Raw genomic sequence first — 111,739 nt, forward strand, 5'->3', positions numbered from 1 at the left:
CCGGTCGACCCGCGGCTGTGACCTGGTCGGGCGGGCGGCGGACGCCCCGGTAGCCTGATTGACCGTGGCGGTCGCCACACGGGCCAGTGATCGAGCGATTCACGGAACGGAATCTTCATGGCATTGGGCGAACGGGTAGGCCACGTCCTGCGCGGCGCGGCCATCGGCGTTGCCGAGGCTGTGCCAGGGGTCAGCGGCGGGACCATCGCGCTGGTGACAGGCGTCTACGAGCGGGTCATCGCGTCCGCCGGGCATCTGGTGAACACGGTGCGGTACGCGGTGTCCGACCTCCCGCGTGGACGCGGCTGGACGCGGGCGGGGCACCAGCTTCGGCAGGTGCACTGGGAGGTGGTGATCCCGCTGCTGATCGGCATGCTGCCCGGCCTGCTGATCGCGGCGAAGCTGCTCGAACCGCTGCTGGTCGACCATCCGGAGCAGACCAGGGGACTCTTCCTCGGGCTGGTCCTCGCCTCGGTGCTGGTGCCGATCTCGATGGTCGGCAAACCGTGGCGAGGGATGGAGGTGTTCGCTCTGGTCGTCGCCGGGGTCGCGGCCTTCGTGCTGACCGGACTGCCGCAGGCCACCATCGAACCGCACCCGCTTGTCGTGCTGCTCGCGGCGGCGGTCGCGGTCTGCGCCCTGGTGCTGCCCGGGGTCTCCGGGTCGTTCCTGCTGCTGACCGTCGGCCTGTACGAGCCGACCATCAGCGCCGTCAACGACCGCGACTTCGGCTACCTGGCGATCTTCGCAACGGGCATGGTCATCGGCCTGGCACTCTTCGTCAAGCTGCTCCAGTGGCTGCTTGAGCAGCACCGCCGGATGACCCTGGCGGTGATGGCCGGCGTCATCCTGGGCAGCCTGCGCGCGCTGTGGCCGTGGCAGTCCGAGGACCGCGCCCTGCACGCACCGGGTGACCACGTTCCGTCCATTGTGGCGCTGTTCCTGGTCGGGGTCGCCGTGGTCACGGCAATGATCATCGCCGAGCGTCGCCGGCTGCGCCGGGCCGCCCGGGACCTCACCGAGGAGACGTACGAGACGCCGCACGTCCGCTGACATCACCGCTTGGTGGCTGCCCGGCTGGGCGGCCACCAAGCGGTGCCGGTTCAGCGAGCCTTTTTGGTGGCCCGCTTACGCGGCGGGGTCAGCAGGTCGGCGATCGTGGCGATCGCGCTCGGGACCAACCGGTAGTAGGCCCACACACCGCGCTTCTCCCGCTCCAGCAAGCCGGCCTCGGTGAGGATTCGGAGGTGGTGACTGACCGTCGGCTGGGAGAGGCCGAGCGGCGCGGTGAGGTCACACACGCACGCTTCGCCCTCGGGTGCCGACTGGATCAGGCTGAGCAGCCGCAGCCGAGCGGGGTCGGCGAGGGCCTTGAGGACCCCCGCCAGCCGCTCGGCGTCGGCGCGTTCGATCGGCTCGCCGGCAAGCGGCGAGATCTGAGGCATAGTCATTTCGGCCAACGCAGTTCCCACGTATTCCATCCTTCCACCAGCAGCATCGATCCGCCTGCATATCAGCAGATCCGAATCGGCAGACTTTTACGCCACAAGGCCGAGGTCAGCCAACGTATAGGCCGCCCGATAGGGCAATCCGGCGGCTCGCACCGCGTCGCCGGCACCACGATCAACGATAACCGCCACCCCCACAACCTCGGCCCCGGCCTCGCGAAGGGCCTCGACAGCGGTCAACACGCTCCCACCGGTGGTGGAGGTGTCCTCCACCGCCAGCACTCGACGACCCGCCACATCGGGTCCTTCGATCCGACGCTGCAGCCCGTGCGCCTTGCCCGCCTTGCGGACCACGAACGCGTCCAACGGACGCCCGGCGGCGTGCAGCATCGCGGCGGCGATCGGGTCGGCCCCCAGGGTCAGCCCGCCCACCGCGTCGTACGACCAGTCGGCGGTCAGCTCCCGCATCACCCGACCCACCAACGGTGCCGCCTGGTTATGCAGCGTGACGCGACGCAGATCTACATACCAGTCGGCCTCCCGCCCTGAGGAGAGCACCACCCGACCATGGACCACAGCCAGGTCGGAGATGAATTTACGCAGGTCGTCGTGGTCCCCCATGGCGATAGAGGGTACTGCGCAAGTCTGTGTACCGCGTGTGCGGGCCACCCTGGTCAACCCTTCCGGGGGACAGATGAGTGGCGATGTCCGGTTACGCTACGTCGATCATGCTGACGGATCGAGTGACGTCACCCTGACCGGTGGGCGGCCGGCCGCCCGGTCGCCGGTCAGCGACGATCGCGGCCGATGCGGCCGCGGGTGTCCCGGGAGACCACGTCGAGCAGCCGACGCGGCGCGTGGCGCAACCCCGCCACGGCCAGCTTGTACTTCCACGACGGGACGCTTACCAACTTGCCTTTCCGCAGGTCACGTAGGGCCTCGTCGACCACATTCGACGCGTCGAGCCACATCCATTCGGGGGTTTTCGACATGTCGATGCCGGCTCGTTGATGGAACTCGGTGCGGGTGTAGCCCGGGCAGAGCGCCATGACGCGTACGCCGAAGGGACGGGCGGACTGCCCGACGGACTCGCTGAAGTTGGTGACCCACGCCTTGCTGGCCGAGTACGTCGATCCCGGCATCACCGCGCCGAAACCCGCTACGGAAGAGACATTAATCACTGCCCCACTGCGCCGCTCGGTCATCGTGGCCAGCGCGGCGAGGGTCAACCGGAGCACCGCGTGCACGTTGAGCCGCAGCAGTCGGGTCTCGTCCTGGACGGACGACCTGAGGAACGGCTTGTTCAGGCTGATGCCGGCATTGTTGACCAGAAGCTCGACAGGTGGTCCGTCGGCCAGCCGTCGTTCGGTCGCGGCACAACCGTCGTCGGTGGACAGATCCGCGGTGATGGTCTCGGTCTCCACGCCGTGCCGGCCGGTCAACTCGGCTGCCTGGGCCGCCAGCCGGGTCGTGTCGCGGGCGACAAGCACCAGGTGCCATCCGTCGGCGGCGAGCCGGGAGGCGAACGCCGCCCCGATACCCGCCGTCGCTCCGGTGATCAACGCCCAACGGTCGCTTGTCGTCCGGTCGGGCGTCACGGGCGTCATCACCTCGGCGGGTACGGAGGCGACGTCGGCGCCCCGGGCGGCGGGTAGGGCTGGTACGGCGGTGCCGGCGGCTGGTACGGGGGTGCCGCCGGTGGGTGTCCGAACGGTGGGGTGGGTGGCTGGTACGGGGATGCCTGCTGCTGGGGTGCCGGCCGACGCCGGAACCAGGCGTTGGCCGCGGGCAGTGCCAGCAGCACGGCTACCACAAGGTAACCGAGCACCTGGGCGATCGAAAGGGCGACGGTGAGCGGAATCCACCAGGACGGGTGGGCATCCGGCACCAGGGCGAGCAACTCGGCCGTCGCCTGATCGTCGCCGAAGTCCAGCGGTGCCGCGAGCTGCACGATCAGGGTGGCGAGCCCACCACACCCGCAGCACATGCCCAGCCCGGCGACCACCCAGGTCGCCACCCGGGCCGCAGGCCGACGGGTGGCCAGTCCCAGCGCCAGGCCGACGAGGAGCAGACCGGCGATGATGCTCAGCACCGCCGACACCACGACCGAGGCCCGCAACAGCGCCGCCACCGCGTCGACCTGACCGGCGTCGGCCTCGGCACCGGCCGCCGCGCGGAACCGGTCCACCGTGCCGCGCACGGACGCGAGCCCGATCACCGCGTACACGAGCGCGCCGAGCGCCATCACCACAAGCGTCGCCACGGCCAGCACGACCGCGGCCGGCCGGCGGGCTGGTGCCTGTTCGGGGTACGACACGACGAGTCCCTCCGGTAGGCGTCGGGAAGCAACCTACTCGGAGGGACTGTCGCGGTCGTGCCTACTCGCCGAAGGTCAGCCGGGGCGATCGGTGGGCGGCTGGGTACCGGGCTGGTCCGGGCCGCCGGACGGCGGGGTCTGGCCGCTCGGCCCGCTCGGCGGGCTGCCCTGGTCACCGGTCGGAGGCTGGGCCCCGGTGGTCGGGTAGCCGGGCTCGGTCGGCTGCTGCGGGGTACCCGGGTAGCCGGGCTCGGTCGGCGGGGTGCCCGGGTAGCCGGGGGCCGGCGGGTAGCCGGGCTGGCTCGGGTAAGCACCGCCGGGCGTCGGCGGCTCCCACTGCTGGGTCGGCTTGCGGAAGAACTCGTTGGCCTTCGGCAGCGCCAGCAGGATCAGCGCCGTCAGCAGCGAGATCAGGCTGATCACCCCGAGCAGGATGCTGACCGGCGTGGTCCAGCTCGGCAGCGCATCCTCCAGCCGGCGCTGGATCTCCTCGCCGCTGGGCATGTCACCGCTGGAATCGCCGGGAGCGCTGAAGTTGCCGGCGAACCCGCTGAGCAGGCTGAACCCGGTGCAGCAGAACAGGATGCCACCGACGATCCAGGTGGCGATCCGGGAGCCGTTCTTGCCCCGCAGGTTCATCAGCCCCAGGCCGAACAGCGCGAAGGCCACCACCAGCAGGAAGATGGCGGTGCCGACACCGATGACGACCGTGATGTCGGCGACGTTCTGCGCCCCCTCGACGGTGGAGTCCCGGTAGGCCTCCTCCATCACCTCGCGGACGGTACCGATGGTGGCCAACGAGATGATCACGCTGATCAGCTGGCAGATCGCGAACAGCAACAGCAGGTAGGTGGATATCGTCACCACGCCCGGCCGCGACCGGGCCGGGGTGTTCTGAGGATCGACCATGTTTCTCCCTTCCTGGAACGCGCTTCACCGTATCGGCAACGGGCCATTCCGGCACGGTGCGACGCCGAGCGGTGGGCGCGTCACCGGCCGCCCGGTCGGGATCGATCGGACGAGCCGGTGGTTCGGCTCAGGATCCGCTCTGCGGGTGGACGGTCACCGCGTCACTGTCGAGCCGTTCCCCACGGGCCATCACCCAGCCCGCCTCGCCGTACGCCTCGAAGGTGAGCCGGGCCCCGCCCGGTGCCCGGTAGTCGTGGTAGCGCATGGTGCCGCTCGGCGTCAGCTCGGTGATCCCGGAAGCGACGTACCGGGCCTGACCGGACTCGTGCCAGCTGTAGCGCCGGTCGCCGGACTCCACCACCGGCGCACCGGGCGTGACGGTGGCGTCGCGGGGCGCCGACTCCCACAGCACCAGTTCGAAGCCGGGATTCTCCGCCACCGAGAGTCGACGCCGACCGCCGTGCTCGTCGAGGTCGTCGAGGAGGTGCTCGGCCCACCGCCACTCGCCTTCCTCCAGGCGGATCGAGCCCCGCACCGAGTAGGTGACGTCCCCGATCTCGACGAGGTCGCCGACCTCGATGCGGCGGGGATCACGTCGCTGCCCGCCGCCGGACCGCTGCTGCCGACCTGCCGGCGCTGCTGACCGGTTGCGCCACCAGCGCAGCGCGAACACGACGACGAGCAGTCCGGCCAGGCAACCGGTCGCCAGGTACGCCGATGTCCCGTTCACCCGGTCACCTCCCGAGACGGTTCAGCGGAGACGTCGACCATGATCCGGGCAGGTGGCCCCTCCCGCCAGCCGGCTACCGGTCCGCCTGATCCGGTCCGCCGGAGCCGACACCGCCCTGCTCACCCTCGCCGGGCGCGGCCGGTCCGTCGGACGCGGGTGGAGCAGCCGGTGCCGGCGGCGTCTCCGGGACGGTCGGCGAGCCCGCCTGGTGCGGGGGATACCCGGCCGGATCCGGGCCGCCCACGCCACCGGGCCCGGGATACCCGGGCACCGCATACCCCGCACCGGGCACCCCATACCCGGGCAGCACCGGATACCCGGGCGGCGGCGGATAACCAGGCGGATACCCGGGCGGTACCGGATAGCCGGACACCGGCGGGGCGGCACCGAGTGGCGGATGTCCGGGCAACGGCGGGTATCCAGGCGGCACCGGGTAGCCGGGGATCGTCGGATAGGCGCCCGGCGGCACGGGACCACCGGGTGGCGCGGGATAGGCGGGGTAGCCCATCGGCACGGGATAGCCGACGAGGTGGGAATTCGGGATGTCGCCCCCGGCGGGCGGCCGGGCCGCTGCCGGCTCGGTGCGGGGTACGAACCAGCGGTGGGCCGGCGGCAGCGCCAGCAGCAGCACCACCGCCGCGGTGAGCAGGAACACCAGCAGTACGCCGAGGCCCGCCAGCGGGAAGAGGTAGTCGAACGGGCTCGGCTGGCTGTAGAGCGCCTCGGCGAAGTCCGACTCCTGCCAGAAGTCGTCGCCCGGCGGCGGCACGTCGTCCGGGTACGACTCGTCGACGTAGGGCTCGTCGACGTACGGCGCGCCGGACACCGCGAACGCCAGACCGAACGGGATCAGGAACGCGCCGAGACATCCCTGGACGATGCAGAGCAGCAGTTGCACGCCACCGGCCGCGAAGACCATCGTCCGGGCGGTGTTGCTGCCCGCGCGTACCCGGGGCGCGGTCAGGCCCAGCCAGAGCGCCAGCAGCAGGGCGGGCACCCCGAACACCGCCGCCATCGTGACGCTGCTCCACCGCTCCGCGCGTACCTCGCCCGGGTCCGCGTCGGGCACCAGCCGCACGGCGCGGTCGATCGCGGCATCCCACTGGACCGCCTCGATCACCACCAGGGCGACCAGGCCGAGCAGGATCAGCACGGTGCCGAGTTGCAGCCAGAAGGCCACGGTGACGGTGCCGGGACGCGGCGGACGGGGCGGGGGCACGGCTGCCGGTGCGTCGGCGGTCGCGGTCATACCGCGGACGGTACGGACCGGCCGCAACCCCCGGCAGCGCCGTTCGGGTGGACCCGATCGGCGTACGGATCATGCTTTGTCGAGTCGCTCGGCGGCGTACTCCCCGACGGTGGTGCTTCCCATCACGCAGCCGGTCATGGTGCTCAGTTCAGCCTCGTCACCGCGCAGCGTCGTCCAGGCCGCCCGTCCGGCCGCCGGGTCGAGCCGCTCCAGCAGCGTGGCGGCGTAGACCCGACCAGCGGGGGCGCCGCCGGCAAGCAACCGGTCGAGCAGGTCGCGTACCTCCTCCGGGTGGTCGGCCACGGCCGCCGCGACACGTTGGTACGCCTCGGTCTCAGGCAGCACCGTGCCCGCGATCCCGACCCCGCCGAACGCCAGCGTGTTGGCGTGGCCGAGTTCCGCGACGGCCCGCGCCAACTCCGATTCCTTCTTGCGCCGCATCCCGAACATGTCTCCATCCTCGCCCGGGGAGCCCGCCTCCGCCCGTCGGAGGCGGGCCCGGTGCGACCGGTTCAGCTGGACGTGACCGACAGGCCGTCCTTGCTGTCCCGGAGGTCCACCCGTACGGTGTCGCCGTCGCGGACCTCACCGGCGAGCAGGGCCCTGGCCAGCTGATCGCCGATCGCCGACTGGACCAGACGCCGCAGCGGGCGGGCGCCGTAGATCGGGTCGTACCCGTGCTCGGCGAGCCACCCACGGGCGTCGTCGGTGACGTCCAACGTCAACCGGCGGTCCGCGAGCCGCCGGCGCAGCCGGGCCAGTTGGATGTCCACGATGGCCCGCAGGTCGTCACCGTGCAGGGCGGCGAAGACCACGATGTCGTCGAGTCGGTTGAGGAACTCCGGCTTGAAGTGCGACCGGACCACCGCCAGGACGCCCTCGCGGCGCTGCTCCTCGGCCAGCGTCAGGTCGCTGATCACCGCCGAGCCGAGGTTCGAGGTGAGGATGAGGATGGCGTTGCGGAAGTCGACGGTACGGCCCTGGCCGTCGGTGAGCCGGCCGTCGTCGAGCACCTGGAGCAGGATGTCGAAGACGTCCGGGTGGGCCTTCTCCACCTCGTCCAGCAGGATCACCGAGTACGGCCGGCGGCGCACCGCCTCGGTGAGCTGGCCGCCCTCCTCGTAACCGATGTAACCGGGTGGGGCACCGACCAGCCGGGCCACGGAGTGCTTCTCGCCGTACTCGCTCATGTCGATGCGGACCATCGCCCGCTCGTCGTCGAAGAGGAACTCGGCGAGCGCCTTGGCCAGCTCGGTCTTGCCGACGCCGGTCGGGCCGAGGAAGAGGAAGCTCCCGGTCGGGCGGTCCGGGTCGGCCACTCCGGCACGGGCCCGCCGGACGGCGTCCGAGACCGCGCCGACCGCCTCGGTCTGGCCGACCACGCGCCCGCCCAGCGACTCCTCCATCCGCAGCAGCTTGGCGGTCTCACCCTCCAGCAGCCGGCCGGCGGGAATGCCGGTCCAGGAGGCGACCACCGCGGCGATGTCGTCCGCGCCAACCTCCTCCTTGAGCATCGCACCGGCGGACTGGAGCCCGGCCAGTTCCTCCTCGGCGGTCGCCAGTTCGGCCTTCAGGGCGGGGATCCGGCCGTACCGCAGCTCGGCGGCGCGTTCCAGCTCGCCGTCGCGCTCGGCCCGCTCGGCCTCGCCACCGAGCCGCTCCAGTTCCTCCTTGGCGGTGGAGAGCTTGGTGATGTGGCTCTTCTCCAGCTGCCAACGCTCGGAGAGGGCGGTGAGCTGCTCGCGCTTGTCGGCCAGCTCCTTGCGTAGCCGCTCCAGCCGCTCGGCGGACGCCGCGTCCGGCTCCTTGGCCAGCGCCATCTCCTCGATCTCCAGCCGGCGCACCGCCCGCTCGATCTCGTCCACCTCGACCGGCCGGGAGTCGATCTCCATCCGCAGCCGGGACGCGGACTCGTCGACCAGGTCGATCGCCTTGTCCGGCAGGAACCGGTCGGTGATGTACCGGTCGGAGAGCGCGGCGGCGGCGACCAGCGCGGCATCGGTGATGCGTACGCCGTGGTGCACCTCGTAGCGCTCCTTGAGCCCGCGCAGGATGCCGATGGTGTCCTCCACGGTGGGCTCACCGACAAGCACCGGCTGGAAGCGGCGCTCCAGCGCCGGGTCCTTCTCGATGTGCTCGCGGTACTCGTCGAGCGTGGTCGCGCCGACCATGCGCAGCTCACCACGGGCCAGCATCGGCTTGAGCATGTTGCCGGCGTCCATCGAGCCCTCACCCTTGCCGGCGCCCACGACCGTGTGCAGCTCGTCAAGGAAGGTGATGACCTGCCCGTCCGAGTTCTTGATCTCCTCAAGGACGGACTTCAACCGCTCCTCGAACTGGCCCCGGTACTGGGCACCCGCCACCATCGCGCCGAGGTCGAGCGAGACCAGCTTCTTGTCGCGCAGCGACTCCGGCACGTCGCCGGTGACGATCCGCTGCGCCAGGCCCTCGACGATCGCGGTCTTGCCGACGCCCGGTTCGCCGATCAGCACCGGGTTGTTCTTGGTACGCCGGGACAGCACCTGGATCACCCGGCGGATCTCGGAGTCCCGGCCGATCACCGGGTCGATCTTGCCGTCCCGCGCGCTCGCGGTCAGGTCCACGCCGTACTTGGTCAACGCCTGGTAGGTCTGCTCCGGATCGGCGGTGGTCACCCGGCGGTCCCCGCCACGCACCGTCGGGAAGGCCGCCACCAGACTCTCCTCGGTGGCACCGGCGGCCTTGAGCGCGGCGGACACGGCTCCACCGACCCGGGCCAACCCGGCGAGCAGGTGCTCGGTGGAGGTGTACTCGTCACCCAGCGGGCGGGCGATCTGCTCGGCGGCACCGATGGCGTTGACGAACTCGCGGGCCAGGGTCGGCTCGGCGATGCTGGAGCCCCGCGCGGCGGGCAGCGCGTCCACGGCCCGCTGGGTGGCCCGGCGCAGCTCGGCCGGGTCGGCTCCGACAGCGCGCAGCAGGCCGGCAGCGGTCGAGCCCTCGGTGTCCAGCAGCGACAGCAGCAGGTGCCACGGCTCCACGGTGGCGTGCCCCCGCTGGTTCGCCAGGGCGACGGCGCCGGTGATGGTCTCGCGGCTCTTGGTGGTGAGGCGTTCGGTGTTCATGGGCTCCCCTGGATCGGTGTGTCCACTGATACCGACAGAACCAGAGTTGAGCCTATTCCACTCAACCTTGTAGTCGTGATGTGAGTCACATCATTTCAGTCGGTCTCCAGGTTCACGGCCACCCAGGTCCGTTCGGCGACCTCACCGGTACCGAGCAGGACCCCCTGTGGCGCGGCCGCGAACAGCGTCCCGTCGAACAGAACCCGCAGCGAGTGTTCGGCGGTGACCGGCCAGGGCAGGTCCAGGTAGTGGTCGCCGATCACCGCCCCCGCGCCCCGTGGACTGATCACCGCCGCCGTACTGCTGCCCAGTGGCACCACCCGCCCCGAATCCGGATGGCCCTCCGCCGGCACCCTGGACCAGTCGGTCAAGTTGGTGAGCCGCCACAGCGCCGGGAAGCTCGTCCGGTCGGGCCGCTCGCCGATCAACCACACCTCGTTCGGGGTGACCGCCGCGCGCAGCACACCGATCTCGCCCTCGGGTGGCGGGACCCTTCCCCGCTCCCAGGTGTCGCCGTCCCACGACGACGCGACCGACGGGCTGCCGTCCTCGGTCAGCCCCGCCACGATGACGGGATGGTGGGACGAACCGACGCCGCGCGGACCGCCGTCGGTGACCGTCTGCACCACGGGAACCGGCGGCTGGTTGGGCAGCGGACGCAACACACCGGCGTCCCAACGCCCCACCTTGCCCGACTCCTCGATGACCTGGAACCGTCCCTGGGCCTCCTGCCACTCGGCTGGGGCCGCCTCTCCCGGGCTGCGCCGGAAGGTCTCGCCGCCGTCGGTGGAGGTCCACCAGCCGTGCGGTTCGGCCCAGAGAGCGAGCACGTCGATGGTGGCGTACAACTGCTGGTTCTCCGCCACCGGTTTCGGGTGGCGCAGCGACTGCCAGGACCGGCCTCCGTCACGGGTCGACCAGAGCAGGGCGGGGCAGTCCGGGCCACCGGGCGGGCGGCCGTCGCAGGTGGCGAAGAGGGCGTACCCGCGTTCGGCGTCGACGAATTCGACGTACGCCGGGTCGTACCGCTCGGGTACCGCCAGACGGGTAGTGCGGGTCTCCGCGACGGGCCTTGGGACCGGCGGCGGCGGGGAGGCACTGTCCGACACCGTCGGCTCGGGTGCCGGCGCGGTCCGACGCACGTCCCCGATCGAACAGCTGGCGAGTGTCATCACCAGCGCGAACAGGGGCAGAGTGCGGGCCTGACGCGTGGTCATTCGGCCTCCGACGCGAGAGTAGCCTGAGCGCGTGCGAGTACGTGTCGAACAGACGGCCTTACCGGGAATCGGCGTACGTCATGACATGATGACGGAATCCGGCCGACGGTTGGGGGTCGTCTCCCATCGCAGCGGCCGCCGGGATCTCGTCCTGTACGACCCGGGAAGACCCGGACGGCTGCTCGGCGGACATCCCGCTCACCGACGACGAGGCGGAGGCGCTTGCCGACATCCTCGGTGCGTCGCTGATCCTCGGACAGCTCTCCGGGCTACGTGAGCAGGCCGCCGGGCTGCTCACCGAGCAGATCGCCGTCCCGGCCTCCTCCACCTACGTCAACCGGCCCCTGGGCGACGCCAAGGTACGCACCCGCACGGGTGCCTCGATCGTGGCGATCCTGCGCTCCGGCGAGGTGATCGTCTCGCCGGAGCCCACCTTCCGTTTCGCGGCGGGCGACGTGCTGGTCATCGTCGGCAACCGGCAGGGTCTGGACGGGGCCAACGCGATCTTCGCCGCCGACGACCCGGCCGGCTGAGGCCCGGATGCACGACTTCAGCACCCTGCTCATCGAGGTTGGCGGGCTGCTGTTCCTGCTGGGTCTGCTCGGACGGATCAGTCGCCGGTTCGGGCTCTCCCCGATCCCGCTCTACCTGCTGGCGGGGCTGGCGTTCGGGCACGGCGGCGTGCTGGAGCTGGACGCCAGCGAGGAGTTCTTCGCCGTCGGGGCAGAGATCGGCGTGATCCTGCTGCTGGTGATGCTCGGCCTGGAGTACTCGGCCGACGAGTTGCTCGGCAACCTCCGCTCGGCCGCACCGGCAGGGCTGCTCGACGCGGTGCTCAACGTGCTGCCGGGAGCGGCGTTCGCGCTGCTGCTCGGCTGGGGCTGGGTGGCCGCGGTGGTGCTCGGCGGGATCACCTGGATCTCGTCGTCAGGGGTGATCGCCAAGATCCTGGCCGACCTGGGCCGGCTCGGTAACCGGGAGACGCCGGTCGTCCTCTCCGTGCTGGTAATCGAGGACCTGGCGATGGCCTTCTACCTGCCGTTGCTGACCGCGCTGTTGGCTGGAGTGGGATTCGTCAAGGGCGGCGTCTCGCTCGCCGTCGCGGTGCTGACCGTGATCACGGTGCTGGTGATCGCCCTGCGCTACGGCGGTGTCCTCTCCCGGGCCCTCTCGGCCGGCAGCGCCGAGGCACTGCTGCTCGGCGTGCTCGGGCTGACCCTGCTGGTGGCGGGAATCGCGGCGAAGCTCCAGGTGTCGGCCGCCGTCGGTGCGTTCCTGGTCGGCATCGCGCTCTCCGGGCCGGTCGCCCACCACGCCACCGAAGTGCTGACTCCCCTGCGTGACCTCTTCGCCGCCGTGTTCTTCGTCTTCTTCGGGCTCGCCACCGACCCAGGGCACATTCCGCCGGTGCTGCTGCCCGCCCTGCTGCTCGCGCTGGTCACCATGGCGACCAAGACGCTCACCGGCTACCTGGCCGCCCGTCGGGCCGGCATCGCCGAACCGGGTCGCTGGCGCGCCGGCCTGGCCCTGGTCCCCAGGGGTGAGTTCTCCATAGTCATCGCCGGAATCGCCGTGGCCTCCGGCAGCGTCTCGCCGAAACTGGCGGCGCTCGCCGCGACGTACGTGCTGATCACGGTGGTCACCGGGCCGATGCTGGCCCGACTGCCCGACCTCGCCTGGTTCCGGCGGTGGCTACGGACCCGGGCGGCGGCGCAGCGGGCCCGAGTTGCGGCCGCGACGGACCCGGCGTGAGCGCCTGACCGGCCGAATCGACCGTCCGGAGGACCCCCGCCAACCAAGAGATGCCGAATTGCTTCCCGCAGGGTCTACCGGTACTCACCGGTACCGCGTTAACGTGTCGCCCCAGCAGCCAGGGTTCGCGGTGGGCACACGCCCCCGCGGGCGAGAGCGGAAGGTTGGCCGGTGAGCGTGCAGGAGTCAGCGTTCCACGGCTTCGCCAACCCCGTCGACCCGACCCCGGCGGAGTTGCGAGCGTGGGCTTATCAGCCTGATTCGGTCCCATTGACGTCGATGCCGCCCGACTGGGACCTGCTGGTCTCCGGTGACCGGCTGGTGACAACGCTGTTCGAGCTCGCCATGGACACCCGTTGTCCGGCTCGCCGGTTCGCGCTGCACTGCCTCTACATCTACGCCGCCGACGGAATCCGGACGAACTTCCGGGCCCACCCGAAGCGTCGCTTCCGCAAGCTGGTGGACCAGGCCGAGCGGAACGGCGACGAGATGATGCGCAACTGGGCGCACAACAGTCGGGTGCTGCTGACCCGGCCGGAGCTCTTCGTGTACCGGGAGTGGTGCGAGGGCGGCCTGGTGCGGGAGAACCGCCGGCTCTGAACGCGCCGAACGGGCCGGGACCCCCCGTGGCTCCCGGCCCGCACGTCGGCGGATCGTCAACGCGACCCGCCCCGCTCGCGCCGATGCTGGTCGCTGCGCACCTGGCCGGCACCACGACCGACCCGACCGCTGCCCGCGGCGGCCCGATCGCCCCGGCCGCTGAACCTGCCGGCCTGGATCTGGTCGGAGAAGCGTCCCTTGGTGAGCCGGTCGAACCGGTGTTGCACGTTCTCCGCCAGGTCGTCGAGGCGCTGCTCCGTCTCCTCGGCCACCTTCCTCGCCGATTCCGTCATGGCTCCCCCCGCCAGATCGGAGTCCGGATTGAGATGGTTTAGACCTGATTCCTGAAGGCTAATCGAGACAACCCGTCCAGCGCTCGGGTTTGCGGAAATACGAGTTCCTCCCGCCACCACCACGAGGGCACGAGGGCCGCGGAGAAGCGAGAAGGGGTGCGGCTCCGTCGATCGGAGCCACACCCCTCTTGCCGAAACGGGCGTCAGCGCCCAGGGCTGCGTCGGGGACGCCAGACCACCAGGGCGGTCGAGGTCTGGTTGGTGGGAACGAGATCACGGCCCGGGAAGCGGGCCAGCGACTCCAGCTCGGCCATCCGGCGGTACGCGGCGTCGAGTTCCGCCTCCAGCTGGGCGACCCGCTGCTGCGCCTGCTCCAGCAGCCGCTCCAGCCCGATGATGCGCTTGATCCCGGCGAGGTTGACACCGTCGTCCTGGCTGAGCCGCTGCACCTCGCGCAACAGCACCACGTCCCGAACGCTGTAGCGCCGCCCACCACCGGCCGCCCGGCCGGCCTGCACCAGGCCGAGGCGGTCGTACTGGCGCAGCGTCTGCGGATGCATGCCCGCCATCCGCGCCGCAACCGAGATCATCAGCACCTTGGCCTCGTATGCCGGGTCATCCGAGCCGACGAACCCGTCCATCCCGCTCACCTCCGCACCGCTTCACCGATCAACCGAATCGACGCACCCGCGCGTCGAGATGTTCCCGGGCCGCCGGCGGGGTCTGCTCGGCGAACGTCTCCAGAGCGGCCCGTGCCTCGTCCGAGACCCGCGCCGGCACCACCACGTCGAGGGTGACCAGCAGGTCGCCGCTCTGCCCGTCCCGGCGGCTGACACCCTTTCCCCGGGCCCGCAGGATGCGACCGCTCGGCGTACCCGGCGGCACCCGCAGGGTCACCGCGCCGTCCAGGGTCGGCACCCGCAGATCGGTGCCGAGGACGGCCTCCGCGAACGTGATCGGCACGGTCAGGGTGAGGTCGTCGCCGGTGCGCCCGAAGACCTCGTCCGGCCGGACCTTCACATGCACGAACAGATCGCCCGCCGGACCGCCGCGCTCACCCGGCTCGCCCCGACCGGCCAGCCGGATCCGCTGGCCGTCAGCCACCCCGGCGGGGAAGCGGACGTTCAGCGTCCGGGTCTTGGTGACCCCGCCGGTGCCCTGGCACTCCGGGCACTTCTCGTCCACCACCGTGCCCACGCCCTGGCAGTTACGGCAGGGCTCGGAGAAGCTGAACGCGCCCTGGTTCCGGTTGGTGACTCCGGCGCCGTGGCAGACCGGGCAGGTGCGGGGCTGCGTGCCGGGCTTGGCGCCGTTGCCGTGGCAGGTGTCGCAGACACCGGGGGCGCGCAGTGTCAGCGGCAGGGTCACGCCGCGGACCGCGTCGTTGAAGTCGAGCGCCACCTCGGTCTCGACGTCGCGACCCCGGGCCGGACCCGGCGCGCCGGCACCCCCTCCGCCGGAGAAGATCGAGCTGAACAGGTCGGAGATGTTGCCACCGGCGAACCGGCCACCACCTGCCTGCGCGCCGCCGAACAGGTCTGAGACGTCGAACGGCGCACCGCCCGGCTGGCCCGCCTGGCGGGCACCACGCCGGAACGCGCCCGAGCCGAACAGCGAGCGCAACTCGTCGTACTCGCGACGCTTCGCGTCGTCGCCGAGCACCGCATACGCCTCGGACACCGCCTTGAAGCGTTCCTCGGCCTTGGCGTCGCCGGGGTTGTGGTCCGGGTGCGACTCGCGGGCCAGCTTGCGGTACGCCTTCTTGATCTCATCAGCCGGGGCGGTCTTCGCCACGCCCAGGACCGCGTAGTAGTCCTTCTCGATCCAGTCCTTCGAACTCACCCGTACACCTCCTCCCCACCTCCGGGCCCGGTCCGCCCCGCCCACCGGGTCTCGGTGAGCGGGGCGGCCGGGTCACCGTCGCGCACTATTCCGGATCGGCGACCGCGACCATCGCGGGCCGCAGCAGTCGCTCACCGATCTGGTAGCCCCGACGCATCACCTGCACGCAGGTCGGCTCGGTCACGTCGGCCGAGGTCTGGTGGGCCACCGCCTCGTGCCGCGTCGGGTCGAACGGGTCACCCTGCTCACCGAACGGGGTCAGCCCGAACTTGCCCAACGCGGTGATGAGCTGCTCGGCCACCGAACCGAACGGGCCGACCAGGTCGCCGTGCTCCCGGGCCCGGTCGAGATCGTCCAGGATCGGCAGCAGCGCGGCGAGTACGGAGCCGGTCGCCTGCTCGGTGACCAGGCCACGGTCGCGCTCGACCCGCTTGCGGTAGTTGGCGTACTCGGCCGACACCCGCTGCACGTCGCGGGTGCGCTCGTCCAGCTCGGCGCGGAGCGCCGCCAACTCGGCACCCAGCCCGCCGGCAGCCGGCTCGGTCGACGCCTCGCCGACCGGCCGGGCCGGAGAGTCCACCACTGGCGGGCCTTCGGTGGTGGACGGTTCGCTCAGCGCACTCGCCTCCACCTCGATCGAGTCGACCACCACCTCGGCGTCCTCGACCAGGCCCTCCGCCGGCACGTCCGGTCCGGCGTCCGCCGCCGTACCGTCGGGCTCGCGGATCTGACTGATCTTGCGGTTGTTGCGGATGACGACCCGCGGCGCGTCGCCGGCGGCCGGCTCGGACGCCGAGCCACCCGGCGCCGACCCGGTGTCACCCGGGTCGGCGGCTCGTGGCTTCTCCGTCATACGACTACCTCATCCCTCTGCCCGTGAGCTCGCGTGGCCAGGACCGTCACTTCTTGTCCTCGTCCACGATCTCCGCGTCGACCACGTCGTCCGCACCGGGCCGCGCGCCGCCGGCCTGCGCGCCGCCGGTCGCACCGGCGGCACCGGCCGTACCGGCACCGGCCTCGCCGCCCTCCTGGGGCTGCTCGGCCTGCTGGGCGTAGAGCAGCGAGCCCGCCTCCTGGGAGACCTGCGCGAGCCGCTCGTGCGCCGACTTGATCTTCTCGATGTCGCTGCCACCGAGAGCGCCGCGCAGCTCACCGAGGGCCTCGTTGAGCTTCTCGCGGTTCTCGGCGGGGAGCTTCTCACCGTTCTCGGCGAGGAACTTCTCGGTCTGCCACTGCAGGGCCTCGGCCACGTTGCGGGTCTCGGCCTCCTCGCGGCGGCGCTTGTCCTCCTCCGCGTGCTCCTCGGCGTCCCGGCGCATCCGCTCGATGTCGTCCTTCGGCAGCGAGGAGCCACCGGTGATCGTCATCTTCTGTTCCTTGCCGGTGCCCAGGTCCTTCGCGTGGACGTTGACGATGCCGTTCGCGTCGATGTCGAAGGTGACCTCGATCTGCGGCACGCCGCGCGGGGCCGGCGGGAGGCCGGTCAGCTCGAAGGTGCCGAGCTTCTTGTTGTACGCGGCGATCTCACGCTCGCCCTGGAAGACCTGGATCAGCACCGACGGCTGGTTGTCGTCGGCGGTGGTGAACACCTCGGACCGCTTGGTCGGGATCGTGGTGTTGCGCTCGATGAGCTTGGTGAAGATGCCGCCCTTGGTCTCGATGCCCAGACTCAGCGGCGTCACGTCGAGCAGCAGGACGTCCTTGACCTCGCCCTTGAGTACACCGGCCTGAAGGGCGGCGCCCACGGCGACGACCTCGTCCGGGTTGACGCCCTTGTTGGGCTCACGGCCGGTGAGCTGCTTGACCAGCTCGGTCACGGCCGGCATCCGGGTCGAGCCACCGACGAGGATCACGTGCTCGACGTCCGAGACCTTGATCCCGGCGTCCTTCACGGCCTGCTCGAACGGGCCCTTGCAGCGGTCCAGCAGATCCTGCGTCATCCGCTGGAACTCGGCCCGGCTGAGCGTCACGTCCAGGTGCAGCGGGCCGGCGGCACCGGCGGTGATGTACGGCAGGTTGATGTTGCTGGTGGTGGCGGCGGACAGCTCGATCTTGGCCTTCTCGGCGGCCTCCTTGAGGCGCTGCATCGCCATCTTGTCCTGCGACAGGTCGATGCCGTGCTCGCCCCGGAAGGTCTTCACCAGGTGGTCGATGATCCGCTGGTCCCAGTCGTCGCCGCCGAGCAGGTTGTCACCGCTCGTCGACTTGACCTCGATGACGCCCTCGGCAAGCTCCAGCAGCGACACGTCGAAGGTGCCGCCACCGAGGTCGAAGACCAGAACGGTCTGCTCCTTGGAACCCTTGTCCAGGCCGTACGCCAGCGCGGCCGCGGTCGGCTCGTTCACGATCCGCAGCACGTTGAAGCCGGCGATCTCACCGGCCTCCTTGGTGGCCTGACGCTGGCCGTCGTTGAAGTACGCCGGGACGGTGATCACCGCGTCGGTGATCTGCTCGCCCAGGTAGGCCTCGGCGTCCCGCTTGAGCTTCATCAGCGTCCGGGCCGAGATCTCCTGCGGGGTGTACTTCTTGCCGTCGATGTCGACGGACCAGTTGGTGCCGATCTCCCGCTTGACCGAGCGGATCGTCCGGTCCGGGTTCGTCACCGCCTGGCGCTTGGCGACCTCGCCGACGAGCACCTCGCCGTTACGGGCGAACGCGACGATCGACGGGGTCGTCCGCGAGCCCTCAGCGTTGGCGATGACGGTGGGCTCACCGCCCTCCAGAACGCTGACGCAGGAGTTCGTCGTGCCGAGGTCGATACCGACCGCACGTGCCATCTTCGCTTCCTCGCTTCGTTACGTTGAGCAGGTGACGGGCCCTCCCGTCGCGCTGCGCGGCGGTTGCCGCCCACAGCGCCCCCACCTCAAGTTGAGTGAACTTGACTCAATAGTGCCACGCCCCCGGGAATCGTCAAGTCAGGGTTGAGTCGGATCGACGCAACTCGTCAGTCCTACTGACCGGTTGTCTTACCTTGTGTCGGTCGGGCACGCTTTAGCGGTGACGACGCATGGCGATCCCGCCTCACTGTCCGGCGCGCCCGCCGTCGCAGCCCGCACCGGGTCCACCGGCGCCGGGGAGGACCGGCCCGCGGCCACCGGGGACGACACCCTGCCAGACGCCCTGACCGGCCTGCGTGCCGCGATCGGGGAGGCCCGGTTCCCGCTGGCCCTGCCCTCGGCCGAGCCTGCGGCGCGTACCGTCGCCTCCCTCGCCGACCAGCTCGACGACTACCTGCTGCCCCGCCTGGCCCGCCTCGACGCACCGCTGCTCGTGGTGGTCGGCGGATCCACAGGCGCCGGCAAGTCGACACTGGTCAACAGCCTGGTGCAGGCCCGGGTCAGCGCTGCCGGGGTGCTGCGGCCCACCACCCGATCCCCCGTCCTGGTCTGCAACCCGGCCGACTCGGCCTGGTTCCGCCGGGGAGAGCTGCTGCCCGGGCTGACCCGCACCAATCAGCCCGGCGACGATCCCCGCACCCTGCACCTGGTCACCGCGCCGGCGCTTCCGCCAGGGCTGGCGTTCCTGGACGCACCCGACATCGACTCGGTGGTCGACGCCAACCGGGCGCTGGCCAACCAGCTGCTCGCCGCCGCCGACCTCTGGCTCTTCGTCACCACCGCCGCCCGCTACGCCGACGCCGTCCCCTGGGAACTGCTGCACGGCGCCCGGGCCAGAGGTGCGGTGCTCGCCCTGGTGCTCAACCGGGTGCCCGCCGAGGCGACCGACGAGGTGGCCACCCACCTCGCCGAGATGCTCGCCGAGCAGGGTCTCGACTCGGCACCGCTGTTCGTACTCCCGGAGACCTGGGTCGACGGGCAGGGCCTGCTCCCGGGTCGGAGCACCGCGCCGCTGGCGGACTGGTTCGCCCGGCTGGCGGCCGACGCGGACGCCCGCTCGGCGGTGGTCCGGCAGACGCTTGGCGGCGCGCTGGCCCTTCTGCATCCCACCGTCGAGAGCCTGGCCGCCGCCGTCGACGAGCAGGTCGCCGCCGCTGACGCGATGGACGACCGGGTACGTGCGGCGTACCGGGCCGCGAACCGGACCGTCGAGCAGGGACTGCGCGACGGTCGGCTGCTCCGTGGCGAGGTGCTCGCCCGTTGGCAGGAGTTCATCGGCACCAGCGACATCTTCCGCACCCTCGAGGCCCGGATCGGCCGGCTGCGGGACCGGGTCATGGCCGCGTTCTCCCGCCGTCCGGCCCCCGCCGTCGAGCTGCGGGACGCGATCGAGTCGCAACTGGTCACCCTGCTGCGGGGCGTGGCCGCCGAGGCGGCCGAGCACGCGTACACCGGATGGAAGGCGCACCCGGCCGGGGCGGCCCTGCTCGAACCCGACCTCGCCCACCATTCCGCCGACCTGCCGCAGCGCGCCGAGCGGCTGGTCCGGGACTGGCAACGCGGCGTGCTGGAGCTGGTCCGGGCCGAGGGCGGCGACCGACGCTTCGTGGCGCGGACGGCGGCGTACGCGGTCAACGCCACCGGGCTGGCCGTGATGATCGCGGTCTTCGCCTCCACCGCTTTCATCCCGACCGGGCTGGAGGTCGCCACCGGGGCCGGCACCACCCTCGCCGGACAGGCGGTGCTCCAGGCGATCTTCGGCGACCAGGCCGTGCGTACGCTGGCCCGAAAGGCCCGGGAGGATCTGCTGGAGCGGGTGACGGTGCTGCTGGACGAGGAGGCCACCCGCTATCTCGTGCGGACCCGGCAGGCCCGGCCGCCGGCCCGCACCGCGACGGCGCTGCGCCAGGCGGCCGAACGGGTGGAGGCGGCCCGCCTGCGCAGCGGCTTCGCCGACGCCGCGCCTGCGCTCAGCGCCCAGACGGCGGGCGCCGACGCCCCGGTGACCGATGGGGAGCAGCGGTGACCGGCATGGGCGGGCGCCTCCGTGAGGCGCTGCGGATCGCCGACGGGCGGGTGGACGCCGACCAACTGGTCGCCAGACTGGAGGCGGTGCGGCGGTTCCTCGGCATCGTCGACGGCCACCTGCCGGACACCCCGCTGGTGCCGGCACGAACAGTTGTCGAACGGGCCGGCACCCGGTTGGCCCTGTCGCGCGACCACACCGTGGTCGCGTTGGCCGGTGCGACCGGCAGCGGCAAGTCGAGCCTGTTCAACGCCATGGCCCGGATGGACCTCTCACCCGTCGGGGTACGCCGACCCACCACCGGTGTCACCCACGCCTGCGTCTGGGGCCCGCTCGACGGCGGCACCCGGCTGCTCGACTGGCTCGGCGTGCTCCCCCGCCACCGGTTCGTCCGGGAGAGCCTGCTCGACGGTGACGACGAGTCGACCCTGCACGGGCTGATCCTGCTCGACCTGCCCGACTTCGACTCCGTCCAGCACTCGCACCGGCTGGAGGTGGACCGCCTGCTCGGCCTCGTGGACCTGGTGGTCTGGGTGGTCGACCCGCAGAAGTACGCCGACCGGGTGATGCACCGCAGCTACCTGCGCGAGTTCCACAGGCACCGGGACGTCACGGTGGTCGTGCTCAACCAGACCGACCGGCTGCCTCCGGCCGAGGTGCCCCGGGTGCTGGCCGACCTGCGCCGCCTGCTCGACGCCGACGGGCTGGACGGGGTGCCCCTGCTGGCCACCACAGTGGCGGACCCGGACGGTCCGGAGCGGTTGCGATCGGCGCTGGAGCGCACCGTCGCCGAACGACAGGCCGCACTGCGTCGTCTCTCCGGTGACGTGGACGCCGTCGTCGACGCACTTGACGACATGGTCGGCGCGCCCCGCACCGCGCTCGCCCCGGACGATCCCGCGGTCGCCGCGCTGGATCGTGCCCTGTGCGCGGCAGCGGGGGTGCCGACGGTGGTGGAGGCGGTCGAGCAGGCGTACCGGCATCGTGCCGCAGCGGCCACCGGCTGGCCGTTGATGCGGCTCTGGCGGCGGCTGCGGGCCGACCCGCTGCGCCGACTGCACCTGCCCGAGCGGCGGGCCGGCGGTGATCCGGAGGAGAACCTGTTGGCGGCCACTTCCGTACCCGAGCCCAGCGCGGCCGACAAGTCCGCGCTGGCGCTGGCCCTGCGGACGGTGGCCGAGCGGGCCGGGGCCGGGCTGCCGAACGCCTGGCCGGACGCGATGGCCGCGGCGGCCCGGTCCCGCCTCGGCGACCTGCCGGACGCCCTGGACGGTGCGCTCGCCGGCACCGACCTCGGGATGGACCGGCCCCGTACCTGGTGGCGACTGGTCGGTGGGGTGCAGTGGCTGGTGACGCTGGCCGCGGTGGCCGGGTTGGGCTGGCTGGTGCTCGGCTACGGGATGCGGGCGCTGGGGTTGCCGGAGCTGCGGCACCCGATGGTAGGTGAGGTGCCGGTGCCGACCCTGCTGCTGCTCGGTGGGTTGCTGGCCGGGCTGCTCGTCGCAGCGCTGACCCGTCCGCTGGTGAGGTGGGCTGCCCGACGGGTCCGCCAGCGGGCGGAGACGCAGCTGGTCCGGGCCGTGGCCAGCGTCGGCGAGCAGCATGTGCTGGCCCCGGTGCGTACCGTGATCGCCGCGCACGCCGACGCACGCACCGTCCTCGAGGTCGCCCGCCACCGCTGACCCGGCCCGGTGAACGTTCCTGGACACCGCACGATCGGCGTAGGGTCGGGTCATGGCCACGCCAAAGACCCCTTACGACGCGGTGCTGCACGCCGCACGCGACGTGACCAAGCTCGACTCGGCCTTCGACGCGGAAATGCTCGGTGCGGCACTGCTGGGCAGCGTGTACGAGGTCGCCGAGACGGACCGGGAGGCGGCGGTACGGGACTTCGTGGGCGGCTTCCTCGCCGCCACCTCGCGACGACGGACGGTCGCCGCGACGACGGTCCGGGCCGTCTTCGCCGCCCTGGTGCCGGACGCGGCCGGCGCGGACCGGGTCCGGCCGGGTGCGACCGCACCGGCCTGGTCCGGGCAGCTCGGCAAGGTGCACCTCACCGGCACCTGGGCGTACGGCGACGTGTACGGCGACCAGACCTCCTACCTGGCCACGTTCGCCTATGACGACGCCACGGGAGGGCCGGAACACGCCCTCGTGGCCCTGATCGACCACAACATCGGCATCACCAAGGACGTCTTCGTCGGCGGCCCGGCGGACCGGATCCTGGAGCAGGTCCGGCAGCTGTGCGCCGAAGACGAGCTGACCTGGTTCCGGGAGGAGAGCCCGACCCGGATGCGCGACGAGGTGAGCCGGCACCTGGCCGTCACCGATCACCTGGGTCAGCTGCCCGGTGCCGCCTCGCTGGCCACCGACCGGGCGCTCGTCGGGGCGCGGCTGGCGGTCCTGCCGGCCGCGACCGCGCCACCACCCCGGCAGGCCGACGACCCGCTGCCCGACGCCGAACGGGCCGCGGAGATCCGCCGCTTCCTGGCCTCGCCGGACGCCGCCCGGGCCGGACTGGACGCGGTCGACGGCGCCGAGCTGGCCTCACTGCACTTCTGCCTGGGCCTGCTGCTCGACCACGCGGCCACCTTTCCCGACGCCGACCCGCTCCGGTGGAGTCCGACAGTCGCTGGCCTCTTCCTGCTCGACTGGGTGCACCGACGGGCGGTGCTCGACATGGACGACGCGGCGATGCTGCCCCGGGTGCTGCGCGCCTGGGCCGGGTACGCGGCCCGTCGGCGCGGGCTGCCCGAGTCGGCCGCCGCCGCGACGGATTCCGCGATCGAGGAGATGGTGCCGGAGTTCGTCCGGCTCTACGCGACCGGCGAGCGGCGCAGCCCGGCCACCGCCGCCGTGGCCCAGTTGATGGCGGACGGCATCGACCCGGACGACCCGGCGGCCCTGGACGCCTGGATCGAGGCCAACCGGCACCGCCTCTCCGACGACGGCTGAACGCCAGGCCACCACCCGCCCGGACCGGCGGCTGAGCGCCCGGCCACCGGGCCGCCACCAGCCCGGCACCGGCCGACCGGCGGCTGCACTCCAGGTCAGCGGTCCGCCACGCGCCCGGCACCGTCCGTCGTGCCGGCGGTGGGCCGGCACCTGTCGCGCAGCCGGATCCGGGCCCGGGGACGGGCGCTGCCGTTGCGCTCGGGCGTGCCGGGCAGCGCCGGTTCGGTGATCGCGCTGGTCGGCGAGGAGTCCGTCGTGGGCTCGGCACCACCCGGGGTCACCGACGGACCCACTGAAGCGCTCGGGGCGGCGGACCCGGAGGGTGCGCTCGACGCACTCGGGCCGGTGGTCGGCGGGTCACTCGACGCGGAAGGATCACTCGACGGGCTCGGGTCGGTGGTCGGCGGATCGTTCGACGCGGTCGGGTCGACCGGGTCGCTCGGGTCGGCCGAGGCGGTGGGTGGGTCCGGATCCCCGGTCGGCGTAGGCGAGCCGCTCGTCGGTGCCGGCGACGGCGTCGGGGTCGGGGTCGGGGTCGGGGTCGGGGTCGGCGTGCGGGTCGGGGTTGGTGCCGGACGCGGGGCCGGTGTGCTGGTGGGCGGCCGGGGCGCCGGTACGGTCGCCGGCACGCCCGGGCGGCGGGCCGGCGCGTGCTCGACAGGTGTGCCGACGGTCGTCAGCCGCGGCGTGGGCACCACGGGGTTGACCGGCGGTGCCGCCGGCTCGACCGAGGGCACCGCGGTCACGGTGGCGGTCGGAGCACCGGTGGGTGGTGGCGGCACCACCACCGGACCGACGGAGGGCGTCGGGATGAAGGGGGTGCTGCCGTCCGGCAGCGCCGTGCTGCCGACCGTCGCGGAGCCGGTGCTGATCGCGGCGAGGACCGGCATCGAGGCCGTGCCGGCGAGCAGCGCCACCGTCAGCAGATAACCCCGGGTGGGCCCGGCGGTACGCACGGCCCGGTGCGCACCCACCACGCGCCGGTAGCCGGGTGCCCGGTGCCGGCCGAGGATCGGCGTCCCGGGACCTTCACCTGGTTCGGACACCACGCACTCCTCGTCGTCGCCCCTGGCCGGGGCCGCCGATGGGCAACCCCGGCGGGTCGCCGAAAGCTGGATCCGACCCGCGCGATCAGCCTGGGCCAGTGACTCTGCGTCGGCCAACCCCACACCGCGTGTCGACACGCGTATCTGGCCGAATGGTGACGAACCACCACCGGATCGGTCGCGCGGCGATCGACCCGACAGTCCGACACTTCGGGTAACGAAGCGGGCCGACCACCGGATGCGGGGCGGGCGGGGTGTGGGACGCCTCACCTCTGATGCGAAACTGGAGTCACGGCGGCAGCGCAGCCGCGACCTCCGCGCACCCACGCGGTAGGCGCGACTGGGCGTCGGCGCTCCCGAACCGGGTTCGGCCATGAATCCGGCTCACGCCGCGCGGCAACCCCCACCGGGGTCAGGCGCGGTCGCCAGGAACCGATCCCGGCACCAGCCGGGATCGGGCGCACGAGTCGCGCGGCCGGGTGACCCCCCGGTGCCGACGCAGACACGACAGGGAGAGACGGATGGCAAAGGGCGACCCCGGGGGCCCCACGCGCGGTCGGCGCGCCGCACCCCGATCCAGGAAGGCCACGACCGGCGATCCGGAGCTGGTGCAGCTGCTCACCCCCGAAGGCGAGCGGATCGAGAGCGTGACCGGCCCGGACGGCACCGAGTACCGCGTCGACTTCACCGACGAGGAGTACCGCGGCCTCTACCGCGACCTGGTGCTCGTCCGGAAGCTGGACGCCGAGGCGACGGCCCTGCAACGGCAGGGCGAGCTGGGCATCTGGGCGAGCCTGCTCGGTCAGGAGGCGGCGCAGGTCGGTTCCGGCCGCGCGCTGCGTACGCAGGACATGGCGTTCCCCACCTACCGCGAGCACGGCGTGCTCTACTGCCGTGGCATCGACCCGATCATGCCGCTGGGCCTGTTCCGCGGGGTCGACCAGGGTGGCTGGGACCCGAACGAGTTCAAGTTCAACATGTACACGATCGTGATCGGGGCGCAGACCCTGCACGCGACCGGCTACGCCATGGGCGTCGCGATGGACGGCAAGACCGGCACCGACGACGGCGAGGCGGTGATCGCCTACTTCGGCGACGGCGCCACCAGCCAGGGTGACGTCAACGAGGCGTTCGTCTGGGCCGGCGTGTTCAACTCCCCGTTGGTGTTCTTCTGCCAGAACAACCAGTACGCCATCTCCGAGCCGCTGGAGCGGCAGACCCGCATCCCCCTCTACCGGCGGGCCGCCGGATTCGGCTTCCCGGGCATCCGGGTCGACGGCAACGACGTGCTGGCGACGTACGCGGTGACCCGGCACGCGCTGGACAACGCCCGGCACGGGCAGGGCCCGAGCCTGATCGAGGCGTACACCTACCGGATGGGCGCGCACACCACCTCCGACGACCCGACCCGGTACCGCATCGCCAGCGAGGTCGAGGCGTGGCAGGCCAAGGACCCGATCGCCCGGATGAAGGCGTTCCTGGAGCGGGAGAAGATCGCCGACGCCGGCTTCTTCACCGAGGTCGACGAGCAGGCCCGCCGGGAAGCGGTGGACCTGCGTGAACGGGTGCTCGCGATGCCGAACCCGGAGCCGGGCACCATGTTCGACCACGTCTACCCCAACGGATCGCCGCTGCTGGACGAGCAGCGCGTGCAGTTCAGCAGGTACCTGGAGTCGTTCGAGGGGAGCGCGCACTGATGGCCACGGAGACGCTCACCCTCGGCAAGGCCCTCAACGTCGGCCTGCGCAAGGCACTGGAGAACGACCCGAAGGTCGTCATCATGGGCGAGGACGTCGGCAAGCTCGGCGGCGTCTTCCGGATCACCGACGGGTTGCAGAAGGACTTCGGCGACCAGCGGGTGATCGACACCCCGCTCGCCGAGTCCGGCATCATCGGCACCGCGGTCGGCCTGGCCATCCGGGGCTACCGTCCGGTCTGCGAGATCCAGTTCGACGGGTTCGTCTACCCGGCGTACGACCAGATCGTGTCGCAGGTGGCGAAGATGCACTACCGGTCGCGGGGCAAGCTCAACATCCCGATGGTGATCCGGATCCCGTTCGGCGGCGGCATCGGCGCGGTGGAGCACCACTCGGAGTCCCCCGAGGCGTACTTCGCGCACACCGCCGGGCTCAAGGTGGTGTCCTGCGCCAACCCGCAGGACGCGTACGTGATGATCCAGCAGGCCATCGCCTCGGACGATCCGATCGTGTTCCTGGAGCCGAAGCGGCGTTACTGGGAGAAGGGTCAGGTCGACCTGGACGACCCGCTGTCCGAGGCGTACCCGCTGCACTCGTCCCGGGTCGCGCGGGCCGGCACCGACGTCACCCTGCTCGCGTACGGCCCGATGGTGCGTACCTGCCTCGACGCGGCCACCGCCGCGGCCGAGGACGGGCGGAACCTGGAGGTCATCGACCTGCGCACGCTCTCCCCACTGGACCTCGGTGTGGTGTACGAGTCGGTGCGGCGTGCCGGCCGCGCGGTGGTGGTGCACGAGGCACCGGGCAACCTGGGCATGGGTGCGGAGATCGCGGCCCGGATCACCGAGGAGTGCTTCTACTCCCTGGAGTCGCCGGTGCTGCGGGTGACTGGCTTCGACACTCCTTACCCGGCAGCCCGGGTGGAGGAGGAGTACCTTCCCGATCTCGACCGGGTGCTCGACGCCGTCGACCGCACCTTCGGCTGGTGAGCGGCATGTCGCGGATCAAGGAGTTCAACCTGCCCGACCTGGGCGAGGGCCTGACCGAGGGCGAGATCCTCGCCTGGCTGGTCAAGGTGGGCGACACGATCGAGTTGAACCAGCCGATCGTCGAGGTGGAGACGGCCAAGGCGGCCGTGGAGATCCCGGCCAAGTGGGCCGGCCAGGTCCAGGCGATCTTCCACCCGGAGGGCACCACCGTCGAGGTCGGCACCCCGATCATCGCGATCGACACCGACCCGGGCGCCGGCCCGGTCGAGCAGTCGACCACCGGTGCGCCCGCCACCGACCTGCCTGCCCCGTCAGCGGCGTCGTTGGCCGCCGTCGAGGTGGCGCCGGCCGAGGGTGCGGTCGAGCCGGGCCTGATCGGCGGTCCCGCCCCGGGCGGCCGTACCGCCGTTCTCGTCGGCTACGGCCCGCGCACGACGGCGGCCAAGCGTCGCCCCCGCAAGGGCACAACCCCGGCCGCGTCCGTTCCGGCCGCACCGGTCCAGGCGGCACCGGCGCGGGTCGTCCCGACTCCGGTCCAGGCCGGGCCCGTGTCCGGGGTCAACGGCAAGGGTCGGAGCACCGGCATGGTGCTGGCCAAGCCGCCGGTGCGCAAGCTCGCCAAGGATCTCGGGGTCGACCTGGGCACGCTTACCGGGTCCGGGCCGTCGGGCTCGATCACCCGGGAGGACGTACAGCGGGCGGCGGCGGCCCCGGCGGCGGCCGAGCCGCTGACGGTCACCACAGTGGCCAGCTCGGCCGCGAGCTTCGGCGCGGACCGCGAGCAGCGCATCCCGGTCAAGGGAGTACGCAGGCTCACCGCCGAGAACATGTCCCGGTCGGCCTTCACCGCCCCACACGTCACCGAGTTCCTGACCGTGGACGTGACCCGGGCGATGAAGGCGCTGGACCGGCTGCGCGAGCGGCGGGAGTGGCGCGACGTACGGGTCTCGCCGCTGCTGCTGGTCGCCAAGGCGGTGCTGCTGGCGGTCCGGCGGCACCCGATGGTCAACTCCAGTTGGGCCGGCGACGAGATCGTCGTCAAGGAGTACGTCAACCTCGGCATCGCGGCGGCCACCGAGCGCGGCCTGATCGTGCCGAACATCAAGGACGCCGGCCGGTTGACCCTGCGCGAGCTGGCCGACGCGATGACCGGCCTGGTGCAGACCGCCAAGGCCGGCAGGACCTCACCGGCGGACATGTCCGGTGGCACTCTGACGATCACCAACGTCGGGGTGTTCGGGGTGGACACCGGCACGCCGATCCTGCCCCCGGGTGAGTCGGCGATCCTGGCCTTCGGTGCGGTCCGCGAACAGCCCTGGGTCCACAAGGGCAAGGTCAAGCCGCGCCTGGTCACCACGCTCGGCCTCTCCTTCGACCATCGGATCATCGACGGCGAGCTGGGTTCGAAGTTCCTCCGCGACGTGGGCGACTTCCTCGCCGATCCGGAGGCGGCGCTGCTCGCCTGGACCTGACGCCTCACCACGGCGACGGCCGGTGTGCCACGGGTTGACGCCCGGCACACCGGCCGTTGCCATTTGGCGAAGAAAAGGTCGCCAATTGGCGCACCTGGCCTAAGATTCTTAGGCTCGTGGCCCAGCTCACCTAATAATCGCTGGCAATCCGACGTGCGCTGCGCTTCAATGGAGAGGACGACGGGACGACAACCGAATAGTCCAGGAGGAGAGACACCATGAGCATGATCGAGCGAATCCGCAACCGCCGCGACGCCAACCGCCGCGCCCGTGCCATCGAGCGGGCCCTGCGCTCCGCCAGTTCGCCCGCGGTCCGCGACGAGATCCTCGCCATCGCCCAGCGTCACATGCACTGACGCCACACGACGTTATCCGCCTCCTCCAGATCGACGACCCGCCCGGGCAACCCGGGCGGGTCGTCGGCGTTAGGACCGGCCCCTGACACCGGGATACCGCCCTGCCGCAGCGCCCGGTACGGTGGGGCTCGGTCGTCGTCCACGCTCGGGGACAGGCCGAGGCGATAGAAGCACCTCGACACCACCCGGCGACGGACAGTGACGATCGAAGCTCCCCGGAAGCCCACCAGCGGCTACCGGGATACGGTGCGGGGAGCCGGCACGGCCGGTACGCCGGCACCGCCGGCTGCCCTGCCGAGACCATCGGCGACGGCGGCCGACATGTGATGGAGGAGGCGCACGCATGACGTCCGAGGGCCCGCACCGCCCCGGCCAGGAGCCGGACGAGGTGCCGCCGGGCGGCGGCGGACCGGCGCCGTACGGCGACCGACCGGCTCAGCCGGACAACGGGTACGGCGCATCCGCCCCTGACCTCGGTTGGGCTCCACCGCCACCCGCCCGCCCGGACACGTCCGCACCAGCCTGGGCGAACCAGCAGGGCAACGCGTGGGGCAGCGCCCAGGCGACCCGGCAGGCGGAAGCCACGACGCCCGGCGGTTGGGACCAGCCCGCCGGTAACCAGCCGGCCTGGGCGTCCCAGGGGGACCAGCCGCAGCAGCCCGCCCCGGGTTGGGCGCCGGCCGGACCGCCCACATCGGATCAGCCTGCCTGGGCCAACAGCGCCCAGGCCGGGCCGGCGTGGGCCAACGGTCCCGCCAATGGGGACACCGCGCAGCCAGCGGACTGGACGCCGAACCAACCGGCCACCAGCCAGCCCGACTGGGCCGCCAACCAACCGGCCGCGAACCAGCCGGACTGGGCGAGCGGTCAGCCTGCCCCGCAGTCCAACCCGGCATCTGCCAGTGGGTGGGCCGGCGGTCAGCAGCCGGACTGGGCCAGCGCGCCGCGTACCGATGACCAGACGCCCGGCTGGGCGTCGACCGCAGGTCAACCCGAGCCTGTCCAGCCGGCCTGGGCGCAGACCGACCAGCCGATGCCCTCCCGCGAGCCGGCAGCCCGGGCCAGCGCCCAGGTGCCTGCCCCCGATGCGGGCCAGCAACAGCGCCCCACCGACGCGTCGTCCCGCGCCGAGGCATGGCCGGCCGAGCAGCCGGAACAGCCCGACTGGGCGACCGGTCAGCGGCGGGAGCCCGCCGCTGGCGGCTGGGCCGACGAGCAGCCGGCCGAGGGCTGGCAAACGGGCGGGGACCGGCCGGCGCAACCCGACTGGGCCACGCCGGCGCGAGAGGATGCCTCCGGCTGGGCCGGGGGTAACCCGGCAGCCGGGCCGCCGCCGTCCTGGAGCCCGTCCGCCGAGCCGCTCCCGTCCCGTACCGCCGCCGACCGATCCTCCTCGCCCGACATCCAGCCGTGGGCGCCCGGTGAGGCGTGGGGCCAGGCAGCCGCAGAGCCCGCCGCACCTCGCACCAGCCCCGAGCCGGACGCGGGTCGACCCGACGACGGCCCGGCCTATCAGCCCGCACCAGCGCCGGGCATCTCCCCGGCGAACATGGTGCCGTTGCCGCCGCAGGAGCAGCGGGTGCCGGGCGCCAGCCTGGCCGCCACGCCGCCCACGGACTTCGGCCAGCCCACGCCGTTCACCGACGACCCGGCCGGATCAGCCGGCCGTCCGGTCGCCGATCAGCCGGCCGGCGGAGTGGCCTGGGGACAACCCGAGTCCCGACCCGATGATCCGCAGTCACCGGCCATCCCGGCACCGCGTACCTCTCCGGAGGCCGAGGGCCGCGCCACGCCGCCGGCGGGCGGCGTCGCGGCGAGCGCCTCCGTGCCACTGTCCAGTCGGGTCCTGCCCCCGGCGGACCACGCGGCTCGCCCGGCCGGTTCGCCCGCGCCACAGCCCCGGGTGTACGGCCGACCGGCCCGCCCCGAGCACACCGAGGAGCCGGCCCAGGAGCACACCGAGCAGCCACTGGTGCCCCGCTTCGACCAGAGCCCGGGTCGGTTCGACTTCGACCAGGCCACGGAGCGCAGCGATCAGGGCCCGGAGCGGTTCGAGCAGGCCCCGGAGCCCCGCTTCGAACCACCGATGGGGCCGAACGCCTTCGCGGGTCCGGCCGCCCCGGCTTCGCCGGCTGCCCCGCCCGCCTTCCCGCCGGGGATGCCGTCCTTCGTGGACGCGCCGCCGACCAACCGGCCGGTCAACGGGGTGCGGCCGCACGCCGAGCCGGAGCGCCCGGCCGACCCGTTCGGCGGTGCACCGCGCGACCCGTTCGGTGGCCCGGGCAACGACCCGTTCGGCGGCCCGTCCGACCGCCCGGGTGGCGCCTACGGCTCTCCCGTCCGCTCCGAGCCGGGCGGCGGCGAGCACAACTCGGCCTTCCCTCCGCCGCCGCAGTCGGCGCCGCCGTGGAGCCCGGGTCCGGGCAGCGGATCGGGCGAGACGGAGCAGGGCCGCTTCGACGCGTTCAAGCCGGTCGCCGAGCCGGCTCCGGAAACCCCGGCACCGAAGGTACGCAACGGACGGGTGCTCGCCGCGGTGCTGGTCGCCGCCGTCCTCATCCTGGCCATTCCGCTCGGCCTGCTGATGCTCCTGGGCATGATCGGCGGGTCGGACGACGCGAACGCCTTCGATCCGCCGGTCGGTTCCTGCGTCAAGCGCTCCGGCACCACCGCCGTGGCCGCCGACTGCGCCGAGCCGGAAGCCTTCAGTGTGGTGTCCAAGGTCGAGTCGAAGGACAAGTGTCCCGATCCGGCAATGCCGCACGTGGACCTTCGCGGCGCCACCGCCAACCCGGTGCTCTGCCTCAAGGAGGCAACCGGCGGCTGAGTCCGCCCAGGCGACGGCGGGGTCACGGGCAACCGTGACCCCGCCGCTTTGTGCCGACCGACCTCGGTGGGCTCCGCAGGCCCCGGCTCGGCCAGGGTCGCGGTGTGCGGCATGTCGTGCCTTCCCGGGCCGGGTAAACCGCCAGGATCCCGCAAACCGTGGCGGACCGCGCAGCCTCCCCTTCCGACCGGCGGGCGTCCGCCGGTAGGGCACGATGGGGTCATGAGTGCACGCGTACGGGCTCCCCAGCTTCGGGGTCGGGCCTGGTTGAACACCGGCGGGCGAGAGCTGACGCTCGCCGACCTGCGGGGCAAGATCGTGATCGCGGATTTCTGGACCTTCTGCTGCATCAACTGCCTGCACGTCCTGGACGAGCTGCGTCCCCTGGAGCAGAAGTACGCCGACGTCCTGGTGGTGATCGGCGTGCACTCCCCGAAGTTCGAGCACGAGAAGGACCCGGACGCACTGGCCGCCGCCGTCGAACGGTACGGCGTGCACCACCCGGTGCTCGACGACCCTGAGCTGGACATGTGGCAGCAGTACGCCGCCCGCGCCTGGCCGACCCTCGCGGTGATCGACCCGGAGGGGTACGTGGTGGCCACCATGGCCGGAGAGGGCCACGCGGACGGGTTGGCCCGGCTGATCGACGACCTGATCGCCACCCACGAGGCCAAGGGCACCCTGCACCGGGGAGACGGTCCGTACGTTCCGGCCGCCGAGCCGGCGACCACCCTCCGCTTCCCGGGTAAGGCGGTGGTCCTGCCCGACGGCGACCTGCTGGTCTCCGACTCGGCGCGGCACCGCCTGGTCGAGCTGGGCACCGACGGTGAGACCGTCGCCCGTACCATCGGCACCGGCGACCGGGGGCGGACCGACGGCTCCGCCGGTGTCGCGACGTTCTCCGAGCCGCAGGGGCTGTGTCTGCTTCCGCCGCACGTTGCCGAGGTCTCCGGCTACGACCTGGTGGTCGCCGACACCGTCAACCACCTGCTGCGGGGCGTACGGCTGGCCACCGGCGAGGTGCTCACCGTGGCCGGCACCGGACGGCAGTGGCGGTCGACTGTCGACGACCACGCGCACGACGCCCTCTCGGTCGACCTCTCCTCGCCCTGGGATCTCGCCTGGTACGACCACAGGATCGTCATCGCCATGGCGGGCATCCACCAGCTCTGGTGGTTCGACCCGATCAAGCGCACCGCCGGCATGTACGCCGGCACGACCGTGGAGGCGCTGCGTGACGGGCCGTTGGCGCAGGCCTGGCTGGCCCAGCCGTCCGGGCTCGCCGTCTCCACCGACGGCAGCCGGCTCTGGGTCGCCGACAGCGAGACCAGCGCCATCCGCTACATCGAGAACGGTGTCCTGGGTACCGCCGTCGGGCAGGGGCTGTTCGACTTCGGCCACGTGGACGGGCCGGCGGCGCAGGCCCTGCTTCAGCACCCGCTCGGCGTCTGCGCCCTGCCCGACGGCTCGGTCCTGATCGCCGACACGTACAACGGCGCGGTACGCCGCTACGATCCGGCCAGCGATCGGGTCGCCACCGTCGCCACCGGTCTGGCCGAGCCGAGCGACCTGGTGCTCACCGCCGACGGCGCGGTGCTGGTGGTGGAGTCGGCGGCGCACCGGATCACCCGGCTGGCTCCGGGTGCGCTCTCGGCGGCCGGCGCGGAGACCGTCGACGGTCCCCGGCACCGTACCGAGCGCAAGCCGACGGACCTGGCCGCGGGCGAGGTCGTGCTCGACGTCGTGTTCACCCCGGCCCCCGGGCAGAAGCTGGACGACACCTTCGGACCGTCCACCCGCCTCGTCGTCTCGGCGTCGCCGCCGGAACTGCTGATCGAGGGGGCGGGCACCGGCACGGACCTGTCCCGCCGCCTGGTGATCGACGGATCGGTGCCCGACGGGGTGCTTCAGGTGACCGCCCAGGCGGCGACCTGTGACGCCGATGTGGAGCACGCGGCCTGCCACCTCACCCGGCAGGACTGGGGCGTGCCGGTGCGGGTGGTCGACGGCGGTGCCAGCCGGCTGCCGTTGGTCCTGCGGGGCATGGACGCCGGCTGAGACCCGGCCGCGTCGTCGGGACGGGCCCTGCGCCCACCGGGGCCCTTCCCGACCCGACCTCAGCTGAACGGTGCGGGGGTGACCCCGGCGTCGACGAGGGCGGCGCGGACGAGTGCCGCGGCGGCCACCGCGCCGGGGCTGTCGCCGTGCAGGCACACCGACTCCACAGCGCACGGGACCGTACCGCCGTCGACGGTCACCACGACCTGCTCGGTGGCCATCCGTACCGCCCGGCGGGCCACCTCCTGCGGGTCGGTGACCAACGCGTCGGGCGAGGTGCGCGGCACCAGGCGACCGTTGGGCAGGTAGTTCCGGTCGGCGAACCCCTCGGCCACCACCCGGATGCCGGCGCCCTGAGCGAGCTGGGCGAGCACCGACCCGGGCGGGCAGAGGACCGGCAGTTCCGGGTCGTAGTCGTCGAGCGCGGCCACCAGCGCCGCAGCGGGCATCTCCTCGCCGGCCGCCGCGTGGTAGAGCGCTCCGTGCGGCTTGAGGTAGCGGACCCGGGTGCGGTACGCCCGGCAGAAGGCGTTGAGCGCGCCGAGCTGGTAGAGCACCTCGTCGCGCAGTTCCGCGAATTCGTACGCGATGTGCCGCCTACCGAAGCCGGCGAGGTCCCGGTACCCGACCTGGGCTCCGACGGCGACCCCCCGCTCCGCGGCGGCGGCGCAGACCCGACGCATCGTGGCCGGGTCCCCGGCGTGGAAGCCGCAGGCGACGTTGGCGGAGGTGACCAGGTTCAGCAGGGCCTGGTCGTCGCCGAGACGCCAGATGCCGAAGCCCTCGCCAAGGTCAGCGTTGAGGTCCATGAAATCTCACCGTAGTGCCTGGACGGGCCTGCGCGAGCGGGGTCACGTCGTCCACCACCGCGATGACCGGGTATCCGCCGGTGGTGGGGTGGTCGGCGAGGAAGATCAGTGGTTGACCGTCGGCCGGCACCTGCACCGCGCCGAGGACGAGTCCTTCGCTCGGCAGTTCCCCGGCCACCGCGCGGGGCAGCGGCGCGCCGGTCAGGCGCGCGCCGACCCGGTTGCTCAACGGACTCACCTGGTACGTCGTACCGAGCAGCAGGTCCAGCGCCGCCGGGGTGAACCAGTCGTGCCGGGGGCCGAGCCGCACGGTGAGCCGCAGTTCCGGTGGCAACGCCACGGGCACTGTGACGTCGACCGGGGCGGGCGGGCCGGCGGGTGTGCCCAGCGGCAGCAGGTCGCCGTCGCGCAGCGGGGCCGGTCCGAGCCCGGCTAGCGTGTCGGTGGAGCGGCTGCCCAGCACCGGTGCGACGGCGATACCGCCGGCCACCGCGAGCCAGCAGCGCAGGCCCCGTCGGGCGGGACCGATGCGCAGCACCGCCCCGGCCGGCACGGCCAGCGGACGGCCGGTGTCACCTGGGCGACGGTCGACCCGTACGTCGGCCTCGGCACCGACCACCGCGACCGTGGTGGCCCGGGTGGGGCGCAGCTCGCAGCCGGTCAGGGTGATCTCCAGTCCGGCCGCCGGTTCCGGGTTGCCGACCAGGCGGTTGGCCAGTCGCAGGGCGGCCGGGTCGAGTGCACCGGAACGGGGTACGCCGAGGTGCGCCCAGCCGGGCCGGCCGAGGTCCTGCACGGTGGTCAACGCCCCGGCCCGGAGCACCTCGACGGTGCCGCCGCTCACCGGTCCACCAACCGGACCCGGGTGCCGGGGCTCAGCAGGGCCGGCGGGTCGGCCGTCACGTCGAACAGGGTCAGTTCGGTCCGCCCGACCAGCAACCAACCGCCGGGGGACGCGGTGGGGTACATCCCCGCGTACCGGCCGGCCAGGGCGACCGACCCGGCCGGCACCCGGGGACGGGGAGTCGCCAGCCGAGGCACCGCCAGCTCGGCGGGCAGCCCGGTGAGGTATCCGAAGCCGGGTGCGAAACCGCAGAACGCGACCCGGAACTCGGTGTCCCGTAGGCGACGCACGACGCCCGGTACGTCCGTCCGCCAGTGATCGGCCACCCGGGAGAGGTCCTCCCCGTCGTAGGTCACGGGTACCTCGACGAGGCGGGCGGGTGCGGCGGCGGGCTCGGCCGCGACGCTGTCGGCAGGGCGGGCGTCTGCGGTCCAGGTGGCGATCCGGGCGGCGGTGGCCGGCGGGTCCGGTACGCCGTCGAGCAGTACGGTGGCGGCGGCCGGCACGATCTCGACGGCGACCAGCTCGCCCAGCTCGCGGCGGCGCCACAGCTCCACCCGCCACGCCTCGACCGCGGCGGCCACGTCGGTGTCACGTCCGGCTGGGGCAGCGGGACCGGCGTCCTCCGGCGACGCCAGGTCGAGCAGGAGGGCGTGCGTGCCGACCGGTGTGATCCGCATTCGGTCATCCTCTCGGAAGCGCGACGCTTCCGCGTCGTCCGCTGGTCGGAGAGCGTGACCAGTTGCACTACCCGAAAGTAACCTACGCTGCCGTAACCTAAGGGCGTGACCACCTCAGCACGCCCCCGGCTCAAGCCGGTCGACATCGGGAAACCCCGGATGCGCGGCTGGCTGCACACGTACGCGTTCTTCGTCGCCCTGGTCTGCGGCATCGTGCTCTGTTCGATCGCCGCCACCCGTCCGGGCTGGACCCCCCTGGTCAGCTCCGCCGTCTACAGCTTCACCGTCTGCGGTCTCTTCGGCACCAGCGCGTTGTACCACCGTCGGGTGTGGTCGACGCGCGGCTACGCGGTCATGCGCCGGATGGACCACTCGATGATTTTCCTGTTCATCGCGGGCACGTACACACCGTTCTGCCTGCTGCTGCTGGAGACCCGGGCCGCCGTCATGATGCTGTCGATCGTCTGGGGCGGTGCGCTGGGCGGTGTGGCGCTCAAGCTGATCTGGCCGCACGCCAACCGGTGGATCTCCGCGCCGTTGTACCTCGCCCTGGGCTGGGTGTCCGTGGCGATGCTGCCCGACATCCTCCGCCAGGGCGGAGTCACGGCGTTGGTGCTGCTCGCCGTGGGCGGCGGGATCTACACCGTGGGGGCGGTCTTCTACGCGCTGCGCCGCCCCAATCCGTGGCCCACCGTCTTCGGTCACCATGAGTTCTTCCACGCCTGCACGCTGGTTGCCGCGATCTGCCACCACGTCGCCATCTACTTCGCGCTCTTCGCCTGACCCGGCGTACGACGACAGCGGGGGTGGTGAGCCTCGTTGCTCACCACCCCCGCTGGGTCCGTCGGGCGGAGGTCAGATCGTGGGACCGGGCCGGCGCACCTCGCGGTATTCCTGGACCACCCGGTCATCCTGGACCGGCACCGCGCGGTCGGCCACCACCCGCTCCTCACGCACCGGAGCGACGACCGTACGCCGGCGCGAGTTCCAGAAGTAGAGGGTCACGATCAGGCCGGCGACGCCCGCGAGCATCAGCACCCAGCCGACGACGCTCAGGTTGAGCCAGCCCAGGTCCGCCTCCACGGCGAACGCGAAGATCGCACCCAGCGCGATCAGAAAAATACTGCCACCGATGCCCATCTCGTCGTCTCCTTGGCTATCGAAGCTGGCATTCCACTCCGCCGCGGCCACGGATGAGGTTGCGGCACCGACCGACTTACCCCGGCACGGGAATCGCCAATCGGGCAAGCTGGAGACATGACGGACAGCCCCCACCCCGAGCGGACACTGGTGCTGCTCCGGCACGCCAAGGCCGAACAGCCCACGACTGACCGTCCCGACGTCGAACGCCCGCTTGCCACCCGCGGCCGCGCGGATGCCGCTGCGGCAGGGGCGTGGCTGGCCCGACACGGGCTGCTACCCGACGTGGTGCTCTGCTCGGCGGCGGTACGCACCAGACAGACCTGGCACGACGTCCAGTTGGGGATCACCGGCTCACCGCCGGAGAGCGGTCCCGCAGGCCCGGCTCCGGCGGTCCGCTACGAACCGGACGCCTACGAGGCACATCCGGAGGATCTGCTGAGCCTGGTCCGGCAGGTGCCGTCGACCGCGGCGACCGTTCTGCTGATCGCCCACAACCCCGGTATCTCGCTGCTGTCCGAACTGCTCGACCCGGTCCGGGCGGACCCGGAAGGACTGCGTACCGGCGGGCTGGTGGTGCACCGGACGGCCGTGTCCTGGGCGGAACTGAGCCGCGGCACGGCCGGCATCGAGGCGCGGCACACCGCACGCGGTTAGGGCCTGTGTGCGGTGTGGGCAGGCGCGTGGCTCAGCTCGGTGGCGCGGTCGGTGGCGGTGGATCGGGGGGTGGCGGCATCATCGCGGTCGGGTGCGAGAGCCGGTTCTCCTCCACGATCAGTGTCCGGGCCCGCTTCCGGCGGTCCTGCCAGAACCAGAGCGTGGTGAGCAGCACGGCCAGTCCGGCGAGGATGAAGACCCAACCGACCGCCCGCAGGTCGACCCACCAGACGTTTGCCCGGATGGCGAAGGTCAGGATCGCGCCGATCGCGATCAGGAAGATCCCACTACCAATGCCCATGTGCGCGGCACTCCCCCGTGCGGTTGCTCTGGGCGTACTCGGACTGGTCCGGGACGATTACCCGTCCGACCCGCGATTACCCGCAGCACTGGGCCGTGAACGCTCCCGGTGCCGACACGACGACAGCCGGCGGGCCTGAGCCCGCCGGCCGTCGCGCTGACACGGGCCGCGACGCGTTTTCTACCGCACGTCGCGGTCGGGTGCCCCGTGACTCAGAACGCCTCCTCCGGGAGGTCCATGACGTCCAGGTCGGTGCTCTCGATGATCCGCCGGTCGGCGCCGATGCGGGGCAGCACCTCGCGGGCGAAGAACCGGGCGGCGGCCACCTTTCCGGTGTAGAACGCCTTGTCCGTCGCCGTCACCTCACCGGCGAGGGCCTTCAGCGCCACGTCGGCCTGCTTCTGCAGCAGCCAGCCGACGACCAGGTCGCCGATCGCCAGCAGGAACCGCCGGCTGCCGAGTCCGACCTTGTACAGCGCCCGGGTGTCCCCACCCTGCGCCTCACCCAACCAGCCGGTCATCACGGCGAGGATGTTCTGGATCTCGGCGAGTGCCTTGCCGAGCGCCTGACGCTCCTCCTTGAGCTGGCCGTTGCCCGCCTCGGTGGCGATGAACTCCTGGATCTCGCCGGCCACGGCCATCAGTGCCTTGCCGTTGTCGCGGACGATCTTCCGGAAGATCAGGTCGAGGCTCTGGATCGCGGTGGTGCCCTCGTACAACGTGTCGATCTTGGCGTCCCGGACGTACTGCTCCAGCGGGTAGTCCTGGAGGAAGCCGGAGCCGCCGAAGGTCTGCAGCGACTCGTGCCCGAGCAGCTCGTACGCCCGCTCCGAGCCGACGCCCTTGACCAGCGGGAGGAGCAGGTCGTTCACCCGCTTCGCCAGCTTGATGGCCTTCTCGTCGCCGGCCGCCTCCGCCATGGCGACCTTGTCCTGCCAGGTGGCGGTGTAGAGGACAAGCGCCCGCAGGCCCTCGGCGTACGACTTCTGCAGCAGCAGCGAGCGACGCACGTCGGGGTGCGCGGTGATGGCCACCCGCGGGGCGGTCTTGTCCGCCATCTGGGTCAGGTCGGCGCCCTGGACCCGGTTCTTGGCGTACTCAAGCGCGTTGAGGTAACCGGTGGACAGGGTGGCGATGGCCTTGGTGCCGACCATCATCCGGGCGTACTCGATGATCATGAACATCTGCCGGATGCCGTCGTGCTTCTCGCCCAGCAGCCAGCCCTTGGCCGGTACACCGTGCTCACCGAAGGTGATCTCGCAGGTGTTGGAGACCTTCAGGCCCATCTTGTGCTCGACGTTCGTGGCGAAGACGCCGTTACGCTCGCCCAACTCGCCGGTGCTCTCGTCGAAGTGGTACTTCGGGACGACGAACAGCGACAGGCCCTTGGTGCCGGGGCCGCCCACGCCCTCCACGCCTACCGGGCGGGCCAGTACGTAGTGGACGATGTTGTCGCTCAGGTCGTGCTCACCCGAGGTGATGAAGCGCTTGACGCCCTCGATGTGCCACGAGCCGTCCGGCTGCGGGATCGCCCGGGTACGACCGGCACCCACGTCCGAGCCGGCGTCCGGCTCGGTGAGCACCATTGTGGAGCCCCACTGCTTGTCGATGAAGAGCTTGGCCCACTTCTTCTGCTGCTCAGTGCCTTCGACGTGCAGCACGTGCGCGAAGGAGGGGCCGGAGGCGTACATCCAGACCGGCGCGTTCGCGCCGAGCACCAGCTCGGCGAGCGCCCACCACAGCGCCCGGGGAGCGTTGGTGCCGTCCAGCTCCGAGGGCAGGTCCAGGCGCCAGAACTCGGACTCCATGAAGGCCCGGTACGACTTCTTGAACGACTCCGGCAGCGGCGCGGTGTGCGTGGCCGGGTCGAAGACCGGCGGGGTGCGATCGCTGTCCTGGTAACTGGCGGCCAGGTCCTCCCGAGCCAGCCGGTCGACCTCGGCGAGGAAGGTCCGCGCGGTGTCGACGTCGAGGTCGGAGTACGGCTCCTGGCCGAACGCCCGGTCCGCTCCGAACACCTCGAACAGGTTGAATTCGAGGTCCCGAAGGTTGCTCTTGTAGTGGGTCATGTCGCTGGCCCCGCTTCCGGACAGGTGTTACCGATCAGTAACCCCGACTCTATTACTCGCGGGTAGGCAGCGACAAGCCGGTCCGGACAGTGACAGGCATTACACACCTGCCGTTCAGGTGCACGCCAACCGTGGTCACCTGAGACGGCGCGACCGGAAGGGTCCTCACCCCTCGGCCGCACCGACCTCCCAGCTCGGCACCGCCGTCGTCACATCGCCCGGTGAGCCCGTGTACTCCATCAGGACCAGTGCGATGTCATCGTCCAGCCGGCCGTGCACCCATTCGACAAGAGCGGTCTCCAGGGAGGCGAGGCCGTCGCCGACCGTACCGTGGCCGAGCAACCGCCAGGCCCGATCCGTGGTGGGGAAGAACTCGCCGTCCCGCCGCGCCTCGCCGAGCCCGTCGGTGAACAACAGCAACCGGTCGCCCGGCTCCAGCCGTTCGACCCGCGGTCGGACCACCGGCATGAAACCGAGCGGGGGCGCCGGCGCGGGCGGCTCAAGAGAGATCACCGAGCCACGACGCAGCAGCAGCGGCGCGGGATGCCCGCAGTTGACGATGGTGAGCGTGCCACCGCGCTCCTCGACGAGCGCGGCGGTGACGAAGTCCTCGTCGCCGACGTTGCGCGCCACCGCCCGGTCCAGATCCGTCACCACGGCCCGCAGATCGGCCCGCTCGTACGCCACGTGCCGGTACGAGCCGAGCACGATGCTCGCCAGCCGGACCGCCTCCAGACCCTTGCCGCGCACGTCACCGATGATCATCCGAACGCCGTACGGGGTCTCGATCGCCTCGTAGAGGTCACCGCCGATCTCCGCCGTGGCGGTCGACGATATGTACCGGCCGGCGACGGAGAGGGCGCCCACCCTCGGGCCGAGGGGGCGCAGCACCGCCTGCTGAGCCACCATGGCCAGCTTCGACAACTCGGCGATCTGCTCCGCCTGCCGCTGTCGTACCGCCGCCACCGCTCCCGCGATGCCCGTGCCCAACGCGATGCCGACCACCGCGACGGCCGTGGATAGCGAGACCGTCCGCTCGGCCAGGGCGAAGGTCGCCCCCAGCACGGAGGCGGCGGCACCGACGCCGAGCACGATCCGCCACGAGGCGAGCGCGGCGGCCAGAAACGGCGCGGCAACCATCAGTGCGATGTAGTTCGCCGTGCGACCATCCGCCAGCTCGACAGCCGAGACGATTGCGAGCAGGACGAGGGCCGCGCCGAGGCCGGCGCGGGATCCGGGGCTCAGCGGGCCGCGGCCCGGCTGGAGGAGTTGCGTGCGTACATCCGACAGCATGCCCGATGTACGTGAGCGAAAGAATGAACCTGGCCCCTCGGACGAGATGGTTCTGGCCGCGAGGATCCAGCGCCGGAGCCGATCGCGGCGCTCCACCGGCTCAGCCGAGCACCTCGTAGCGAACCTCGATGTGACCGAGGTCGAGCGACGCGATCTCGGCGAACGCCCCCCGCGCCAGATCCAGGCAGCGTCCCTCGATGAACGGACCGCGATCGTTGATCCGGACGGTGACCGACTTGCCGTTGGCCGGGTTGGTCACCCGCACCTTCGTGTCGAAGGGCAGGGTCTTGTGAGCGGCCGTCATCCCCTCCGGGTTGAACGTCTCGCCGTTGGCGGTCATCTGCCCCTGCCAGTAGAAGGACGCACCGCAGGAGCCGGTGTCGACCACCGGGCGGGCCGTCGTCTTCTTGGCCGTCGGCTTCGGCGTCGGGCTGGCCGTACGCTGCTTGCTGCGCGACGGCGCCTGTGCGGTGCGGCTCGGCGTCGGACTCACCGTCGGACTCGGCGAGGCACTGGCGCTGGCACTCGGCGACGCACTAGGCGAGCCGGGTGCAGGGCTGCTGGTCTCGCTGGTCGGCGACAGGTCGATCGCGGCCGGTCGTACCGGCTCCGACTCGGCGGTCAGCCGTACGGCGCCGACGGTGCCACCGACGGCGAGCGCGACCGCCACCACGGCGCTGGCCGTGAGACCGGCCGGCGAGGTGATCCTGCGGGTACGGGAGTGCTTACCAGCCACCGGCCCGGGTCCTTTCTCAGCGGGTCAAACCGGGTCGGACCATAACGAGAGAAGCACTTCCGAAGTCAACGTGATCATGATGTTATGCCCGTAATTGCGGTGATACGTGCAGCCGATCATCCGATCCATGGTGGGCCGGGCGGGCCGGTGCTCGGCAGGTGCCTGGCGCAGGATGGTGACATGCCCGCTGAGCTGAGAGAACGCCTCGTCGAGCTGTTCGGATGGGTCGACCCCGGTCCGGGTTCGAGCCACCTGGTCAGCGACACCTCCGGGTGGTGGCGCGACCCGGCGACGCTCGCCGCACTGGGGCCCGCGCTTGTCGCCCCGTTCCGGGCGGCCCGGCCCACGGTGGTGGTGTCCCCCGCCGTCACCGGGTTCCTCCTCGGGCCGATGGCGGCCACCGCCCTCGGCGTGGGGTTCGTGGCGGCGCACAAGCCGGGTGACGGGCGGCTGCCCGCCGGCTCGCTGACCTGGGCGCAGAGTCCCCCCGACTTCCGCGGCCGGCGGGTGGACCTGGCGGTGCGTGACCGGCACCTGGGTCCGGACGACCGGGTGCTGGTGGTGGACGACTGGGTGGACACCGCCGCCCAGGTACGCGCTCTCTACGAGATCTGCATGACGCGAGGAGCCGAACCGGTAGGTACCGCCGCCGTGGTGGCCACCTGCCCGCCGACAGTGGCGACGAACCTACGCATCACCGCCCTCCTCACCACCGCCGACCTCCCCGACTCACCCCATTGATCATGAAGTTGTTGTCCCACACATCGGTGTGTCGCGACAACAACTTCATGATCAACGGGGAGGAAGAGGGTTGGGAGTCAGCGGACGAAGTCTTCGACCACGGTGCAGACCTGGCCGAGGGCCTCGGCGGAGCGGGCCAGCGGGCCGGGGACCATCAGCGCGTGGTCGGCACCGGGGATCTCCAACACGTGCGGGGTGAGCCGCCGAGCGACCCCGCCGTCCCAGGACGAGTCGGCGGTGCCACCGACCAGGATGAACGGCGCGGTGGCCCGGCGCAGCGCGTCGACCACGTCACCCCGGTGCAGCAACGGGGTGAGCCAGACGGCGGGCAGCCCCCGGCCGGCCGCGAGCGGCGCGGCGAGGGTGCCGAGCGACTTACCGACCAGCAGGTCCGTCCGCTCGTTCAAGGTCGGAGCGACCTGGTCACACACCCACCTGCCGATGGTGTCGATGTCGAAATGTTCCGGCACCTGCCAGGAGATCCCGTGCAGCCCGAAACCGACCCGGCGCAGCGCCTCGCCCAGGTAGAGAAAGAGGGGGTACCGGGTGTCGTACCCGCGCCCCGGGATGAGCACCGCCCGTCGGTCCGCCATGGACATCTCCTTGTCGTCGGCCATCGACCGTACCCCCATTCAAACCCTTCCGGGACGGCAGAAGCACCACCGGATGCCCGCGAGCGGGCGGTAGCCTCGGCAGGATGTGGCCCCGGATCGGCGGACTCCGCGCGCTAGCCCTCGGCACCCCCGGTGAACTACGGACGCGCCTCAACACCCTCGTGCTGGCCGGCGTGAAGACCGCCACCGCCGGCCTGCTCGGCGAGTACGCCGAGGAGGGGGAGGAACTTGAGCACGTCGGGGAGCGGCTGGCTCTCGTCGACGACGCGGACGCCCTGGTGGCCGTTGTCCAGGTGACAGGCATCGAGGTGACCCGGTTCGCCGAGGTGCCGTGGGACTTCGCCCGCGCCGAGGGGGAGGGCGACCGCTCGATCGAGGAGTGGCGGGCCGGGCACGCCGCCTACTGGGCTCGCGTCGGCACGCCGGTCACCGACGACAGCCAGATCGTCTGCGTACGCTTCCGCCTGGTGTCCGCCGGGGTCGGCGGCGTCGCCACCGGCGACCTCGGCACCTGAGCCGACCCGTCCGGCGGTCGGCCTCCGGACGCGGGCCGGGAGGCGGCGGCGCCGTAGGTTCAGCTGTGCAGCTCGGGCAGGAGGCGGGTGGCGACGTCGGCCAGGACCGCCTCGTCACCGGCGTACCAGCCGCTCTCCCGCGGCCAGTGCGTGATCACATCGGTGAAACCGAGCTTCGCCGCCCGCTCCACCTGATCGGCGAAGAACTGCGCGCTACTCAACGAGAAGACGGGTGCCGAGTCCAGCGACAGGTAGCGGTCCAGGCTGGCCGGGTCGCGCCCCTCGGCCGCCAAGGCACCGTCGAGTCGGGTGGTCACCTCAGCCACCCCGGCCCACCAGTCGTTCAGGTCGTCCCCGCCGGCACCGTTGGTCACCCAGCCCTGACCGAAGCGGGCCACGATCCGCATCGACCGGGGCCCGTTGGCGGCCACCACGAACGGTGCCCGGGGTTCCTGTACGCAGCCGGGACTGCTCCGCGCGTCCACCGCCGCGAACCAGTCGCCCCGCCAGGTGGTCCCGTCCTGCCGCAGAATCGCGTCGAGCAACTCGGTGAACTCGGCGAACCGGTCCACCCGCTGCCGTGGCGTGAGCGTCTCACCGCCGAGCACGGCCGCGTCGAACCCGATGCCGCCCGCGCCGAGGCCGAGCAGTGCCCGCCCGGCGGAGACGTCGTCCAACGCGGTCACCTGCCGGGCGAAGGTCGCCGGATGCCGGAAGTTCGGCGAGGCGACGAGCGTGCCGAGCCGGATCCGGGAGGTCACCGTCGCGGCGGCGGTCAACGTCGTCATCGAGTCGAACCAGGGCCCGTCCACCAGATCGCGCCAGCCGAGATGGTCGTACGTCCAGGCGTGGTCGAAACCCCACTCGTCGGCCCGTCGCCACCGGTGCCGGGCCACCGACCAGCGCTGGTCAGGCAGGATCACGATGCCAATCCTCATGATCACCAGCGTACGGGGACCGCGGTCGCACCGCCGGTGCACGGCAGAGGCCCGGCCCGAGGATCTTCCCTCGGACCGGGCCCCGTGGTGCCTCGGCGGGCGCGTCACGCCCGTCGCGCTCACATACGGGCTTCGACCGCGGCCGGTGCCCGGGTCAGCGTCACAGTGGTCGCCGGGATCTCGGCCCGCACGATCTCACCCTGGTAGTTCGGGTCGTTCGCCCAGGCGCTGCCGGTGACCTCGACCTTCCCCTTCTGGAACGGGGTGGTGCCGGTCGGGTCCGCCGTGGCGGACCACTGCGCCGTCACACCCTGGACGCAGTCGACCTGGCCGCTGAACGGGCCACGGATAATGACCTTGTTCTTGACCTGGGTCACCAGGCCGTTGAGTTGCACGGTCGCGTCCGCGTTGCAGACCACCGTGCCGTGCACGGTGGCCTTGCCGTTCAGCTTGCTGAAGACGCCGTCGGCAGCCGGCGTGACGGTGAACTCCAGCGGGGCCGGCGGCGGCGGATTGCCGATCACGACCCGCCCGCGCAGGGCCGGGGTGCCGCCCTCGCAGTGCTGCTCGAAGGTGGCGTCGAGGCGCTCCACGTAGCCGTGCGGGCCGAAGGCGACGTCGGCGACGACGAACGAGCCCGTGATGGTGTTGCAGCCCCGACCGTTGCCGCTGATGTCGATGCCGGCGCCCGCGCCGCTGAACGGTGCGCGGGTGGCATCCGGGTAGTTGCCGACGGCGAGCTGCTGCCCCGCCGGCGCCTTGAGGTCCATCGACCACCAGTCGCCGTTCCTGCCGTTGATCGACAGGTAGACGCCACGAAGCTGGTCGTCGGCGCGGATCGACATCTGGTCGCCAGCGGCGGCATCGTAGTTGTAGGTGGCGCCGCCGGTGATGTAGTCGCCGGGGTCACCGGCCATCGTGAAGGTGCCGGCGGTCACCGGATCTGCCTGAGCCGCAGCCACCCCCGTCAGCAGGCCGGTCGCGGTCACAACGCCCGTGATGAGCGTTGCCGCGATGGCCCGCCTGGTGCGCATGGTCATGGATGCCTCTTTCTCCAGGGAATAGGCGTTCCTCGCTGGAGAGCCTAGGAACGGCGGGCCGGCCGCATGACCCCAAGGGTCAAAGTGGACAGTTGGCTCTCTTTGGCGCTTCGGCGCCAATCCGACGCCAGACTGCCGGCCGACGCGCAGGTCCTCAGCGACGGTCACGAGATCGACTGACCGCCCAGACACCACCGGCGATAGCCACCGCAGTCGGCAGGAGGCAGCAAAACGCGCTGCCGAGTGCCCGTGGGGTGCTCGGGGCGGCGGAACGTCGAAGACCCCGGCGGACATGCGTCCTGGCCAGGGCCTTCGGATCCGAGCGGGTGACGGGAATCGAACCCGCACTGTCAGCTTGGGAAGCTGATGTTCTGCCATTGAACTACACCCGCAGGCGAAATCACTCTACCCGAGCCGCCCACCCTGATGCATCCAGGGCTCCAGCCCCGCGCGCTGCGCGTCGCGGTCGGTCCGAGACGGCAGCAGCCCCGATGCTGCTGCGTCGCGGCGGGCCGGAGGCAGCAACATCACCGAAAGTGCGTGGATCTTGGACTCCGGGCGAGGTGGCCGGACGGACCGGCAAGAAGTTTCATCAACGCAACATATGGCCATGTTCAAATCTGTCTATGGGTTGTAACGTCTGCCCCACGTTTTCCGCACGGCGCGACACAACCCCCGGTCGCGTCGCCAGAAAGAGGTGGGCTTATGGGACTGCGTCCCGTCCTGCTGAACCGGCGCATGGCCGGCATCGCTTCGACGTCGTTCGCCCTGGTGCTCGGCGTGGCAACGGTCGGCCTGCTGCCGGCCGCCACCACGACCGCGAGCCCGGCGGTGGCCGCCGCCACCGCCGACGAGGTGTGTGAGGATCCGACGGGCACCCTGGCCCGCGCCAAGGGTGGCGGTGCCGTCGAGCACGATCCGAACCAGCTCACCCTCGCCCAGGTGCACCAGCGCGAGGCCGAGTTCGCCGACATCCTGCAGGAGCGAGCCAAGCGAGTTGGCCAACGTACGCTGAGCACCCAGGCCGCGGCGGCCTCGGTCACCATCCCGGTGGTGGTACACGTGATCCGCAAGGACACCACCCGGGCCGGCGGCAACATCCCCGACTCGATGATCCAGTCGCAGATCAACGTGTTGAACCAGTCGTTCAGCGGTGCCACGGGTGGGGCGGCCACCGCCTTCGCCTTCCAGTTGCAGAGCATCAACCGGGTGACCAACACCTCGTGGTACCCGATCCGGCAGGGCTCCACGGCCGAGCGGCAGATGAAGACCCAGCTTCGCCAGGGCAACAAGGCGACGCTCAACATCTACCTCGGTGCGCTCAGCAACAACCTGCTGGGCTGGGCGACCTTCCCGCAGAGCAGCCTCAACGTGATGGACGGCGTGGTCGTGCTGAGCGAATCGCTGCCCGGCGGCACCGCCACCAACTACAACCAGGGCGACACCGGCACCCACGAGGTCGGCCACTGGCTGAACCTGTACCACACCTTCCAAGGCGGCTGCTCGGGCAGCGGCGACCAGGTCGGGGACACCCCCGCCGAGGCCTCGCCGGCCAGCGGCTGCCCGACCGGCCGGGACACCTGCTCAAGTGCGGGCCTGGACCCGATCACCAACTTCATGGACTACTCGTACGACTCCTGCATGTACCAGTTCACCGCAGGCCAGGCCACCCGCATGATCAGCGCCTGGAACGCCTACCGCGCGGCATAGCGCGTTCGCAGCACCGCGTACCGCAGGTGCCGGCTCCGTGGGACGGGGCCGGCACCTGCGTGTGTGCGGGGTCAGGCGGCGCGGCGGTGATGCCGCCCGGAGTGGGCCGGGACCGGCCGGGTGGCCTGAGGTGCGGCGCCGGCCGGGTCGAGCCAGACCTGGACGGCCGGGCGGGACGCCAACTCGCTCGGCCCACCCACCGACTGCTCACGTCGGGCCAGCATCGCCACGTCGACAGTGAACTCGAAAAGGCGCCAGTCGGCGTGCGGGGCGGCCCGCGCCGCGAACGCCAGCCGGGCGACTGTGGCGTCGTCCGTCACGGGCCGGGCGCGCCCGGCTACGTACGCCTCGTCGTCGCTCTCCTCCGGCGGGAACGAGTGCAGCGCGTAGCGACCGTCGCGTTCCAGGTCGCGCCGCTTCGGTGAGTCGATCACGAAACAGTAGAGACCGTCATCGGTGATCACCGGGGAGACCGGGTGCACCCGGGGCCCGCCGTCGGAGCGGACCGTGGCCAGGTAGCCGAAGCCCGGGCCGTACTGCTGCATGAGAAGGCGGATCCCGTCGGCGAGTCGAGGCTCGTCAGCGGCGAATTCGGACCAGGAAGCCATGCGGACATCCTATCGAACACACGTTCGAAGCGGGTAGCCCGACACGCCTGTCGCATACCGGCAGCTATGGTGTGGCGATGCTGCTCTCCGACCGTGACCTGGTCTCCGAGATCAAGGCGGGCACCCTGGCGCTCGACCCCTTCGAGCCCACCCTGGTGCAGCCCTCCAGCATCGACGTACGTCTGGACAAACTGTTCCGGGTCTTCAACAACCACCTCTACACCCACATCGACCCGGCCACCCGACAGGACGACCTCACCTCCGCCGTCGAGGTGCCCGACGGCCAGGCCTTCGTGCTGCACCCGGGCGAGTTCGTGCTCGCCTCCACGCTGGAGGTCATCTCGCTGGGCGACCAGCTCGCCGGTCGGCTCGAAGGCAAGTCCAGCCTGGGCCGGCTCGGTCTGCTCACCCACTCCACCGCTGGCTTCATCGACCCAGGCTTCTCCGGTCACGTCACGCTGGAGCTGTCGAACGTGGCAAACCTGCCGATCACCCTCTGGCCGGGTATGAAGATCGGCCAGCTCTGCATCTTCCGGCTCTCCTCGCCGGCCGAGCACCCGTACGGATCGGCTGTCTACGGCTCCCGCTACCAGGGTCAGCGCGGCCCGACGCCGAGCCGTGCCTGGCAGAGCTGGCGTACCTGGCCCACCCGCTGACTTCGCGGGCGGGCCAGAGGTCGACGTCGGCCAGGAACCGGGCCACCGTCCCGGACGCCGCGCTAGCCGGGTCGTCCGAAGCTGTGCACCGGGCTGCTGTCGAGCCGTTTCATCTTGACCGGCTGACCCGCCCGGGAGGCGTGCACCACCCAGCCGTCGCCGACGTACATGCCGACGTGGTGCAGGTCCCGGTAGTAGAAGACGAGGTCACCGGGGCGTAGCGCGCTGCGGCTGACCGAGGCGGTGGCCCGACGTTGCCGCGCCGCGTTGTGCGGCAACGAGACACCGGCCCGCGACCACGCGGCCAACGTCAGCCCGGAACAGTCGTACGCGTTCGGCCCCTCGGCACCCCAGGAGTACGGCTTGCCGATCTGGTCGCAGGCGAAGGTGACCGCCTCGCCGGCCGGCCCGCCGGGATAACTGGCCGGGCAGGGGGCCGGCCGCAACGGCCCACCACCCCCGTTCCCGTACGCCCGCAGCCGGAGCCGCTGCAACCTGTCGATCTCGGCGTCGATCTGCCGTCGCTTCGCCGCGAGATCGGCCTCGGTGCGGGTGAGCTGACCGATGGTGCGGTCCAGCCCGGCCTTGGCCGCGGTGAGTTCGTCGCGCAGCTCACTCGCGTGCCGCACATCCTGCTGCTGGAAGCGGGCGTAGCGGTCGAGCAGGCCGAGCTGCTCGAACACCTCGCCCGGCGACCGGCTGCCGAGCAGCGTGTTGACGACCCGTACCTGCTCACCCTTGTAGGCACGGGCAGCGAGCTTGCCGACCCGGTCCAACGCCTCGTCCACCTGGCGTTGCAGCGGCGCGATCCGGCTGGCCAGGGCCTCCGCTTCGCGCCGCTTGCCGGCCAGGTCCTGCCGGGTGGCGTTGTGCTGTTCGATGACGGGTTCGAGCCGGTTCCAGTCCTCGTCGATCCGGCGCTCGATGTCGGCGACCGTCGGGTCGGCCCAGGCCGCCGCCGCGCCGCCGGTCAGCATCACGGCGGTCGCGGCCAGGACGGCAGGTATGCAGCGGTACCAGCGGAAGCGCGGCACAGCCGTCGGTCGGCCGGGCATCCCCGGCCGCGGTGACGGTGGCCGCGGGGCATGGTGTGCCACCGGGCTCAGTTCTCCCTCTCTCCGGACCGCCTACCGGGCTGTAGGACGGGCAACAGGAGTGGAATGCGGTGTGCCCCGCTCCACCGGCCTGTTGTCGGTCTCTCGCGGCTGATGGGTTCGGGCGGGAGGGGACGCCCTACCGCGACGACTCGCGGATTCACCCCGGGCACCTGGGCACCCGGCTCGCTCGTGAGCGACTCGGCGGTGTCGGACCGTTACCACCCGGGTGGGCGGAGCTGTCAGCGGGCCGACGATTGACCAGCGTAGGGACGATCAGCGTCGATACGCAACACAACCGCGCCATCACTGTGGGTGCTGACATCCGACAACGGCGAGGGCCCCCGTCACTTGACCGGGGGCCCTCGGGCGTTCCTGCGCGACCGCTCAGCGGACGCTGGTGACTCAGCCGGGTCGGCGGAAGCCGGCGAGCGGCATGGTCGTGATGGGCGAGACGTTCACCGGCTTACCAGCTCGAGCCGCGTGCACCATCTGGTTGTTGCCCAGGTATAGCCCGACGTGGTGCAGGTCGCTGAAGAAGAACACCAGATCACCAGGGCGGGCGTCGGAGCGGGAGATGGCCTTGCCCTCGTTCCACTGGGCACCGGTGAAGTGGGTCAGCGAGATACCGGCGGCCCGGTACGCGTACTGGGTCAGACCTGAGCAGTCGAACGAGTTCGGCCCGGTGGCACCCCAGACGTACGGCTTGCCGACCTGTGCGCAGGCCGTCTTGATGGCGGTCCGGGCAGCCGCGCTCACCACGTCCTTGATGGTCGGGCAGTTGGTCGTCTTCACGACGGTCACCGGCAGCGACTTCTCCAGCCGCTTGATCTCGGCGTCGATCTGCTTCTTCTTCGCCGCGAGCTGCTTTTCCTTCGCCTCCTGCTCGGCGATCAGACCGTCGAGCTTGGCCTTCTGGTCGTCGTACTTCTTGCGGATCTTCATGACGCCCTCGAGCTCGCGGCGCTCCTGCGAGGCGAGCCGGTCGAGCAGGGCCATCTGCTCACCGAGTTCATCGGGCTTCGCGTTGAGCAGCACGACGCCGAGTTCCTGGGAGGGTCCGGTGATGTAGTAGCGGGAGGCGAGGTCGGCGACCCGGTTCATCGCCAGCTCCGTCTCCAGAGCCAGCGGCTGAATCTTCTTCTCCAGGCTCTTCGACTTCTGCCGGTTGACCCGTAGCTGGGAGCGCACCTTGTTGTACTGCTCGATTGTCGGTTCCAGCTTCTGCCACTGCTTGTCGATCTGTGCCTCGATCTCCTCGACCGAGGGTGCGGCGTACGCGGGGGCGGCGAGCAGGCCGGCACCGACCGCGGCGGCGGCGACGAGGACGACCAGCCCACGCGCGGCCCTACGCAGACCGCTCGGACGGGATCGTCCCGGCGCGCGACGATGGAGGGGCATGGTTGCCACCGGCAGCGTCTCCTTTGCAACCGACCACCGGGCGTCCCGCGAGCGGTAAGAGGCGGGAACAGACGACCCACGGCGGTCGGTGCCTCACATTAGGGAAGGCGCGGTGGGGAATCAAGGCGACCAACGGCTCATTCACCTTTGCGCGACGGTACGCACACTAAGGGTGTCGGCCAATTCGTTACAGTTATGTACGTCAATGCAAAAACGGGGCGGGGCGACACCCGTGGAGGTGCCGCCCCGCCCGTTGCGTACGCGCCGGTCAGCCGGCCACCGGCGTGCTCTCCTCGGCGCCACCGACCCGCTCGGGCTTCACCGACCGGAGCAGCACGCTGGCCACGTCGATCACCTCGACCTGCTCCCCAGCGCCCTTGCCGTTCACCCCGTCGGTGAGCATCGTCGAACAGAACGGACAACCGACGGCGACAGTCCTGGCCCCGGTGGACATGGCCTCCTCGACCCGGTCCACGTTGATCCGCTTGCCGATCCGCTCCTCCATCCACATCCGGGCGCCACCGGCACCGCAGCAGAAGGAGCGCTCGCTGTTACGCGGCATCTCGGTCAGCTCACCCTCGATCGCGCTGCCCAGCACCTCGCGCGGCGGGGTGAAGACCCGGTTGTGCCGGCCCAGGTAACACGGGTCGTGGTAGGTGACGCCGCCGTCGACCGGCTGCACCGGGGTGAGCTTGCCGGTGGCGACCAGGTGGGCCAGCAACTGGGTGTGGTGCACCACCTCGAACTCGCCGCCCAGCTGGCCGTACTCGTTGCCGAGGGTGTTGAAGCAGTGCGGGCAGGTCGCCACGATCTTGCGCTTGGCCTTCTCCCGGCCCTCGAACGCCTCGTTGAGGGTCTCGACGTTCTGCTGGGCCAGCATCTGGAAGACGAACTCGTTGCCGATCCGGCGGGCCGGGTCACCGGAGCAGGTCTCCCCCTCACCGAGGATGGCGAACGAGACGCCGGCCTCGTTGAGCAGGGTCGCGACGGCCCGGGTGGTCTTCTTCGCCCGGTCCTCGAACGCACCGGCACAGCCCACCCAGAACAGGTACTCGAAGTCCTCGACCTCGCCGACCCGGGGCACCTCGAAGTCGAGGCCCTTGGTCCAGTCCTCCCGGGTGTTCTGCGGCGCGCCCCACGGGTTGCCCTTGTTCTCCAGGTTGCGCAGCATCACGCCGGCCTCGGAGGGGAAGCTGGACTCGATGAGCACCTGGTAGCGGCGCATGTCGACGATGTGGTCGACGTGCTCGATGTCGACCGGGCACTGCTCGACGCAGGCACCGCAGGTGGTGCAGGACCAGAGCACGTCGGGGTCGATCACACCGCCGGACTCCGCGTCGCCGATCAGCGGCTTCTCCGCCTCGGCGAGGGCCAGCACGTCGAGGTGGGCGAGCTGCGCGGCGGTGGCCTTCTCCTCACCGGTGAGGTCCTTGCCACCTCCGGCCAGCAGGTAGGGCGCCTTGGCGTACGCGTGGTCGCGCAGGCTGAGCACCAGCAGTTTCGGCGACAGCGGCTTTCCGGTGTTCCACGCCGGGCACTGCGACTGGCAGCGACCGCACTCGGTGCAGGTGCTGAAGTCCAGCAGCCCCTTCCAGGTGAACTGCTCGACCTGGGCGACGCCGAACTGGTCCTTCTCCGGGTCGGCCTCCTCGAAGTCGAGCGGCTTGCCGTCGCTCATCATCGGCCGCAGTGCGCCGAGGCCGGAGCCGGCCGCACCCGGCTTGCGCTTGAAGAAGATGTTGGGGAAGGCGAGGAAGCGGTGCCAGGCGACACCCATCGTCACGTTCAGCGAGATCACGATGACCCAGACCATCGAGATCGAGATCTTGATGAGCGCGGCGACGCTGACACCGGACTCCCAGCCCGGCAACAGGGCACCGACCGCGTGACTGAGCGGGGTGGCCCAGGTGGGGTACTCGAAGTGGTCGGTGGCCACCTTGAAGCCACGGATCACGAAGCCCATGACCAGTACGGCGAGGACGACCGCCTCGACGAAGTAGCCCTGCCACATGGTGGATCCGGTGAACCGCGACCGGCGTCCCGCCCGGTTCGGTCGGTTTGCCACCCGGATCGCGATCAGGACCCCGATGCCGACCACGCCCAGAATGCCGATCCACTCGGTGACCAGCCCGTAGAGCGTCCAGGAACCGATGAGCGGCAGCCCGCCGGTCGGCGACACCACCTCGAAGTACGCCTCAAGCACCAGCAGCGACAGCACGATGAAGCCGACCATCACGAACCAGTGCGCCGCGCCCACCACGCTCCAGCGGAGCATCCGGGTGTGCCCGGCGGTCTCGGCCAGCATGGTCCTGGTGCGGCTGACCTTGTCGCCGGACCGGGTCGGATCGGGCTGACCCAGCCGGATGACGGCCACCATCTTCGAGACCGCGCGTACCGCAAGCCACACCGCCACGGCGGTGATGGCGGCCGCGAGGATCGTGGTGACGATCTGGACGCTGCCCATCGAGTTGGCCTCCCGGTCTGCTGCCTGTCGAGCGGCTCGGCGACCGGGGTGTCGGTGCGATCGGTCGACCCAACGCCGCCGCACCTCAACCTGATCGGTCGATGACCTCGCTCCGCTCGGTCATGCAGTGCAGCCTACGCGCAAGGTTACCCAGCAGTAACGTGAGTCATCTCGCACTCCGGGCCACGCTGCCCTGCGCACACCTTAGGAGGCCGGCGGCACCACCGCTCGGGCGGGCCGCCGGTGGTGCCGGGCAGTCCTGGCGTCGAGCTGCGGGTCAGCGCCAGCGAGAGAGCACGATCAGCGACGCGACCATCGCGCCGAAACCGACAGCCAGGTTCCAGTACCCCAGCTCCATGACCGGGTACTCCTGCTCGGAGAGGTAGTAGACCACCAGCCAGCCGATACCGAAGACGATCAGCGACACCGCCAGGACCGGCAGCCACATCGGGCTGGGCTTGTTGGTGGCCGCGGTCGTCGCCGTCGGGCGGACGTCCGTAGGCGGGGTGTACACCTTCTTCTTGCGGACCTGAGACTTGGGCACGGCGCTCTCCAGAGGGGTTACGACCTCGTCCGGCCTGACAACCGGGCGCGAGGGCGACGGTCCATGGCCAATAATGTTCGACAGCTAGCGTAGTCCGGAAGACCCGTCCGATCCACGAATGAGGCGAGACCGGTACCGGGCAGCACCGGAAAACAGAGCAGGACGCTGTCGCTCCGGCCCACACCGGGCGGCGTCGGAGCAGAACGACGAGGGGGGACTGGCCCGTGGAGTACACGTCCGGCGCAGCGTCGTGGCAGAAGGCGCTGCGACGTCTCGTCGCCGGGCTGCTGCCCGGACGGCCACGTCAACGCCGACCGTTCTGGTCGGTCGGCGTACCGTTGATCGCCCTCGCGGCGGGTCTGCTCTTCACCACCACGGCCACCACGGCGGGCGGCACCGCCCTGCGCGAGGACCGCCGGCCCCAGCTGACCGAGCTGATCGAGGATCGTCGCGCGCAGGTGGCGGCGAACGAGGAGCGGGCCGCCACGCTGCGCGGGGAGCTCGAGAGCCGGACGGCCGTCCTCGCCAACTCCGACGGCCCGATCAGGGAACAGCAGCAGCGGGCCGCCGCCAGTCGGGCCGCCGCCGGCTTCACCGCCCTCACCGGTTCCGGCCTGACCGTCGAGCTGAACGACGCACCGCAGCTCAGCAACCTGCCCGAAGGGGCCACCAACGACGACCTGGTCGTCCACCAGGGCGACGTGCAGGCGGTGGTCAACGCGCTCTGGGCCGGCGGCGCCGAGGCGATGTCAATCATGAACGTGCGCGTCCTGGCAACCAGCGCGGTACGCTGCGTGGGTAACACCCTGCTCCTGCACGGGCGGGTGTACTCCCCACCTTTCAAGATCGTAGCAATTGGCGACCCCGCCGCACTCCGGCAGGCCCTCGCCGCTTCCGAGGGAGTCCGGTGGTTCAGGGACGCGGTCAACAACTACCAACTCGGTTACTCAGAGACCCCCGGCACCGTCACGGTGCCCGCCTTCGAGGACTCCACCACCCTGCGTTCGGCGACGGTGCCGGCGGTGCCGCAGTGAGCCCGCGGTGAGCCCGCACTCCGACGGTCGGCACCGCGACCAGACCGACGAGCCGACCGCCTTCCTGCCCAAGGTCGATCGGGCAGAATCCACAAGCGCCCGTGCCGCAGGAGCCTGGCCCGACCCGGTGCTGCCCACCCGGTCCGGGCCGACCCAGGCACCGCACGACCCGGCACCGGCCACGGCTCCGCGTCCGACCGACCAGGCTCCTGCCGGTGGTCGGGTACCGGACGGCCAACGGCCGACCAACTCCGGCCGCTTCGACGGCACCGCCGAGGCCAGCTCGCCTGCCGCTGCCGGCCGGTGGGACACACCACCGGCGGCGGATCCGCCTGCTCGGACCACAGCCGCGCCCGGCGCACCGAGCGGCTGGAACGCGGCACCGGGACCGGAGCGGACCAGCACGCCTCCGGTCGACCGCCGGGGCGCCAGCGGCCAGGCGCAGCCGACCGCACCCGCCGGGCGTTGGGACACCGCGCCGGTCACGGACCACCGGGCGAACCAGTGGGACGCGCCGGCGACAGCCGCGCGTAGCGCCAACCAGTGGGACCCGGCACCGGGCGCGCAGCGCGCGGCCGATCCGGGCCGCACGGCGAACCAGTGGGATGCCCCGCCCGATCCGGGTCGTGACGCCGCCGGCCGGCAACCGGGCGCGGGGAACAAAGACCAGTGGCATGGCGTACCCCTGCCGTCGGGTCAGCCGGACATTCCGGTGGGGCCGACGCCGTGGCGCGGCGCCTTCCAGCCGACCCGGGGCGCTGGTGACACCGAGCAGCCGGGCAGCATCCGGCCGGGCAGCGCGGACCCAGGTCACGCCGGAACCGGTCGCCCGGACGTCACCGGCCCCGTGGGTCAGCCGGGATGGACCGGGCCAGCCGGCACCCCGGCCGGGCCGGGGACTGCCGAGGCGAACGGCACCCCGCCGCCCTGGCCTGGCACCGGATCACCTGACCAGACTCGGGTCGGGACGGGAGCGACGCCGCCGAGCAGTGCTGCGACCTGGCCGCCCAGCGGGCCGGCGAATCCGCCCGCCGGGGCCGCGCACCCCGCCGCTGTGCGGCCGGCCACGCCACCGTCCGGTCAGTCACCACAGCCTTCGCAACCAACGCCGACACCGCAGTTCGGCGCACCCTACGGCGATCACGCACCGCGTCCCGACTCCAGGCAGGTCAACCAGGTGGCGCCGGCACCCCAGGCACCACGTCCCGGGTCCGGGCAGCCTGCCACCGCCGCGTCGGCACCGCACGCGCCGTACGTCGGGCCGCCGAGCAACGGCGGGCCGGCGCAGCCGCCGTATCCCGGACAGCCGGGCCCGAGCGGCCCGACGCAGCCGCCGCATCCCGCACAGGCTGGCCAGGACAGGCCGGCACCGCACGCGCCACGCCCCGGGCAGGACAGGCCCGCCGGGAACGGTTCGGCGTACCCGGTGCCCGGCCAGCCGCCGACGACGCCGTCCTGGTCGGCTGAGGGTCGGGGCACCCCGGGCGTCGAACCACCACGGCAGTCGACGGACCGCGCACCCGGCCAGGCTGACTGGTCCGGTGAGGGCCCGACCGCGCTGATGCCGAAGGTCGGCGACCTGGCCGGCCCGGCAGCCGGTGGCCGGGGAACGGAGCCGACCAGGGCGAACCGGGCGACGAACGGGCAGCCGGTGGCGAGCCCGGGGGCCACGGATCGTCCGGTCAGCCCGACCAGCCCCACCTCTGGCCAGCAGCCCCGCCCGGCAGCACCCGGCCAGTCCACGACACCGGGGCAGGCTTCCGCGTCCGGCCAGCCGTCCGCGCCGAGCCGATCGGCCGACCCGGGGGCCACCGCACTCATCCCGGCGGTCACCGGGGCCCGGCCGAGTACTCCGCCCGCACTGGACTCGACCGCCCTGATGGGTGCCGTACCCAGGCCGCCCAAGGGCGAGGAACCGTCCGACGGTGCCGACCAGCCGGCCGAGGCACCGAAGCCGCGCCGCGGCGATCGGGTGGTGCAGCTGCGCCCCCACCAGACGGGTGAGGGCTACAAGAGCGTCTACTCGGAGCTGACCCGCCCGTCGGTCTGGTCCCGGGTGCGCACAGGTCTCCGGTTCAGTGGCGAGCTGCTGATCACCTTCGGACTTGTGGTGCTGCTCTTCGCCGGCTATGAGATCTGGGGCAAGTCGGCGATCGTCGACGCCCACCAGGGCGAGCTGAGCGAGCAACTGGCCCAGGCATGGGCACCCGAGCCGGACCCGACGGTGGCGGCATCAGCAAGCCCGTCCGCCAAGCCCAAGCCGGCGGTGCACGGCACGCCGATCGCCGGCCTCTACATTCCGAAGTTCGACAAGGAATGGATCGTGGTCGAGGGAGTCGGCCAGCAGGACATCCGGTACGCGCCGGGCCACTACCCGGACAGCGCCGGGCCGGGCCAGGTGGGCAACTTCTCCGTGGCCGGGCACCGGAACCGGGCAACCTTCTGGCGGCTGGACGAGCTGCGCAAGGGTGACCCGATCCTGGTCGAGGGCCGGAACGACTGGTACGTCTACCAGGTCACCGAGAGTCTGATCGTCAAACCGACGCAGGTCGAGGTGGTGGCTCCGGTGCCTGGTCGACCGGGCGAGAAACCCACGAAGCGGATGCTGACCCTGACCACCTGCAACCCGAAGTTCGACAATTACGAGCGGCTGATCATTCACGCCGAGTTGACGCGTACCCAGCCGAAGGCCGAGGGACGCCCGGCGGAGCTGGGGACCTGACGATGTACGCCTGGATCTGGCGCAAGCTGCCCTTCGGGCTGCCCGGCAAGCTGGTCGGCAGCCTGCTGCTGGCCACCACGATGGTGGCGTTGCTGTGGTACGTGGTCTTCCCCTGGGCGGAACCACTGCTCCCCTTCGACGACGTGCAGGTGACCCAGGAGGACTCCGGCGTGCCGGGCGCGCCGGACGGTGACCTCGGCCCCGGGGACGAGGGCGCGGTCGACGACGCCCCACCGGGTGACGAGCACGAACTGCCGTACGACACCGACCGGAACAACACCCCGCCGCCCGACGAGGACGAGTGAGCCCGATGCGCGTCCTGGTGATCGACAACTACGACTCGTTCGTCTTCAACCTGGTGCAGTACCTCGGCCAGCTCGGCGTGGAGTGCGAGGTACGACGCAACGACGAGATCGAGGTGGCCGAGGTCGGTCGGGTCGGCGCGGCAGGCGTCCTGCTCTCACCGGGGCCGGGCACGCCCGACCGGGCCGGCATCTGCCTCGACGTGATCCGCGAGTACGCCGGCAAACTGCCGATCTTCGGGGTCTGTCTGGGTCACCAGGCCATCGGTGAGGCGTTCGGGGCGACGGTCACCCGCGCCCCGGAGCTGCTGCACGGCAAGACGTCGGAGGTCCACCACGACGGCACCGGCGTCCTCGCCGGGCTGCCCGACCCCTTCACGGCGACCCGCTACCACTCCCTCGCCGTGCTGCGGGAGACACTGCCGGCCGAGCTGGAGGTGACCGGCTGGACCGCCTCCGGGATCGTGATGGCGATGCGGCACCGCACCCTGCCGATCGAGGGCGTCCAGTTCCACCCCGAGTCGGTGCTCACCGAGGGCGGTCACCTGATGCTGGCCAACTGGCTCGCCGCCTGCGGTCACCCCGAGGCACTGGAGCACGCACCGGAACTGGCCGCCGAGGTCGACGCCCGCCGCCGCGCCGCCTTTGCCACCACCTGACGGTCAGGTCTCGCGGTCGTTGCGGCCGGCCGCGACGGTGCCACGGCACGGCGAGGGGGGTCACCGACCCGAGCAGCGGGCCGGACCGAGCCGTCGGGCGGTCAGCGGGCCAGGGCGTCGGAGATGGCGGGATCGGCGGGTGAGCTGACGGCCGGTGGCCGGTCGCGGATCGCGTCCCAGGCCGCCTTGCCGCTGGCCAGGTAGTCCCGCGCCGCTTTGCGCACCAGCAGGCCGGTGCCGCAGCCCGAGCAGCGGGCCGGCACCCCGTCGGCGTCGATCCCGACGTGCCGGCAGAGCGTCACCGCCCGGGACAGGTGGTAGGACTGGGTGACGATCAGGGCACGCTCGATCCCGTACACCTGGCGGGCGCGTAGGCAGCTGTCGTACGTGTCCAGGCCGTGCGGGTCGGCGACCACGCGCTGCGGATCGACGCCGAGCTGCTCGGTCAGGTGGGCGGACATGATCGCCGGTTCGTCGCCGGACTCGCCAGCACCGTCACCCGAGACGAGCACCACCCGGGCCCGCCCGCTGCGGACCAGCTCGGCGGCGGTCTCCAGGCGGCCGGCGAGCCGGACGCCCGGTTGCCTGCCGTCCTCCGTCACTGCGGTACCCAGAACGATCACCACGTCGGCGGTCGGTGCCTCGGTTGCCGCGTGGACGTGGCCGCGCGCTCCGGTGGTCGTCCAGAGCCAGGGCAGGCTGGCGACCAGCAGCGCGACGAGCGCCGGCACGGCCAGCCGGAGCAGGCGTCGCCGCCGACGCCGTGCCAGGTCGGCAGGCGGGATCGGTCCCGTCAATCCTCACCGAGGCGGAACGGGGTGAAGGACGGCAGGATCCCGCCACCGTCGCCACCCCCGCCGTCGTCGTCACCATCCGGCGGCGGGGTGGTCGGCGGCGTGCTTGTCGGCGGCGTCTGGGACGGCGGGTCCGGGTCCTCCTCTTCCGGCACCGACACGACGATCTTCACGGTGCTGCCCTTGGTCCGCTCGGTGTTGGCGTTCGGGCTCTGATCGACCACCCGCCCGGCCTGATCGGCGGGGACCTCCGGCCCGAGTTCGGGGTCGACCTTGAAGCCCGCGCGTTCCAGGGTCCGCGTCGCCTCCGCCTGGGGCAGACCGACCACCGACGGCACCGCCACGACGTTGCCCCGGGAGACGGTGAGGGTGACCTCGGTGCCCTCCGCGACCTTCTCGCCCGATGGCGGGTCGACCTTCAGCACCTGGTCCTTGGGTGCCGCATTGTCGACCTCGTCAAACTCGACCGTGAGATTGAGGTTCTCGAGCTGCGTCTCGGCGCTCTCGCGGGTGCTGCCGACGAGGCCGCGGGGGATTTCCACCTCGGGCTTGCCGCCGCAGATGCGTACGGTCACCGTGCTGTTCGGTGCGACCCGCTCACCGGGGGCTGGGGACTGGCTGGTGACCGTCCCCTCCTTGCAGTCCGAGGTGAACTCCGGCTCACCGAGTGCCGGCACGAAGCCAACCTGCTCGATCTGCTCGAAGGCGTCGGCCTGGCTCAGCCCGGTGACCGTCGGCACCGGAGCGTCCTGCGGGTCGTTTCCCTGGTTCAGCAGCAGGGCGGCGACCAGGGCGATCACCGCCAGCACGCCGAGCGCGGCGAACGTCGCGATCAGCCAGGACGACGCCTTGCGCTGGCGCGGGTCACCCACCCGGGCCGGGATCTGGCGGGTCTGCGTCGCACCCCCCGACGGGTACCCCGGACGGCCGGCCGCGGCCATCGCCACGGTCTCGTCCTCGCGCATCACCGGGGTCGCCATCACCGGCCGGCCGGCTGCCGCGCGGAGCAGGTCCGCCCGCATCTCCCCGGCGCTCTGGTAGCGGTTCAACGGGTTCTTCGACAGTGCCTTGAGCACTATCGCGTCGACCGCCGGGTTGACGTCCGGGTTCAGGTCGCTCGGGGTCGGCGGCGCTTCCCGCACGTGCTGGTACGCGACACTCACCGGGCTGTCCCCGACGAACGGCGGATGCCCGCAGACCAGCTCGAAGAGCACACAACCGGCGGCGTACACATCGGAGCGGGCGTCGACCGCCTCGCCGCGCGCCTGTTCCGGGGAGAGATACTGCGCGGTGCCGATGACCGCGCTTGTCTGCGTCATCGTGGTGGCGCCGCTGGCCAATGCCCGGGCGATGCCGAAGTCCATCACCTTGACCTGGCCGGTCTGGGTGAGCATCACGTTGCCCGGCTTGATGTCGCGGTGGATGATGCCGTGCCGGTGGCTGAAGTCCAACGCGGCGCAGATGTCCGCGGAGATCTCCAGCGCCCGCCGGGGTTGCAGCCGGCCCTCGGCGCCGAGCACCTCCTTCAGCGTGCGTCCGTTCACGAACTCCATCACGATGAACGGCAGCGTCTCGCCGGTCGGCGCCTGCTCCTCACCGGTGTCGTAGACGGCGACGATGGCGGGGTGGTTGAGGGAGGCGGCGTTCTGCGCCTCCCGCCGGAAACGCATCTGGAAGGTGGCGTCCCGGGCCAGGTCCGCGCGGAGCATCTTGATCGCCACGTCCCGACCGAGTCGCAGGTCACGACCGCGATGTACCTCGGCCATGCCGCCGTACCCGAGCAGCTCGCCGACCTGGTACCTGCCACCGAGCAGGCGGGCCTGCGCTGTCATCGCGTCTGTCGTCCTTCGCTCGTCGTCGTCTCGTCGCCCGGTCGGGGCTGATCCAGTCGACGGTACGCCGTACCGACCGGATCGTCTCGCCCGTCGGGCCGCAGCGCGTCGGACGTCACCGTTCGCACGGAAGCCCCACCCGGCGTGCCCGCGCCGAGGTTGTTCCGCAGTTGGTAGGAAATCACGCCGGAGCAGATAAGGACCAGTGCGCCAAGCATGATGACCAGGAAGACCATGCCGGATCGTGACCGTCGGGGCACCGGACGTGACGGTCCGGGCTGCGGAGCGTACCCGGATGGAACGGTTGCCGCGCCACGCGGGTAGCCGGTGGCGGCCGGTGCCACAGTGGTGGGGCGGTGCGGGGCCATCGGCGGACGGGCCTGCGGGTGGGCCGGCGGTTGCCGGTGCCCCACGGCCTGCGGGTGCGCGGGGGCCGGGGAGTGCGGGGCCGCGACCGGGGGCGGTGGCTGCGGTGGCGGAACCTGCGCGCGGCCCGGTGCCGGCGAGGCCGGCGCGGCGGAGATCGGTGCGGCCTGACCGCCGGCCCGGGCCTGCCGGGACAGCGCGGTCTTCAACTGCCGCGCCACACCGGCCAGGGCGGCGGCGCTCGGCCAACGGTCCTTCGGGTCCTTCGCCAACGCCCGCTCGACGAGCGCGCGGACCTGGGGCGGGATGTCGGCGGGCAGTGGCCGGGGCGTCTCCCGGACGTGCCGCATCGCGATGTCGAGGGGATTGTCCCCCTCGAAGGGTCGCCGGCCGGCGAGGCACTGGTAGGCGACCACACCGAGCGCGTAGACGTCCGAGGCGGGCGTGGCGACCTGGCCGGTGGCCTGCTCCGGCGAGATGTACGACGCGGTGCCGAGCACCGACCCGGCTGCGGTGAGCTGCCCGACCAGTTCCGACCGGGCGATGCCGAAGTCGGTGAGCACGAGCGTGCCGTTCGGGCGGACCAGCAGGTTCCCGGGCTTCACGTCCCGGTGCACGATGCCCTTCACGTGTGCGGCGTGCAGCGCGTCCGCGGCCTGGGCGACAAGCGCCATGGTCCGCGCCGGGGTGAGCCGGCCGACCCGGCTCAACGTGGCCGAGAGGGGATCGCCCTCGACGTACTCCATCACCAGGAAGGCGATGTGCTGGTCGTTGCCGAAGTCGTAGACGTCGACCACGCCCGGGTGGTTGATCGTCGCCATGGTGCGGGCCTCGCCGCGGAACCGCTCAGCGAACCCGGGCTCGTCCAGCAACGCCGGGAGCAGGCTCTTGACCGCCACCGTACGTCCCAGCACCTGGTCGGTGCCGCGCCAGACGTCGCCCATGCCACCGCTGGCGATCCGCTCGTCGAGCCGGTAGCGGTTACCGAGCTGCACACCGGGACTGAGCATGTCAGCGCCCCCCGGGTTCGGCGATGGCGGCCCGCATGATCTGACCGGCGATCCGGGCGGCCTCGGCGCTGCCGCCGCTGCCGGCTTCCTCCAGGACGACGCAGACGGCGGAGACCGGCTTGCCCTCGGAGTCGAGGGCGAACCCGATGAACCATCCGTGGTCAGGGCGGTCCGGTGCGGACTGGGCGGTGCCGGTCTTGCCGCCGACGGTGTAGCCGTTGATCCGGGCGTTGCGGCCGGTGCCGTTCTGCACCACGCTCACCATCATGTCCCGCAGGTCGGCGGCGACCTGGCCGCTCACCGGCCGGCGCAGCTCACGCGGGTTGGCGGTGTCGTAGACGGTGGTGCGGTCCGGTGCCAGGAGCTGGCGCACCAGGTACGGCCGCATCTGGCTGCCGCCGTTGGCCACCGCAGCGGCGATCATGGCGCCCTGCAACGGGGTCATCCGCACGTCACGCTGGCCGATGGAGGACTGGGCCAGCGCCGCCGGGTCGGGGCCACCGTCCGGGTTCTCCATGCTGCCGGTGCGGCTGGCCGCCACGCCCAGGCCACTCTCGCCGAGCCGGCCGACGGTCAGGTCCTCCTGCTCGAAGCCGAACTGCTGGGCCTTCTCCTTGAGCACGTCCGGGCCGAGCTGTCCGCCGAGCTTGGCGAACCCGGTGTTGCAGGATTCGGTGACCGCGCTCATCAGGGTCACCTGTGCCTCGGGGCAGATCGACGGCGCCGCGTTGCGGATCGGCTCACCGGAGGTGGGCGGGGTGTAGCTCGACCCGGCCGGGATGTTCGTCTCCTTGGTGATCCCGTTCTCCAGGGCGGCCGCGGCCACCACGATCTTGAAGGTGGAGCCGGGGGGCAGCACCTCGCCGAGCGCCCGGTTCCGCAGCGGCCGTCCCGCGTCCTGCTCCAGCTTGTTGTACGCGCTTGTCGCCTCGTTGCTGTTGTGGCTGGCCAGCGGGTTCGGGTCGAAGCTGGGGATGGAGACCAGCGCCTGCACCGCCCCGGTGGCCGGGTCGATGGCGATCGCCGCGCCCTTGCTCGCCCCGTTGTTGTTGCCGCGCAGCTCGTCGTAGGCGGTGTCCTGGGCCCGCTTCGAGAGGGTCAGCAGCACGTTGCCACCGGCGGTGGTGTCGCCGGTGACCATGTCCCGCAGCCGGTTGACGATGAGCTGGTCGCTGGTGCCGGCGAGGAAGTCGTTCTCGGCACGCTCCAGGCCGGTCGCGGAGCCGTTTACCGGCTCGTACCCGAGCACGTGGGCGTACTTCGCGCCGCCCGGGTAGGTGCGCAGGTACTTCAGCTCGCCGTCGGTCTCCTTGCTGACCGCCAGGGCGGTGCCGCCGGCCTCGATGTTGCCGCGCTTGCGGTCGTACTTGGCGACCTGGACCCGCCCGTTGTAGTCGCTGGTGCGGTACTCGTCGGCCTTGTAGGCCTGAATCCAGTTGAGGTTCGCGAAGAGCAGGCCGAACAGGACGATGACGACGACGCCGACCCGACGCAGGGGTGCGTTCACGGCTTGATCACCTCCGTGGGGGCACCGTGCAGCTGCTCGGGCGGACCGGAGGGCCGGGTCACCTTGCCACCGGCACCGTCGACCGGACGGCGGCCGGCGTCGGAGACACGCAGCAGCACCGCGATGAGCAGCCAGTTCGCCATCAGCGAGGAGCCACCGGCGGAGAGGAACGGCGTGGTCTGACCGGTGAGCGGGATGAGCTTGCTGATCCCGCCGACGATCACGAAGACCTGGAGCGCGAGGGTGAAGGCCAGACCACCGGCGAGCAGCTTGCCGAACGAGTCCCGGACCGCCAGGGCGGCCCGCAGGCCCCGCTCGACGATGAGCAGGTAGATCACCAGTAGCGCGGAGAGGCCGAAGAGGCCGATCTCCTCACCGATGCCGGCGAAGATGAAGTCGTTCTGCACCTCCGGCAGCAGCAGCGGCTGGCCACCGCCCGGCCCGGCACCGAACAGCCCGCCGGAGCCGAGCGCGAGCAGCCCCTGGACCAGCTGGTAGCCGTCGTCGTACGGCTGGGCGAAGGGGTCGAGCCAGATCTGTGCCCGCAGGTAGAAGTTCGCGAACGGACCGCCCACCGCCTCGCCGAGCACGTACGCGAGATAGGCGCCGCCGAAGAAGAGGACCAGGCCGATGAGCAGCCAGCTGACCCGTTCGGTGGCGATGTAGACAGTGGCCACGAACATGCCGAAGTAGAGCAACGAGGTGCCGAGGTCCTTCTCGAAGACGAGGACCAGCAGGCTGATCACCCAGACCACGAGCACCGGGCCGAGGTCGCGTCCGCGCGGGAAGTCGATGCCGAGGAACCGGTGACTCGCCAGCGACAGCACCTCGCGCTTACGCACCAGGTAGTAGGCGAAGAAGACGAGCAGGGCGAGTTTGGCGAACTCGCCGGGCTGGATCGAGAAGCTGCCGATGCGTACCCAGAGCTTCGCACCGTTGATCTCGGAGATGCTGGCCGGCAGCACCGCCGGCAGCATGACCAGCACGATGCCCGCCAGACCGAGGGTGTACGCGTACCGGGAGATCGACCGGTGGTCGCGCATCAGCGCCAGCAGCCCGGCGGCGAGGACCACCGAGATCAACGTCCAGGCCAGCTGCCGACCGCCGATGCCGGCGAAGATGGCCAGGTCGGCCCGCTCCTCGGGGGCCGCATTGGCGAGGTCGAGCCGGCGGAGGAAGCCGACTCCCAGCCCGTTGAGCAGGGCCACCGCCGGCAGCAGCGCCGGATCGGCGAAGGGCGCCAGAAACCGGATCACCAGGTGCATGCCGAGGAAGACCGCGGTGAGCGTGGCGGCCGGCACCCAGAAGCCCGGGGTGACCGTGTCGAGCACGTTCGCCTCGACCATCGCCCCGTACGCGGCGACCAGCGCCATCGCCAGCAGCAGCAGCGACAGTTCGGCGTTACGCCGGGACCGGGCCATGCGTACGCCGGGTCGCTCGCCCGCGGTCGCGGGCGAGGAAGCCGGGGTGGCCGGTGCGGTCACGATCGTCCTCGGGTCGGAGCCGGTGCCTACTCGGGCGACCGGCAGGCCGCCGGATCGACCGTGGGCGTGAAGGTGTCGACGGGCGGCGCGTCGGGGGTGCTGTCCGGTGCGGCGACGGAGGTGGTGCCGGCGGGCGTGCCGCTCGGTGTGGCCGTGGCGCCGCCCCGCGGTGACGGCGATGAGCTGCCCACCTGGCTGGGTGAGCCGGCCGGAACACTCGGCGTCGGAGACGGCGAACCCACCACCGAGGGCGTGGGGCTCGGCGTCGGCGGGCAGATCGGCTTGAGGTTCACGTTCGTCGGGCTGTCCATCGTCAGCTCCGCCAGCCGTCGTTCCGCGTCCGGTTCGCTCTTGGCCGGGATACCCTGCTTGACCTGCTCCTGCGCGGCCAGGGTGAGGTCGTCCAGCTGTGCGCTGCTCTCGGAGTGCACGCTGGAGAGATCCATTCCGGCGATCTGGCCCTGGATCCCCCGGAACACGGCCACCTGGCCGTTCTCCGTCGCGCCCACGTAGTACTGGCGCTGGGTGTAGCTCCAGCCGGCGAACACCCCGCCACCGACGATCACCATCAGGGCTGTCGTCATCGCGAGCGCACGCAACGGACGGCGACGCGCCTCGGGCTCGTCGTCGTTGTTCGCGGCGGACTCGTCGGGGGTCGCGGGCCGGGGCGCGGAGAGCGCCGAGGCACGAGCCGCCGGGGTGGAGACGTCCGCCGAGGTGGCCATCCCCCGGTCCCGGGCCGCCGCACCGCCGACGATCGGCGCCGCCTCGACGATGTCCCGGTCGGTGGCGTCGGCGATGATCACAGTGATGTTGTCCGGGCCGCCACCGCGCAGGGCGAGCTGGACGAGTCGCTCGACGCACTGCTGCGGGTCGGCGTACTCCCGCATGGTCTCGCCGATGGTCTCCGCGCTCACCACGCCGGAGAGCCCGTCGGAGCAGATCAGATACCTGTCGCCGGGCAGCACCTGCCGGACCGAGTACTCCGGGTCGATGTCGCGGCCGTCCAGGGCCCGCGTGAGCAACGAGCGCTGCGGGTGGCTGCTCGCCTCCTCCGGGCTGATCCGGCCCTCGTCGACGAGCATCTGGACGTAGGTGTCGTCCTTGGTGATCTGCGCGAACTCTCCGTCGCGCAGGAGATAGGCCCGCGAGTCGCCGATGTGGACCATGCCCAGCTTGCTGCCGGAGAAGAGGGTCGCGGTAAGCGTGGTGCCCATCCCCTCCAACTGGGGGTTGGCCTCCACCGTCTCGCGGAGTTGCTGGTTGGCGGTGCCCACCGCGGAGCGGAGCGCGTCGACCAGGGCGTCACCTGGGACGTCCTCGTCCAGTGGCGCCATGGCACCGATGACGATGTTGCTGGCGACGTCACCGGCGGCCATGCCGCCCATGCCGTCGGCAACGGCGAGTAGCCGCGGCCCGGCGTAGACGGAATCCTGATTACCGTCTCGGATCAGACCGCGGTCGCTGTGGGCCGCATAGCGCAGGGTCAGAGTCATGGCCGTAATTCGAGAGAGGTGCGGCCGATCCGGATCGGCACGCCGAGGGGGACGGGGGTCGGTCCGGTGACCTTAGCGCGATCCAGGTACGTCCCGTTAGTCGAACCGAGGTCCTCGACGAACCACTGCCCGTCACGCGGTACGAGCCGGGCGTGTCGCGCGGACGCGTAGTCGTCGGTGATGACGAGGGTGGAGTCCTCGGCACGACCGATCGTTATCTGCGCCTCACCCAACGTGATCCGGGTGCCGGCCAACTGACCTGCGGTCACCACCAGCTGGTGTGCCGCCCGCCCCCGCTTCACCTTCGCCGGCTTCGCCGTCGCCTGACCTGTCGACGCGCCCACCGTCCGGGGCGCGGCCACCAGTCGACCCGAGCGGGCCCCCGCGAAGAGGTCCCGGCGGATGACGCCGACCACCGTGAACACGAAGATCCACAGCAGGACGAGAAATCCGAACCGGGCAACGGTGATAACGAGTTCCGGCAAGGCGGATCAGCCGTCCACGCGGAAGGTCAGGGTGGTCGTACCGAGCTGGATCATGTCACCGGGGTTCAACGCCACCGCGGAGACCCGCTGGCCGTTGACCATGGTGCCGTTGGTCGAGCCGAGATCGGTGAGCACCACCTGCCCACCGTCGAAGTCCAGCCGGGCGTGTCGCCGGGAGATGCCGACGTCCGGCAGGCGCAGGTTGGCCTGGTCACCACGACCGATCACGGTCGAGCCCATCTGCAGCGGGTAGGTGCGACCGTCGCCGGAGACCAGTCGGATGTTGCGCCCACCGCCGTGACCCGGCGGCGGGCCGTAGCCGCCACCCTGGTCGTAGGACGGGTAGCCGGGCGGGCCGGCGTCGTATCCGGGCGGGCCGGCGTCGTAGCCGGGCGCCGAAACCGGGGCGACCTCGCCACCGGTGTAGACCTCCGCGGTGACCCGGAACATACCGGTGTCCAGTCCTTCACCGCGCTCGATCTCGACGATCACGTCTCCGTAGACCGTCCAGGCCTGCTCGCCGATGAACTCCGCCTGCGACTGGGCCAGCTCCTGGGCCAGCGCGGCGGCGTACGGCGCCAGCCGACTGTGGTCGTACGGGGAGAGATCGATCACGTAGCGGTTGGGCACCAACGTGCGCCCACCAGCCAGGATGGCCTTGTGTGCCTCGGCCTCCCGCTGCATGGCGTTGAGGATCTCCACGGGGTGGACCACCCCTTTGAAGACCTTGGCGAAAGCCCCTTCGACCAGGCCTTCCAGACGCTTCTCGAAGCGTTGCAGCACGCTCACCGGCTCCTCCTCGGGTCCCGAGGACATGATGGTATCCGTCCAGAGCGCACGCAGCTCACACGCCGCTCGGCCGGCAGGCCACGGCCCGTTCGGACGGCCTCTGATTGTCGTGCTACTCTTTCGTCCGCCACGAACGGTAACCGCTGCCCGCAGCGAAAGCCATTCGTGGCGACAGACCAAGGTCACGTAGTATGGCCGAGGCCCGCCGGTGACCGGCGGCGCTCGGTCCAGACCACGTACATCCGAGGTCGGGCCACGGGGAAGTGGCGGAATGGCAGACGCGCACGGTTCAGGTCCGTGTGTCCGAAAGGACGTGGGGGTTCAACTCCCCCCTTCCCCACCACAGACGAGGGCTCCGCGGACGCGGGGCCCTCGCTCCGTATCGGGGCGTGCCGGACGTCACGCTATGCTCCGATGGTTTCTGCCTCCGACGCACCAGGAGTGGCATGTGAGTGTCGCATTCGTGACCGGGTCGGGCGGGCTGATCGGCTCCGAGGCGGTCCGGCACTTCGCCGGCCTCGGTCTCGACGTCGTCGGCATCGACAACGACATGCGGCAGGAGTTCTTCGGCGAGGAGGCGTCCACCGCGTGGAACGTCCGCCGGCTGACCGACGAGCTGGGTGAGGCGTACTCCCACCACAGCATCGACATCCGGGACCGGGCGGCGCTCGGCGCGCTGTTCGGCCGGTACGGTCGGGACGTGGCTGTGGTGATCCACACTGCCGCGCAGCCCTCGCACGACTGGGCGGTGCGCGATCCGTTCACCGACTTCGACGTGAACGCCGCCGGCACCCTCAACGTCCTGCAGAGCGTCCGGGAACACTGCATCGACGCCCCGGTCATCCACTGCTCCACGAACAAGGTGTACGGCGACCGGCCGAACAGCCTGCCCCTGGTGGAGCTGGAGACCCGCTGGGAGATCGAGCCGGGTCACCCGTACGAGCAGGGCATCCGTGAGGACATGTCGATCGACGCCTGCCTGCACTCGATCTTCGGGGCCTCGAAGGTGGCGGCGGACGTCATGGTGCAGGAGTACGGCCGCTACTTCGGCATGAAGACGGCCTGCTTCCGGGGCGGGACGCTGACCGGGCCGGCGCACTCGGCGACCGAGTTGCACGGCTTCCTCGGCTACGTGATGCGGGCGAACATGGAACGCCGCACGTACAAGATCTTCGGTTACCAGGGCAAGCAGGTCCGCGACGCCATCCACAGCTCGGACGTGGTCTCCGCATTCGAGGCGTTCTTCCGCAACCCCCGCTCGGCCGCCGTTTACAACCTCGGCGGAGGCCGGCACTCGAACACCTCCAACCGGGAGGCGTTCACGCTGGCCGAGCAGATCACCGGCCAGGAAATGATCACCGAATACGTCGAGGCCAACCGGATCGGCGACCACAAGTGGTGGATCGGCTCCAATGAGGCGTTCCAGGCCGACTACCCGGACTGGAAGCAGGTGTACGACGTACCAATGATCATGCGAGAGATCTACGAGGCCAACGTGGACAAGTGGGTGCCGGGAGCATGACCAAGAAGAACGTGCTCGGCGTCCTGGTCGATGCGACCGACTACGCCGAGGCCACCGAGCAGGTGGTGGCCGCCGCCCAGGAGCGTCGGCCGTTGGCGCTGACCGCGCTGGCCGTGCACGGCGTGATGACCGGCGTGCTGGACCGGGCCCACAACGCCCGGCTCAACTCCTTCGACGTGGTGACGCCGGACGGTCAGCCGGTGCGCTGGGCACTGAACCTGCTGCACGGTGCCGGGCTCACCGATCGGGTCTACGGGCCGACGCTGACCCTGCACGTGCTCTCCCGCTTCGCCGACGAGGGGCTTCCGGTCTACCTGTACGGGTCGACCGAGGAGACGCTCGCCCGGCTGATCCCGGCGCTGGAGCGGATGTTCCCGGCCCTGAAGATCGCCGGGGTGGAGGCGTCCAAGTTCCGCGGCGTGCAGCCGGGTGAGGACGTCGACATCGCCGAGCGGATCAAGGCCAGCGGTGCCCGGCTGGTCCTGGTCGGGCTCGGTTGCCCCCGGCAGGAGATCTTCACGTACGCGATGCGCCCGCTGCTGGACATGCCGATGATGGCGGTCGGCGCGGCCTTCGACTATCACGCGGGCCTGCTGCGTCAGCCGCCGCCGTGGATGCAGCGCGCCGGACTGGAGTGGTTCTGGCGCCTCGGCCTGGAGCCCAAGCGCCTGTGGCGGCGCTACGTGATCCTGAACCCCGCGTACCTGGGTCGCCTGTTCGCCCAGAAGACCGGGCTGTGGAAGGCCCGCCCGCCCGCGCCGGCCACCGAACGCCCGACCGAGTTCGCGGTCTGACCCGACCCGACGAACGGGCCCCGGCGCTGTGCCGGGGCCCGTTCGCTGTCCGGACGTCAGAGCGTCAACGTCCAGGTGTTGATGTAGCCGGTGTCACCGCCGTAGACGTCGCGGACCTGTAGGCGCCAGGTGCCGTTCGCCGCCTCGCTGGACAGGTTCACCGTGTACGTGGTGTTCACGTTGTCCGTGCCGTCGAAGATGCTGCTGTTCTTCAGCCGGTAGGACGAGCCGTCCGGGGCGAGCAGGTCGATGACCAGGTCGCCACGGTAGGTGTGCACGATGTTCACCGCGACGGTCGAGGCCGACGAGGCGTTCCGGTTGCAGCCGGAAATCGTGATCGAGCTGGTCACCGCCGAGCCGGCGTCCGGGATCGACACGTCGGTGCCGTTGGTCCCGGAGCAGCCGCCGCCACCGCTGCCGGTCACCGTAAGCGTGTACGTCGCGCTTCTGGTGCCGGAGGCCGCGGTCCCGGTGACGGTCACCGGGTACGTGCCGGCGGGCGTGCTGGCCGAGGTGCTGATGGTGAGCGTGGACGACCCGCCCGAGGTGACGGTGGCCGGGCTGAACGAGGCGGTCGCCCCGGACGGCAGGCCGCTGGCCGAGAGGCTCACCGACTGCGCGGAGCCGTTGGTGGTGGCTGTCGCCACGGTGGCGGTCGCCGAGCTGCCCGCCGCGACCGAGCCGGAGGTCGGCGACACCGAGACCGAGAAGTCGTTCGTCGGCGGCGGGGTGCTGCCGTTGACCACGTAGAGCAGCTGGTTCGGGGTTCCCGTGCCGACGTTCGAGATCACGTTCGGGGTGGAGTTGTTCACCAGGTAGTCCCGGACCTGCTGGGGCGTCCAGGACGGGTTGGCCGAGAGCACCAGCGCCGCCACACCGGCGACGTGCGGCGACGCCATCGACGTGCCGCTGATGGTGTTCGTCGCGGTGTCGTTCGTGTGCCAGGCGGAGGTGATGCTCACCCCCGGGGCGAGGATGTCCACACAGGTGCCGAAGTTGGAGAAGCTCGCGGCGGCGTCGTTGTTCTGGGTGGCGCCGACGGTGATCGCCGGTGCGGCCCGGGCCGGCGAGTAGTTGCAGGCGTTCTGCCGCTGGCCCAGGGCGTTGCCGTTGCCGGCGGCCACCGCGTACGTGACGCCGGAGTTGATGGAGTTGATCACCGCGTTGTCGACGGAGGTGTTCGCCCCGCCGCCGAGGCTCATGTTCGCGACGGCCGGCTTCACCGCGTTGGCGGTGACCCAGTCGATACCGGCGATGACGCCGGCGTTGGTGCCGCTGCCGGAGCAGTTGAGCACCTTGACCGCCACCAGGCGGGTCGCCTTGGCCACGCCGTACGCCGAGCCGCCGACCGTGCCCGCGACGTGCGTGCCGTGGCCGTTGCAGTCGGTGTTGTTGGAGTCGACGGTGTTGGTGCCCCAGGTCGCCCGACCGCCGAAGTCCGAGTGCGTGGTCCGGATGCCGGTGTCGATGACGTACGAGGTCACGTTCGTGGCCGTGTTGGGGTACGTGTACGAGCTGTTCAGCGGCAGGTTCCGCTGATCGATCCGGTCCAGGCCCCAGGACGGGGGGTTCGTCTGGGTGCCGGCGATGGAGACGACGTGGTTCTGTTCGACGTACGCGACAGCGGGGTCCGCCGCGATGCGCGCCGCGGCCCGCGCGCTGACCCGCAACTCGGCGCCCCGGACAGCCGCGGTGTAGGTCCGGGCCGTCGCACCGCCGTGCCGGCGCAGCAGCCGGTCCACGGAGGAACCGACTGTCGTACGGCTGACCTCGCTGTCCTTGAACACGACGATGTAGCTGCCTTCGACGGCGGTTGCGCCGCCGGCGCTTCGGACGGTGCCGACCGGTTCGGCCGCCATGGCCGGCGTGGCCGCCGCCACCATGGCCAGCGTGGCCAACCCGACGAACACGGATCTCTGTGGAAGAGCCATCTTCCTACCTCCCTCCGACCGGCATCGACCGTCCACCTGCTCGTGGCAGATTGATCGATGAATGCCGATCAAGGTGAGGGTAGTTGGATGTGTGCGGACAGTTGAACATGCCGGATCCCTCATAACACTGGCGAGATGGTTCCCCTACGGGGGACGGGTACGGGACGAACGGGGGGTGGGCCCGGATTCGGCGAGCGTGAATTCGGGCAAGGCTGATGGACATGCAGAGCCATCTCGCCCTCCTGCTTCCGGTCGCCGCCGTCTGGTGGACCGCCGGCTATCTCGCGGACGGGCTACCCCGCCTGAACCACGCTCGCGAGCTGCGCCAGCACACCGGCTGGCTGCTCACCCTCACGCTGACCGGGCTCGGTCTGACGGTGGCTCTGCCGATCGCCGGGCTGGCCACCGTCGGGCCGACCCTGGCGGATCGAGCCGCCGACGGGCTGGCGCTCGCTGCCGTGCCCGCCCTGCTGGTGGCCGCCTGCACCGTGCGCCGGCTGCGCCGGCTGTGGGCCGGAGCCGGCGCGCTGGCCGTCGCCGCCGGGACACCGGCCCCGCACGGACTGCGCGCCGCCGCCGCACACCCGCTGCTCGGACTGCCGTTGCAGGTGACCGGGTTGGCGCTGCTGCCGGCCGTGGTCGCGGCCAGCGGCGCCGGCCAACTCCTCGGGCCTTCGGCGACCGGGCCGGCGATCACCGTCGCGGCGCTGGCCGTCGCGGCGATCGGCGTACGCCACGCGCTGCGCCACAACCGGCTCGCCGAGCGGGCCATGCCCGAGCGGGTGTCGTCACCGCGCCCGGCCGGCGCCCTGCACGTATAGCAGTTCCAGGATCGCCCTGGTCGCCTCGAACCAGCGGTCGAGCCACCCGGGCGGCGGCACGCTGCCCCTGGGTGGCAGCTCCATCAACAGGCCACGCAGCAGCGGATGGTCCACGAGGGAGCCGTCATCCACAGTCGACCACCCGGCCGCCGGGAAGGACGGCTCGGTGAGCGGATTCGGGTCCAGCGACGGCAGGGTGAGCGGCGACGGCGGCTCCGTCGCCGCCGGGGTCTCCCGGCCCGCGTGCTCGGTCTCGGCCGACACCACCTCGGTCAGTACGGTGTCCCGCCGGGCCCCGCGATACTTGCCGCCGAACCGTTCCGGCTTTCCCGGTCCGTTGGTGAGGTTCTCCGACCCGATACTCGTCATCCGTCTCGCCTGCCTCGCTCGGTTACCCGCCCTGCCGGGGGGATGTCGACCAGCGCGTACCGAGAGGTACAACGAGACGGGCACGATGTGGCGACGGCAGCTGGCGGAGCACGCTTCCGCGACGAGGTCACGACAGCAGGATCCCCGCCCGGCCGTTGGCCGAACGGGGATCCGTCGTCACCGTCCCCGGGCGTCAGGCCCGGGGGAACGCGCCGTCCCTGGTGCTGGCGACGAAAGCGTGCCAGTCACCCGGTGCGAAGACCAGGGCCGGTCCGGCCTTGTCCTTCGAGTCCCGGACGCCGACCGCCCCGGTCACGTACGCCACCTCAACGCAGTTGTCACAGTTCGGTCCGCTCTTCGAACTCTTGAACCATGTCGCCTGCGTCAGGTTCACGGAGAATCCTTGCGTCGCCACTTCCACAACGGCTCCTCTGCCAGTCTCGCGATGTACTCGACGGACTCCTCCGGACGCTTGGCCGCTGCTCGAATGTGATCGAAGATGAAGCTGTACTTCTGTAGTTCGTCGCTTTTCTCCAGGAAAAGCCCACCCGTGGCGTTCTCCGCGTACACGACATCCGGATCACCGGCTTCGGGGAAGCTGAGGATCGTGAAGGTGCCATCCATGCCGGCGTGCGCTCCCACCTCGAAGGGCAGGACCTGCAGCGTCACGTTCGGCAGCTGGGCCACCTCCACCAACCGTAGGAGCTGGTCACGCATGACCGTGTCCCCGCCCACCGGACGGCTCAACACCGCCTCATCGAGCACCACCCACAGATCGACCGGATCATCCTGGGTCAACAACGACTGACGACCGAGTCGGACACGCACTCTTTGCTGTACCTGCTCCGGGCTGAAATCGGGACGGGCCGCGCGGATCATCGCGCTGGCGTAGTCCTCGGTCTCCAGCAGCCCCGGCACCACCTGCTGCTCGTACGCCCGGATCGAACTGGCCGCCGCCTCCAGGCCGACGTACGCCCCGACCAGCACCGTGCTGTAGGGGTGCCACCAGCCCTTCTGCCGCGCCTCACGGGCGATCTGCACCAGCTCGTCGCTCTCGGCACCGACCACTCCGTAGATCCGGAGCATGTCCCGCACGTCCCGCGGAGTCGCGGTGGTGTGGCCCGTCTCGATCCGCGAAATCTTGGAGGCCGAGCACTCCAACTGCTCCGCCACGGCCTCGATGGTGATGCCGGCGGCCTCGCGCTGGCGGCGCAGTTCCGCGCCGAGCCGGCGCCGCCGGATGGTCGGGCTGCGCCGCTCGCTCACCGTGTCACCTCTCCGCTTCGACGCGCCGCTCTCCCCGCCCGCCCACGGCGCGATCCCCCCGGCGAACGTTCGCGGCGTGGATGGTGCCGGTCCTCGGCCGGCCGCGGCGGCGAAGCCGGCTCTCAGTGTGCCGCCCGGGTGCCGGCGCGTTCAAGCGCCGTTTCGCGCGAGCCGCTCACGTATCGGCAAAAGTCGACGTGCAACTTGCATGAAGCACGCTCCTGATGCACTCTGTCCGTATGACCCGGGTTACTGACCGTCTCCGATCCGTCTCCACGAGTGATCATCACCGTGGAGAAGTGGGTCGCCGGCACTCCCGGTCGTCACCTGCCGGCACGGCCCCCGGGATCGGGAGCCGCTCGCCCACGTCTGACGGCGACGGCCACGGCGACACCTCCTGATCAGCCGACCGATCGCACAGGAGCTTCGCCACCAGCAGCTCCGCACTGACGGACCGCGCCACCGGCCCCGGCTCCCGAGACACGACCTCGGTGCCGGAGCCGAAAAACCCCCATCATCCTTAGCCGGCCCTTCCCCGCCGGCCGACCCTTCCAGGAGCCCATGTGCTTCCCCGCTCCGGTGACGTACTGCACGTGACACGCGCGGCGAGTGTCCAGTTCCTCAGGCCCATCCTGTTCCGAGTGATCCGGGTACTCGACCGGTCAACCTACGACGGCTGGCTCTGGCTCGAAGGCTACGAGTTGAACGCGGCGGGGGACGCGGTCAACCGTCGGTCGATCTTCGTCCAGCGGGCCGGGCTGCAGCAGGTCCAGGCCGCCCCGCAGCCGCGTCCACACACCGTACGTTCGGCCCGCCGGCCGACCGTCCGGACTCCGGTCCGGGTGCACTGAGCATCACGGACGACCGCCTGCGTTCAGCTTGAAAAGGATTCGGGGGGCATGCCGCAGACATAGAATCGGTATGCCCACCCCGGCATGTCTCCACCCCGCGCCTCCCGGACCCCGAACCTGGGATGGCCATGGTCAATATGTCCGCGCGGGAGCCACACCGGTCCCGTATCGCCTACACCTTCGGGCTCCTGGCGCTACTTGGTGCCGTCACCACCCTGCTGGTGCTGGGCCGCGATCCGGCCCTGTCGTCCACCCGGCTGGCCGAGCCCGTACCGGCTCCGGAGATCACCGTCGTGGAGAGCGAACCGGTCGAGCCGGACGCCCCAGCCGGCGGCGTCTGGGACGCCTTCGCACAGGACGGCTTCTTCGACCGGCCGGCCGACGGTCCTACCGAGTCCCACGGCGACTCCGAGCAGCCCACGTATCCGACCGATCAGGACGCGCCCGCTCGGGCCACGGGTGATCACAGCCGGGCGGAACTCAGCCGCTCGCTGTTCTGGTCCGGCGTGTTCGGACTGGCGATCTCCCTCGCCGGTCTCGGGCTGGTCGGCACCAGACGCCGCATGTGGTGACCCCGCGGATCAGCCTTCGCCAGCTCGACCTCGCCAGCGGCATCGCCAAGGTGTCGATCACTCGGTGGGGCTCGCCGTGACAGTCGGCTCGGTGGTCGGCTCACCCGTCGTCGGCGACGGACTCGGACCGGCCTCGGCGACCACCAGCCGAACCTCGTCGCCCGCCTCCACCAGTTCGCCGGCCTCCGGATCGGTGGCGATGACGGTCCCCGGCGGCTGGTCCGACGGGCGGTACTCCACCCGATAGTCGAGGTCCAGCCCGTCCAGTGCCGCCCGTGCGGCGGCCTCCGGCAGACCGACGAGCGGCGGTACCGGCACCTGGACCGGGGCGGCACTCGTCGTCGGTGGTGGTGACGGGGACGCGGAGGTCGGCGACGGTGACGCCGTGGTCGGTGGGGCCTGGGTGGTCGGCGAGGGCGACTCCGGCGCCGGTCCCTCGCCGTCGAGCCCCTGGCGGGCCAGCCAGAACCCGCCCCCGATCAGGCTGAGCAGGAGCAACAGCAGGACGCCCCAGAGGATCGGCAGCCACCACGGTCGGCCGGGCTGCTCGTCGGCGTACCAGTCGCCACCGGCCAGTTCGCGGTCCACGCCCGGCCGTACCGAGGGCACCTCCGCGCGCCCGGACCAGGCTGCCGGCCCGGGACGCTGGGTCGGCGGCATCGGCGCGGTGGCATCGGCCGGCACCGCCGGCTCGCCGGCTGCGCGGTCCATCGGCGCGGTCTCGTCGGGAGCGCGCCCGAGCGGCGCGGTCTCGTCCGGTGTCCGCGCCGGCCCATCCGGCGTACGCCCCAGCGGCGCGGTCTCATCCGGCGTACGCCCCAGCGGCGCGGTCTCATCCGGCGTACGCCCCAGCGGCGCGGTCTCGTCGGGCGTACGCCCGAGGGGCGCGGTCTCGTCCGGGTTGTCTCCGGACGGCGGGATGGCCCGGGTCCGATCGTCCGGTTGCCCTTCGGTCGGCTCCTGGCGGTCGTCGCTCATGGCACGTCCTTTCCGCCGGCCGGGCGGGCAACAGGCCCCTCGACGGTCAACCTAGCGGTTCTGCCGGTCATCGGTCCGCATCAGCGTGTCGGGTGCGCGTCACGGCGCCGGCGCGCTCGCGTCCGCGCTCGGCGGAGTACCGCACCAGATCTGGACCACGTCGTTCCACCTGCCGACCGTCCCGCCCGACGGTTGTTGCGACATGACCGCGCCGGAACGCCCGTTGGGATAGCGGGGGGAGAAGCCGTCGTCGACGAGTTCGGCCCCCGCCTCGTTGCACTTCTCACCGATCAGGTCCGGCACCTCGTTGGGCGGTGCGGCCCCAGCCACGTTGACCTTGACGGTGACACCGCGCCGCACCGGCGTACCCGGGGCCGGATCGGTGCTGCGGACGCTGGAACTGTCACCGCTGCCGAAGACGAGCTGCCAGCCCAGGCCCAGTTCCCGCAGCTCGTCCCGGGCCTCCTCGAAGTCCGTGCCGACCAGGTCCGGGACGGTGAGTCCGGTCGGCCGCGACGGGCTGGGGTTGTTGCTCGGCGTGGTCGGGGTGGTCGCCGTCGGCCGGTCACGCGGCGGAGAGGTCCGGACGGCAGGGGTGGGGGTGGGGGTGCCGGTCGCACCGGATGACACCCGGTCAGTGCTCGCCTGGTCGCCGGCGAGCACCCAGCCCCCGGCCGCACCGATGATCGCGAGCAGTACGGCGGCGGCTCCACCGCCGATGATCAGCCTCGTGCGATCGGGGCCGGTGTCACCGCGCCCCGGCCGCCCGTCCCTGGTCCCGTCCGTCATCCCGCCCACCACCTCATCACCCGCGACCGTAGCGACCGGGGCCAAGCACTGTCCGTAACCGTTTTCTGCCGGTGCCGCGCACGACTCGCCGCACCGACCACAGGACGTTACGCTGCCCGGCATGGCCAGACAGGGCTGGGGAGGATCGATCGCCACCGCGGCCGGCGTGGCAGCCGGTGCCGGGGCCGCCCAACTGGGTTTCGGTTACGGCCTGGGCATTCTCAACTGGGCACCCAACGAGGCGACCGCCGGCACGGCGGCCTGGGTCGCCAGCCTGATCTGGGCCACCTGGATCGCCGCCACCTCGACCATCTTCGGTGCGGTCTGCGCGCAGCGGCTGCACGACCGACGCCGCGCCGCGTCGCCGTCCGACACCGAGGCGGTGGTCAGCGGGTCAGCGACGTCCGAAGCCCCGGTTGCGCCCGCCAGCGAACCGCCGTCCGTCAAGCCGGCCGGTGGCGGGCTCCGGGGAGTCGCGCTGGCCGTGGCCGCCGGCCTCGGCGCGCTGATCACGGTGTTGCTGGTCGCCGTGCCGGCACGGGTCGCGGTGGTGCCGGACACGCCGTCTCCCCGGGACATGGCCGCCGGGTACGCCGCTGTCGGCGTGCTGATCGGCACGCTCGTCGCGGTCTGGGCGCTGCGCTGCCGAGCCGCCGCCACAAACGTCATCGCCACCGCGGGCTGGCTCTGGCTGCTCGCGGTCATCGCCGTCGTCGACTCCGTCCTCGCCGGTCGGGGGCTGACCACCGCACAGCTCGGCATCTGGCAGCTCAGCTCGGACAACGACCAGTTCTGGGTGCGGGACTACTTCTACTGGCCCGGTGCCGTTCTCTCGCTCGGTTCGGCACTGGTGATCGGCGCGCTGGCCGCCCGCAGCGGCGTACGCGCGACCGACCGGCGGGTCGGTGCCACCGCCTCGGGCGCCGCCGGACCGCTGCTGGTGGCCATCGCGTACTTCCTCGCCGTGCCGAGGCTCACCGCGATCAGCCCGGAACAGGTGTCCGCTCACCTGATCGCCCCGTACGCGGTGATCGTCGGCATCGGCGGTTCGGTCCTGGTGGCGGCGCTCGCCCAGCGATCGGCCCGGCTCGCGGAGAGCCGGTCGAGCGGCCCCGGCACCGGCCCGGTGCTGCCCCGGCAACGGGTCGGGGACACCGACCGACTCACGCGCGGGTCCGAGCCGGACACCGACCGACCCGCGCCCGGTGTCGAGCGGTCGACGCCGGGTGCCGGGCGGCTCGCGCCCGGTGCCGAGCGGTCCGCGCCGACTGCCGAGCGATCCGCGCCGGGTGGCGGGCGGCTCGACGAGACGAAATCCGGCGAAGTGACGGAGACCCGGAAGGAAGCCGCCCCCGCCGCACCGAAGCCGGCAGCAGTCAAGCCCGCAGCGCCCAAACCCGCGGCACCGAAGCCCGCAGCACCTGAGCCGAGGGGATCGGCGGAGACAGGTGGGGACACCGGCACCCCGGAGTCCGAGGTGCCGGCCGGCAGCGAGGAGACGCCCGAGGGCGGGGGACGCCGCGTCCGGCCACCGCGACGGGGTCGTTAGTGCGCCTGGATCTTGATGGGGAGCGGCCCTCCGGAGGGCGATCTCCTGTCAGGATCTGGTGAGACTGCCGGACTGCTCAGTCGAGCGGCCAGCTGTGCACCGGCTCGTTTGTGTACTGCAACTCCGCGTAGCGCTGGAGCATGTGGTGCAGGGCGGCCCGGCGGTCCAGACCCAGGTGCCGCTCGGCGGCCCATACCGTGGCGGTCTGCCAGACCGCACCGTTGCGTCCGGTACGACAGCGTTGCTCGATGATGCCGAGCAGCCGGTCCCGGTCGGCGGGGGCGACGCCGAAGCCGTCAAGCCCGGCTGCGGCGAGCGGCAACAGCGTGTCGAGCACCAGCGTGGTCACCGGGACATCACCCAGCCGAGGCCAGTGCAGGACCGCGTCCATGCCCCGGCGGGCAGCCGCGTGGAAGTTCTCCTCGGCCGAGCTGAAGGTGAGCTGGCTCCAGATCGGCCGGTCGGCCTCGGCCATGCCCCGGACCAGCCCGAAGTAGAAGGCGGCATTGGCCAGCATGTCGACGACTGTCGGCCCGGCCGGAAGCACCCGGTTCTCCACCCGTAGGTGCGGGCGGCCGTTCATGATGTCGTACACGGGCCGGTTCCACCGGTAGACGGTGCCGTTGTGCAGCCGCAGCTCGGCCAGCTCGGGAACGCCGCCGGCGTGCAGGACCTCCACCGGGTCCTCGCTCTCGCAGATCGGCAGCAGGGGCGGGAAGTAGCGGACGTTCTCCTCGAAGAGGTCGAAGATCGAGGTGATCCACCGTTCACCGAACCAGACCCGGGGGCGTACGCCCTGGGCCTTCAGCTCGTCCGGCCGGGTGTCGGTGGCCTGTTCGAACAGGGCGATGCGGGTCTCCGCCCAGAGCTGGCGGTCGTACAGGAAGGGTGAGTTGGCACCCACCGCCACCTGGGCGGCGGCGATCGCCTGCGAGGCGTTCCAGTAGTCGGCGAAGCTGTCCGGCGCCACCTGGAGGTGGAACTGGAGGCTGGTGCAGGCCGCCTCCGGCGCGATCGAGTCGTTGTGCGTACGCAGTCGTTCGACGCCCCGGATGTCGAGTTCGATGTCCTCGCCGCGAGCTCCGACGATCTGGTCGTTGAGCACCCGGTACCGCTCGTTCGTGGAGAGGTTGTCGGCCACCAGGTGTCGCTCGTTCAGCGTGGGCAGGATGCCGACCAGGACGATCCGGGTGTCCGACCGCGCCGCGCGCTCGTTGGCCCGGTTGAGGCTGGCGCACAGGTCGCGCTCGTAGTCTGCGAACCCGTTGCCGGAGATCAGCCGGGGGTTGGCGTTCAGTTCCAGGTTGAACTGCCCCAGCTCGGTCTGGAACAACGGGTCGGCGATCGCGGCGAGGATCTCCTCGTTGCGCATTGCCGGTTCGGCGGCCGGGTCGACCAGGTTCAGCTCGATCTCGAGGCCGGTCATCGGCCGGTCGGCGTCGAAGCCGAAGTCGTCGAGCATCAGCGCGAACACGTCCAGACAGCGACGGACCTTCTGCCGGTACCGGACCCGATCCTCACGGGAGAAGGCGGCTCGATCGACGTCCCTGCCCATGTTTCCTCCCGGCGCGCGACGCCACGGAACGGTGCCGCTCCGCAGCGCAGTGTGAACCATACTCGGTGGAAGCGTCGAGCCCGGCCGCCCCGAAGATCGGTCCATTGGCGCAGTCCACCCCGCCGTTGCGGTCGATCGCGCCGACTCGACCAGGTCTGTCGCTCCCACCCGGGTACCTACCCAGCCGCGCTGTCGGACCCCCGGTGGCCACCGACGAACAAGTTGTGACAATTCGCACCAGCGGCCGCGTGCCTGCGGCGTGGCCCGGACAGCCGACAGGCCCGCGCGGTGCGGGCGCGGGCCTGTCGGGGCGTACGGATCAGGACTGCCGGATGGCTTCGCCCTCAATCTCGATCTTGACCTTCTTGCCGACCAGGACGCCACCCGACTCCAGGGCGACGTTCCAGGTCAGACCGAAGTCCTCACGGTCGATCTCGGTGCTCGCCGAGAAACCGAAGATGTCCTGGCCGAAGGGGCTGCGGCCGACACCCTCGAACTCGACCTTGAGGTCGACCGGACGGGTCACGTCCTTGATGGTCAACTCGCCGGTCAGGACGAACTCGTTACCCTCGTGCGACTTCACACCGGTGCTGCGGTACTCCAGCGTGGCGAACTTCTCCGCGTCGAGGAACTCCGGGCTGCGCAGGTGCGCGTCCCGGTCGGCCTGAGCGGTGTTGATGCTGGCAGCCTGGATGGTGGCGGAGACCGTGGACTCCAGCGGTTCCTCGGCGATAGTGATGGTGGCGCTCGCGTCGGCGAACTCGCCACGGACCTTGCTCACCATCATGTGCCGGGCGACGAAGCCGACCCGCTTGTGCGCCGCATCCAGCAGGTAGGTACCGGCCGCCGGGATGGTGAGGCCGTTCCACTCGCGGGTAACCGGCTCGGTGCTGCTGGTCATGAGAAACTGCCCTCCGGGAGAGATTGTTTAGTAGCCCAACGGCTGCGTCAGCAACTATAGCCTCGACAATATTCCTGCTGTCAAGGATTGGTACGATGGACAGGTGAAAGCGAACGCGTTCGACGACCCTCGAATCACGGCCGTCGGCCTGCTCTTCGAGGTGCACGCCGGGCTGGCCGCCCGATTCGCCGCCCAACTGGAGGAGCACGGTCTGTCACCTGTCGAGTTCGAGGTGCTGACCAGACTCACCCGGTCACCCGACAACCAACTGCGGATGACCGATCTTGCCGCCCAGACCTCACTTTCCACCAGCGGCGTGACCCGCGTGGTGGACCGGATGGAACGCGACGGGTTGATCACCCGCCGCGCCTGCCCCTCCGACCGGCGCAGTTCGTACGCCGTCGTGACGCCCGCGGGCCTGCGCCGACTCGACGAGAGCCTGCCCGGACACCTTCAACTCATCGAGGACTGGTTCACCGGGCAACTCGACCCGGCCGCGCTGGGCGCACTGCTCGACGGCCTGCGCCGGGTACGCGACGCCGTGCACCCCTGCGCGACCGCCGGCAGCGGTTCCGCCGGTGAGGCGCCGGCCGACTGCGACAAGGGGGAGGCGAGGCGGTCCGCACCGGCTGCCCGACCGGACCGCTGATCCGATCACCCCGTCGACAGCTTGCGGACCCTCGGTATGCACTGTCACAGCCGAGCGTGACAGCACCGGCAGAAAGACCGGCAGAACCAGCGGGTCAATAGGCGATAGCCCATCAAACCCGACAGGCGGGCCCACGGCTCCTCGCTAATCTCGGCAACGGCGGGGCAGCGGGGGGCACCGGCGCGGGCGATGAGCGAGGGGTGGCAACAGGGGGCTTCCTCGTCCGCGCCGGCCCCGCCCCCGCCACCGGTGCCCCCGGATCGCGGCGTCTCACCGCCCGTTTACAGCGGGCCGTTCCGGTTCACCGAGAGCACGTAGAGCAGTTCCTCCTCATGCTCCAGCAGCCGGATGCCGCTCTCCCGGCAGGCCAGGTCCAGACGATCGAGGACCGCCGCGTCGGAGGTGCTCGCCGCCAACCCCACCAGGGCCTCCACCACCGTTCGTCGGTCCCGAGTTGCCTCGTCCGGCTCCGCTGCCGCCGCGAACCACTCCGCCGCGACCTCCCGGTCCCCACGATGCAGTGCCAGGTGACCCTCGATGAGCGCCCCGGTGCCGTCGAGTGGACGCAGCTCGGCGAGCACCTCGGCGGCCTCGGCCGCCCGACCGTCCTGGGCGAGCGCCAGACCCAGCGTCCCCAGCACCTGTCGCCGACTGCGCGGAGCGCCCAGATCGCTGAAGGCCGTCAACACCCGGCGGGCCTCGTCCACCGCGTCGGCGTACCGGCCCTCAAGGCGGAACACCTCCGCCACGGTGCCCCGGGCCAGCACCCGGAGCCGCTGCTCCGCGCACTGCCCACCGAGCCGGTCCACCACAGCCAGCCGGCGACGTGCCGTGACCAGGTCACCAACTCTGATCTCGTGCCACGCCAGCTGATGCTGTGCGACAGCCATCTGGCGGGTCAGACCATGCTCGGTGGCCAGGGCCAGCACCGCCTCCGCCTGCTCCCGCGCCTGACCCGGCCGCCCGGTCGCGGCCAGCAGCACGCCCAGCACCGTCCGCGCCTCCAACTCGCCCGGCACGTCACCGAGCCGACGGAACTCCGCAAGCGCCGCGCGGGCCGTCGGCAGTTCCGTCGCGGCCGCACCGTGCTCACCGGCGAGCATCGCCACACCTACCGAAGCCCACGCGCGTAGGGCCGGATCGGCGTCGGCGGTACGCGGGTCCGCCAGCAGCCGCAGCAGCCACTGCCGGCCGACCACGTCCCGCCCGCGTAGCCGCCACCACCGGGGCAGGCTCACCGCGAGGCGTAACGCGGTCAAGGGATCGTCGACCGCCGCGTACGCCAGCGCCGAGCTGATGTCGCCGGTGACCTCGTCGAGGCGGTGCGCCGCGGCACCGGCACCGGCTCCCGTCAATCCCGACGCGGTCCGTTCCACCAGGCGGGTCACCAGCCGGGCGTGCCGGCGCCGGATCACTGTCGACTCGCCGGCACCGGACGCCTGTTCGACGGCGTAGTCCCGGACGGCGTCGACGAGCCGGAACCGGAACGAGCCACCACCACGTACGCTCAGCAGCCCGAGATCGAGGAAGCGGTTCAGCAGGGGCACGGGGTCGACGCCGGTGCCGGCGAGCATCTCCTCGGCCAGCTCGACCGACCACCGGTTGCCGAAGGCGGCGAGCTGCCGCAGCGCCGCCCGCTCCTCGACGGCGAGCAGCCGGTAACTGGTGGCCACCGCGTCGCGCAGTGTCTCCGCCACCGCGGTACGCGCTTCGTCGCTCCGCGGCCGCGTCTCCCAACCGCTGTGCGTGGCGGCCGAGGTGTCCAGGTCCAGTACCCGGTCGCCGTACCGGTCGAGCAGTTCGGTGAGGTCGAGCAGCCGGCCGCGCGCCGCCATCAGTTCGATGGCCAGTGGCAGCCCACCCAGCCGACGTACCAGTGCGGCAAGCGCCGGCAACTCGGCGTCGGCTGGCGGTTCCCGCCGGACCTGGGCCAGTCGCGAGGTGAACAGCGTGACCGCCGGATAACCGGCGAGGGTGGCCGGATCGGTGTCGCCCGGTGGCGGCACCTCCAACGGCGACACCGGGCGCACCCACTCGCCCGGCAGCCCGACCGGATGCCGGCCGGTGACCAGCACCCGCAGCGACGGCACCGCGCCGACGAGCCGCCGCAGGGTGCCGGCCACCGGGTCGGGTGCCCGCTCCACGGCGTCCACCAGCAGCAGCGCCCGCCGGTCACCGAGCCGCGCGGCCAACTCGGTGTCCCGGGCCACGCCGAAGACCGTCATCGCGGCGGCGTGCACGTCGGCCGCGTCCGACCCGGCGCCGATCAGTACGCCGGCGACACCGCCGGTATGAGCGGGCGCGACGGCGTGGACCGCCGCCAACGCCAGCGCCGTCTTGCCGACGCCGGCCAACCCCACCAGGCTCACCACCCGGGGACCACGCGGATCGTTCAACAGGCTGGCCAGCTCGGTGACGTCGCGCTCCCGGCCGATCAGCTCCGGCGGTTGCGGCAGCCCCAGCGGCGTACCGACCTCCGGTTGCGCGGTAGCCGTGCCGGCGCCCCGGGCGGCGGCCAGGAACGCCGTCCGGGCGGAGCCGGCCAGCCCGAGCGCCCCGGCAAGCAGCTCGACGGTGGTGCGCTGGGGCCGGGTGGCCCGCCCACGTTCCAGGTCGCGGACCGTCCGTACCCCGATGCCGGCACGGGCCGCCAGCTCAGCCTGGGTGGCGCCGGCAGCCAGCCGATGCGCTCGCAGCAGCTCCGGCAGACCGGCGTGCGGCGGACCGGATTGACGATCATGACCGGGAGCCATGGGCACGGACAATACGGGCCAGGCCCGACATCGGACACGGGATCGTCGGCCACCCGACGGTGCCGTGCCGAAACCTGACAACGACCGGCTGGTGGCCGGCACGGGACGAACAGCCATTGATGAAGCTTCCGGTTGGCGGTGACAATGCCGCCCATGTCGTACGAGCGGATGCCCGGGGGTCTCGGTACGTGGCGAGCCCGGTGGCTGCTGGCCCGCCACAACGGGTTGCTCGGCGCGCTGTTCTACCCGCTGGCGCTGGCGGTCGTCATGCCGGCGGTGCTGGTGTGGGGCGCCGTCCTCGCGTTGCTCGACATCGGGTCGGCCCGGCTCGGCAACCGGGGCGCGGTGCCGGTCACCCCCGGACGGCATCCTGAGTTGTACGCGCTCGTGGAGCAGACCGCGCGGCGGCTGGACACCCCGATGCCCGACCGGGTCCTGCTCACCGCGGCGCCGACGGTGGAGCTGACGGTGTTCTACCGGCAGCGGCACCTGCTGATCGGGCTGCCGCTGCTGGACTGTCTCACCGCCGACGAGCTGCGAGCCCTGCTCGGTCACCGGCTCGCGCTGCTCCGGTACCGGCACGCCGGTCTGGTCACCGGCCTGCTCGACCTCTGGGTCGACGCCGTGCGCGCGGAGTCGTACGAGGAGGGTGCTGGTCTGCGCCGGGCCACCGAACTGCGGACCAGGCTCGCCGACCTCGCGGCCGAGGTGCAGCGCGACGCCGACGAGGCGGCCGTGCGCGCGGCCGGCGGAACGGAGCGCGCGGCCCGCGCGTTCGCCCTGGCCACCATCGTCTCCGATGAGTACGCCGATTACCTGGAGCATGCCGGGATACCGGAGCACCGCTGGTGGCGGCCGGTCGAGGTGGGCATCAGCGACGTCGACGAGGGTTGGCGTCAGGTGCTCAGCCACGGACTCGCCGACTCCGGGTGGGACGCCGACGAGGCCCGCGTGCTGGCCACGGTCCATCCTCGGCTCTCCGTGGCGCTACCCACCCTCGGCACCGAACCGCTGCGGCCGACCCGCATCGCCGATCCGGTGCCGGTCGCGCCGTTGACGGAGCGGGAGCGGCGCCGGCTGGTACGCCGGCTCATGGAGATTCCCCGGCCGCGTCACATCCGTTGGTTCACCTTCGCCGACTCGCCGCCGGGCTGGTGGCACCGACGCGCGACCCGGGATGCCGATTCGGTACGGGCCGACGTGGCGCGAGTGCTGGGCCGCGAGGCGGCCGACGACCTGGAGGTGTTCGAGGTTGTCCGCACCCGCCCCCGGGACGTGCTGGCGGCGGCCATGGACGTTCCGGTGCACGAGTTGTCGGCCGATCCGCGTGACTACGAGACGGACCAGCCACCCGAGGCACTGGTGTGGCTGATCGAGACGAACCTGCTGCGGCGCGGCTGGCGGCTGGCACACCCGGCCGTGCGGGGCGTGCTGATCGGGCCGGACGGTACCCGGGTCGACGCCCGCGAAGTGATCACCCGGATCGAGCGGGCGGCGGTGCCGGCCGGGAACGCTGACCCGACCGCGACGAAGCTCCTTCGCTCCTGGCTGACACCGACCGGGACGCAGGGCTGACCGGCCGGCTCACATCCCCAGGTCCCGCGCGATGATCATGCGCTGCACCTCGGAGGTGCCCTCACCGATCTCCAGGATCTTGGAGTCCCGCCAGAACCGGGCCACCGGGTACTCGTTCATGAAGCCGTATCCACCGTGGATCTGGGTCGCCTCCCGGGCGTTGTCCACCGCGATCGTGCTGGCGTGCAGCTTGGCGATCGCCGCCTGTCGCTTGAACGGCTCGCCGGCAAGCATCCGGGCTGCGGCGTCGTAGTAGGCCAGCCGCGCGGTGTACGCCTTTGCCTCCATGTCGGCGATCTTGAACTGGATGGCCTGATAGTTGCCGATCGGCTGGCCGAAGGCGTGCCGCTCCTTCGCGTACTTGATCGACTCGTCGACGCAGCCCTGGGCGAGGCCCACGGCCAGCGCGGCGATGGCGATCCGACCCTCGTCGAGGATGCGCAGGAACTGGGCGAAGCCGCGACCGCGCTCGCCGAGCAGGTTCTCCGCCGGCACCCGGCAGTCGTCGAAGGTCAGCTCGTGGGTGTCCGAGGCGGTCCAACCGACCTTGGAGTAGCCGGGCGCGACGGTGAAGCCGGGCGTACCGCTGGGCACGATGATGGAGGACAGTTCCTTCGTACCGTCCGGCCGGGTGCCGGTGACGGCGGTGACGGTGACCAGGGCGGTGATGTCGGTGCCGGAGTTCGTGATGAACGCCTTCGAGCCGTTGATGACCCATTCGCCTGTGGTCTCGTCCAGCACCGCCCGGGTCTCGGTGCCACCCGCGTCCGAGCCGAAGCCCGGCTCGGTCAGTCCGAATCCGGCCAGCGCCTCGCCGCTGAGCAGTCGCGGCAGCCACCGGGCCTTCTGCTCGTCGGTGCCGAACCGGTAGATCGGCATCGCGCCCAGCGAGACCGCCGCCTCCAGGGTGATCGCCACGCTGGAGTCGACCCGGGCCAGTTCCTCCAGGGCCAGGCAGAGGGCGAAGTAGTCGCCGCCCATGCCGCCGTGTTCCTCGGCGAAGGGCAGGCCGAACAGGCCCATCTTGCCCATCTGGCGGATGATCTCGTACGGGAAGGTGTGCTGCTCGTAGTGCTCGGCGATGACCGGCGCGACCACTTCGCGGGCGAAGTCCCGCACGCTGTCGCGTAGCGCCGCGTGCTCCTCGGTGAGCCGGAAGTCCATCGGGTTTCCTCCTGTGTGGACGGCCCGCCGGGCGCTCGTGACGCCGGAGCGGGTACCTGCTGGTGCCGGGCGGACGACTCAGACCGGGGTGACGCCGTGCCGTCGGCGGGAGAAGTGCCGCTGCTTTCCCCGGGCTGCGGCGAACCGGCGTACCAGCTCGGTACGCAGCTCCTGCGGCTCGACGATCGCGTCGACCACAAGTTCGCTGGCGAGCCGCACGATGTCGATGTCCCGCTCGTACTCCTCGCGCCGGGCGGCGACGAACGCGGCCCGCTCGGCCTCGTCCCCGATCGCGGCGATCTTGTTGGCGTAGACGGCGTTCACCGCGGCCTCCGCCCCCATCACGGCGATCTTTGCGGTGGGCAGGGCGATCGTGGCGTCCGGCTCGAAGCCCGGCCCGGCCATGGCGTAGAGGCCGGCACCGTAGGCCTTGCGGACCACCACACAGATCTTGGGTACGGTCGCCTCGGAGATCGCAGTGATCATCTTCGCGCCGTGCCGGATGATGCCCTGCTTCTCCACCGCACTGCCGACCATGAACCCGGGCACGTCACTCAGGAACAGCAGCGGCACGTTGAACGCGTCGCAGAGCTGCACGAAGCGGGTCGCCTTGTCGGCCGAGTCGACGAAGAGCACCCCGCCCTTGAACATCGAGTTGTTGCCGACCACGCCGACGACCTCGCCGTTCAGTCGGCCGAAGCCGATTGTCAGCTCCTTGGCCCAGAGTGCCTGGATCTCGAAGAAGCTCTCCTCGTCGAGCAGGCCCTTGACGTAGCGCCGCATGTCGAACGCCTGGCGTTCGCTCGCCGGCACCAGTGCGGCGAGGTCGGCTTTGGCCGGCGCCTCGACGGCCTCGGCGGCCGGTGGTTGCTGGGTCCAGTTCGCCGGCAGGTACGACAGGTAGCGCTTCACCACATCGAGCGCCTCGGCCTCGGACTTGCAGAGGAAGTGTCCGACGCCGGATTCGGCGCAGTGCACCCGCGCCCCGCCCATCGCTTCGAGGGTGGTCTTCTCACCGGTGACCATCTCGACCATCCGGTCCGAGCCCAGGTACATGCTGGCGTTGCCGTCGACCATCGCGACCACGTCACAGAACGCCGGAATGTAGGCCCCGCCGGCCGCGCTGGGCCCGAACAGCGCGCAGACCTGGGGGATCGAGCCGGAAGCGCGTACCTGGTTCCAGAAGATCTTGCCCGCGCCGCGCCGCCCGGGGAACAGCTCGACCTGGTCGGTGATCCGGGCCCCGGCCGAGTCGACCAGGTAGACCATCGGGACGCCGGTGTCGTACGCCCGCTCGATGATCCGAATGATCTTTTCGACGGTACGGGCACCCCAGCTGCCGGCCTTGACCGTGGAGTCGTTTGCCATCAGGCAGACCTGGCGACCGTCGATGGTGGCGGTGCCGGTGACCACGCCGTCCGCCGGCAGCCCTTCGGCAAGGGCGTTGGCGTAGAGGCCGTCCTCGACGAAGCTGCCCTCGTCGACCAGCAGCGCGACCCGCTCCCGGGCGAACAGTTTGCCCTTTGCCGCATTCGCCGCGTGGTACTTCTCCGCGCCGCCGGCCCGGACCCGCTTGCGCAGCTGCTCCAGCGCCTCACCGTCGAGCGTCACGCCGCCCCCTCGCCGCCTTCCCGCCGCCGCCACTCCGGCACGGGGACCTACCAGCCTGAACGATCGTTAGGTTATCTCATCGCGGCCCGTACCGGCGACTCCCCACCCCCGGGGGCCGCTACCTGGACGCCGTCCCGAGGAGCGGATTCGGATCGATCCGTGTCAGGTGGACCGATATCCTGACCGCCGATCTTCCCGAATGAGGAACAGATGGATGAGTTCGCCTACCGCGACGGTTCACTGCACTGCGAAGGGGTGCCGCTGACCTCGGTGGCCGAGCAGTTCGGCACCCCCACGTACGTGTACTCCGCGAGCACCCTGATCGACCACTACCGCCGCTTCGCGAAGGCGTTCGACGCGATCAACCCGCTCGTCTGTTTCTCGGCGAAGGCACTGAGCAACGTGCACCTGCTCCGGCTGCTCGGCCGGGAGGGTGCCGGTGTCGACGCGGTGAGCGGCGGTGAGCTGCACCGGGCGATGCTGGCCGGCATCGATCCGGAGCGCACCGTGCTGGCCGGGGTGGGTAAATCGGAGACCGAGCTCCGGGAGGCGGTCCGCCACAACATCCGGTGCGTGAACGTCGAGTCCGAGGCCGAGGTCGAGCTGCTCTCCCGGATCGCCCGGGAGGAGGGCAAGCGGCCACGGCTGGCGATCCGGGTCAACCCGGACGTCGCTCCGGACGAGCGCACCCCGGCGCGTACCACCACCGGCACCCGGGGCGGCAAGTTCGGCGTGGACATCGACCGCGCGGCGATGCTCTTCACCCGTGCCGCCGCCGACGAGGCGCTGCGGGTCGAAGGCTTCCACGTGCACCTCGGCAGCCCGATCTTCGACCCGCAGGTGTACGCCACCGCCATCGACCGCCTGCTCGCCCTGGTGGCCCTGCTGGAGCAGGCCGGGCACCGGATCACCACGCTGAACCTCGGCGGCGGATTCCCCGCCGAGTACCTCGACGGCACCGCGCCGAGCTGGGACGACTTCGCCGAGGTCATCACCGCCCGGATGACCGGCTTCACCGGCCGGGGCGGGCAGGTCATCTTCGAGCCGGGCCGGACGATCGCCGCGAACGCCGGTGTCCTGGTCAGCACCGTCCGGTACCTCAAGCAGGCCGGCGAGCGGCAGCTCGCGGTGCTCGACGCGGGAATGACCCACCTGGCCCGGGCGGCGATGTACGACAGCTACCACTTCATCTGGCCGCTCCAGCCCCCGGCGGAGGCGACACCCGCCTCCCGGGACGTGTCGGGTCTGGCCGGGCTGACCGCGTACGACGTGGTGGGTCCGATCTGCGAGTCCAGCGACTACCTGGCCCGCGACCGGTCGCTGCCCGAGCTGAGCGCGGGTGCCCATCTGGCGATCTTCACCGCCGGGGCCTACGGCATGACGATGACAAGCAACTACAACAGCCAGCAGCGGCCCGCCGAGGTGCTGGTCCACGGCGACCAGGTGACCCTGATCCGGCGGCGGGAGACCTACGACGACCTGGTCGCCCTGGAGATGCTCGACGAGGTGGACGGCCGGTAGCCGCCCCGGTGTCCGGGTCAGGCGGGCAGCGCGGTGAGGCGGGATCGCGGCCCGGCGCGCAGCACGCCGGAGGGCAGGCTGCGGCCGGTAAGTTCCTCGGCCAGCTCGGCCACCTCGATCAGGGCGTCCAGGTCGATCCCGGTGTCGATGCCCATGTCGTGCAGCATGTGCACCGCCTCCTCGGTGGCCAGGTTCCCGCTGGCCCCCGGCGCGTACGGGCAGCCGCCGAGACCGCCGACACTCGCGTCGAACTCGGTCACCCCGAGTTCCAGCGCGGTCAGCAGGTTGGCCAACGCGGTACCCCGGGTGTTGTGGAAATGCAGCAGCACCGGCACGTCAGCGTTGCGGTCGCGTACGGCGGTGAGCAGGTCACGGACCCGTCGGGGCGTACCCATGCCTGTGGTGTCGCCGAACGCGACGCGGTCGGCGCCGTCGCGGACCACCCGGTCCACGATGGCGGCCACCCGCGCCGGGTCGATGTCGCCCTCGTACGGGCAGCCGAAGCTGGTCGCGACGATCACCTCGGCGCGGGCACCGGCACCGTGCAGCAGGTCGATCAACTCGGCGATGTCGTCGAGCGACTCGTCGGTGGAGCGGTTGACGTTACGCCGGTTGTGCGTGTCGCTGGCCGAGACGACCACCTCGATCTCGGTGAAGCCGGCGGCCAGGGCGCGCTGCGCGCCGCGCGTGTTCGGCACCAGCGCCGAGTAACGCACCCCGTCGACCCGCTGCGCCCGTCGCCACACCTCGTCGGCGTCGGCCATCTGCGGAATCGCCCTGGGGTGCACGAACGACACCGCCTCGATCCGTCGTACCCCCGTGCGCGAGAGCGCGTCGAGCAGCCGCACCTTGGCGTCGGTGGGGATCGGTGCCTCGTTCTGCAACCCGTCGCGCGGCCCGACCTCACGAATGGACACGTACCCCGGCATCCCCGCCACCCACCCACCTCGCTGTAACACGTCCTGTCCCCAACTCTCTCCAGAATGTCACACCCCACCCCACCTGTGTTGATCAAGAAGTTTGAGTCGGGATTCGCGCCGGAGCCGACCAAAACCTCTTGATCAACCGGTCAATGGGGTGGGGTGGGTGGGGTGGGGGGTGGGGGGTTAGCGGAGGTGGGAGACGATGCTGGTGTCGTAGTCGCCGGAGAGGAACTCCTGGTTCTCCAGCAGGTCGGCGAAGAACGGGAGGTTGTTCTTGGGGCCGGACAGGTGGAAGGCGGCCACTGCGGCGCGGGCGCGCGCGATGGCCTCGGACCGGTCTGCGGCGTGCACGATCAGCTTCGCCATCAGGCTGTCGTAGAACGGGGTGACGGTGTTCCCCTCGACGTAGCCGGAGTCGACGCGTACCCCCTCGCCGGTCGGCTCCACCCAGGTCTTGATGGTTCCTGGGCCGGGCAGGAACCGCTTCGGGTCCTCGGCGTTGACCCGCAGCTCGATGGCGTGGCCGCGCGAGGTCAGCGCGTCCGGGTCGAAGCTCGGCGCCAGGCCGGCGGCCACCCGCAGCTGCTCCTCCACCAGGTCGATGCCGTGCACCAGCTCGGTCACCGGGTGCTCCACCTGGAGCCGGGTGTTCATCTCCAGGAAGAAGAACTCTCCGGTCGCCGGATCGAGCAGGCACTCGACAGTGCCAGCGTTGCGGTAGTCGACCGCCTCGCCCGCGCGCACCGCCGCGGCCAGCAGACGGGAGCGCAGTTCCGGCGAGACCGCCGGGGAGGGCGACTCCTCCACCAGCTTCTGGTTGCGCCGCTGCACCGAGCACTCCCGCTCGCCCAACGCCAGCACCCGGCCGTCGGCCAGGCCGAGGATCTGCACCTCGACGTGCCGCACCCGGGGAAAGTACCGCTCCAGCAGCACCGAGCCGTCGCCGAACATCCGCTCGGCGAAGGCTCGCACCTTGTCGTACTCGGTGCGCAGCGCGGCCTCGTCGACCGCGACGCCCATGCCCATGCCCCCGCCACCGGCGGCGGCCTTCACCATCACCGGATAGCCGATCTCCGCCGCCGCCGCGACCGCCGCCGCCAGGTCGGCCGCCGGCTCGGTGGTACCGGCCGCCACCGGCACGCCGGCCGCCGCCATCAGGTTCCGCGCATTGATCTTGTCACCCATCGCGCTTATCGCGTCCGCGCCGGGCCCGACCCAGATCAGGCCGCTGGCCTCGACGGTACGGGCGAAGTCGGCGTTCTCCGACAGGAAGCCGTAACCGGGGTGGATCGCCTGCGCACCTGTCGACCGGGCGGCGGCGAGGATCGCCTCGGTGTTGCGGTAGCTCTGTGCCGGGTTGGCCGGTCCGACGCAGACGGCCTCGTCGGCCTCGGCGACGAACGGCAGGTCGGCGTCGGCCTCCGAGTGCACCGCGATCGCGCGCACCCCGAGCCGCCGGGCGGTACGGATGATCCGGCGGGCGATCTCGCCCCGGTTGGCGACCAGCAGCGACTCGATCATGCTTCCTCCGAGCGTTCCATCTTGTGAGACGCGGGCTAGCCAATCACGCCGCACCGGACGCGAGAAAGACCCCCTGCCGACGCCCGGGTGCGGTGCAGCCCCGCACGGCGGCGGCCCCGAACGGGGACTCTCGTGGCAGCGGCGGGGCCCGCCCCGGGCTGGAGCCAGCCTTGCTGGCCGGGTCGATGTGAGCCGGCGGTGACGGTCAGGCGGGCTGGGTGGGGGCGAGCAGCGCGGCAAGAGTGGCGGCGCGCAGCAGCTCGGCCCGACGGCGGTGGTCGACCTCGCCGCCGAGGAACGGGGTGGAGTTCATCAGGCCGAACGCGGCGTGTGCCAGCACCCGCGCCTCACCGTCGGGCAGCCCCGGGTGCAGGGCGGTCAGCACGGTGACCCACTCCTCGACGTAGAGCCGCTGGAGTCGGCGGATGCGCCGCCGGGGCTCCTCCGGCATCCGGTCCAGTTCGTGCAGGTGCAGCGCGATGACCGCCGGGTTGGCGAGGGCGAAGTCGACGTGGAAGTCGATTAGCGATTCCAGGGCGGCGCGCGGGTCGCCGGGATGGGCGCCGGAGCGTTGCCGACCGCCGTCGAGCAGTCCTTCGCTCACCGGCGTCAGCGCGGCGACAAGCATCGCCTCCTTGCCGGCGAAGTGGTGGTAGAGCGCCGGGCCGGTCACCCCGGCAGCCGCGCCGATGTCGTCCATCGATACGCCGTGGTAGCCCCGGGAGGCGAACAGACCCACCGCGATCTCAAGAATCTCGTCCTTGCGGGATCGGCGTCGTCCCGCCCCCGTGGCCCCGCCGTTCGCGCCCCGGGCCTGCTGCTCCACCGTCACCGGGCCAGCGTAGACCCGACTGTCGACAGCGTGGGACCGTGGTTACCCGCCAGTCCGATTGCCGGGAACGGTGACTCACGTGGGGCGTTGGTTGAGGCCGGAGAGCCGGAGCGCGACCCGGTGCCGCACCGGCGGCAGTACGGAGACCAGCCGCAGCAGCACGTCCCGGGCCGGTCGGACGGATGGCGGCACGGTGGCGAGGCGGGTCAGCCGGTCGGCGAAGCCGGCCACTTCGTGGGCGAGTGGGCGGCGTCGGGCCGCGTACTCGTCCAGCCGGGTCTCGTCGGCTCCGGCCAATACGTCGGCCAGGGTGTCGCCGAGGTCGACCGCGTCGCTGATGCCGAGGTTCATGCCCTGCCCGCCGGCCGGGCTGTGCACGTGTCCGGCGTCGCCGGCCAGCAGCACCGGCCCGGAGCGGAACGTCCCGGCGACCCGTCGGTGCAGCCGGAACCGCGAGGACCAGAGCACCTCGCGCACCTGGTCCGGCCGCTGCCGCAGGCCGCGCTCGTCGAGCAGTCGTTGCAGGTAGGCCGCGTCCGGCTCGGCCGGCGGATCGGTGACGGTGGCGACGAGGCGGACCCGCCCGTCGGGCAGGGGCGCCCAGACCAGTGGCCCGCCCCGGGCGAGGAAGATCGTCGCGCCATCGCGGGGCAGGCCGCTGTCCACGCGTACGTCGGCCAGCACGAACGACTCCTCGGAGCCCGCCGGCCCGGTGAACGTGATGCCGGCCAGTTCACGGACGGTGCTGTTGATGCCGTCGGCACCGACCACCCACCGGGCGCGCACGCTCGTACCGTCGAAGTCCGCCACCACGCCGTCGCCGTCGCGGTGCAGACCGGTGAGCTCATACGGGCGCAGCACCCGCACCCCGGCCTCGGCCAGTCGGTCGGTCAGCACCTCCTCGGTCACCGACTGGGAGACCATCAGCGCGTACCGGTGGCGGCTGGGCAACCCGCCGAACGGCACTGTGACAAGCACCCGGTCCCGGTCGCGGACGCTGAACCGGGCCGATCGCAGCCCTCGGTCCACCAGGGTCCCGCCGGCTCCGATCCGGTCCAGCACCTCCAGGGTGTAAGCGTGCACGACCGCCGCCCGCGAGGTCACCGCAGGTGTCTCCCGCTTGTCGACAACTGTCACCTCGACCCCTCGCTGAGCCAGGGTGAGTGCGGCGGTGAGCCCGGTCGGGCCCGCGCCGACGACCAGGACGTCCGTTCGTTCGGGCAGCATGACGACCTCCTCGGAGGGGGATGCCAACAGGTGTTGGCCAACGCTTGTTGGCAACGTTAGGCCGCCCCGGATTGGGAAGTCAACAGCCGTTGGCATACCGTCGGTCACATGACGGAGGGCGTACCCGAACAGGCTCAGCAACCGGCCGCGGAGCCGACGGCCGACCACGGACGCCGCGACGCGGATCCGCCGCCGGGCGGCGGGGGCCGCAGCACGGAGCCGGCGGGCGGCGGGGGCCGCGAGGCGGCGCTGCCAGCCGCGGGCGGCGGACGCCGCGAGGGGACGCCGGCGGGCGGCGGAGGCCGCGAGGGAACGCCGGCAGCGGCAGGCGGCGGACGCCGCAGCTCCGAGGCGACCCGCGCGGCCATCCTGCGGGCCGCCCGCGACCGCTTCGCCGCCGACGGGTACGACCGGGCGACGATCCGGGCCATCGCCGCGGACGCGCGGATCGACCCGTCGATGGTGATGCGGTACTACGGCAGCAAGGAGAACCTGTTCGCCACCGCGGCCGAGTTCGACCTGCGGCTGCCCGACCTGAGCGGCGTACCGGCCGATCGACTCGGTAAGGCGCTTGTCAGCTACTTCTTCACCAGGTGGGAGGGAGACGCCACCCTGCCCGCGCTGCTGCGCACGGCGAGCACCAACCCGAGCGGGGCGGAGCGGGTCCGCGCCATCTTCACCACCCAGCTCGGCACGACGGTCGGTCGGGTGGTCGCCGACCCCGACGAGGCCCCACGGCGCGCCGGACTGGTCGCCAGCCAACTGCTCGGCGTAGCCCTGACCCGCTACGTCCTGCGTCTGCCCCCGATCGTCGACATCTCCCCGGCCGAGCTTGTCGACTGGCTCGCCCCGACCATCCAGCGTTACCTACGCGACCCGGCCCCGCACTGATCACATCCCGTCGATCATGAGGTTAGCGGCCGGTTTGATCTCTATAAGTGCCGTTAACCTCATGATCAACTAGGAGATCACTTCGGGTTGGGGCCCTTGACGACGGGAGCGCGGACCAGGTTGCCCCACTCGGTCCAGGAGCCGTCGTAGTTGCGCACCTTCGGGTAGCCGAGCAGGTGCCGAAGCACGAACCAGGTGTGGCTGGAGCGTTCGCCGATCCGGCAGTACGCGATCACGTCGTCGTCGGCGCTCAGGCCGAGCTGGTCGGCGTAGATGCCACGCAGCTCGTCTGCCGACTTGAAGGTGCCGTCGTCGTTGGCGGCGGACTTCCACGGCTTGCTCACCGCGCCCGGAATGTGACCGCCGCGCAGCGCGCCCTCCTGCGGGTAGTCCGGCATGTGCAGCATCTCGCCGGTGTACTCGCCCGGCGACCGCACGTCGACAAGCGGACGACCGGCGTCGACGTGCGCCGACACCTCCTCGCGGAACGCCCGCACCGGCGCGTCGTCGCGCTGCGGCACCGGATAGTCCGCCCGGGGCCGGTTCGGCTTGTCGCGGGTCAGCTCCCGCCCTTCGGCGATCCACTTCTGCCGGCCGCCGTCGAGCAGCCGCACGTCCGGGTGGCCGAAGAGAGTGAAGACCCAGAGGGCGTACGCGGCCCACCAGTTGAAGTTGTCGCCGTAGAAGACGACCGTGTCGTCACGGCCGATGCCCTTGGCGGCACAGAGTTCGGCGAACCGTTCGGCGTCCAGGTAGTCCCGGGTCACCTGGTCGTTCAGCTCCAGATGCCAGTCGACCTTGACGGCACCGGGGATGTGACCACTGTCGTAGAGCAGGACGTCCTCGTCGGACTCGACGACCACGAGACCGTCGTCGCCCAAATGGTCGGCCAGCCAGTCGGTGGTGACCAGTCGCTGCGGGTCCGCGTACGACTGAAGTCGGGGATCGGGATCGTTCGGCACAGACATGGTCCCCAAAGTACGCCGGGCTTCGCTCGGCCATCGGATTTCGGGTGCAGCGAATGTGGTCCGCCAGGCGTGACACTCCTGACTGCCGCCGAACACGAGGACCGCCATGACCGCAGCGCCACCAGGGGCCGACCCACCGCCGGTGGACTTCAGCGAGTTCTACCAGGTGCACTTCCAGCGGGTGGCGGTGCAGCTCTACGCGTACCTCGGTGACCACGCCGAGGCGCAGGACATCACCCAGGAGGCGTTCTGCCGGACACTTGAGCGCTGGGACCGGATCAGCGGGTACGACGACCCGTCGGCGTTCGTCCGCCGGGTGGCCTGGAACCTGGCCACCAGCCGGCTCCGCCGGGTCCGCACCGCAGTGCGTCACCTGGCCCGGCAGCGGGAGGAGCACGTACCGGGCCCGAACCCGGACCGGGTGGTGCTGCTGGACGCGCTCACCATCCTGCCCGCCGCCCAACGCCGGGCGATCGTCCTGCACCACCTGGCCCAGCTCACCGTCGCGGAGATCGCCGATCAGCTCGGCGTACCCGAGGGGACCGTCAAGTCCTGGCTGTCGCGGGCCCGCACCGCCCTGGCCCGCCACCTCACCGAGCGGCAGGAGGCCGGCCGTGCGTGAGATCAACCTGGACCAGTTGTTCGCCGAGTTCGAGGCGACCGCCGCACCGACCTTCCGCCCGCCGGGCGTGTCTGATGTCCAGCACCGGGTGCGCCGTCGCCGGGGTTGGCGACACCTGCTGGCGGGTTGGGTCGCCCTTCTCCTGGCGGGTCCCGTCGGCGCGTACGTGTTGACCGGTGCGGACGGCGAGCCGCTTCCGCCGAACCCCATGCCGAGCCCGTCGACGGCGCTCGTGCCGGACGGAAACCTCATCGACCGGCACGTTGGTGCCCCCGGCGCGACCACTGCTCACGTGCAGCCACGATTCGTCGACGCCCGACACGGCTGGTCCTACAGCGACACCTGCTTCGGCCAGGACTTGATCGAGGACTGCGAGCGGTCCCTGATCCGGACCACGGACGGTGGCGCGACCTGGCGGGGAATCACGGTGCCGCCGTCGGTCGCCGAGCCTGAATCCTTCGATTACCTGGAGCTACTTCCGCTGGACGCCCAGCGCCTCGTCATGAGGGACGGCAATCGGTACTTCCTCACCACGGACGGCGGTGCGACGTTCACCGAACACCCCGGTGAAGGGCCGCCCACGGCAGCCCTGTTCTTCGTGGCGACCAGCGGTGGGTTCGTGATCCACTGCCCTGGTCTGAACGGTCTGGAACCACCTGCCTGCCCCCGCCAGCAGCTCACCCGAATCGGTGGAGGTGGCGGGGTCAACCAACCACCGGTGGTCCTTGCCTCCAATTATCGGCTCGCCGAGGGCGGTGACGGCCGCCTGTGGGTGGGCGTCAAGGAGGAGAAGAAGCTGACCGTCGCGGTCAGCGAGGACGGGGCGAAGACCTGGCGGAAACTGCCCCCGGTGACCGGGGCCGCCAGCCTGTTGGTCTCCCCGGACGGCGCCGACGTGTGGCTGGTCGACTCCCAGTCCGAAGACGCGGTGCCGAACCCGACTCGCACGTGGCGGCTGGTGGGCGACACCTGGCGGGAGGGTGCCCGACTGCCCGGCGACACGTACTCGGTCGAGGCCGGCGACGGCGGGCTGCTCTGGCTGACCAGGACGAAAGGTGGGGGTGGGTATTTCGTGGACGGCCGCTACACACCCGTACCCGAACTCGACGGCCTCTGGTCAGACCCCAAGGACGTCCCGTACTTTCGCACGCTGCCCGACGGCACCATCGAGTTGTCCAGCCCGCCGGCCATCTACCTCGGCGTCGGCTCCGGCACCGACCGCACCTGGATCCGCTTCCGCACCCAGTAACCCCCCACCGCAGCCACCTACCGCGTTGATCAAGAAGTTTTGGTCTTCGGCAGGCGGAAACCAGACCAAAACTTCTTGATCAACCCCGCGAGAGGTGGGGGTGGGAGGGGGTGGGTTAGTCGGTCAGGGGGGTGAGGGTGGGGCGCTTGGCGGTGCGGGTGTCGCCGGAGGAGCGGCCGGTCAGGCGGCGCCTGATCCAGGGGGCCAGGTGTTGACCGGCCCAGCGGAGATCGGCGGTGCGGGCGGACAACCAGGGGGTGGGCTCCGGGTTCGGCGGGACCAGCAGCCACTCCTCGTCGCAGCCGACACCGAGAGCGTTGAGCACCTGGCCGGCGACGCGGCGGTGCCCGGCCGGGGACAGGTGCAGCCGGTCGGTGCTCCAGAGCAACGGGTTCAGGTACGTGTCGTCGGCGTACAGGTCGACCAGGATGGCGCCGTGCCGCTCGGCGGTCTCGCCGACGGCGCGATTGAGCAGGGCGACCCGGGGCGCGATCAGCCGTTGACCGGGCAGCCGCGCCATCACGTCGGCGAACCGGAACAGCAGCACGTCGGCGCCGCCGCTGCGCAGCCGGCCGACCACCTCGTCGAAGCGGGTGACCAGGGCGTCCGGATCGAAACTGCGGCGCAGCACGTCGTTGCCACCCGCCGCGAAGCTGATCAGGTCGGGCTTCATCGCCAGCGCCGCCGGTGCCTGCTCGGCCACCACGCTCGGGAAGGTCCGCCCCCGGATGGCCAGATTGGCGTACGTGAAGTCCGGCCCGGCCTCGGCGGCGAGCCGGGTGGCCACCAGATCCGCCCAACCCCGGAAGCTGCCGTCCGGGTACGCGTCGTCCAGACCCTCGGTGAAGCTGTCCCCGACCGCGACGTAACTGCGCCAGCGCACGCTCACTCCTCCGACCTGCGAGTAGGGAAGGAACCCCTGCCTACCACCGGAAGTTTTGCATCGGTCACCCGCATGGCGGTGCCCCGTGCGGGGGAACGTGGCGGACGTCATCGACACTGCACGGGTGATGGTGTCCATCTCCGCCGGGCGGGTGCAGCTCTCCGATCGACGGACCGAGCGCCGGTGGTCGGTCGAGGTCGAGGCGTACCAACTCGCCGCCTTCCCGGTTACCCAGGCCGAGTACGCGCAGGTCACCGGCGAGCGGCCCAGCGCCTCCACAGGTGACCGGCGGCCGGTCGAGAGCGTCTCCTGGTGGGACGCGATCCGGTTCTGCAACGCCCGCTCGACTCAGGAAGGTCTGCGGCCGGCGTACCGGGTCGACGGCGAGCAGGTCGACTGGGACGTCTCCGCCGACGGCTACCGGCTGCCCACCGAGGCCGAGTGGGAGTACGCCTGCCGGGCCGGCACGACAGGCCCCCGGTACGGGCCGCTCGACGAGATCGCCTGGTACCGCGACAACTCCGGCGGACGCCTCCACGAAATCGGCGGCCGGCAACCCAACACCTGGGGCCTGTACGACATGTTGGGCAACGTGTGGGACTGGTGCTGGGACGTCTACGACGCAGAGGTCTACGGCAGTTACCGGGTGCTCCGTGGCGGCGGATGGTTCGACGAGCACTGGAGTTGCCGCGCCTCGGTACGCCGCCGCAGCCACCCGACCTTCACCGTCGACGACGTGGGCTTCCGGGTGGCGCGCTCCGGCTGAGCGGGGGGCACCGCAGCGGGCCCGTCGCGAGTAGTGTCCTGAACCACACGCCCCGTTCATGCCCCGTTCACCTGAAGGATTCTGCTGTGGCCGTTGGTCGTCGCTGGCTGTCACTGACAGCCGTTGCTGCGCTGGTTCTCGTTGGCGGGATCGCTGTTCCCGCCGGTCCCGCCTCGGCGGTCGACCCGGATCCGAAGTTCACCTTCGAGCTGACCGGCACGACGATTCCGGTCGGGTTCACCAGGAAGACGATCCACCTCAAGGTGACAAATCTGACCGACGAGACCCCGAGTGCGATCGAGTACCGCGCCCGGGCCGACGATTTGGCTTGGCATGACAGAGCCTGGTTCATGTGGCGGATGGGTGGTGGTTCCGGCGAGTGTGACGGCGATTCCAATGGTTGGTACTGCCGCGCCGACACGTTCACCGTTCCGGAGCTGCTGCCGGCACCCGGCGGCACGGTGGACTTCCCCATCTCCGTCAGTACCGGATCGATAAAGGAGCCCTTCGAGGGCAAACTCCAGATCGAGGTCTACATGATCTGGGGCGAGAACGGGGAGCGGATCACCGAGACCAGGGAGTTCACTGTCAGGCTCGTCGACGATCCCGAGGCCGACCTGTGGGTGGTGGCGCCGGACGTCAAGCAGTCGGTGCGCGTCGGTGCCGGTGGCCGGCTGGAATCCACCGGGACATTGAATCCGGGTGAGACGGGCGCGGTGCGGTACCGGATCGTCAACCACGGCCTGAAGGCGGTAAGCGGTGTCACCGTCACCCTTCGCCTGCCTGAGAAGGTGACGTTCACCAGGCCGCCGCAGGAGTGTGTGATCGACGACGACGGACGGTCGGCGGTCTGCACCTACGATTCGCTCGCGCTCGCGCCGCCCACCAGGAACAGCGAGCCGGACGACGACCTCCACTCCGCTGTCGAGCTGTACAACCTGGTGACGGTGCCGGCCGACATCAAGGCACCTGTCACCCTGGCCGGCGGGACCGTGCAGGTCGAGGGCCTGACCGAGGGCATCAGCGCCCGCTCCGCTTCGGAGCGGACCGTGCTGCCGGCGAACGCCGTCGCCGTACCGGCTGCCGACGTCGACGCCAGCGACAACCAGGACGGGTACGCCGTCGTGGTCGCCGTGAAGAAGGACGACGACAACGGTGGCGGGGGTGGCCTGCCGGTCACCGGGCCGCAGGCCGGGCTGATCGCCGGAGCCGGCCTCGCCATGGTCGCGGCGGGCATCGTGCTGCTACTCGCCCGACGTCGCCGATCGGTCGCGTTCGTCTCCGGCGAGGACACCACAGCTTCCTGATCCGTCCGCCGACGCCTGACCCGGACCAGCCCAGGACTGGTCCGGGTCAGGTGGTGCGGCAGCGGCCGGTGCAGGCCGGTGGGAGGGCGACAGCCGGGCGACGGTACGGGCCCCAGGCCACGAACCGTTGGAACAGTTCGCGCGGGGTGGGGCCGCCCTCCGGGTTCAGCCGGAACAGGTCGTGGGTCGCCTCGTAGTAGAGCCCGGACAGGTAGACAGCAAGGTCCAGCCAACGGTTGTCGTACTCGACGCGGAGCAGCAGCCGGGCCTCGGCGCACGGCCAGGACAGCCCGCAGGCGCGACACAACCAGAGCGGGCGTAGCGGCAGATGCTGCGGCCCGTCCAGCGGGTGCCGCCGGGGCCGCTCGGCCGCCGGGCCGCGGCGCGGCACGGGCATTCGGTTCGGGTCGGGCATCTCCACCTCCTGTGGCAACTGGGAAGGGGCCACCCCGCACGGGGGATCGCGGGGCGGCCCCGGCGCAGCCCCACCCCGTCCCCGATGGATGGGAGCAGGACCGCCAGGTGACAGTGTGGTGACCGGGTGACTACTGTCGGAAGGCATCGCCGCCGGCCGTGGCGCGACCGATGCTCGGCCGGGAAGCCCGCCCGAGCAGCCGATCGATCGTGGAGGCACTGTGGAATCCGAGCCGACCGCTGAACTGATCCGGGCGCAGTTGCGCCGGCTGCGGCTGGCCGCCGACCTGACCCAGGAGGATTTCGGCAAGCAGGTGCACTTCTCCGGATCGCAGATTTCCGCTATCGAGCTGGGGCAGCGCCCGTTCGACAGGCTCTTCCTCAAGCGGGCCGACGAGGTGCTGAACAGCGACGGCCTGCTGCTGGGTCTGCTGCGCATCGCCGAACTGCACGGCCAACCACACTTCCTGCGCCCCTGGCTGGACGCCGAGCGCGTCGCTCAGCAGTTGCGCTGCTACCACCCGACGCTGGTCCCCGGTCTGCTCCAGACCGAGCACTACGCCCGCGCGGTGATCCGGTCCGACGACATGCTCACCGACGACGAGGTGGAGCGGCGGGTGGCGGTACGGATGGACCGGCAGGCGATCCTGACCCGACCGGACCCGCCGATCCTGATCGCAGTGATCGAGGAGGCGGCCCTGCGCCGAGCCGACGAGAGTTTCCGGGGCATCATGACGCAGCAGATCGGGCACCTGCTCGACTGCGTGAAACGCGGCGGCGTGCTGATCCACGTCATCTCGGCCGAGGTCAGCGTGCACGTCGGCCACGCCGGCCCGCTGACCCTGGCTCGGGGGGCCGACGGCGACTGGGTCGGCTACCTGGAGAACCAGGTCGGTGGCGCGACAATCGACAGGGCCGAGGAACTCGCTACCCTGCACGCTATGTGGGAGGGAATCCGCAGTGTGGCCCTCCCCAAAGGACAGTCCGAGCTGCTGATGAAGGAAGTGATGGAGTCATGGTCCACGATCTGACCGGCGCGACCTGGCGCAAGTCCACCCGCAGCGCCAGCAGCGAGTGCGTCGAGGTGGCCGACAACCTGCCCGGCGTGGTCGGCGTACGCGACAGCAAGGACGCCGCCGGCCCGGTGCTCACCTTCGCCCCCACCGCCTGGCGTCGCTTCGTCGCCCACGCCAAGCTCCGCTGACCGCTGACCGCCCACCCGCTGGTCCGCCGACCCGCCGACCACTGAGCGCTGGGCGCTGAGCGCTGCCTCGCCCACCCGCTGGTCCGCTGACCCGCTGGTCAGCGGGAGGCGACCGCCAGTACAGCGTCGACGAAGGCCTGCGGTGCCTCCTGCGGCAGGTTGTGCCCCACCCCGCCGGTGACAATGCGGTGTTCGTACGGGCCGGTGAACTGCTTCGCGTACGCCTCGGGTGGCAGGTGGGGTGCGCCGTTGGCGTCCCCCTCCAGGCTGATCGTCGGCACGGTGATCGGCGGTTTGCCGGCCAGCCGCTCCTCCAGGTCCGCGTACTGCGGCTCTCCGTCGGCGAGGCCCAGCCGCCACCTGTAGTTGTGGATGACGATGTCGACGTGGTCCGGGTTGTCGAACGCCGCCGCGCTCCGGTCGAAGGTGGCGTCGTCGAAGTTCCACTTCGGCGAGGCCGTCTGCCAGATCAGCCTGGCGAAGTCGCGGGTGTTCCGCGCGTAACCCTCCCGACCGCGTTCGGTGGCGAAGTAGTACTGGTACCACCAGGCGTGCTCGGCCACCGGGGGCAGCGGCACCCGCCCCGACGCCTGACCGTCGATCAGGTAGCCGCTCACCGCGACCAGCCCCTGGCAACGCTCGGGCCAGAGCGCGGCGATGATGGCGGCGCTGCGGGCACCCCAGTCGAACCCGGCCAGGATCGCCCGCTCGATCTCCAGCGAGTCGAGGAACGCGACGGTGTCGACAGCGAGGGCGGCCGGCTCGGCGTTGCGCACCGCGTCGGCGGAGCGGAACCGGGTGCTGCCGTGGCCGCGCGCGTACGGCAGGAGCACCCGGTGGCCGGCGCTGGTCAGCAGCGGCACGGTCTCGGCGAAGCTGTGGATGTCGTACGGCCAGCCGTGCAGCAGCAGCACCACCGGGCCGTCCGGCGGACCGGCGTCGACATAACCGACATCAAGTACGCCGGCCTCAACCTTCCGCACGTCAGTGAACAACGCCCCACCCCCCGCCCCCGGCCAACGGCACCCCGTCCGTCACCGAACCTAGAACGTCGCGACGGTCACCGAGACCGCTTCCGCAGATCTTGGTCCGGGAACGCCCCTGGAAGGGCGCCGCCGGACCAAGATCCTCTTCAGAGACGCCGGCGGGAGAGGGCCCAGGCGATCACGCCTGAGACGACGCCGACGATGACGCCGGTGAAGAGGCTGCTGATCGCAGCGAAGATCCGCACGATGACTGCCTGCGTTCCCGGCGCGAGGTCGGTCAGGTTGCCGCCGAGGGTCGGCTGCTCGTCGAAGGCCACGTGCCAGAGCAGCTGATGGGTCAGTGCCAGCAGGACGCCGTACAGCAGACCGACGACGAGCAGGGTCAGGAACGGGTTGGGCACCCGCTTCGCCAGCGCCACGGCGATCCACACGATCGGCGGTACGACGACCAGCAGCAGGTTCACGAAGGTGCGCTCGTGCACCAGACCCAGGTCGTGCAGCACCACCCGGGGCAGGCCGAGCAGTGCCAACCCGAGCAGGGTGAGCAACGGAAGCCCGAGAGCCGGGCGAGGTGACGTGTCCATGCCGGCAACGCTAGGAACGATCGGTGGCCGCGCCATCCGCCTGCGGACCTGCTCGAAGTACGTCGGCAGGCGACAGCCGGTGTCGCCTGCCGACGACTCCGGCGGCCCCGACCTCGCCGTACGCTGAGTTCGTGGCCGGCCAGTCGACGCAGCGGAGGGTACGTCCCTGGGTCACCGACGTACTCCTCGGCGTGGGCGTCGCCGTCACCGTCTCGATCGTCATCACGGCGAACGAGGGTGGCCGGCACGGGCCCGATCGGGTCGCGTACCTGTGGGCGGTCGGCCTGGGCGCGTTGATGCTGGTCCGACGGCGCTACCCGGTGCTGGTGCTGGCCGTCAGCGTGCTCGGCCTGTTCGCCTACTACGCCGCCGGCTACCCGGCCGTCGGTCTGGCCGTGCCGGTCGCCGCCGCCCTGTTCTCCGCCGCCGAACACGGCCGGATCACCGCCTCGATCGTCGCCGCCGTGCTGGTGATCGTGGTCTCGGTGGTCTTCCGGCTCGCCGAGGGGCAGGACTTCTCCTTCGTCGTCGGCTACGAGCTGGCCGGGCACGTCCTGCTGATGGGTGCGGCGATCGCCCTCGGCGACAGCCTCCGATCCCGGCGGGCCGCGCAGGCGGACGCCCGACGGATCGCCGAGCTGACCGAAGCCCGGTACCGGCAGGAGGCGCAGGCCCGCCTCCGGGACGAGCGGATGGCCATCGCCCGCGACCTGCACGACTCCCTCGGCCACACCACCTCGGTGATCGCACTGCACGCCGACGTCGCCCGGGAGGCACTGGGCCGTGACGAGACCGCCGCCCGGTCGGCGTTGGAGCTGATCCGGTCCACGGCCCACCGCAGCATGGACGACCTGCGGCGGACGGTGACCCTGCTGCGGTCACCGGGCGACCCGCCACGCACGGTCGTCTCGCTGGCCAACCTCGACGCGGTCACCCGGGCCGCCTCCGCCGCCGGATTCGATGTCGACGTGCGGGTGGCCGTCGACGCGCCCCTGCCGGCACCGGTGGAGGCCGCCGCGTTCCGGATCGTGCAGGAGGCGGTCACGAACGTGGTCCGGCACTCCGCCGGCAGCCGCGTAGAGATCCACGCCGAGCAGCACGGCGATCAGCTCACCGTCACAGTCACCGACACCGGCTCCGACCCGACCCCCGACCCAGGTCCGACACGCAACGCAGAGCCGACACACAGCGCAGAGCCGACACGCAACGCAGAGCCGACACGCAGCGTAGAGCTGGCCGAGCCGCCGGCCTACCGGGATGCCGCGAACGGCGTGGTCGAGCCGCCAGCGGTGGCCCGGTCCGGGCACGGCATCGCCGGGATGCGGGAACGGGCCGAGAGCCTCGGCGGCACCCTCACCGCCGGGCACCGGCAGACAGGTTTCGTGGTACGCGCGGTACTACCCCTGGCGGAGCCGGGATGACAAGCGTGCTGGTGGTCGACGACCAGGATCTCGTCCGGGCCGGGATACGTACCCTGCTGGCGGCCGACCCGCAGCTCACAGTGGTCGGGGAGGCCGCCGACGGCCGCTCCGGTCTGCGCCTGGCCCGCCAGTTGCGGCCGGACGTCGTACTCATGGACATCCGGATGCCGGTGATGGACGGCCTGGCCGCCACCGCGGCGATCCGCGCCGACGACGCCCTGGTGGGCACCCGGGTGCTGATCCTCACCACCTTCGACGACGATGAGGACATCGTCGAGGCGGTCAGCCTCGGCGCCGCCGGCTACCTGCTGAAGGACACGCCCTCGGACGACCTGCGACGGGCGGTGCACACGGCCGCTGCCGGCGGGAACCTGCTCTCGCCGACGGTCGCCCGCCGGGTCATGGAACGGCTCGCCGCCACGCCGAGGCAGCCTCCGCCAGATCCTCGGCTGTCCGTGCTCACCGAGCGGGAGCGTGCCGTGCTGACCCGGGTCGGGCTGGGCGAGACGAACGACGAGATCGGCCGCGCGCTGTTCATCAGCCCGGCGACCGCCCGCACGTACGTCAGCCGTCTCCTCACCAAGCTGAACGCCCGCGACCGCACCGCGCTGGCCGTCATAGCCCACCGCGCCGGCCTGACGACCCCCCACCCGTAACCCCACCACCCCTCCCGCACCCACCCCAGGCCCACCCTTCTCCGCGTTGATCAAGAAGTTTTGGTCGGGAAATGGCCGATCCACGACCAAAACTTCTTGATCAACCCGTCGGGGGTACGCCGGGGGGGGACGCGCAGGTGGGTCCGGCGGGTGGGGTGGGGTGGGGGTGGGGTGGGGAAATGGGTCGTTGGGGTGGGGGGTGGGGTTCTAGGGTGCGGTGATGTTGCTGCGGATGTCGACGTCGCTGATCCGGACCCTGCGGGAGGATCCGGCGGACGCGGAGGTGCCGAGTCATCGGCTGCTGCTGCGGGCCGGATACATCCGGCGGGCCGCACCGGGCGGCTACGCCTGGCTGCCGCTGGGCAGGCTGGTGCTGGACCGGGTCACCGAGATCGTGCGGGCCGGGATGACCGCGATCGGCGACCAGGAGGTGCACTTTCCGGCGCTGCTGCCCGCCGAGCCGTACCGCACCAGCGGGCGGTGGACGGAGTACGGCGACGACATCTTCACTCTGGCCGACCGGCGTGGTGCCGAGCACCTGCTGGCACCGACCCATGAGGAGTTGGCCGCGCTGCTGGTCAAAGATCTCTTCACCTCCTACCGCGACTTCCCGGTGACGCTGTTCCAGATCCAGACGAAGTTCCGCGACGAGGCCCGTCCGCGCGCCGGTCTGCTGCGTGGGCGCGAGTTCCTGATGAAGGACGCGTACTCCTTCGACCTGGACGACGAGGGCCTGCGGGCCGCGTACGGCCGGCACCGCGCGGCGTACCAGGAGATCTTCGACCGGCTCGGCCTCGACTACACGGTGGTGCACGCGATGTCGGGCGCGATGGGCGGCTCCGCGTCGGAGGAGTTCCTTGCCACCACGCCGGTCGGTGAGGACACCTACGTCGGCTGCACCGACTGCCACTACGCGGCCAACACCGAGGCGGTGACCACCCCCGCTCCGGCGGCCGGCGACCCGCACGCGCAGCCGGCCGCCGAGGTGCACGACACCCCCGAGACGCCGACAATCGCCAGCCTGGTCGCGCTGGCCAACGACCGCCGGCTGGCCGGCCGGGACGACTGGTCGGCCGCCGACACCCTGAAGAACGTCGTGCTGACGGTACGCCGACCGGGCGGCGAAGCGCCCGAACTGCTTGTGGTCGGAGTGCCCGGCGACCGGGAGGTCGACCTGAAGCGGCTGGCCGCGACGCTGGCACCGGCCACCGTGGACGTCTTCGACGCCTGGGACGAGCATCCCGAGCTGGTCCGGGGCTACCTCGGGCCGCAGGTGTTCGACAAGCTCGGCGTCCGCTACCTGGTCGACCCCCGTGTCGTGCCGGGTACCGCCTGGCTGACCGGCGCTAACGAGCCGGGGCGGCACGCCACGAACGTGGTGTGCGGCCGGGACTTCACCCCGGACGGCACCGTCGAAGCCGCCGAGGTGCGCCCCGGTGACAGCTGTCCGGCCTGCGCCACAGGTCGGTTGACCATGCGCCGGGGCATCGAGATCGGGCACATCTTCCAACTCGGTCGCCGCTACACCGACGCCTTCGCCGTCGACGTTCTCGGTCTACAGGGCAAGCCGGTCCGGCCCACCATGGGCTGCTACGGGATCGGGGTGTCCCGAGCGGTGGCGGCGATCGCCGAGCAGCACCACGACGATCGGGGACTCGTGTGGCCGTCGTCGGTCGCGCCGTGCGACGTACACCTGGTGGCCGCCGGCAAGGGTCCGCAGCTCGACGCGGCACTCGACCTCGGTGCCCGGCTCGCCGACGCGGGACTGCGGGTGCTTGTGGACGACCGGACCAACGTCTCCGCGGGGGTCAAGTTCACCGACGCCGAGCTGATCGGCATCCCGCGCACCGTCGTGGTGGGACGCCGCCTGACCGACGGGTACGTCGAGCTGCGCGACCGGGCGACCGGGCAGCGCACCGATCTGCCGGTGGCGGACCTGGTGGAGAAACTGTCGCTCGGGTAGGCAGGAACGTGGTGTAGCCGTCAGGTGACGGGGTACCGCAGTCTGATCGGCTCGACGTTTCTCTGGAGGGGCTCTCATGACCGGCTACCGGGTCGCTGACGTGATGACCAGGCAGGTGATCTACCTGCCTGCGGAGACCACCCTCGACGAAGCGGCCAAGGTGATGAAGGAGGCCGACATCGGCGATGTCGTCGTCACCGACGGCGCGAACCTGGCCGGCATCCTCACCGACCGCGACATCGTGGTGCGTGCGGTGGCGGAGAACGCCACCGCCACCGCCACCACCATCGGTTCGATCGTCACCCGGGAGGTCGTGATGATCGAGCAGTTCTGCACCGCGGGTGAGGCCGCGTCGCTGATGCGTGAGCGCGGCATCCGCCGCATCCTCGTCTGCGACAACGAGCGCAAGCTGGTCGGCATCGTCTCCCTCGGCGACCTCGCCATGCAGCTCGACCCCACGTCGGCGCTCAGCGAGATCAGCGAACAGTCGCCGACGGTGTGAGGACGGGGCGACCGCTGGTGAGCGGGGGCCGAAGGCGACCCGTACGACGCCGGTAGCCTGGCGGAATGCCCGAGATGCCGAGCAAGCTGGCCGAGATCGTCGACGAGTTCGCCGCCGCGCCGCGTGACGTGGTGCTGGAGATGCTGCTGGAGTACTCCGACGCCGTGCCGCCGCTGCCCGCCGGGCACCCCGGCCACGAGGGCATGGAACAGGTCGTGGAGTGTCAGACCCCGTTCTTCCTGCGTGCCGAGGTGACGTCCGAGGGCACCGTCGAGACGCTGTTCGACTGCCCGCCGGAGGCACCCACCACCCGGGCGTTCGCCGGCATCCTCGCCGAAGGGTTGGCCGGCGCCACTCCGGAGCAGGTCCTCGCCGTCCCGGACGACCTGTACCAACGGATGGGCCTGGCCCAGGCGATCAGCCCACTGCGGGTGCGTGGCGGCACCGCCATCCTCGCCCGACTCAAGCGGCAGGTCCGCGAGCAGACGGGGTGACCTGGGCGGCAGTCGGGAACAGACCTGCCGGTCAGCGGGTTGTCTCCGGTCATGGAGATCGACATCTACGCCGACGTGGTCTGCCCCTGGTGCTGGA

General features: G+C 71.3%; 106 protein-coding genes, 2 tRNA genes and 1 pseudogene (2 of these 109 running past the window's edge). 49 read left to right on the forward strand and 60 right to left on the reverse strand.

The window, feature by feature from the left end; all coding sequences use genetic code 11:
* Window positions 1-21, forward strand: the 3' end of a protein-coding gene (locus AB0I71_RS05900; protein ID WP_357582117.1) for a polynucleotide kinase-phosphatase. The gene continues 2,505 nt to the left of window position 1, outside the view; only the last 21 of its 2,526 coding nucleotides appear in the window; its start codon lies off the left edge, out of view; the stop codon is at window positions 19-21.
* A 96-nt stretch (window positions 22-117) separates the two neighbouring features.
* The gene (locus AB0I71_RS05905; RefSeq protein WP_357582118.1) at window positions 118-1,053 is read left to right on the forward strand and encodes a DUF368 domain-containing protein; all 936 of its coding nucleotides are present in this window, start codon (window positions 118-120) and stop codon (window positions 1,051-1,053) included.
* 50 nt (window positions 1,054-1,103) lie between these two features.
* Here the strand turns inward: AB0I71_RS05905 and AB0I71_RS05910 are convergent, their stop codons facing one another.
* The 10 genes from AB0I71_RS05910 to AB0I71_RS05955 form a co-directional block, all read right to left on the reverse strand.
* The gene (locus tag AB0I71_RS05910) at window positions 1,104-1,481 is read right to left on the reverse strand and encodes a metalloregulator ArsR/SmtB family transcription factor (protein WP_007454255.1); all 378 of its coding nucleotides are present in this window, start codon (window positions 1,479-1,481) and stop codon (window positions 1,104-1,106) included.
* 57 nt (window positions 1,482-1,538) lie between these two features.
* A complete protein-coding gene (pyrE, locus tag AB0I71_RS05915) occupies window positions 1,539-2,069 on the reverse strand; it encodes an orotate phosphoribosyltransferase (protein WP_357582119.1) in 531 nt (176 codons plus the stop codon).
* 167 nt (window positions 2,070-2,236) lie between these two features.
* The gene (locus AB0I71_RS05920; protein ID WP_357582350.1) at window positions 2,237-3,046 is read right to left on the reverse strand and encodes an SDR family oxidoreductase; all 810 of its coding nucleotides are present in this window, start codon (window positions 3,044-3,046) and stop codon (window positions 2,237-2,239) included.
* Window positions 3,047-3,054: 8 nt separating this feature from the next.
* Entirely contained in the window at window positions 3,055-3,765 is a 711-nt protein-coding gene (locus tag AB0I71_RS05925; RefSeq protein WP_357582120.1) for a hypothetical protein, read from the reverse strand.
* A gap of 75 nt (window positions 3,766-3,840) precedes the next feature.
* A complete protein-coding gene (locus tag AB0I71_RS05930; protein ID WP_357582121.1) occupies window positions 3,841-4,674 on the reverse strand; it encodes a hypothetical protein in 834 nt (277 codons plus the stop codon).
* Between the two features lie 127 nt (window positions 4,675-4,801).
* Window positions 4,802-5,404 carry a DUF4178 domain-containing protein gene (locus tag AB0I71_RS05935; RefSeq protein WP_357582122.1) on the reverse strand — a complete coding sequence of 201 codons (603 nt, stop codon included), beginning with the start codon at window positions 5,402-5,404 and terminating at the stop codon, window positions 4,802-4,804.
* A 73-nt stretch (window positions 5,405-5,477) separates the two neighbouring features.
* On the reverse strand, window positions 5,478-6,653 hold the full coding sequence (locus AB0I71_RS05940) for a hypothetical protein (protein WP_357582123.1): 1,176 nt from the start codon (window positions 6,651-6,653) through the stop codon (window positions 5,478-5,480).
* Window positions 6,654-6,722: 69 nt separating this feature from the next.
* Window positions 6,723-7,103, reverse strand: a complete 381-nt coding sequence (locus tag AB0I71_RS05945) for a hypothetical protein (protein ID WP_357582124.1) — start codon at window positions 7,101-7,103, stop codon at window positions 6,723-6,725.
* Window positions 7,104-7,165: 62 nt separating this feature from the next.
* Entirely contained in the window at window positions 7,166-9,757 is a 2,592-nt protein-coding gene (gene clpB / locus AB0I71_RS05950; RefSeq protein WP_357582125.1) for an ATP-dependent chaperone ClpB, read from the reverse strand.
* Window positions 9,758-9,852: 95 nt separating this feature from the next.
* On the reverse strand, window positions 9,853-10,974 hold the full coding sequence (locus AB0I71_RS05955) for a hypothetical protein (RefSeq protein ID WP_357582126.1): 1,122 nt from the start codon (window positions 10,972-10,974) through the stop codon (window positions 9,853-9,855).
* 31 nt (window positions 10,975-11,005) lie between these two features.
* Here AB0I71_RS05955 and AB0I71_RS05960 point away from each other — a divergent pair.
* The 3 genes and pseudogenes from AB0I71_RS05960 to AB0I71_RS05970 all read left to right on the forward strand — a co-directional run bounded on the left by AB0I71_RS05960 (window position 11,006) and on the right by AB0I71_RS05970 (window position 13,326).
* Window positions 11,006-11,507, forward strand: a pseudogene (locus tag AB0I71_RS05960) (cation:proton antiporter regulatory subunit).
* 7 nt (window positions 11,508-11,514) lie between these two features.
* Window positions 11,515-12,726: a cation:proton antiporter gene (locus tag AB0I71_RS05965; RefSeq protein WP_357582127.1), complete on the forward strand. Its 1,212-nt coding sequence runs from the start codon at window positions 11,515-11,517 to the stop codon at window positions 12,724-12,726.
* A gap of 171 nt (window positions 12,727-12,897) precedes the next feature.
* Window positions 12,898-13,326, forward strand: a complete 429-nt coding sequence (locus tag AB0I71_RS05970) for a hypothetical protein (RefSeq protein WP_357582128.1) — start codon at window positions 12,898-12,900, stop codon at window positions 13,324-13,326.
* 56 nt (window positions 13,327-13,382) lie between these two features.
* On the opposite strand, the gene AB0I71_RS05975 is transcribed toward AB0I71_RS05970, so the two are convergent.
* From AB0I71_RS05975 to dnaK, 5 genes are all read right to left on the reverse strand, one after another.
* Window positions 13,383-13,619 (reverse strand): hypothetical protein, encoded by a 237-nt coding sequence (locus AB0I71_RS05975; protein ID WP_357582129.1) that lies wholly within the window; start codon window positions 13,617-13,619, stop codon window positions 13,383-13,385.
* Window positions 13,620-13,822: 203 nt separating this feature from the next.
* Window positions 13,823-14,260, reverse strand: coding sequence for a MerR family transcriptional regulator (locus AB0I71_RS05980; protein ID WP_164446726.1), 438 nt, complete (start codon window positions 14,258-14,260; stop codon window positions 13,823-13,825).
* Between the two features lie 28 nt (window positions 14,261-14,288).
* A complete protein-coding gene (gene dnaJ, locus AB0I71_RS05985; protein WP_357582130.1) occupies window positions 14,289-15,461 on the reverse strand; it encodes a molecular chaperone DnaJ in 1,173 nt (390 codons plus the stop codon).
* 85 nt (window positions 15,462-15,546) lie between these two features.
* Complete coding sequence (gene grpE / locus AB0I71_RS05990; RefSeq protein ID WP_357582131.1) at window positions 15,547-16,314, reverse strand: nucleotide exchange factor GrpE; 768 nt, start codon at window positions 16,312-16,314, stop codon at window positions 15,547-15,549.
* Between the two features lie 46 nt (window positions 16,315-16,360).
* Entirely contained in the window at window positions 16,361-18,238 is a 1,878-nt protein-coding gene (dnaK, locus tag AB0I71_RS05995) for a molecular chaperone DnaK (RefSeq protein WP_357582132.1), read from the reverse strand.
* A gap of 220 nt (window positions 18,239-18,458) precedes the next feature.
* Here dnaK and AB0I71_RS06000 point away from each other — a divergent pair, with 220 nt between their 5' ends.
* From AB0I71_RS06000 to AB0I71_RS06045, 10 genes are all read left to right on the forward strand, one after another.
* Window positions 18,459-20,324 (forward strand): GTPase domain-containing protein, encoded by a 1,866-nt coding sequence (locus AB0I71_RS06000; protein WP_357582133.1) that lies wholly within the window; start codon window positions 18,459-18,461, stop codon window positions 20,322-20,324.
* 5 nt (window positions 20,325-20,329) lie between these two features.
* Complete coding sequence (locus AB0I71_RS06005; RefSeq protein WP_357582134.1) at window positions 20,330-22,006, forward strand: GTPase; 1,677 nt, start codon at window positions 20,330-20,332, stop codon at window positions 22,004-22,006.
* Between the two features lie 52 nt (window positions 22,007-22,058).
* Window positions 22,059-23,279 carry a hypothetical protein gene (locus AB0I71_RS06010; protein ID WP_357582135.1) on the forward strand — a complete coding sequence of 407 codons (1,221 nt, stop codon included), beginning with the start codon at window positions 22,059-22,061 and terminating at the stop codon, window positions 23,277-23,279.
* A gap of 129 nt (window positions 23,280-23,408) precedes the next feature.
* Complete coding sequence (locus AB0I71_RS06015) at window positions 23,409-24,209, forward strand: hypothetical protein (RefSeq protein WP_357582136.1); 801 nt, start codon at window positions 23,409-23,411, stop codon at window positions 24,207-24,209.
* Window positions 24,210-24,846: 637 nt separating this feature from the next.
* Window positions 24,847-26,022: a pyruvate dehydrogenase (acetyl-transferring) E1 component subunit alpha gene (gene pdhA, locus AB0I71_RS06020; protein WP_357582137.1), complete on the forward strand. Its 1,176-nt coding sequence runs from the start codon at window positions 24,847-24,849 to the stop codon at window positions 26,020-26,022.
* Window positions 26,022-27,011: an alpha-ketoacid dehydrogenase subunit beta gene (locus tag AB0I71_RS06025; RefSeq protein WP_357582138.1), complete on the forward strand. Its 990-nt coding sequence runs from the start codon at window positions 26,022-26,024 to the stop codon at window positions 27,009-27,011. The genes pdhA and AB0I71_RS06025 overlap by 1 nt, the downstream gene beginning before the upstream one ends.
* A gap of 5 nt (window positions 27,012-27,016) precedes the next feature.
* The gene (locus tag AB0I71_RS06030) at window positions 27,017-28,483 is read left to right on the forward strand and encodes a dihydrolipoamide acetyltransferase family protein (RefSeq protein WP_357582351.1); all 1,467 of its coding nucleotides are present in this window, start codon (window positions 27,017-27,019) and stop codon (window positions 28,481-28,483) included.
* A gap of 218 nt (window positions 28,484-28,701) precedes the next feature.
* Window positions 28,702-28,839 carry a hypothetical protein gene (locus AB0I71_RS06035; RefSeq protein ID WP_165521953.1) on the forward strand — a complete coding sequence of 46 codons (138 nt, stop codon included), beginning with the start codon at window positions 28,702-28,704 and terminating at the stop codon, window positions 28,837-28,839.
* Window positions 28,840-29,182: 343 nt separating this feature from the next.
* On the forward strand, window positions 29,183-31,666 hold the full coding sequence (locus tag AB0I71_RS06040; protein ID WP_357582139.1) for a hypothetical protein: 2,484 nt from the start codon (window positions 29,183-29,185) through the stop codon (window positions 31,664-31,666).
* 222 nt (window positions 31,667-31,888) lie between these two features.
* Window positions 31,889-33,724, forward strand: a complete 1,836-nt coding sequence (locus AB0I71_RS06045; protein ID WP_357582140.1) for an NHL domain-containing thioredoxin family protein — start codon at window positions 31,889-31,891, stop codon at window positions 33,722-33,724.
* Between the two features lie 59 nt (window positions 33,725-33,783).
* Here the strand turns inward: AB0I71_RS06045 and AB0I71_RS06050 are convergent, their stop codons facing one another.
* The 3 genes from AB0I71_RS06050 to AB0I71_RS06060 are packed head-to-tail and all read right to left on the reverse strand — an operon-like array spanning window position 33,784 to window position 36,057.
* Window positions 33,784-34,533, reverse strand: a complete 750-nt coding sequence (locus tag AB0I71_RS06050) for a 5-oxoprolinase subunit PxpA (protein ID WP_357582141.1) — start codon at window positions 34,531-34,533, stop codon at window positions 33,784-33,786.
* Complete coding sequence (locus tag AB0I71_RS06055; protein ID WP_357582142.1) at window positions 34,517-35,377, reverse strand: biotin-dependent carboxyltransferase family protein; 861 nt, start codon at window positions 35,375-35,377, stop codon at window positions 34,517-34,519. The genes AB0I71_RS06050 and AB0I71_RS06055 overlap by 17 nt, the downstream gene beginning before the upstream one ends.
* Window positions 35,374-36,057: an allophanate hydrolase subunit 1 gene (locus AB0I71_RS06060; RefSeq protein ID WP_357582143.1), complete on the reverse strand. Its 684-nt coding sequence runs from the start codon at window positions 36,055-36,057 to the stop codon at window positions 35,374-35,376. The genes AB0I71_RS06055 and AB0I71_RS06060 overlap by 4 nt, the downstream gene beginning before the upstream one ends.
* Window positions 36,058-36,162: 105 nt before the next feature.
* Here AB0I71_RS06060 and AB0I71_RS06065 point away from each other — a divergent pair, with 105 nt between their 5' ends.
* Window positions 36,163-36,840: a hemolysin III family protein gene (locus AB0I71_RS06065; RefSeq protein ID WP_357582144.1), complete on the forward strand. Its 678-nt coding sequence runs from the start codon at window positions 36,163-36,165 to the stop codon at window positions 36,838-36,840.
* Between the two features lie 72 nt (window positions 36,841-36,912).
* On the opposite strand, the gene AB0I71_RS06070 is transcribed toward AB0I71_RS06065, so the two are convergent.
* On the reverse strand, window positions 36,913-37,197 hold the full coding sequence (locus AB0I71_RS06070; RefSeq protein ID WP_357582352.1) for a DUF6458 family protein: 285 nt from the start codon (window positions 37,195-37,197) through the stop codon (window positions 36,913-36,915).
* A 117-nt stretch (window positions 37,198-37,314) separates the two neighbouring features.
* Between AB0I71_RS06070 and AB0I71_RS06075 the strand changes: the two genes are divergently transcribed.
* The gene (locus AB0I71_RS06075) at window positions 37,315-37,854 is read left to right on the forward strand and encodes a histidine phosphatase family protein (protein ID WP_357582145.1); all 540 of its coding nucleotides are present in this window, start codon (window positions 37,315-37,317) and stop codon (window positions 37,852-37,854) included.
* A 31-nt stretch (window positions 37,855-37,885) separates the two neighbouring features.
* Here the strand turns inward: AB0I71_RS06075 and AB0I71_RS06080 are convergent, their stop codons facing one another.
* The 4 genes from AB0I71_RS06080 to AB0I71_RS06095 form a co-directional block, all read right to left on the reverse strand.
* Complete coding sequence (locus AB0I71_RS06080) at window positions 37,886-38,155, reverse strand: DUF6458 family protein (protein WP_043961115.1); 270 nt, start codon at window positions 38,153-38,155, stop codon at window positions 37,886-37,888.
* A 212-nt stretch (window positions 38,156-38,367) separates the two neighbouring features.
* A complete protein-coding gene (locus AB0I71_RS06085) occupies window positions 38,368-40,224 on the reverse strand; it encodes an acyl-CoA dehydrogenase (protein WP_357582146.1) in 1,857 nt (618 codons plus the stop codon).
* 165 nt (window positions 40,225-40,389) lie between these two features.
* Complete coding sequence (locus tag AB0I71_RS06090) at window positions 40,390-41,517, reverse strand: PP2C family protein-serine/threonine phosphatase (protein WP_357582147.1); 1,128 nt, start codon at window positions 41,515-41,517, stop codon at window positions 40,390-40,392.
* A 100-nt stretch (window positions 41,518-41,617) separates the two neighbouring features.
* Window positions 41,618-42,253, reverse strand: coding sequence for a septal ring lytic transglycosylase RlpA family protein (locus tag AB0I71_RS06095; RefSeq protein ID WP_357582148.1), 636 nt, complete (start codon window positions 42,251-42,253; stop codon window positions 41,618-41,620).
* Window positions 42,254-42,433: 180 nt separating this feature from the next.
* Between AB0I71_RS06095 and AB0I71_RS06100 the strand changes: the two genes are divergently transcribed.
* Entirely contained in the window at window positions 42,434-42,994 is a 561-nt protein-coding gene (locus tag AB0I71_RS06100; protein WP_357582149.1) for a phosphoribosyltransferase family protein, read from the forward strand.
* 77 nt (window positions 42,995-43,071) lie between these two features.
* Here the strand turns inward: AB0I71_RS06100 and AB0I71_RS06105 are convergent, their stop codons facing one another.
* Window positions 43,072-43,611: an alpha/beta hydrolase gene (locus AB0I71_RS06105; RefSeq protein ID WP_357582150.1), complete on the reverse strand. Its 540-nt coding sequence runs from the start codon at window positions 43,609-43,611 to the stop codon at window positions 43,072-43,074.
* An 80-nt stretch (window positions 43,612-43,691) separates the two neighbouring features.
* On the opposite strand from AB0I71_RS06105, the gene AB0I71_RS06110 reads away from it, so the two are divergent.
* Window positions 43,692-44,123, forward strand: coding sequence for an ASCH domain-containing protein (locus tag AB0I71_RS06110; protein WP_357582151.1), 432 nt, complete (start codon window positions 43,692-43,694; stop codon window positions 44,121-44,123).
* A gap of 59 nt (window positions 44,124-44,182) precedes the next feature.
* Here AB0I71_RS06110 and AB0I71_RS06115 read toward each other — a convergent pair whose 3' ends face one another.
* The 3 genes from AB0I71_RS06115 to AB0I71_RS06125 form a co-directional block, all read right to left on the reverse strand.
* The gene (locus AB0I71_RS06115) at window positions 44,183-45,061 is read right to left on the reverse strand and encodes an LLM class flavin-dependent oxidoreductase (protein ID WP_357582152.1); all 879 of its coding nucleotides are present in this window, start codon (window positions 45,059-45,061) and stop codon (window positions 44,183-44,185) included.
* Window positions 45,062-45,180: 119 nt separating this feature from the next.
* Complete coding sequence (locus AB0I71_RS06120) at window positions 45,181-46,269, reverse strand: hypothetical protein (RefSeq protein WP_357582153.1); 1,089 nt, start codon at window positions 46,267-46,269, stop codon at window positions 45,181-45,183.
* Window positions 46,270-46,422: 153 nt separating this feature from the next.
* A tRNA-Gly gene (locus AB0I71_RS06125) sits at window positions 46,423-46,493 on the reverse strand.
* A 313-nt stretch (window positions 46,494-46,806) separates the two neighbouring features.
* Between AB0I71_RS06125 and AB0I71_RS06130 the strand changes: the two genes are divergently transcribed.
* A complete protein-coding gene (locus AB0I71_RS06130) occupies window positions 46,807-47,811 on the forward strand; it encodes a zinc metalloprotease (RefSeq protein WP_357582154.1) in 1,005 nt (334 codons plus the stop codon).
* Between the two features lie 71 nt (window positions 47,812-47,882).
* Here the strand turns inward: AB0I71_RS06130 and AB0I71_RS06135 are convergent, their stop codons facing one another.
* Complete coding sequence (locus tag AB0I71_RS06135; protein WP_357582155.1) at window positions 47,883-48,419, reverse strand: pyridoxamine 5'-phosphate oxidase family protein; 537 nt, start codon at window positions 48,417-48,419, stop codon at window positions 47,883-47,885.
* 77 nt (window positions 48,420-48,496) lie between these two features.
* Between AB0I71_RS06135 and dcd the strand changes: the two genes are divergently transcribed.
* On the forward strand, window positions 48,497-49,075 hold the full coding sequence (gene dcd, locus AB0I71_RS06140; protein WP_099852533.1) for a dCTP deaminase: 579 nt from the start codon (window positions 48,497-48,499) through the stop codon (window positions 49,073-49,075).
* 62 nt (window positions 49,076-49,137) lie between these two features.
* Here dcd and AB0I71_RS06145 read toward each other — a convergent pair whose 3' ends face one another.
* From AB0I71_RS06145 to AB0I71_RS06160, 4 genes are all read right to left on the reverse strand, one after another.
* Complete coding sequence (locus tag AB0I71_RS06145) at window positions 49,138-50,130, reverse strand: NlpC/P60 family protein (protein WP_357582156.1); 993 nt, start codon at window positions 50,128-50,130, stop codon at window positions 49,138-49,140.
* Window positions 50,131-50,574: 444 nt separating this feature from the next.
* On the reverse strand, window positions 50,575-51,585 hold the full coding sequence (locus tag AB0I71_RS06150) for an NlpC/P60 family protein (RefSeq protein ID WP_357582353.1): 1,011 nt from the start codon (window positions 51,583-51,585) through the stop codon (window positions 50,575-50,577).
* A gap of 253 nt (window positions 51,586-51,838) precedes the next feature.
* Entirely contained in the window at window positions 51,839-54,034 is a 2,196-nt protein-coding gene (locus AB0I71_RS06155) for a (Fe-S)-binding protein (RefSeq protein WP_357582157.1), read from the reverse strand.
* A gap of 277 nt (window positions 54,035-54,311) precedes the next feature.
* Window positions 54,312-54,578 (reverse strand): cell division protein CrgA, encoded by a 267-nt coding sequence (locus AB0I71_RS06160; RefSeq protein ID WP_099848285.1) that lies wholly within the window; start codon window positions 54,576-54,578, stop codon window positions 54,312-54,314.
* 224 nt (window positions 54,579-54,802) lie between these two features.
* Here AB0I71_RS06160 and AB0I71_RS06165 point away from each other — a divergent pair, with 224 nt between their 5' ends.
* The 4 genes from AB0I71_RS06165 to AB0I71_RS06180 are packed head-to-tail and all read left to right on the forward strand — an operon-like array spanning window position 54,803 to window position 59,295.
* Window positions 54,803-55,612: a DUF881 domain-containing protein gene (locus tag AB0I71_RS06165; protein WP_357582158.1), complete on the forward strand. Its 810-nt coding sequence runs from the start codon at window positions 54,803-54,805 to the stop codon at window positions 55,610-55,612.
* A 7-nt stretch (window positions 55,613-55,619) separates the two neighbouring features.
* On the forward strand, window positions 55,620-58,334 hold the full coding sequence (locus AB0I71_RS06170; RefSeq protein ID WP_357582159.1) for a class E sortase: 2,715 nt from the start codon (window positions 55,620-55,622) through the stop codon (window positions 58,332-58,334).
* A gap of 2 nt (window positions 58,335-58,336) precedes the next feature.
* Window positions 58,337-58,639, forward strand: coding sequence for a hypothetical protein (locus AB0I71_RS06175; RefSeq protein ID WP_357582160.1), 303 nt, complete (start codon window positions 58,337-58,339; stop codon window positions 58,637-58,639).
* 5 nt (window positions 58,640-58,644) lie between these two features.
* Window positions 58,645-59,295 (forward strand): aminodeoxychorismate/anthranilate synthase component II, encoded by a 651-nt coding sequence (locus tag AB0I71_RS06180; RefSeq protein WP_357582161.1) that lies wholly within the window; start codon window positions 58,645-58,647, stop codon window positions 59,293-59,295.
* 101 nt (window positions 59,296-59,396) lie between these two features.
* Here the strand turns inward: AB0I71_RS06180 and AB0I71_RS06185 are convergent, their stop codons facing one another.
* The 8 genes from AB0I71_RS06185 to AB0I71_RS06220 form a co-directional block, all read right to left on the reverse strand.
* Window positions 59,397-60,092, reverse strand: a complete 696-nt coding sequence (locus AB0I71_RS06185; RefSeq protein ID WP_357582162.1) for an ElyC/SanA/YdcF family protein — start codon at window positions 60,090-60,092, stop codon at window positions 59,397-59,399.
* Window positions 60,089-61,921 (reverse strand): Stk1 family PASTA domain-containing Ser/Thr kinase, encoded by a 1,833-nt coding sequence (gene pknB / locus AB0I71_RS06190; protein ID WP_357582163.1) that lies wholly within the window; start codon window positions 61,919-61,921, stop codon window positions 60,089-60,091. The genes AB0I71_RS06185 and pknB overlap by 4 nt, the downstream gene beginning before the upstream one ends.
* Window positions 61,918-63,297: a serine/threonine-protein kinase gene (locus AB0I71_RS06195; RefSeq protein WP_357582164.1), complete on the reverse strand. Its 1,380-nt coding sequence runs from the start codon at window positions 63,295-63,297 to the stop codon at window positions 61,918-61,920. The genes pknB and AB0I71_RS06195 overlap by 4 nt, the downstream gene beginning before the upstream one ends.
* 1 nt (window position 63,298) lies before the next feature.
* Window positions 63,299-64,804 (reverse strand): penicillin-binding transpeptidase domain-containing protein, encoded by a 1,506-nt coding sequence (locus AB0I71_RS06200; protein ID WP_357582165.1) that lies wholly within the window; start codon window positions 64,802-64,804, stop codon window positions 63,299-63,301.
* The gene (locus AB0I71_RS06205; RefSeq protein WP_357582354.1) at window positions 64,801-66,225 is read right to left on the reverse strand and encodes an FtsW/RodA/SpoVE family cell cycle protein; all 1,425 of its coding nucleotides are present in this window, start codon (window positions 66,223-66,225) and stop codon (window positions 64,801-64,803) included. The genes AB0I71_RS06200 and AB0I71_RS06205 overlap by 4 nt, the downstream gene beginning before the upstream one ends.
* A gap of 89 nt (window positions 66,226-66,314) precedes the next feature.
* Complete coding sequence (locus tag AB0I71_RS06210; RefSeq protein ID WP_357582166.1) at window positions 66,315-67,784, reverse strand: protein phosphatase 2C domain-containing protein; 1,470 nt, start codon at window positions 67,782-67,784, stop codon at window positions 66,315-66,317.
* On the reverse strand, window positions 67,781-68,269 hold the full coding sequence (locus AB0I71_RS06215) for an FHA domain-containing protein (protein ID WP_013730762.1): 489 nt from the start codon (window positions 68,267-68,269) through the stop codon (window positions 67,781-67,783). The genes AB0I71_RS06210 and AB0I71_RS06215 overlap by 4 nt, the downstream gene beginning before the upstream one ends.
* 6 nt (window positions 68,270-68,275) lie before the next feature.
* Complete coding sequence (locus tag AB0I71_RS06220; protein WP_093409193.1) at window positions 68,276-69,085, reverse strand: DUF3662 and FHA domain-containing protein; 810 nt, start codon at window positions 69,083-69,085, stop codon at window positions 68,276-68,278.
* A 230-nt stretch (window positions 69,086-69,315) separates the two neighbouring features.
* Between AB0I71_RS06220 and AB0I71_RS06225 the strand changes: the two genes are divergently transcribed.
* The 3 genes from AB0I71_RS06225 to AB0I71_RS06235 all read left to right on the forward strand — a co-directional run bounded on the left by AB0I71_RS06225 (window position 69,316) and on the right by AB0I71_RS06235 (window position 71,374).
* Window positions 69,316-69,401, forward strand: a tRNA-Leu gene (locus tag AB0I71_RS06225).
* A 63-nt stretch (window positions 69,402-69,464) separates the two neighbouring features.
* Window positions 69,465-70,580, forward strand: coding sequence for an NAD-dependent epimerase/dehydratase family protein (locus AB0I71_RS06230; RefSeq protein WP_357582167.1), 1,116 nt, complete (start codon window positions 69,465-69,467; stop codon window positions 70,578-70,580).
* A complete protein-coding gene (locus tag AB0I71_RS06235; protein ID WP_357582168.1) occupies window positions 70,577-71,374 on the forward strand; it encodes a WecB/TagA/CpsF family glycosyltransferase in 798 nt (265 codons plus the stop codon). Before AB0I71_RS06230 ends, AB0I71_RS06235 begins: the two co-directional genes overlap by 4 nt.
* Before the next feature lie 56 nt (window positions 71,375-71,430).
* Here the strand turns inward: AB0I71_RS06235 and AB0I71_RS06240 are convergent, their stop codons facing one another.
* The gene (locus tag AB0I71_RS06240; RefSeq protein ID WP_357582169.1) at window positions 71,431-73,305 is read right to left on the reverse strand and encodes a S8 family serine peptidase; all 1,875 of its coding nucleotides are present in this window, start codon (window positions 73,303-73,305) and stop codon (window positions 71,431-71,433) included.
* 221 nt (window positions 73,306-73,526) lie between these two features.
* On the opposite strand from AB0I71_RS06240, the gene AB0I71_RS06245 reads away from it, so the two are divergent.
* The gene (locus tag AB0I71_RS06245) at window positions 73,527-74,126 is read left to right on the forward strand and encodes a hypothetical protein (protein ID WP_357582170.1); all 600 of its coding nucleotides are present in this window, start codon (window positions 73,527-73,529) and stop codon (window positions 74,124-74,126) included.
* On the opposite strand, the gene AB0I71_RS06250 is transcribed toward AB0I71_RS06245, so the two are convergent.
* From AB0I71_RS06250 to AB0I71_RS06260, 3 genes are all read right to left on the reverse strand, one after another.
* Window positions 74,094-74,495, reverse strand: coding sequence for a hypothetical protein (locus AB0I71_RS06250; protein ID WP_357582171.1), 402 nt, complete (start codon window positions 74,493-74,495; stop codon window positions 74,094-74,096). The two genes, AB0I71_RS06245 and AB0I71_RS06250, sit on opposite strands and share 33 nt — an antisense overlap.
* Before the next feature lie 193 nt (window positions 74,496-74,688).
* Window positions 74,689-74,910, reverse strand: a complete 222-nt coding sequence (locus tag AB0I71_RS06255) for a DUF397 domain-containing protein (RefSeq protein ID WP_099848313.1) — start codon at window positions 74,908-74,910, stop codon at window positions 74,689-74,691.
* A complete protein-coding gene (locus AB0I71_RS06260) occupies window positions 74,886-75,761 on the reverse strand; it encodes a helix-turn-helix transcriptional regulator (RefSeq protein WP_357582172.1) in 876 nt (291 codons plus the stop codon). The genes AB0I71_RS06255 and AB0I71_RS06260 overlap by 25 nt, the downstream gene beginning before the upstream one ends.
* A gap of 563 nt (window positions 75,762-76,324) precedes the next feature.
* Between AB0I71_RS06260 and AB0I71_RS06265 the strand changes: the two genes are divergently transcribed.
* Window positions 76,325-76,612 (forward strand): hypothetical protein, encoded by a 288-nt coding sequence (locus AB0I71_RS06265; protein ID WP_357582173.1) that lies wholly within the window; start codon window positions 76,325-76,327, stop codon window positions 76,610-76,612.
* Between the two features lie 128 nt (window positions 76,613-76,740).
* Window positions 76,741-77,184, forward strand: coding sequence for a hypothetical protein (locus tag AB0I71_RS06270; RefSeq protein WP_357582174.1), 444 nt, complete (start codon window positions 76,741-76,743; stop codon window positions 77,182-77,184).
* Between the two features lie 57 nt (window positions 77,185-77,241).
* Here the strand turns inward: AB0I71_RS06270 and AB0I71_RS06275 are convergent, their stop codons facing one another.
* Together AB0I71_RS06275 and AB0I71_RS06280 are read right to left on the reverse strand one after the other, a co-directional pair.
* Complete coding sequence (locus AB0I71_RS06275; RefSeq protein WP_357582175.1) at window positions 77,242-78,162, reverse strand: PASTA domain-containing protein; 921 nt, start codon at window positions 78,160-78,162, stop codon at window positions 77,242-77,244.
* A 99-nt stretch (window positions 78,163-78,261) separates the two neighbouring features.
* Entirely contained in the window at window positions 78,262-78,951 is a 690-nt protein-coding gene (locus AB0I71_RS06280; protein WP_357582176.1) for a PASTA domain-containing protein, read from the reverse strand.
* 121 nt (window positions 78,952-79,072) lie between these two features.
* On the opposite strand from AB0I71_RS06280, the gene AB0I71_RS06285 reads away from it, so the two are divergent.
* A complete protein-coding gene (locus tag AB0I71_RS06285; protein ID WP_357582177.1) occupies window positions 79,073-80,500 on the forward strand; it encodes a hypothetical protein in 1,428 nt (475 codons plus the stop codon).
* 76 nt (window positions 80,501-80,576) lie between these two features.
* Here the strand turns inward: AB0I71_RS06285 and AB0I71_RS06290 are convergent, their stop codons facing one another.
* Together AB0I71_RS06290 and AB0I71_RS06295 are read right to left on the reverse strand one after the other, a co-directional pair.
* Complete coding sequence (locus AB0I71_RS06290) at window positions 80,577-82,055, reverse strand: glutamate--cysteine ligase (RefSeq protein ID WP_357582178.1); 1,479 nt, start codon at window positions 82,053-82,055, stop codon at window positions 80,577-80,579.
* A 319-nt stretch (window positions 82,056-82,374) separates the two neighbouring features.
* Window positions 82,375-82,956: a YceI family protein gene (locus tag AB0I71_RS06295; protein WP_164448731.1), complete on the reverse strand. Its 582-nt coding sequence runs from the start codon at window positions 82,954-82,956 to the stop codon at window positions 82,375-82,377.
* 103 nt (window positions 82,957-83,059) lie between these two features.
* Between AB0I71_RS06295 and AB0I71_RS06300 the strand changes: the two genes are divergently transcribed.
* Entirely contained in the window at window positions 83,060-83,605 is a 546-nt protein-coding gene (locus AB0I71_RS06300; protein WP_357582179.1) for a MarR family transcriptional regulator, read from the forward strand.
* A gap of 281 nt (window positions 83,606-83,886) precedes the next feature.
* Here AB0I71_RS06300 and AB0I71_RS06305 read toward each other — a convergent pair whose 3' ends face one another.
* Window positions 83,887-86,358 carry a helix-turn-helix domain-containing protein gene (locus tag AB0I71_RS06305; RefSeq protein WP_357582180.1) on the reverse strand — a complete coding sequence of 824 codons (2,472 nt, stop codon included), beginning with the start codon at window positions 86,356-86,358 and terminating at the stop codon, window positions 83,887-83,889.
* Between the two features lie 153 nt (window positions 86,359-86,511).
* On the opposite strand from AB0I71_RS06305, the gene AB0I71_RS06310 reads away from it, so the two are divergent.
* Window positions 86,512-87,933 carry a M48 family metallopeptidase gene (locus AB0I71_RS06310; protein ID WP_357582181.1) on the forward strand — a complete coding sequence of 474 codons (1,422 nt, stop codon included), beginning with the start codon at window positions 86,512-86,514 and terminating at the stop codon, window positions 87,931-87,933.
* 9 nt (window positions 87,934-87,942) lie between these two features.
* Here AB0I71_RS06310 and AB0I71_RS06315 read toward each other — a convergent pair whose 3' ends face one another.
* Both AB0I71_RS06315 and AB0I71_RS06320 read right to left on the reverse strand, forming a co-directional pair.
* Complete coding sequence (locus tag AB0I71_RS06315; RefSeq protein WP_357582182.1) at window positions 87,943-89,097, reverse strand: acyl-CoA dehydrogenase family protein; 1,155 nt, start codon at window positions 89,095-89,097, stop codon at window positions 87,943-87,945.
* Window positions 89,098-89,175: 78 nt separating this feature from the next.
* Entirely contained in the window at window positions 89,176-90,708 is a 1,533-nt protein-coding gene (locus tag AB0I71_RS06320; RefSeq protein ID WP_357582183.1) for an acyl-CoA carboxylase subunit beta, read from the reverse strand.
* Between the two features lie 210 nt (window positions 90,709-90,918).
* Between AB0I71_RS06320 and lysA the strand changes: the two genes are divergently transcribed.
* Window positions 90,919-92,229, forward strand: a complete 1,311-nt coding sequence (lysA, locus tag AB0I71_RS06325; RefSeq protein WP_357582184.1) for a diaminopimelate decarboxylase — start codon at window positions 90,919-90,921, stop codon at window positions 92,227-92,229.
* A 17-nt stretch (window positions 92,230-92,246) separates the two neighbouring features.
* Here lysA and AB0I71_RS06330 read toward each other — a convergent pair whose 3' ends face one another.
* From AB0I71_RS06330 to AB0I71_RS06345, 4 genes are all read right to left on the reverse strand, one after another.
* On the reverse strand, window positions 92,247-93,158 hold the full coding sequence (locus AB0I71_RS06330) for a hydroxymethylglutaryl-CoA lyase (protein WP_357582355.1): 912 nt from the start codon (window positions 93,156-93,158) through the stop codon (window positions 92,247-92,249).
* 177 nt (window positions 93,159-93,335) lie between these two features.
* Window positions 93,336-94,673 carry a biotin carboxylase N-terminal domain-containing protein gene (locus AB0I71_RS06335; RefSeq protein ID WP_357582185.1) on the reverse strand — a complete coding sequence of 446 codons (1,338 nt, stop codon included), beginning with the start codon at window positions 94,671-94,673 and terminating at the stop codon, window positions 93,336-93,338.
* Window positions 94,674-94,878: 205 nt separating this feature from the next.
* A complete protein-coding gene (locus AB0I71_RS06340; protein WP_357582186.1) occupies window positions 94,879-95,505 on the reverse strand; it encodes a TetR/AcrR family transcriptional regulator in 627 nt (208 codons plus the stop codon).
* Between the two features lie 75 nt (window positions 95,506-95,580).
* A complete protein-coding gene (locus AB0I71_RS06345) occupies window positions 95,581-96,732 on the reverse strand; it encodes an FAD-dependent oxidoreductase (protein ID WP_357582187.1) in 1,152 nt (383 codons plus the stop codon).
* Window positions 96,733-96,840: 108 nt separating this feature from the next.
* On the opposite strand from AB0I71_RS06345, the gene AB0I71_RS06350 reads away from it, so the two are divergent.
* On the forward strand, window positions 96,841-97,623 hold the full coding sequence (locus AB0I71_RS06350) for a TetR family transcriptional regulator (protein WP_357582188.1): 783 nt from the start codon (window positions 96,841-96,843) through the stop codon (window positions 97,621-97,623).
* Between the two features lie 77 nt (window positions 97,624-97,700).
* On the opposite strand, the gene AB0I71_RS06355 is transcribed toward AB0I71_RS06350, so the two are convergent.
* Window positions 97,701-98,591 (reverse strand): sulfurtransferase, encoded by an 891-nt coding sequence (locus AB0I71_RS06355; RefSeq protein WP_357582189.1) that lies wholly within the window; start codon window positions 98,589-98,591, stop codon window positions 97,701-97,703.
* Window positions 98,592-98,697: 106 nt separating this feature from the next.
* Between AB0I71_RS06355 and AB0I71_RS06360 the strand changes: the two genes are divergently transcribed.
* A complete protein-coding gene (locus AB0I71_RS06360; RefSeq protein ID WP_357582190.1) occupies window positions 98,698-99,213 on the forward strand; it encodes a SigE family RNA polymerase sigma factor in 516 nt (171 codons plus the stop codon).
* On the forward strand, window positions 99,206-100,462 hold the full coding sequence (locus AB0I71_RS06365) for a sialidase family protein (RefSeq protein WP_357582191.1): 1,257 nt from the start codon (window positions 99,206-99,208) through the stop codon (window positions 100,460-100,462). Before AB0I71_RS06360 ends, AB0I71_RS06365 begins: the two co-directional genes overlap by 8 nt.
* Before the next feature lie 115 nt (window positions 100,463-100,577).
* Here the strand turns inward: AB0I71_RS06365 and AB0I71_RS06370 are convergent, their stop codons facing one another.
* On the reverse strand, window positions 100,578-101,345 hold the full coding sequence (locus AB0I71_RS06370; RefSeq protein ID WP_357582192.1) for an SGNH/GDSL hydrolase family protein: 768 nt from the start codon (window positions 101,343-101,345) through the stop codon (window positions 100,578-100,580).
* 127 nt (window positions 101,346-101,472) lie between these two features.
* Between AB0I71_RS06370 and AB0I71_RS06375 the strand changes: the two genes are divergently transcribed.
* Both AB0I71_RS06375 and AB0I71_RS06380 read left to right on the forward strand, forming a co-directional pair.
* A complete protein-coding gene (locus tag AB0I71_RS06375) occupies window positions 101,473-102,111 on the forward strand; it encodes a formylglycine-generating enzyme family protein (protein WP_357582356.1) in 639 nt (212 codons plus the stop codon).
* Window positions 102,112-102,197: 86 nt separating this feature from the next.
* On the forward strand, window positions 102,198-103,418 hold the full coding sequence (locus AB0I71_RS06380; RefSeq protein WP_357582193.1) for a hypothetical protein: 1,221 nt from the start codon (window positions 102,198-102,200) through the stop codon (window positions 103,416-103,418).
* A gap of 46 nt (window positions 103,419-103,464) precedes the next feature.
* Here AB0I71_RS06380 and AB0I71_RS06385 read toward each other — a convergent pair whose 3' ends face one another.
* Window positions 103,465-103,833: a hypothetical protein gene (locus tag AB0I71_RS06385; protein ID WP_357582194.1), complete on the reverse strand. Its 369-nt coding sequence runs from the start codon at window positions 103,831-103,833 to the stop codon at window positions 103,465-103,467.
* Window positions 103,834-104,053: 220 nt separating this feature from the next.
* Here AB0I71_RS06385 and AB0I71_RS06390 point away from each other — a divergent pair, with 220 nt between their 5' ends.
* The gene (locus AB0I71_RS06390) at window positions 104,054-104,863 is read left to right on the forward strand and encodes a helix-turn-helix transcriptional regulator (protein WP_357582195.1); all 810 of its coding nucleotides are present in this window, start codon (window positions 104,054-104,056) and stop codon (window positions 104,861-104,863) included.
* Window positions 104,848-105,036 carry a DUF397 domain-containing protein gene (locus AB0I71_RS06395; protein WP_357582196.1) on the forward strand — a complete coding sequence of 63 codons (189 nt, stop codon included), beginning with the start codon at window positions 104,848-104,850 and terminating at the stop codon, window positions 105,034-105,036. Before AB0I71_RS06390 ends, AB0I71_RS06395 begins: the two co-directional genes overlap by 16 nt.
* A 98-nt stretch (window positions 105,037-105,134) precedes the next feature.
* On the opposite strand, the gene AB0I71_RS06400 is transcribed toward AB0I71_RS06395, so the two are convergent.
* Window positions 105,135-106,031, reverse strand: coding sequence for an alpha/beta hydrolase (locus AB0I71_RS06400; protein ID WP_357582197.1), 897 nt, complete (start codon window positions 106,029-106,031; stop codon window positions 105,135-105,137).
* Between the two features lie 137 nt (window positions 106,032-106,168).
* Entirely contained in the window at window positions 106,169-106,606 is a 438-nt protein-coding gene (locus AB0I71_RS06405) for a hypothetical protein (protein WP_357582198.1), read from the reverse strand.
* Here AB0I71_RS06405 and AB0I71_RS06410 point away from each other — a divergent pair.
* The 7 genes from AB0I71_RS06410 to AB0I71_RS06440 form a co-directional block, all read left to right on the forward strand.
* A complete protein-coding gene (locus AB0I71_RS06410) occupies window positions 106,605-106,733 on the forward strand; it encodes a hypothetical protein (protein WP_357582199.1) in 129 nt (42 codons plus the stop codon). The genes AB0I71_RS06405 and AB0I71_RS06410 overlap by 2 nt on opposite strands.
* Before the next feature lie 4 nt (window positions 106,734-106,737).
* Window positions 106,738-108,027: a histidine kinase gene (locus AB0I71_RS06415; RefSeq protein WP_357582200.1), complete on the forward strand. Its 1,290-nt coding sequence runs from the start codon at window positions 106,738-106,740 to the stop codon at window positions 108,025-108,027.
* Window positions 108,024-108,683: a response regulator transcription factor gene (locus tag AB0I71_RS06420; RefSeq protein WP_357582201.1), complete on the forward strand. Its 660-nt coding sequence runs from the start codon at window positions 108,024-108,026 to the stop codon at window positions 108,681-108,683. Before AB0I71_RS06415 ends, AB0I71_RS06420 begins: the two co-directional genes overlap by 4 nt.
* A gap of 220 nt (window positions 108,684-108,903) precedes the next feature.
* Window positions 108,904-110,646: a proline--tRNA ligase gene (locus AB0I71_RS06425; RefSeq protein WP_357582202.1), complete on the forward strand. Its 1,743-nt coding sequence runs from the start codon at window positions 108,904-108,906 to the stop codon at window positions 110,644-110,646.
* 76 nt (window positions 110,647-110,722) lie between these two features.
* Entirely contained in the window at window positions 110,723-111,148 is a 426-nt protein-coding gene (locus tag AB0I71_RS06430; RefSeq protein ID WP_357582203.1) for a CBS domain-containing protein, read from the forward strand.
* A 65-nt stretch (window positions 111,149-111,213) separates the two neighbouring features.
* Window positions 111,214-111,642 (forward strand): SufE family protein, encoded by a 429-nt coding sequence (locus tag AB0I71_RS06435; protein ID WP_357582204.1) that lies wholly within the window; start codon window positions 111,214-111,216, stop codon window positions 111,640-111,642.
* 51 nt (window positions 111,643-111,693) lie between these two features.
* On the forward strand, window positions 111,694-111,739 hold the 5' portion of the coding sequence (locus AB0I71_RS06440; protein ID WP_357582205.1) for a DsbA family oxidoreductase. It continues 590 nt past the right edge of the window; 46 of the gene's 636 nt are visible here — the first part of the coding sequence; the start codon lies at window positions 111,694-111,696; the stop codon falls past the right edge of the window.

It is taken from the genome of Micromonospora sp. NPDC049891 (assembly GCF_040660295.1).
Classification (GTDB): Bacteria; Actinomycetota; Actinomycetes; order Mycobacteriales; family Micromonosporaceae; genus Micromonospora.

Excerpts from the sequence above, each read along its gene's own strand:
- AB0I71_RS05905 (WP_357582118.1), top strand. The coding sequence starts at position 118 with ATGGCATTGGGCGAACGGGTAGGCCACGTCCTGCGCGGCGCGGCCATC.
- AB0I71_RS05910 (WP_007454255.1), bottom strand. The coding sequence starts at position 1,481 with ATGGAATACGTGGGAACTGCGTTGGCCGAAATGACTATGCCTCAGATC.
- pyrE (WP_357582119.1), bottom strand. The coding sequence starts at position 2,069 with ATGGGGGACCACGACGACCTGCGTAAATTCATCTCCGACCTGGCTGTG.
- AB0I71_RS05930 (WP_357582121.1), bottom strand. The coding sequence starts at position 4,674 with ATGGTCGATCCTCAGAACACCCCGGCCCGGTCGCGGCCGGGCGTGGTG.
- AB0I71_RS05940 (WP_357582123.1), bottom strand. The coding sequence starts at position 6,653 with ATGACCGCGACCGCCGACGCACCGGCAGCCGTGCCCCCGCCCCGTCCG.
- AB0I71_RS05945 (WP_357582124.1), bottom strand. The coding sequence starts at position 7,103 with ATGTTCGGGATGCGGCGCAAGAAGGAATCGGAGTTGGCGCGGGCCGTC.
- clpB (WP_357582125.1), bottom strand. The coding sequence starts at position 9,757 with ATGAACACCGAACGCCTCACCACCAAGAGCCGCGAGACCATCACCGGC.
- AB0I71_RS05955 (WP_357582126.1), bottom strand. The coding sequence starts at position 10,974 with ATGACCACGCGTCAGGCCCGCACTCTGCCCCTGTTCGCGCTGGTGATG.
- AB0I71_RS05965 (WP_357582127.1), top strand. The coding sequence starts at position 11,515 with ATGCACGACTTCAGCACCCTGCTCATCGAGGTTGGCGGGCTGCTGTTC.
- AB0I71_RS05975 (WP_357582129.1), bottom strand. The coding sequence starts at position 13,619 with ATGACGGAATCGGCGAGGAAGGTGGCCGAGGAGACGGAGCAGCGCCTC.
- AB0I71_RS05980 (WP_164446726.1), bottom strand. The coding sequence starts at position 14,260 with ATGGACGGGTTCGTCGGCTCGGATGACCCGGCATACGAGGCCAAGGTG.
- grpE (WP_357582131.1), bottom strand. The coding sequence starts at position 16,314 with ATGACGGAGAAGCCACGAGCCGCCGACCCGGGTGACACCGGGTCGGCG.
- dnaK (WP_357582132.1), bottom strand. The coding sequence starts at position 18,238 with ATGGCACGTGCGGTCGGTATCGACCTCGGCACGACGAACTCCTGCGTC.
- AB0I71_RS06005 (WP_357582134.1), top strand. The coding sequence starts at position 20,330 with ATGGGCGGGCGCCTCCGTGAGGCGCTGCGGATCGCCGACGGGCGGGTG.
- AB0I71_RS06010 (WP_357582135.1), top strand. The coding sequence starts at position 22,059 with ATGGCCACGCCAAAGACCCCTTACGACGCGGTGCTGCACGCCGCACGC.
- pdhA (WP_357582137.1), top strand. The coding sequence starts at position 24,847 with ATGGCAAAGGGCGACCCCGGGGGCCCCACGCGCGGTCGGCGCGCCGCA.
- AB0I71_RS06025 (WP_357582138.1), top strand. The coding sequence starts at position 26,022 with ATGGCCACGGAGACGCTCACCCTCGGCAAGGCCCTCAACGTCGGCCTG.
- AB0I71_RS06030 (WP_357582351.1), top strand. The coding sequence starts at position 27,017 with ATGTCGCGGATCAAGGAGTTCAACCTGCCCGACCTGGGCGAGGGCCTG.
- AB0I71_RS06035 (WP_165521953.1), top strand. The coding sequence starts at position 28,702 with ATGAGCATGATCGAGCGAATCCGCAACCGCCGCGACGCCAACCGCCGC.
- AB0I71_RS06040 (WP_357582139.1), top strand. The coding sequence starts at position 29,183 with ATGACGTCCGAGGGCCCGCACCGCCCCGGCCAGGAGCCGGACGAGGTG.
- AB0I71_RS06045 (WP_357582140.1), top strand. The coding sequence starts at position 31,889 with ATGAGTGCACGCGTACGGGCTCCCCAGCTTCGGGGTCGGGCCTGGTTG.
- AB0I71_RS06050 (WP_357582141.1), bottom strand. The coding sequence starts at position 34,533 with ATGGACCTCAACGCTGACCTTGGCGAGGGCTTCGGCATCTGGCGTCTC.
- AB0I71_RS06060 (WP_357582143.1), bottom strand. The coding sequence starts at position 36,057 with ATGCGGATCACACCGGTCGGCACGCACGCCCTCCTGCTCGACCTGGCG.
- AB0I71_RS06070 (WP_357582352.1), bottom strand. The coding sequence starts at position 37,197 with ATGGGCATCGGTGGCAGTATTTTTCTGATCGCGCTGGGTGCGATCTTC.
- AB0I71_RS06075 (WP_357582145.1), top strand. The coding sequence starts at position 37,315 with ATGACGGACAGCCCCCACCCCGAGCGGACACTGGTGCTGCTCCGGCAC.
- AB0I71_RS06080 (WP_043961115.1), bottom strand. The coding sequence starts at position 38,155 with ATGGGCATTGGTAGTGGGATCTTCCTGATCGCGATCGGCGCGATCCTG.
- AB0I71_RS06085 (WP_357582146.1), bottom strand. The coding sequence starts at position 40,224 with ATGACCCACTACAAGAGCAACCTTCGGGACCTCGAATTCAACCTGTTC.
- AB0I71_RS06090 (WP_357582147.1), bottom strand. The coding sequence starts at position 41,517 with ATGCTGTCGGATGTACGCACGCAACTCCTCCAGCCGGGCCGCGGCCCG.
- AB0I71_RS06100 (WP_357582149.1), top strand. The coding sequence starts at position 42,434 with ATGCCCGCTGAGCTGAGAGAACGCCTCGTCGAGCTGTTCGGATGGGTC.
- AB0I71_RS06105 (WP_357582150.1), bottom strand. The coding sequence starts at position 43,611 with ATGGCCGACGACAAGGAGATGTCCATGGCGGACCGACGGGCGGTGCTC.
- AB0I71_RS06110 (WP_357582151.1), top strand. The coding sequence starts at position 43,692 with ATGTGGCCCCGGATCGGCGGACTCCGCGCGCTAGCCCTCGGCACCCCC.
- AB0I71_RS06115 (WP_357582152.1), bottom strand. The coding sequence starts at position 45,061 with ATGAGGATTGGCATCGTGATCCTGCCTGACCAGCGCTGGTCGGTGGCC.
- AB0I71_RS06130 (WP_357582154.1), top strand. The coding sequence starts at position 46,807 with ATGGGACTGCGTCCCGTCCTGCTGAACCGGCGCATGGCCGGCATCGCT.
- AB0I71_RS06135 (WP_357582155.1), bottom strand. The coding sequence starts at position 48,419 with ATGGCTTCCTGGTCCGAATTCGCCGCTGACGAGCCTCGACTCGCCGAC.
- dcd (WP_099852533.1), top strand. The coding sequence starts at position 48,497 with ATGCTGCTCTCCGACCGTGACCTGGTCTCCGAGATCAAGGCGGGCACC.
- AB0I71_RS06145 (WP_357582156.1), bottom strand. The coding sequence starts at position 50,130 with ATGCCCGGCCGACCGACGGCTGTGCCGCGCTTCCGCTGGTACCGCTGC.
- AB0I71_RS06155 (WP_357582157.1), bottom strand. The coding sequence starts at position 54,034 with ATGGGCAGCGTCCAGATCGTCACCACGATCCTCGCGGCCGCCATCACC.
- AB0I71_RS06175 (WP_357582160.1), top strand. The coding sequence starts at position 58,337 with ATGTACGCCTGGATCTGGCGCAAGCTGCCCTTCGGGCTGCCCGGCAAG.
- AB0I71_RS06180 (WP_357582161.1), top strand. The coding sequence starts at position 58,645 with ATGCGCGTCCTGGTGATCGACAACTACGACTCGTTCGTCTTCAACCTG.
- pknB (WP_357582163.1), bottom strand. The coding sequence starts at position 61,921 with ATGACAGCGCAGGCCCGCCTGCTCGGTGGCAGGTACCAGGTCGGCGAG.
- AB0I71_RS06195 (WP_357582164.1), bottom strand. The coding sequence starts at position 63,297 with ATGCTCAGTCCCGGTGTGCAGCTCGGTAACCGCTACCGGCTCGACGAG.
- AB0I71_RS06205 (WP_357582354.1), bottom strand. The coding sequence starts at position 66,225 with ATGGCCCGGTCCCGGCGTAACGCCGAACTGTCGCTGCTGCTGCTGGCG.
- AB0I71_RS06210 (WP_357582166.1), bottom strand. The coding sequence starts at position 67,784 with ATGACTCTGACCCTGCGCTATGCGGCCCACAGCGACCGCGGTCTGATC.
- AB0I71_RS06220 (WP_093409193.1), bottom strand. The coding sequence starts at position 69,085 with ATGTCCTCGGGACCCGAGGAGGAGCCGGTGAGCGTGCTGCAACGCTTC.
- AB0I71_RS06230 (WP_357582167.1), top strand. The coding sequence starts at position 69,465 with ATGCTCCGATGGTTTCTGCCTCCGACGCACCAGGAGTGGCATGTGAGT.
- AB0I71_RS06235 (WP_357582168.1), top strand. The coding sequence starts at position 70,577 with ATGACCAAGAAGAACGTGCTCGGCGTCCTGGTCGATGCGACCGACTAC.
- AB0I71_RS06240 (WP_357582169.1), bottom strand. The coding sequence starts at position 73,305 with ATGGCTCTTCCACAGAGATCCGTGTTCGTCGGGTTGGCCACGCTGGCC.
- AB0I71_RS06245 (WP_357582170.1), top strand. The coding sequence starts at position 73,527 with ATGCAGAGCCATCTCGCCCTCCTGCTTCCGGTCGCCGCCGTCTGGTGG.
- AB0I71_RS06250 (WP_357582171.1), bottom strand. The coding sequence starts at position 74,495 with ATGACGAGTATCGGGTCGGAGAACCTCACCAACGGACCGGGAAAGCCG.
- AB0I71_RS06270 (WP_357582174.1), top strand. The coding sequence starts at position 76,741 with ATGGTCAATATGTCCGCGCGGGAGCCACACCGGTCCCGTATCGCCTAC.
- AB0I71_RS06275 (WP_357582175.1), bottom strand. The coding sequence starts at position 78,162 with ATGAGCGACGACCGCCAGGAGCCGACCGAAGGGCAACCGGACGATCGG.
- AB0I71_RS06280 (WP_357582176.1), bottom strand. The coding sequence starts at position 78,951 with ATGACGGACGGGACCAGGGACGGGCGGCCGGGGCGCGGTGACACCGGC.
- AB0I71_RS06285 (WP_357582177.1), top strand. The coding sequence starts at position 79,073 with ATGGCCAGACAGGGCTGGGGAGGATCGATCGCCACCGCGGCCGGCGTG.
- AB0I71_RS06290 (WP_357582178.1), bottom strand. The coding sequence starts at position 82,055 with ATGGGCAGGGACGTCGATCGAGCCGCCTTCTCCCGTGAGGATCGGGTC.
- AB0I71_RS06295 (WP_164448731.1), bottom strand. The coding sequence starts at position 82,956 with ATGACCAGCAGCACCGAGCCGGTTACCCGCGAGTGGAACGGCCTCACC.
- AB0I71_RS06305 (WP_357582180.1), bottom strand. The coding sequence starts at position 86,358 with ATGGCTCCCGGTCATGATCGTCAATCCGGTCCGCCGCACGCCGGTCTG.
- AB0I71_RS06310 (WP_357582181.1), top strand. The coding sequence starts at position 86,512 with ATGTCGTACGAGCGGATGCCCGGGGGTCTCGGTACGTGGCGAGCCCGG.
- AB0I71_RS06315 (WP_357582182.1), bottom strand. The coding sequence starts at position 89,097 with ATGGACTTCCGGCTCACCGAGGAGCACGCGGCGCTACGCGACAGCGTG.
- lysA (WP_357582184.1), top strand. The coding sequence starts at position 90,919 with ATGGATGAGTTCGCCTACCGCGACGGTTCACTGCACTGCGAAGGGGTG.
- AB0I71_RS06330 (WP_357582355.1), bottom strand. The coding sequence starts at position 93,158 with ATGCCGGGGTACGTGTCCATTCGTGAGGTCGGGCCGCGCGACGGGTTG.
- AB0I71_RS06335 (WP_357582185.1), bottom strand. The coding sequence starts at position 94,673 with ATGATCGAGTCGCTGCTGGTCGCCAACCGGGGCGAGATCGCCCGCCGG.
- AB0I71_RS06345 (WP_357582187.1), bottom strand. The coding sequence starts at position 96,732 with ATGCTGCCCGAACGAACGGACGTCCTGGTCGTCGGCGCGGGCCCGACC.
- AB0I71_RS06350 (WP_357582188.1), top strand. The coding sequence starts at position 96,841 with ATGACGGAGGGCGTACCCGAACAGGCTCAGCAACCGGCCGCGGAGCCG.
- AB0I71_RS06355 (WP_357582189.1), bottom strand. The coding sequence starts at position 98,591 with ATGTCTGTGCCGAACGATCCCGATCCCCGACTTCAGTCGTACGCGGAC.
- AB0I71_RS06360 (WP_357582190.1), top strand. The coding sequence starts at position 98,698 with ATGACCGCAGCGCCACCAGGGGCCGACCCACCGCCGGTGGACTTCAGC.
- AB0I71_RS06375 (WP_357582356.1), top strand. The coding sequence starts at position 101,473 with ATGGTGTCCATCTCCGCCGGGCGGGTGCAGCTCTCCGATCGACGGACC.
- AB0I71_RS06385 (WP_357582194.1), bottom strand. The coding sequence starts at position 103,833 with ATGCCCGACCCGAACCGAATGCCCGTGCCGCGCCGCGGCCCGGCGGCC.
- AB0I71_RS06395 (WP_357582196.1), top strand. The coding sequence starts at position 104,848 with ATGGTCCACGATCTGACCGGCGCGACCTGGCGCAAGTCCACCCGCAGC.
- AB0I71_RS06410 (WP_357582199.1), top strand. The coding sequence starts at position 106,605 with ATGCCGGCAACGCTAGGAACGATCGGTGGCCGCGCCATCCGCCTGCGG.
- AB0I71_RS06405 (WP_357582198.1), bottom strand. The coding sequence starts at position 106,606 with ATGGACACGTCACCTCGCCCGGCTCTCGGGCTTCCGTTGCTCACCCTG.
- AB0I71_RS06420 (WP_357582201.1), top strand. The coding sequence starts at position 108,024 with ATGACAAGCGTGCTGGTGGTCGACGACCAGGATCTCGTCCGGGCCGGG.
- AB0I71_RS06425 (WP_357582202.1), top strand. The coding sequence starts at position 108,904 with ATGTTGCTGCGGATGTCGACGTCGCTGATCCGGACCCTGCGGGAGGAT.
- AB0I71_RS06430 (WP_357582203.1), top strand. The coding sequence starts at position 110,723 with ATGACCGGCTACCGGGTCGCTGACGTGATGACCAGGCAGGTGATCTAC.
- AB0I71_RS06435 (WP_357582204.1), top strand. The coding sequence starts at position 111,214 with ATGCCCGAGATGCCGAGCAAGCTGGCCGAGATCGTCGACGAGTTCGCC.